This window comes from Variovorax sp. GW460-12-1-14-LB1 (genome assembly GCF_059423605.1).
The window spans coordinates 1-86,522 of sequence record NZ_JBWKYF010000025.1; the positions used below are offsets into that span (position 1 = coordinate 1).

64 protein-coding genes and 1 riboswitch are annotated in these 86,522 nt (G+C 70.7%); of the genes, 22 read left to right on the plus strand and 42 right to left on the minus strand.

Annotated elements, in window-relative coordinates; all coding sequences use genetic code 11:
- From AC07Y4_RS14845 to AC07Y4_RS14855, 3 genes are all read left to right on the plus strand, one after another.
- Positions 1 to 913 (plus strand): ABC transporter substrate-binding protein (locus AC07Y4_RS14845; protein ID WP_495274769.1); only part of this gene is annotated, 913 nt, incomplete at its 5' end.
- 13 nt (positions 914 to 926) lie between these two features.
- Positions 927 to 1,793 (plus strand): GNAT family N-acetyltransferase, encoded by an 867-nt coding sequence (locus AC07Y4_RS14850; RefSeq protein ID WP_495274770.1) that lies wholly within the window; start codon positions 927 to 929, stop codon positions 1,791 to 1,793.
- The gene (locus AC07Y4_RS14855) at positions 1,790 to 2,344 is read left to right on the plus strand and encodes an SET domain-containing protein (protein ID WP_139703075.1); all 555 of its coding nucleotides are present in this window, start codon (positions 1,790 to 1,792) and stop codon (positions 2,342 to 2,344) included. The genes AC07Y4_RS14850 and AC07Y4_RS14855 overlap by 4 nt, the downstream gene beginning before the upstream one ends.
- Positions 2,345 to 2,350: 6 nt before the next feature.
- On the opposite strand, the gene AC07Y4_RS14860 is transcribed toward AC07Y4_RS14855, so the two are convergent.
- From AC07Y4_RS14860 to AC07Y4_RS14905, 10 genes are all read right to left on the minus strand, one after another.
- Positions 2,351 to 2,647 (minus strand): DUF1090 family protein, encoded by a 297-nt coding sequence (locus tag AC07Y4_RS14860; protein ID WP_495274771.1) that lies wholly within the window; start codon positions 2,645 to 2,647, stop codon positions 2,351 to 2,353.
- Positions 2,648 to 2,737: 90 nt separating this feature from the next.
- Complete coding sequence (locus tag AC07Y4_RS14865; RefSeq protein ID WP_495274772.1) at positions 2,738 to 3,145, minus strand: RidA family protein; 408 nt, start codon at positions 3,143 to 3,145, stop codon at positions 2,738 to 2,740.
- A gap of 133 nt (positions 3,146 to 3,278) precedes the next feature.
- Positions 3,279 to 3,833 carry a vWA domain-containing protein gene (locus AC07Y4_RS14870; protein WP_495274773.1) on the minus strand — a complete coding sequence of 185 codons (555 nt, stop codon included), beginning with the start codon at positions 3,831 to 3,833 and terminating at the stop codon, positions 3,279 to 3,281.
- An 83-nt stretch (positions 3,834 to 3,916) separates the two neighbouring features.
- Entirely contained in the window at positions 3,917 to 4,975 is a 1,059-nt protein-coding gene (locus AC07Y4_RS14875; protein ID WP_495274774.1) for a magnesium chelatase ATPase subunit I, read from the minus strand.
- The gene (gene cobN, locus AC07Y4_RS14880) at positions 4,972 to 8,784 is read right to left on the minus strand and encodes a cobaltochelatase subunit CobN (protein WP_495274775.1); all 3,813 of its coding nucleotides are present in this window, start codon (positions 8,782 to 8,784) and stop codon (positions 4,972 to 4,974) included. The genes AC07Y4_RS14875 and cobN overlap by 4 nt, the downstream gene beginning before the upstream one ends.
- A gap of 4 nt (positions 8,785 to 8,788) precedes the next feature.
- On the minus strand, positions 8,789 to 9,853 hold the full coding sequence (cobW, locus tag AC07Y4_RS14885) for a cobalamin biosynthesis protein CobW (RefSeq protein ID WP_495274776.1): 1,065 nt from the start codon (positions 9,851 to 9,853) through the stop codon (positions 8,789 to 8,791).
- A 114-nt stretch (positions 9,854 to 9,967) separates the two neighbouring features.
- Positions 9,968 to 10,645 (minus strand): energy-coupling factor ABC transporter permease, encoded by a 678-nt coding sequence (locus AC07Y4_RS14890; RefSeq protein WP_492684122.1) that lies wholly within the window; start codon positions 10,643 to 10,645, stop codon positions 9,968 to 9,970.
- Between the two features lie 73 nt (positions 10,646 to 10,718).
- A complete protein-coding gene (locus AC07Y4_RS14895; protein WP_495274777.1) occupies positions 10,719 to 12,257 on the minus strand; it encodes a PepSY domain-containing protein in 1,539 nt (512 codons plus the stop codon).
- 10 nt (positions 12,258 to 12,267) lie between these two features.
- Complete coding sequence (locus AC07Y4_RS14900; protein WP_495274778.1) at positions 12,268 to 14,451, minus strand: TonB-dependent receptor; 2,184 nt, start codon at positions 14,449 to 14,451, stop codon at positions 12,268 to 12,270.
- A 131-nt stretch (positions 14,452 to 14,582) separates the two neighbouring features.
- Positions 14,583 to 14,865, minus strand: a riboswitch (cobalamin riboswitch).
- 81 nt (positions 14,866 to 14,946) lie between these two features.
- Positions 14,947 to 15,168, minus strand: coding sequence for a hypothetical protein (locus AC07Y4_RS14905; RefSeq protein WP_062480886.1), 222 nt, complete (start codon positions 15,166 to 15,168; stop codon positions 14,947 to 14,949).
- 151 nt (positions 15,169 to 15,319) lie between these two features.
- On the opposite strand from AC07Y4_RS14905, the gene AC07Y4_RS14910 reads away from it, so the two are divergent.
- Entirely contained in the window at positions 15,320 to 15,727 is a 408-nt protein-coding gene (locus AC07Y4_RS14910; protein WP_062480884.1) for a hypothetical protein, read from the plus strand.
- 4 nt (positions 15,728 to 15,731) lie between these two features.
- Here AC07Y4_RS14910 and AC07Y4_RS14915 read toward each other — a convergent pair whose 3' ends face one another.
- Positions 15,732 to 17,435, minus strand: a complete 1,704-nt coding sequence (locus AC07Y4_RS14915; RefSeq protein WP_095745794.1) for a cation:proton antiporter domain-containing protein — start codon at positions 17,433 to 17,435, stop codon at positions 15,732 to 15,734.
- A gap of 183 nt (positions 17,436 to 17,618) precedes the next feature.
- On the opposite strand from AC07Y4_RS14915, the gene katG reads away from it, so the two are divergent.
- On the plus strand, positions 17,619 to 19,877 hold the full coding sequence (gene katG / locus AC07Y4_RS14920) for a catalase/peroxidase HPI (RefSeq protein WP_495274779.1): 2,259 nt from the start codon (positions 17,619 to 17,621) through the stop codon (positions 19,875 to 19,877).
- A gap of 105 nt (positions 19,878 to 19,982) precedes the next feature.
- On the plus strand, positions 19,983 to 20,582 hold the full coding sequence (locus AC07Y4_RS14925; protein WP_495274780.1) for a tetratricopeptide repeat protein: 600 nt from the start codon (positions 19,983 to 19,985) through the stop codon (positions 20,580 to 20,582).
- A 57-nt stretch (positions 20,583 to 20,639) separates the two neighbouring features.
- On the opposite strand, the gene AC07Y4_RS14930 is transcribed toward AC07Y4_RS14925, so the two are convergent.
- Positions 20,640 to 21,983, minus strand: coding sequence for a dicarboxylate/amino acid:cation symporter (locus tag AC07Y4_RS14930; protein ID WP_062480874.1), 1,344 nt, complete (start codon positions 21,981 to 21,983; stop codon positions 20,640 to 20,642).
- 156 nt (positions 21,984 to 22,139) lie between these two features.
- Positions 22,140 to 22,877, minus strand: a complete 738-nt coding sequence (gene phbB, locus AC07Y4_RS14935; RefSeq protein ID WP_062480872.1) for an acetoacetyl-CoA reductase — start codon at positions 22,875 to 22,877, stop codon at positions 22,140 to 22,142.
- A 204-nt stretch (positions 22,878 to 23,081) separates the two neighbouring features.
- On the opposite strand from phbB, the gene AC07Y4_RS14940 reads away from it, so the two are divergent.
- The 3 genes from AC07Y4_RS14940 (at position 23,082) to AC07Y4_RS14950 (ending at position 24,745) form a co-directional block, all read left to right on the plus strand.
- Positions 23,082 to 23,729 (plus strand): DJ-1/PfpI family protein, encoded by a 648-nt coding sequence (locus AC07Y4_RS14940; RefSeq protein WP_495274782.1) that lies wholly within the window; start codon positions 23,082 to 23,084, stop codon positions 23,727 to 23,729.
- A 72-nt stretch (positions 23,730 to 23,801) separates the two neighbouring features.
- The gene (locus AC07Y4_RS14945) at positions 23,802 to 24,326 is read left to right on the plus strand and encodes a CinA family protein (RefSeq protein WP_159271443.1); all 525 of its coding nucleotides are present in this window, start codon (positions 23,802 to 23,804) and stop codon (positions 24,324 to 24,326) included.
- On the plus strand, positions 24,323 to 24,745 hold the full coding sequence (locus AC07Y4_RS14950) for a GNAT family N-acetyltransferase (protein WP_492696812.1): 423 nt from the start codon (positions 24,323 to 24,325) through the stop codon (positions 24,743 to 24,745). The genes AC07Y4_RS14945 and AC07Y4_RS14950 overlap by 4 nt, the downstream gene beginning before the upstream one ends.
- Positions 24,746 to 24,795: 50 nt before the next feature.
- On the opposite strand, the gene AC07Y4_RS14955 is transcribed toward AC07Y4_RS14950, so the two are convergent.
- The 5 genes from AC07Y4_RS14955 to AC07Y4_RS14975 are packed head-to-tail and all read right to left on the minus strand — an operon-like array spanning position 24,796 to position 29,833.
- Entirely contained in the window at positions 24,796 to 25,800 is a 1,005-nt protein-coding gene (locus tag AC07Y4_RS14955; protein WP_495274783.1) for a tripartite tricarboxylate transporter substrate binding protein BugD, read from the minus strand.
- A 30-nt stretch (positions 25,801 to 25,830) separates the two neighbouring features.
- Positions 25,831 to 26,721, minus strand: coding sequence for an HpcH/HpaI aldolase/citrate lyase family protein (locus AC07Y4_RS14960; RefSeq protein WP_495274784.1), 891 nt, complete (start codon positions 26,719 to 26,721; stop codon positions 25,831 to 25,833).
- Positions 26,718 to 27,899, minus strand: a complete 1,182-nt coding sequence (locus tag AC07Y4_RS14965; RefSeq protein WP_495274785.1) for a CaiB/BaiF CoA transferase family protein — start codon at positions 27,897 to 27,899, stop codon at positions 26,718 to 26,720. The genes AC07Y4_RS14960 and AC07Y4_RS14965 overlap by 4 nt, the downstream gene beginning before the upstream one ends.
- Before the next feature lie 24 nt (positions 27,900 to 27,923).
- Positions 27,924 to 28,814, minus strand: coding sequence for an HTD2 family dehydratase (locus AC07Y4_RS14970; protein WP_495274786.1), 891 nt, complete (start codon positions 28,812 to 28,814; stop codon positions 27,924 to 27,926).
- Between the two features lie 35 nt (positions 28,815 to 28,849).
- Entirely contained in the window at positions 28,850 to 29,833 is a 984-nt protein-coding gene (locus tag AC07Y4_RS14975; protein ID WP_495274787.1) for a tripartite tricarboxylate transporter substrate binding protein, read from the minus strand.
- A gap of 149 nt (positions 29,834 to 29,982) precedes the next feature.
- Here AC07Y4_RS14975 and AC07Y4_RS14980 point away from each other — a divergent pair, with 149 nt between their 5' ends.
- Positions 29,983 to 30,894: a LysR family transcriptional regulator gene (locus AC07Y4_RS14980; protein ID WP_070061126.1), complete on the plus strand. Its 912-nt coding sequence runs from the start codon at positions 29,983 to 29,985 to the stop codon at positions 30,892 to 30,894.
- Positions 30,895 to 31,426: 532 nt separating this feature from the next.
- On the plus strand, positions 31,427 to 31,612 hold the full coding sequence (locus AC07Y4_RS14985; protein WP_307585140.1) for a hypothetical protein: 186 nt from the start codon (positions 31,427 to 31,429) through the stop codon (positions 31,610 to 31,612).
- A 106-nt stretch (positions 31,613 to 31,718) separates the two neighbouring features.
- Here AC07Y4_RS14985 and AC07Y4_RS14990 read toward each other — a convergent pair whose 3' ends face one another.
- Both AC07Y4_RS14990 and phaC read right to left on the minus strand, forming a co-directional pair.
- Entirely contained in the window at positions 31,719 to 32,897 is a 1,179-nt protein-coding gene (locus tag AC07Y4_RS14990) for an acetyl-CoA C-acetyltransferase (protein WP_095745805.1), read from the minus strand.
- A 61-nt stretch (positions 32,898 to 32,958) separates the two neighbouring features.
- Positions 32,959 to 34,731, minus strand: coding sequence for a class I poly(R)-hydroxyalkanoic acid synthase (gene phaC / locus AC07Y4_RS14995; protein ID WP_139703097.1), 1,773 nt, complete (start codon positions 34,729 to 34,731; stop codon positions 32,959 to 32,961).
- A gap of 126 nt (positions 34,732 to 34,857) precedes the next feature.
- Here phaC and AC07Y4_RS15000 point away from each other — a divergent pair, with 126 nt between their 5' ends.
- Entirely contained in the window at positions 34,858 to 35,166 is a 309-nt protein-coding gene (locus AC07Y4_RS15000) for a hypothetical protein (protein WP_095745806.1), read from the plus strand.
- On the opposite strand, the gene pgeF is transcribed toward AC07Y4_RS15000, so the two are convergent.
- Genes pgeF through AC07Y4_RS15015 form a run of 3 tightly spaced genes read right to left on the minus strand, consistent with a single transcriptional unit; the run spans position 35,098 to position 37,449 of the window.
- Positions 35,098 to 35,853, minus strand: coding sequence for a peptidoglycan editing factor PgeF (gene pgeF / locus AC07Y4_RS15005; RefSeq protein WP_495274788.1), 756 nt, complete (start codon positions 35,851 to 35,853; stop codon positions 35,098 to 35,100). The genes AC07Y4_RS15000 and pgeF overlap by 69 nt on opposite strands.
- Positions 35,854 to 35,867: 14 nt before the next feature.
- Positions 35,868 to 36,506: a maleylacetoacetate isomerase gene (gene maiA, locus AC07Y4_RS15010; RefSeq protein WP_495274789.1), complete on the minus strand. Its 639-nt coding sequence runs from the start codon at positions 36,504 to 36,506 to the stop codon at positions 35,868 to 35,870.
- Positions 36,507 to 36,540: 34 nt separating this feature from the next.
- The gene (locus AC07Y4_RS15015; RefSeq protein ID WP_070061131.1) at positions 36,541 to 37,449 is read right to left on the minus strand and encodes a tetratricopeptide repeat protein; all 909 of its coding nucleotides are present in this window, start codon (positions 37,447 to 37,449) and stop codon (positions 36,541 to 36,543) included.
- 166 nt (positions 37,450 to 37,615) lie between these two features.
- Between AC07Y4_RS15015 and AC07Y4_RS15020 the strand changes: the two genes are divergently transcribed.
- The 4 genes from AC07Y4_RS15020 (at position 37,616) to AC07Y4_RS15035 (ending at position 40,009) form a co-directional block, all read left to right on the plus strand.
- The gene (locus AC07Y4_RS15020) at positions 37,616 to 38,317 is read left to right on the plus strand and encodes a fumarylacetoacetate hydrolase family protein (RefSeq protein ID WP_495274790.1); all 702 of its coding nucleotides are present in this window, start codon (positions 37,616 to 37,618) and stop codon (positions 38,315 to 38,317) included.
- A 20-nt stretch (positions 38,318 to 38,337) separates the two neighbouring features.
- The gene (locus AC07Y4_RS15025; RefSeq protein WP_062480276.1) at positions 38,338 to 38,889 is read left to right on the plus strand and encodes an NUDIX hydrolase; all 552 of its coding nucleotides are present in this window, start codon (positions 38,338 to 38,340) and stop codon (positions 38,887 to 38,889) included.
- Between the two features lie 11 nt (positions 38,890 to 38,900).
- Positions 38,901 to 39,389 (plus strand): CreA family protein, encoded by a 489-nt coding sequence (locus AC07Y4_RS15030; protein ID WP_487849370.1) that lies wholly within the window; start codon positions 38,901 to 38,903, stop codon positions 39,387 to 39,389.
- 113 nt (positions 39,390 to 39,502) lie between these two features.
- Positions 39,503 to 40,009 carry a murein hydrolase activator EnvC family protein gene (locus AC07Y4_RS15035; RefSeq protein WP_495274791.1) on the plus strand — a complete coding sequence of 169 codons (507 nt, stop codon included), beginning with the start codon at positions 39,503 to 39,505 and terminating at the stop codon, positions 40,007 to 40,009.
- A gap of 12 nt (positions 40,010 to 40,021) precedes the next feature.
- On the opposite strand, the gene AC07Y4_RS15040 is transcribed toward AC07Y4_RS15035, so the two are convergent.
- The 14 genes from AC07Y4_RS15040 to AC07Y4_RS15105 form a co-directional block, all read right to left on the minus strand.
- Positions 40,022 to 41,647: a phospholipase D family protein gene (locus AC07Y4_RS15040; RefSeq protein ID WP_495274792.1), complete on the minus strand. Its 1,626-nt coding sequence runs from the start codon at positions 41,645 to 41,647 to the stop codon at positions 40,022 to 40,024.
- A gap of 138 nt (positions 41,648 to 41,785) precedes the next feature.
- Positions 41,786 to 42,013 carry a hypothetical protein gene (locus AC07Y4_RS15045; RefSeq protein WP_070061133.1) on the minus strand — a complete coding sequence of 76 codons (228 nt, stop codon included), beginning with the start codon at positions 42,011 to 42,013 and terminating at the stop codon, positions 41,786 to 41,788.
- A 60-nt stretch (positions 42,014 to 42,073) separates the two neighbouring features.
- A complete protein-coding gene (locus AC07Y4_RS15050) occupies positions 42,074 to 42,631 on the minus strand; it encodes an RNA polymerase sigma factor (protein WP_495274793.1) in 558 nt (185 codons plus the stop codon).
- A gap of 13 nt (positions 42,632 to 42,644) precedes the next feature.
- Positions 42,645 to 55,256: a filamentous hemagglutinin family protein gene (locus AC07Y4_RS15055; RefSeq protein WP_495274794.1), complete on the minus strand. Its 12,612-nt coding sequence runs from the start codon at positions 55,254 to 55,256 to the stop codon at positions 42,645 to 42,647.
- A gap of 139 nt (positions 55,257 to 55,395) precedes the next feature.
- Positions 55,396 to 56,361: a FecR family protein gene (locus AC07Y4_RS15060; protein ID WP_495274795.1), complete on the minus strand. Its 966-nt coding sequence runs from the start codon at positions 56,359 to 56,361 to the stop codon at positions 55,396 to 55,398.
- 73 nt (positions 56,362 to 56,434) lie between these two features.
- Entirely contained in the window at positions 56,435 to 56,980 is a 546-nt protein-coding gene (locus AC07Y4_RS15065) for an RNA polymerase sigma factor (RefSeq protein WP_495274796.1), read from the minus strand.
- 10 nt (positions 56,981 to 56,990) lie between these two features.
- On the minus strand, positions 56,991 to 57,635 hold the full coding sequence (locus tag AC07Y4_RS15070; RefSeq protein WP_495274797.1) for a TonB C-terminal domain-containing protein: 645 nt from the start codon (positions 57,633 to 57,635) through the stop codon (positions 56,991 to 56,993).
- Between the two features lie 185 nt (positions 57,636 to 57,820).
- On the minus strand, positions 57,821 to 59,152 hold the full coding sequence (locus tag AC07Y4_RS15075; protein WP_495274798.1) for a trypsin-like peptidase domain-containing protein: 1,332 nt from the start codon (positions 59,150 to 59,152) through the stop codon (positions 57,821 to 57,823).
- Positions 59,153 to 59,171: 19 nt separating this feature from the next.
- Positions 59,172 to 59,636: a YbaB/EbfC family DNA-binding protein gene (locus AC07Y4_RS15080; protein ID WP_495274799.1), complete on the minus strand. Its 465-nt coding sequence runs from the start codon at positions 59,634 to 59,636 to the stop codon at positions 59,172 to 59,174.
- 35 nt (positions 59,637 to 59,671) lie between these two features.
- Positions 59,672 to 60,424, minus strand: a complete 753-nt coding sequence (locus AC07Y4_RS15085) for a S1 family peptidase (protein WP_495274800.1) — start codon at positions 60,422 to 60,424, stop codon at positions 59,672 to 59,674.
- A 90-nt stretch (positions 60,425 to 60,514) separates the two neighbouring features.
- On the minus strand, positions 60,515 to 73,024 hold the full coding sequence (locus tag AC07Y4_RS15090) for a filamentous hemagglutinin family protein (protein ID WP_495274801.1): 12,510 nt from the start codon (positions 73,022 to 73,024) through the stop codon (positions 60,515 to 60,517).
- Positions 73,025 to 73,164: 140 nt separating this feature from the next.
- Positions 73,165 to 74,175 carry a FecR family protein gene (locus AC07Y4_RS15095; RefSeq protein WP_495274802.1) on the minus strand — a complete coding sequence of 337 codons (1,011 nt, stop codon included), beginning with the start codon at positions 74,173 to 74,175 and terminating at the stop codon, positions 73,165 to 73,167.
- A 159-nt stretch (positions 74,176 to 74,334) separates the two neighbouring features.
- Positions 74,335 to 74,889 carry an RNA polymerase sigma factor gene (locus AC07Y4_RS15100; RefSeq protein WP_062482809.1) on the minus strand — a complete coding sequence of 185 codons (555 nt, stop codon included), beginning with the start codon at positions 74,887 to 74,889 and terminating at the stop codon, positions 74,335 to 74,337.
- 7 nt (positions 74,890 to 74,896) lie between these two features.
- On the minus strand, positions 74,897 to 75,565 hold the full coding sequence (locus AC07Y4_RS15105; RefSeq protein ID WP_495274803.1) for an STN domain-containing protein: 669 nt from the start codon (positions 75,563 to 75,565) through the stop codon (positions 74,897 to 74,899).
- Between the two features lie 191 nt (positions 75,566 to 75,756).
- Here AC07Y4_RS15105 and alkB point away from each other — a divergent pair, with 191 nt between their 5' ends.
- From alkB to AC07Y4_RS15135, 6 genes are all read left to right on the plus strand, one after another.
- Entirely contained in the window at positions 75,757 to 76,413 is a 657-nt protein-coding gene (gene alkB / locus AC07Y4_RS15110; RefSeq protein WP_495274804.1) for a DNA oxidative demethylase AlkB, read from the plus strand.
- Between the two features lie 7 nt (positions 76,414 to 76,420).
- The gene (locus AC07Y4_RS15115; RefSeq protein WP_495274805.1) at positions 76,421 to 78,238 is read left to right on the plus strand and encodes an ABC transporter ATP-binding protein; all 1,818 of its coding nucleotides are present in this window, start codon (positions 76,421 to 76,423) and stop codon (positions 78,236 to 78,238) included.
- Positions 78,239 to 78,403: 165 nt separating this feature from the next.
- Positions 78,404 to 80,086, plus strand: coding sequence for an alpha/beta hydrolase (locus AC07Y4_RS15120; protein WP_495274806.1), 1,683 nt, complete (start codon positions 78,404 to 78,406; stop codon positions 80,084 to 80,086).
- Positions 80,087 to 80,116: 30 nt separating this feature from the next.
- Complete coding sequence (locus tag AC07Y4_RS15125; RefSeq protein WP_062474197.1) at positions 80,117 to 80,452, plus strand: YnfA family protein; 336 nt, start codon at positions 80,117 to 80,119, stop codon at positions 80,450 to 80,452.
- A 14-nt stretch (positions 80,453 to 80,466) separates the two neighbouring features.
- Positions 80,467 to 80,844: a YkvA family protein gene (locus AC07Y4_RS15130; RefSeq protein ID WP_070061148.1), complete on the plus strand. Its 378-nt coding sequence runs from the start codon at positions 80,467 to 80,469 to the stop codon at positions 80,842 to 80,844.
- Positions 80,845 to 80,886: 42 nt separating this feature from the next.
- On the plus strand, positions 80,887 to 81,282 hold the full coding sequence (locus tag AC07Y4_RS15135) for a VOC family protein (RefSeq protein ID WP_495263510.1): 396 nt from the start codon (positions 80,887 to 80,889) through the stop codon (positions 81,280 to 81,282).
- A gap of 4 nt (positions 81,283 to 81,286) precedes the next feature.
- Here AC07Y4_RS15135 and AC07Y4_RS15140 read toward each other — a convergent pair whose 3' ends face one another.
- The 5 genes from AC07Y4_RS15140 to AC07Y4_RS15160 all read right to left on the minus strand — a co-directional run bounded on the left by AC07Y4_RS15140 (position 81,287) and on the right by AC07Y4_RS15160 (position 86,429).
- A complete protein-coding gene (locus tag AC07Y4_RS15140; RefSeq protein ID WP_495274807.1) occupies positions 81,287 to 81,943 on the minus strand; it encodes a DUF2894 domain-containing protein in 657 nt (218 codons plus the stop codon).
- On the minus strand, positions 81,936 to 82,598 hold the full coding sequence (locus AC07Y4_RS15145) for an OmpA family protein (protein ID WP_495263508.1): 663 nt from the start codon (positions 82,596 to 82,598) through the stop codon (positions 81,936 to 81,938). The genes AC07Y4_RS15140 and AC07Y4_RS15145 overlap by 8 nt, the downstream gene beginning before the upstream one ends.
- A gap of 1 nt (position 82,599) precedes the next feature.
- Positions 82,600 to 85,200, minus strand: coding sequence for a DUF802 domain-containing protein (locus AC07Y4_RS15150; protein ID WP_495274808.1), 2,601 nt, complete (start codon positions 85,198 to 85,200; stop codon positions 82,600 to 82,602).
- A gap of 24 nt (positions 85,201 to 85,224) precedes the next feature.
- Positions 85,225 to 85,926 (minus strand): DUF3348 domain-containing protein, encoded by a 702-nt coding sequence (locus tag AC07Y4_RS15155; RefSeq protein ID WP_495274810.1) that lies wholly within the window; start codon positions 85,924 to 85,926, stop codon positions 85,225 to 85,227.
- A gap of 164 nt (positions 85,927 to 86,090) precedes the next feature.
- Positions 86,091 to 86,429 (minus strand): hypothetical protein, encoded by a 339-nt coding sequence (locus AC07Y4_RS15160; RefSeq protein ID WP_495274809.1) that lies wholly within the window; start codon positions 86,427 to 86,429, stop codon positions 86,091 to 86,093.
- Between the last annotated feature and the right edge of the window lie 93 nt (positions 86,430 to 86,522).

The following is an 86,522-nucleotide window of genomic DNA, read 5'->3' on the forward strand; positions in this document are numbered from 1 at the left end:
GCCCCAGCGCCCCCCCTTTGCTTCCACCGCCTTCCGCCACATCGCCCGGGCCGCGGCCTTCGTGGCACTGGGCCTCGGCGCGGCCGCGCACGCGGGCGCCATCCGGCTGGAAGACGACCGCGGCCGCGTGCTCGAACTGCAGGCGCCGGCCAAGCGCATCGTGTCGCTGATGCCCTCGCTCACCGAGACGGTCTGCGCGCTCGACGCCTGCGACCGGCTCGTGGGCATCGACCGCCACGCCAACTGGCCGGCGGCGGTGAAGGGCCTGCCGCAGGTGGGCGGCATGGACGACGCGAACATCGAGCGCATCGTCGCGCTCAAGCCCGACCTCGTGCTGCTGCGCCCGCGCAGCCGCGCCGCCGAAGCGCTGGAGCGCCTGGGCATCAAGGTGCTGGCGCTCGACGCCAAGACCCATGCCGACATGCGCCGCGTGATGGAAACCGTGGCCCGCGCCACCGGCAAGCCGGGCGCGGGCGAGGCCTTCTGGCGCAGCCTCGATGCCCGGCTGAACGCAGCGCGCGCCCGCGTGCCGCTGAACTGGCAGGGGCGGCGCGTGTACTTCGAGGTGCACGGCGGCGTGGCGGCGGCGAGCGAAAGCTCCTTCATCGGCGAGACCCTGGCGCGCCTGGGCTTGGCCAACGCGGTGCCGGGCTCGCTCGGCCCCTTCCCCCGAATGAACCCCGAGTTCGTGGTGCGCGCCAACCCCGACGTGCTGATGGTCTCGGCCCTCGGCGAAATCTCGGCCATGGCGGGGCGCCCCGGCTGGTCGGCCATGTCGGCCATCCAGCGCGGGCGCGTCTGCAGCTTTGCCTCGGCGCGCTTCGACCTGATGATGCGGCCCGGCCCCCGGCTCGACGAGGCGGCCGACGCCATCGTGAACTGCCTCGCGTCGCTGGATGCGCCGCGCAACTGATCTTCGGCACGCCATGAACTTCGACATCGTTCCCGCCGCGAACTTCGGCACCGACGAACTCACCGCGCTCTGGAATCGCGCCTACGAAGACTACTTCGTGCCGATCGCGTTCGACCGCGCGATGTTCGAGCGGCACGTGCGGCGCGCCGAGGCCGACCTGGCGCTCTCGCGCGTGATCGTCGTCGACGGCGACGCCTGCGGCCTCTCGCTCGTCGGTCGGCGCGGGCCGCACGCCTACCTCGCGGGCTTCGGCATCGCGAGCGCGCAGCGCCGCCGCGGGCTGGCGAAGCAGCTCATCGACGCGCAGCTGCGCGACCTGTCGGCGGCCGGCATCGCGCAGGTGCAGCTCGAAGTCATCGAACAGAACCCGGCGCGGCAGCTCTACCGGCAGGCGGGCTTCGTCGAAACCCGCGCGCTCGAGGTGCTCGAAGGCAGCTTCGAGCCTCGTGCCGATGCAGCCTTGACGGCGCCCGATGCCGACGCGCTCGCCGCCCTGCACGCGGCCTGCGCGGCCGTCTCGCGCCCCACCTGGCGCCGCGAGTGGCCGACCGTGCAAGGCGCGCTCGCGCACGATGGCGCCGCAGCCCTCGGCACGGCAACGGGCGGCTACGCCATCCTCCTGCCGCCGGCCTTGCCGCTGCACATGCTGCTGGACGCCGCCGCGCCCGACGAAGCCTCGGCCCACGCCTTGCTCGACGCGCTCGCGCAGACACGCCCCGGCGCGCGCTGGCGGCTGGTCGACGAGCCCGAGGGCAGCCCGCTGCACCGCGCCCTGACCGCACGCGGCGCCACCGTTGTCATACGCCAGATCGAGATGACCGCGACACTCCAGCCCCAGCCCACCTTTTCTTCCGATTCCTCGCGCCCCGTCCGTTCATGAAGTCCCCCAAGCGAACCTCGTCCACCCCCTTCATCCGCGTGGGCCCCAGCGGCGTGCATGGCCTGGGCGCCTTCGCCACGCGCGACCTGCCGGCCGAAGCCTTCCTCGGCCTGTACGAAGGCCGCCGCTACACCAAGCAGGAAGTCGCCTCCAAGCTCTGGGACGACCAGCTCACCTACCTGTTCACGCTGACGACCGGCGAGACCATTGACGGTGCCAAGGGCGGCAACGCCACGCGCCACCTGAACCATTCCTGCGAGCCGAACTGCGAGGCGGTCGAGGAGTACGACGAGGCGGGCGAGATGGTGCTTCGCTTCCAGACGATGGAGGCGGTGGAGGCCGGCGACGAGCTCTTCATCGACTATTCGCTGACGGCCGACGACGGCTCGCCGCCATCGAAGTACCCCTGCCATTGCGGCTCGCCGAACTGCCGCGGGACGATGCTGGCGCCGGTCGAGGCTGTGGCGGAGAAAGACGGGCCGGCCACCCCCGCCGATGTGGCGCCGGCTGTTTCAGACCCGCGCAGACCGCTCAGCGAGCTGCCCTGGTGACCTAGCTCAGGGCGACTCGCTCTTCACGCTGCGCAGCTGCGCCTCCGCGCGTTCGAGCTCGGTGCGCAGCGTGCGGATCTCGCGTTCCAGTTTCTCGATGCGCGCTTCGCGGCTCATCGGCGCCAGCGCCTGGCAGCGCAGCTGCAGCGCGCTCAGGGTGTCGGCCAGCTCGCGCCGGCGCAGCATCTGGCCACGGGAACGGGCCAGGGCCATGTCGCGCTCCAGCACGGCTTCTTGCGCCTTGCATTCTTCGGCACTCAACGGCTGCGCGGCCGCCTCGGTTTGGGCAAAGGCGGCAGGCATGACCAGGGTCAACGCAAGGGCCAGGAGACGGGGTTTCGGACGCATGCCGTACGGTACCCGAACTGCCTGGCGGAACAGGCCTTCAGCCCTTCAGGCTGCAGCTGTTCTGGCGATGCACTTGATCTCGATCAGCCAGTCGGGGCTGCCGAGGCGCGCCACCTGCACCAGCGTCTGCGAGACCTGCGGCTCGCCGCCGAACATCTCGGCGCGCAAGGCGAACAGCGCCTCGGCCTGGCCGAGGAAGCCGTCGATGTCGGTGACGAACAGGGTTTCGTCCACCACGTCGGCCATCGAGGCGCCGAAGGATGCGAGCAGGCTGCGTACGTTGGCGTAGGCCTGCCGCACCTGCGCCGCGATGTCGCCGGCGCCCAGGGTGCGGCCCTCGCCGTCCACGCTCACCTGGCCCGAGAGATAGATCGTGTCGCCGACCTGCACACCGTCGGCAATGATGTGCTTGAACGCGCCTTCGCGCACCACGCGGCGGGGAGTGACGGACATGGGGTTTCCTGGGTTTCGTTGGGAGCGACGCAGTATCGAAGGCGCCGCCTGCAGCGGTGCGCCACGCGGCGGATGCCCCTTCTCGTCCCAAGTCGATCCATGAGCGCCGAGGCGCGCCCCACGATCCTGTGATTCAGGCGCTCAGGTAGCGCGCGTCCCACTGCGCCGCCAGCTGCCGGGCCCGGTGCAGCGGTGTGCGGGCGCGCTCGAAGTCCATCACGCAGGCGACGTCCGCCGCGGCGGGGCGCGCAGGGCTTTCGTTGCTGCGGCCGTCCGTCAGCAGCCAGAGCCAGCGCTGGCGGCTCTCGTGCTTCGCCAGCAGCTGCTGCGCGCGCAGCACGCCCAGCGCCAATGGCGTGCCACCACCGGCCGCGATGGGCGCGACCCAGTCGTCGTTCCAGGCGCTGGCGCGGCGCGGCGGCAGGCGCAGCTCGACCACGTCGCCGGCAAAGCACAGCAGCGCCACATGGTCGCGCCGCTGGTAGGCCTCCTGCATCAGCGCGAGCAGCTGGCCCTTGGCGCGCGCGAGCTGGCCGTCGTGGCGCATCGAGGCCGAGCAGTCGAGCAGGAAGCAATGCAACGCACCGCTGCGCGCCTCCTGCGGGCGATGGCGCAGGTGCGCGGCCTGCAGCCGGTCCGCGCCGCGGGCGACGAGCGTGCGTGGCCAGTCGAAGGCCGTGCCGGGCACGGCGGCGCCGTGCCATGCGTCCCGTTGCGTGCCCTGCCTCCGGTCACCCTGGCGTGCGCCAGCGGGTGCGGCGTCCCGGAGGCTCAGGCTTTTTTTGGGGCGGCCTGAGAAGCGGAAATCAGCGGGCGCAGCGGCTTCACACGCTCGATGCCGACGGGCTCGGGCGGCATCGCGCCCCAGTCGCCCTCGCCGGCATCGCGTGCAGGTGCATCACCCGGATTGCGGTGAGGCGCGGGTGATGCCATGGGAGGCGCCACGGCCGCGTCGGCCGCCGGATGGCGCCGATGCAGCAGCACCGCTTCGGCCACGCGCTGCACATGGTCGTCGGTGATCGATGCCGCGCCTTCCCACGCCGCCAGCGCACGCGCCGAGCGCAGCATCACGAGGTCGGCGCGCAGGCCGTCCACGCCGGCCGCGATGCACAGCGCGCCGACGGCGTCGTGCACCGCATCGCCGTACGGCAAGGCCGCCGCGTCCGCCACGAGCGCGCGCGCACGCACCAGCGCCGCCGCGAGCTCGGCCTCCTCCGTCGCATGCGCCGCACGAAAGCCCTGCGGATCGGCATCGAAGGCCAGCCGTGCACGCACGATGGCCTGGCGCTCGGCCGCGTCCTGCAGGTTGCGCAGCCGCACGCACAGGCCGAAGCGGTCGAGCAGCTGCGGGCGCAAGGTGCCCTCCTCCGGGTTCATGGTGCCCACGAGCACGAAGCGCGCGGGATGCCGGTGCGAGATGCCGTCGCGCTCCACCACGTTGACACCGCTGGCCGCCGCGTCGAGCAACGAGTCGATGAGCGCGTCGGGCAGCAGGTTGATCTCGTCGACGTACAGCACGCCGCCGTGCGCGCGCGCCAGCAGGCCCGGCGCAAACTTCAGTTCGTGACCAGCCAGCGCCTGCCCGAGGTCGAGCGTGCCCACGAGGCTTTCGAGGCTCGCGCCCAGCGGCAGCGTGACGAAGGGCGCGCCGGGCAGCAGCTCGGCGAGCGCGCGCGCGGCCGTGGTCTTGGCGGTGCCGCGCGGGCCTTCGATGAGCACGCCGCCCAGCGCGGGATCGACCGCGGCCAGCAAGAGCGCCTGGCGCAGTTGCGGCTGGCCGGCGATCGCGGCAAAGGGGAACGGCACCGGCATCGGGGCGGCTGTGGTCATCGGGGGCTTCCTTCCATCTGCTGCTCGTGGTCGAGCAGCAGGTTTTCCAATTGGTTCTTGTAGTCGCCGGGCGACTGCCAGAGGCCGCGCTGCATGGCTTCGAGCAGGCGGTTGAGCATGTCCTGCAGCGCGCGCGGATTGTGCGCGTTCACGAAGTCGCGCGTGGCCTCGTCGAGCACGTAGGCGTCGGCCACCATCGCGTACTGGTGGTCGCCCACGACGCGCGCGGTGGCATCGAAGCCGAAGAGGTAATCGACCGTGGCGGCCATCTCGAAGGCGCCCTTGTAGCCGTGGCGCTTCACGCCGTCGATCCACTTGGGGTTGACCACGCGCGCGCGGATCACGCGGCTGATTTCTTCCTTCAGCGTGCGCACGCGCGGCGCCTGCGGGTTGCCGTGGTCGCCGTGGTACATCGCCGGCTGCTGCCCGCTCAGGTGGCGCACGGCGGCGGCCATGCCGCCCTGGAACTGGTAGTAGTCGTTGGAGTCGAGCAGGTCGTGCTCGCGGCTGTCCTGGTTCTGCAGCACGACGTTCATGGCGCGCAGCCGGCGCACCAGCGCATCGCCCGCCGGCACGCCGTCGCTGCCCTGGCCGTAGGCATGGGCACTGCCGCCGACGTAGGCCTTCGACAGGTCGTCGTCGCTCTGCCAGTCGCCATGGTCGAACAGCGGCTGCAGGCCCGAGCCGTAGCTGCCGGGCGCGGAACCGAACACGCGCCAGCCGGCCTGCGTGCGTGCCTCATCGGGCGCCACACCCTGCGCTTCGAGCGCCGCGGCCTCGCGCAGGATGCGCGCACGGATCGGATTGCGCTCGGCGTCTTCGTCTTCCTGCGCCGCCACGGCCTGCACGGCGGCGTCGAACATCTGCACGGCATTGGGAAAGGCGTCGCGGAAGAAGCCCGAGATGCGCAGCGTGACATCGATGCGCGGACGCCCGAGGCCCACGGTGGGCAGCACCTCGAAATCGACCACGCGCTGGCTGCCTGGTGCCCACTTGGGCCGCACGCCGATGAGCGCGAAGGCCTGCGCCAGGTCGTCGCCGCCGGTGCGCATGGTGGCCGTGCCCCAGACCGACAGGCCCAACGCCACGGGGTAGTCACCGTGTTCCTGCAGGTGGCGTTCGACCAGCTGCGCAGCCGACTTGAGCCCGAGCATCCAGGCCGTGGGCGTGGGGATGGCGCGCGTATCGACCGCGTAGAAGTTGCGCCCGGTCGGCAGCACGTCGGGCCGGCCGCGCGAGGGCGAACCGCTCGGTCCCGGCGGCACGAAGCGGCCTTGCAGTGCGCGCGACAGCTGACGCAGTTCTTCGGCGCCACACGCATCGAGCGCAGGTGCGAGACGGTGCGCGATGCGCCCCATCACGGCAGCAGTGCGCGGCAGATCGGGCGGACAGCTGTTCGCTTCGAGCAGCTGCTGCGCCAGCAGCTCCAGCCGCTCGCGCGTGTCGCCCTGATGCCGCCAGGCCTCGTCGCTCACGGCCGCCAGCAGCGCGGGCCGCGCCCCCTGCCAGGGCTTCGCCGCGTCGATGTCGAGCGGGTCGAAGGCGTCGCCGGGCAACAGGTCGGCGGCGAGCGCGCCGAGCAGCCCGGCGTTCTCGCCCGCGCCGTCGCCGGCCGGAAAGCGCGCGAGCGCGAGCAGCGTGTCGCGTCGCAACCGCGCGCGCGGCGAATCGCCGAACACATGCAGGCCGTCGCGGATCTGGGTTTCTTTCAGCTCGCACAGGTACGCATCGACGCGCGCCAGCACGGCATCGTCTTCCGCGCCCGGCATCCCCAGTTCTTCGACCAGGTGCTGCGCGCGCACGGTCGCGAGGATCTGCGCGCGCAGCACCTTGGCGCGGCGCGCGTCGACCAGCAGCGCGTCGTAGTACTCGTCGACCTGCCGCTCCAGGTCCTGCAACGGGCCGTGGTTCTCGGCGCGCGTGAGCGGCGGCATCAGGTGGTCGACGATCACGGCCTGCGTGCGGCGCTTGGCCTGCGCGCCCTCGCCGGGGTCGTTGACGATGAAGGGGTACACGTTGGGCAGCGGCCCGAGAATCGCGTCGGGCCAGCAGGTGGCCGAAAGCGCGAGGCTCTTGCCCGGCAGCCATTCGAGGTTGCCGTGCTTGCCGACGTGGACGACCGCGTCGATGGCGAACACATCGCGCAGCCAGAAATAGAACGCGAGGTAGCTGTGCGGCGGCACCAGCTCGGCGTCGTGATAACTCGCATAGTCGGCCAGGCCCAGCGGTCCCAGCGCACGCGCGGGCTGGATGCCCACGAACACGCGGCCCAGCCGCAGCCCGGCGATCATGAAGCGGCCCTGGCGCAGCATCGGGTCGTGCTCGGGCGGGCCCCATTGCGCGTCGATGGCGGCGGCCATGCCCTCGGGCAGCGCCGCGAGGCGAGCGCGGTAGTCGGCGAGCGCGTAGCTCTGCCACGCGGGCCGCTCGGCCCATTGCGCGGGGTCGTTGGCGATGCCCTCCTGCAGCGTGCGCATCAGCGCGTCGCCGTCCGCGGGCAGCGTGTCGAGCGTGTAGCCCTCGGCCTGCATCGTGCGCAGGATGGCCATCACCGAGGCCGGCGTGTCCAGCCCCACGCCGCTGCCGATGCGGCCTTCGCTGCCGGGGTAGTTCGCGAGGATGAGCGCGACGCGCTTCTCGTCGGCGCGCAGTCTGCGCAGGCTGCACCAGCGGCGCGCGAGTTCGGCCACGAAGGCGATGCGGTCGGGCTCGGGCCGGTAGCCGACCACCTCGGTCTGCGTGAGTTCGCAGCGGTGCGACAGGCCCTTGAAGCTCACGGCGCGCGTGACGATGCGCCCGTCCATCTCGGGCAGCGCGATCTGCATCGCGATGTCGCGTGGGCGCAGGCCCTGGCTGTCGGCGAGCCAGTCCTCGCGATTGCCGCCGCTCACGATCACCTGCAGCACGGGAGCATCGCCCGCGAGTGCCAGAGGCTCACCGCTTTCGTCCGAAGCGCCCTGCCCCAGCGCGGCGAAGGCGGTGGTGTTGAGCACCAGCTGCACGTCGTGCTCAGTGCACAGGGCGCGCAGTGCAGACAGGCACAGCGGGTCTTTGAGCGAATCGAGCGCCACGGGCAGCGGGTTCAGTCCTTGCGCATGCAGCGCGGCGGCCAGCGCATCGAAGGCCTCGGTGTTGCCCGACAGCAGGTGCGAGCGGTAGAACACCAGCGCCACCACGGGCGCGTCCGCATGCCAGCCGGCGCGCAGGTCGTCGATGCCCGCGACCGTGTGTGTCGCGTCCATGCCGCCCGGCACATGCAGCGCCACCTGCGGCAGGCTGCGCGGCGGCAACGGGGCCTCGCCATGGCCCAGCCCGTGGAAGGCCACCGCGCGCAGGAACTGCGCCGCGTTGCCCGCGCCGCCCGATCGCAGGTACTGCCACAGCTGCCGGCTCACGCCACGCGCCGCGGTGCCGCGCGCGAGCAGGTCCTCGTCTTCCTGCAGGTCGCCCGAGAACATCGCGAGCTGCTGGCCCTGACGCTTGGCGAGCTTCTCGAGCTGCTGCAGGCCGTAGGCCCAGGCCGACTCGGCTCCCAGGTGGTCGACCACCACCACGCGCGCATGCCGCAGCACCTCGTCGACGTACAGGTCGAGCGACGCAGGCTGGCGCAGGTGCATGAGGTTGGCCAGCCGCAGCGAGGGGTAGCCGGGGTCGGTGGCCGCCAGCGCCGTGCGCGCGGCAGCGAGCAGCGCGAGCGTGGTGTCGGCCGAGCTGAGCACCACGATGTCGCCCGGCGTCTGGTCGAGCCGGGTGACGACGCTCGGGTCGTCCTCGACGAAGCGGCCGGGCTGGGTGCTCAGCAGGTGCATGCGGTCAGGCGGGAACGGCCGCCACGCCTTCCAGTGCCTTGCGCAATGCGCCTTCGTCCAGGTCTTCGCCGATGAACACGAGCCGCGTGCGCTGCGCCTCGCCGTCGCGCCAGCGGCGATCGAAGTGGTGGTCGAAGCGGCGGCCCACGCCCTGCACCAGCAGGCGCATCGGCTTGTGCGGCACGGCGACGAAGCCCTTCACGCGGAAGATGGTGTGCTGTTCGACCAGTGCGGTCAGCACGGCGATGAGACCGTCGCGGTCCACGGGCGGCAGCTCGATCACGAGCGAGTCGAACTCGTCGTGGTCGTGATCTTCCTCGTGGTCGTGGTGGCTCTCGCGCAGGTGGATGGTGCTTTCGGCGGCGCGGCCCTGGCCCAGCAGCAGCGCCAGCGGCAGCTTGCCTTCGGTGGCGCCGACGATCTTCACCTCGGGCGGCAGTTCTTCTCGCACCAGCGCCTCGACCTGCGCGCGCGCGGCGGCGTCCATCAGGTCGGTCTTGTTGAGCACCACGAGGTCGGCGGCCGAGAGCTGGTCTTCGAACAGCTCGTGCAGCGGCGATTCGTGGTCCAGGTTGGGGTCGGCGCGACGCTGCACGTCGACCTGCGCGGGATTCGCGGCGAACTGGCCCGAGGCGGCGGCGGGGCCGTCGACCACGGTGACCACCGAATCGACGGTGAAGATGTTCGCGATGTCGGGCCACTGGAAGGCCTGCACCAGCGGCTTGGGCAGCGCCAGGCCCGAGGTCTCGATGAGCACGGCGTCGATCTGGTCGCGCCGCTCGGCCAGCTGCAGCATCACGGGCAGGAACTCTTCCTGCACGGTGCAGCAGACACAGCCGTTGGCGAGTTCGTACAGCGCACCTTCACGCTCGTTGCCTTCATCGTCGCAGCCGATGCCGCAACCGCGCAGGATGTCGCCGTCGATGCCGAGTTCGCCGAACTCGTTGACCACCACCGCGATGCGGCGGCCCTCGGCGTTGCCGAGGATGTGGCGCAGCAGCGTGGTCTTGCCGCTGCCGAGGAAGCCCGTGACGATGGTGACGGGGATCTTGGCGTTGCTTTGTGTCATGGAGTGAATGCTTTCAGGCGCGCAAGGCGCACGGGGAATCGGGCGCGCGGCGCGTGCGTGGCGCACGCGCCGGCGAACGGCACGCCCTCTTCAACGAGGGGCAGCCGGCGCGAATCAGACGGCGCTGTACAGGCGGCGCTCGACCAGGGCCGTGCCCTGCAGGCGGCGCCAGGCCTTGGCCGCGGCCAGCACGCCCAGGTCGACCAGCGGCTCGACCAGCACGACGGTCATGTAGGCCGCGCCGAAGCTGGCGATCTGGCTGAGGTTCTCGAGGCCCGTGCCGCGGCCGTAGAGCGCCCAGAAGCCGACCCACACCACGATGCCGCCCTGGTAGGCCACCGACAGCTTGAAAGCCTGCTGGTAGCTGATGTCCACGTAGGCCATGTTCGCGGGAATGATGCGGCGGGCCAGCGCGGCGGTCGCGAACAGCGGCACCAGCAAGGTCGTGACGTTCATGCCGTACTGCGGCAGGTCGGGCGGTGCGAAGAACAGGCTCTGGATGAGCAAGCCGCCGGCCAGGCCGATGGCCGCGGGCGCGAGCCCGAAGAGGAGCATCAGCGTGGTGCCCAGGATCAGGTGGACCTCGGACACGCCCACGGGATGGTGCGGGAACACCTCGAAGAAGCAGAACACGAGCATCACAGTGAAGACCGAGCGCAGCAGCAGGCCGATGGGGCCGTCCTTGCGCAAGGTGTCGAAGGCGACCTTGCCTGTGTAAGCCAGTGCAGCCGCCCCCGTGGCATAGCTGAGGAAGATCTTGGATCCGTCGACGAGTCCGGGTTCGATGTGCATCGCGCACCTCCTGAAATGCACCGAAGTGCGAAAGTTGATTGTTGGGGGATGGACTGGCTTGCGCAAGTCCCCGTCATGAAACCCGGGAGCCTTGCAGCCCCCGCTGAACAGGCGAAGGCTGTGGCTTGCGCCGCAGCCGTCGCCAGCCGATCACCACGCCGCTCGCCGAAGCGACGACGCCGATGACCGACAGGAACCACACCACCAGGTCCCAGGCCGGCCGGTACTGGATGAGCCAGGGAAAGTCGAGGCTGTGCGCGGCGTTGAAGAGCCAGCGCCGCAGCCGCGCGTTGCGGTCGTTGCTGCCGGCCACCTGGCCGCTCGTCGGGTCGATGTAGAGCCAGCTGCGCGCGGCGTCGTCGAATTCGAGCCGCCACACGGGCAGCACGCGCGTGCGGTGGTGGCCGTACCAGTGGAAGTCTTCCTGCGTCTGCAAGGTGGCCTGCGTGATCGCGGCACCGGGGCGCAGGCGTACGGCGGCGCGTTCGATGTCGTCGCGAGCGATGACGACCGGCGCGCCGGTCGCTGCATCGACCACCTGCACGCGGGCCTGCGCATCACGCAGTTGCAGCAGCGGCTTCCCGTCGAACCACATCAGCAGCGCCTCACGCGGTGCGGCAGCGCCCTCGCCTGCCGGCACCACGGTCGGTGGCCAGGGGAACGGCGACACGCCGGTGCCCGTGTAGCGCGCCATCGCGGCCGCATCGGCCGGTGCGCGCTGAAACCACCCGTTCGGGTTCATCGAGAGCCAGCCGCTCACGATCCAGGTCAGCACGAAGAAGCCGCCGATGAGCCCGGCGATGTGGTGCCAGGCCATCCAGCCGGTGTACGGCGTGACCGCGCCGCTGCGAAAGCGCCGCCGCAGTCGAAGGCGCAGGATGCCGATGACGATGCCCGTCACGGTCGAGACGATGCACGCGGCCGACAGCCACACGACCACGTCGTGCCACAGCGGCGGGTCGGCGCGTAGCGGCGTGAAGTAGATCCAGTGCGGCACGGCGCCCAGCCAGTTCCAGAAGCGCTCGGCGCGCGTGGTGTCGCGCACCACCTCGCCGGTGCGCGAGGACACGTACAGCTCGGTGCCCGCCACGTCGCCGGTTTCGATACGGTGCAGCGGGCGCAGCGGGTTCAGGCCCTGCGGCACGGTCCACTGGTCGCGCTCCAGCGTCTCGGCCCATCGTGCGCCGGGCTGTGCGGAGAAGTCGCGGGCGATGGCCTCGGCCTGCGCCGCATCGACCGGCCCGAGCACACGGCCATCGCGCGCGGACACGGCATGCCGCCCGCCGCGTGCATCGACGATGCGCCACACGGGCTGCGCGTCGGTGCCGGCCTGCATCTCCAGCGCCATGCGCCGGGGCGGCTGCGTGCGCACCGCTGGCGGCAGCGCCTCGAACGCGGCAGACGGCGTGACCACCGCCTGCGCGAAACGCACCGGGCCGAGCCCCGCGAGCCGCTCTTCGTCCGTGAGGTTCGGGTACCCCACGTACATCATGACCACGCCCGAGACGAACCACATGACGAACAGCAGGCAGCCGCCGATGCCCAGCCATCGGTGCGTCCAGTACAGCGCCCGCCGAAGCGGGGGCCATGCGCGTTGCCATGCGGTGCTCATGCGGCCATGCTCAGAAGGTCACGAACGCCGACAGCTCGAACGAGCGCGGACGGCCCAGCAGCCACTGGTTGCCGCCGTTCGAGAACGAGACCGGGTACCTGCGGTCGGCCAGGTTGAAGGCGCGCAGCGCGAGCTTGAGCGACGGGTTCGCCTGCCAGCTCACGCCCGCGTCGGCCACGGTGTAGGAGCCGATGCGGCGCGTGTTGGCCGCATCGACCTGCCGCGCGCCGACGTGGCGCACGCCGAGCTCGGCCTCCCACTGCGGCAGGAAGCGCCAGTGCAGCCACAGGTTGGCCGCCACCTGGGGCACGCCGGCCGGCGTGTTGCCCGCGCGCGAGACCAGCGACTTGCCGACCGCTTCATTGAAGTCGTCGTAGCGCGCACGCAGCCGCGCGGCGTTGGCCTCGAGGCGCAGCGTGGAGGTCAACGCCAGGTCGAGCGTGGCCTCGATGCCTTCGGACGACTGCTTGCCGATCTGCTGCACGACGGTCGGGTCGTTCGCGTCGCGCGACAGCAGCTTGGTCTTCTCGATGCGGTAGGCCGCCACGCTCCAGGCGCCGCGGCCCTCGGCCAGCTGGCGCTTGTAGCCCACCTCGACCTGCTTGCCCACGCTGAGCTCGAACGGCACCTGCGTGGCGGACGTGCTGATGAGCCCGGTGAGCGGATCGGCCGCGCGCGCCACCTGCGCATAGAACGACTGCGCGGCGTCGGGCGCGTAGACCACGCCGAGGCGACCCGTGGCGTACTCGAAGGTCTTGTCCAGGCGCGGGGCGCGGTTCTGCGGATCGGTGCGCACGATCTTCGCGCGGTCCCAGCGCAGGCTGCCGACCACCGACCAGTGTTCGTTGAAGGCCAGCTTGTCTTCGGCGAAGAAGGCGTAGGTGCTGGTCTTCGTCTTGTAGCGCGGCAGGTAGGGCGTGGGCGAAGCGTAGGTGCCGGGGTTGAAGACGAAGGCGTCGACCACCGAGCGCCCGCCGTAGGGCGTGTCGCTCGAATTCAGGAAGTCGATGCGGTTGGCGTCGAAGCCCACCAGCACCTGGTTCTTCAGGCCGAACAGCGCGTGCTTGAAGGTGGCGTCGGTGCGGTTGCCGATCTGCTCCTGGTCGTGGCCGATCTCCAGGTAGTCGCCGCGCGTCACGCGGTTCGTGATGGCGCTGTAGGTGTAGGTTTCGCTGTCGCGCCAGTGGCGCTTGCTGTCCAGGCGATAGAGCTGGTTGCGCACGGTGACGGCGTCGTTGGGCGTCCACTGCGCATCGAGGCGGGTCCAGCGGTCGCGGTACTTGACCTCGGCGTCGTCGAGGTTGTAGTTCTGTTCGCGGTTCAGGCTGCTCAGGCGGCCGTTGACGAGCGGCACGCCGAAATAGCGCTGCGGCGTCTGGCGGCCCTCGTCGTGCGAGAGCGTGAACTGCAGCCGTGGCGACACATCGAGCCGCACCGCGCCGCCCACCGCCAGGCTCTCGGCCTCGCCGCGCCGCATGAAGCCGTCGGTCTTGCGGTGGCTGATGTCGAAGCGGTACGAGAGCATGTCGTTGATCGCCCCGCCGCTGCCGAAGGCGACCTGGCGCGTGGCGTCGGAGCCCACGGTCACGAGCGCTTCGTTCTGCACCGGGCCGCGCGTGGGCTTCTTGGGCACCACGTTGATCGCGCCGCCGATGGCGCCCTCGCCGAACATCACCGAGGCGGCGCCGCGCAGCACCTCGATGCGGTCGGTCGACCAGGTGTCGAACGGGAAGGTGACGGTGCCCGCGCCCACGTACAGGCGCGTGCCGTCGTACAGCTGCATCACCGAGCCGTGGCCGTTGAAGCCGCGCGCCGACAGCGACGAGCCGCCGTTGCCCGGCGCGGGCGACCCCGTGATGCCGGTGGCGCGGCTCGCGGCCTCGACCACCGACACGTCGCCGCGCGCGCGGATCGCGTCGCCGGTGAGCACCTCGATGCTGGCGGGCGTTTCGAGCGGCGTGAGGCCCAGGCGGCTGCCGGTCTGCGTGGGTTCGTCCAGGGCCAGCGGCGTGTGGCGGCTGGCTTCGACCTGCACGGGCGTGAGGCTGGGGCGACCGGGTGTGTCGCCCGATTGGGCCAGGGCGGGCCCGCAAGCGAGGCCGAGCCCCAGCGAAAGACCTGAAAGACCCGAAAGGCGCGCCCGCTGCAGGGGTGGGCCCGAGCGATCGCGCGGTGGCGATGCAATGCGATTCATCCGACTTCTCCTGTGGCCCGCGTCCCCGCAGGCTCCTGACCGATCGCGGACGCCGAGGGAGAAGAGACGAGGGGCGGTGCCGTTTCGCGCGAGGGAAAAGCGGCAGGCCCGGACACGCACTCCCGCAGCATCCGAAGGCGGTTGCGAAGGCCGGTATCCGGGCTCGCGGAGTGCGTCGGGGTGCAATGCATGCACCTCGGCGCCGAAGCCCTCGCCTTCCCACGCCGAAGCGCAGTGGCTGCCCGGGCGAAGAATCGCCGGGGCCTGAGGGTGTCGATGTCCGCTGACCGTTGCGGGGGCAGCGCAGGAATGGAAGGGTCGTTCGAAAAAACGACGCCTCGCACCTGCTTCCCGTTTAACCCCGCCGCCAATCCTGTGACTGGTCGTGCAGGGCACCTTCGAACCGTGGGGTGTTGGACGACACCGGTGTGAACCAATGTTTCCAACCGCCGGGATTATAGGGAGCGCCCTGCGGCGGCGCCCTTGCGGGCCCCGTCAGACGGGCTTGCCGTCGGGCCCGAACAGCCGCCGCAGCACCGCCACGCCGGCCACCAGTGCATTCGAATACGTGGCGTAGGGCTCGTGGGCGGCTTCGAGCGGCACGTACACATGGGTGGAGTCGCCGGGCGAGCCGTCCACGGCCTCCATCAGCACCCAGTAGAACTCCCCTTCTTCCAGTTCGTGGACGGTGAGTGCGATGTCTCTCGGCGAAGGCATGACGGTCAGAGAAATGAAACAGGGAATGAACCCGCCTTTGAACGGGCAAGGGGCCGGCGCGGTTGTCAGTACTAGGGCTTCTCCTACAGTGCATGGACGCCGCGCGGCCTAATGTTAGGGGTGGGGAGTTGCATCAGAACAAGGAGTCAGCATGAAACATTTCACGCTTGAACCCAACATGCGCGCCGCCTTCGGTGGCGCGTTCTACCCGACCGGTTACTCCCTGGTGATGTTTCCGAGCGTCGAAGACGCCAGCCGCATCGGCCACGGGCTGATCGCGAAAGGCATCGTGAGCGGCGACGAGGTCTACCTGATACCGGCCGAAACCGTCCTGGCGGAAATCGCGCCGACCGTGCACGCCTCGCACAGTCCCCTGCCCTCCGCCGGCACCGACGGCGACACGGTGCGCGCCTTCATCCAGCTGGCCCACGAAGGCCACACGGGCCTGCTGATCCGCACCAAGGACGGCGCCATCACCGAGCGCGTGATGGAACTGGTGCGTACCGTGCCCTACTCGATCGCCGAGCGCTATCGCACGCTGGTGATCGAGGACCTTTGAATCGTCAAGCTGGCACCGCCATCGCGGCGGCGCGCTGCACCACATCGCGGGCCATGGCCTGGGCGAGTTCCTGTTCGCCCAGGAACACCTTCGCGTCGGTTTCGGCGGCCAGCAGGCGGGCTTCCTGCTCGTTGTGGCTGCGCACCACGGTCTGGATGGTGGGGTTCAGCGTGCGCGCGGTTTCGATCATCTGGCGCACGTTCATGGCGTCGGGCGTGGCCACCACGAGCACGCGGGCGCGTGCCACATGCGCCTGGATCAGCACCGCCGGGTCGGCCGCGTCGCCCCACACGGCGGGGATGCCGGCCTCGCGCAGCTTCTCGACCAGCTCGCGGTTCTGCTCGGCCACCACGTAGGGGATGTCGTTCGTCTCGAGCTCGGCGGCGATGCGCCGGCCCACCCGGCCGTAGCCGACCAGCACCACCTGGCGCGACAGGTACTTGGCCTCGGTGGTCATGGGCAGTTCGGCCAGCGGGTCGCTGCGCGCGTCGAGTTCGCGTGCGAACTTCGAATGCGCGTGCAGCCATTTCTGCAGCGGTGCGATGAGGCTGAACCACAGCGGGTTGGTGGCGATGGAGATCAGCGCGCCCGCCAGCACCAGGCTCTGCCCTTCCACCGGCAGCAGGCCGAGCGACACGCCCAGCCCGGCCAGGATGAACGAGAACTCGCCGATCTGCGCCAGGCTCGCGCTCACCGTGAGCGCGGTGGCGAGCGGGTAGCGGAACACCAGCACCAGCGCACAGGCCGCGAGCGACTTGCCCAGCACGATCACCAGCACCACGGCCAGCACCTGCAGCGGGCGCTCCAGCAGCACCGAGGGGTCGAACAGCATGCCGACCGACACGAAGAACAGCACGGCAAACGCATCGCGCAGCGGCAGCGACTCCTGCGCCGCGCGGTGGCTGAACTGCGACTCGCGCATCACCATGCCGGCGAAGAAGGCGCCCAGTGCGAACGACACGCCGAACAGCGCCGCCGAGGCGAAGGCGATGCTCACGGCCGCCGCCACCACGCACAGCGTGAACAGCTCGCGCGAACCGGTGCGCGTGACCTGCCAGAGGATCCACGGGAACACGCGCCGCCCCACCACCAGCATCAGCACGACGAAGCCGCCGACCTGCAGCAGCGTGAGGCCCAGCGTCTGCCAGACGGGGTCGCCGCTGGTGTCGACCTTGGTGCTGCCCAGCGCGCCCGCCAGCGGCGGCAGCAGCACGAGCACCAGCACCATCGCGAGGTCTTCGACCACCAGCCAGCCCACCGCGATGCGGCCGGTGAAGGAATCGAGGATGCCCAGGCTCTCGAGCGCACGCAGCAGCACCACCGTGCTCGCCACCGACAGCGCCAGCCCGAACACCAGCGCCGTGCCCCAGCTCCAGCCCCACCACATGGCGAGGCCGCCGCCGAGCAGCGTGGCGACCGCGATCTGCGCGATGGCGCCGGGCAGCGCGATCTTGCGCACCGCGAGCAGGTCGGCCAGCGAAAAGTGCAGGCCCACGCCGAACATCAGCAGCATCACGCCGATCTCGGCCAGCTGCGCGGCAATGCCCGCGTCGGCCACGAAGCCGGGCGTGAACGGGCCGATGATCACGCCCGCCAGGAGGTACCCCACCAGCGCCGGCAATCGCAGCCGCGCCGCGAGAAAGCCGAACACCAGCGCCAACCCCAGGCCGGCGGCAATCGTATTGATGAGGGAGACGCTGTGGGGCATCGGTCCATTTTGCAGGAACGGCCCCCAACCTTTGAAGCCCGCAGGCTTCTACGGGCCTGCGTCTACACCCCTACGGAAGCGACGCGAACTATCGTAGGCATAAAGCACTTCTATTCGCATCGACACCTTTCTCATCCAGAATTTGAGCGGTCCCCCCGTCCCCCCAACAACAGGAGCCTCCCCATGAGCAACGAGAAAACCGAAGCGAAGTGCCCGTTCAGCCAGGCCACCGGCGCCGGCACCACGAACCGCGACTGGTGGCCCGAGCAGCTGCGCCTGGACCTGCTGCACCAGCACTCCTCCAAATCCGATCCCCTGGGCGCCGGTTTCGACTACGCCAAGGCCTTCCAGAGCCTGGACCTCGCCGCGGTGAAGAAAGACCTCGCCGCGCTGATGACCGACTCGCAAGACTGGTGGCCGGCCGACTTCGGCCACTACGGCCCGCTCTTCATCCGCATGGCCTGGCACAGCGCCGGCACCTACCGCATCGGTGACGGCCGTGGCGGCGCGGGCCGAGGGCAGCAGCGCTTCGCGCCGCTCAACAGCTGGCCCGACAACGTGAGCCTGGACAAGGCGCGCCGCCTGCTGTGGCCGATCAAGCAGAAGTACGGCCAGAAGATTTCCTGGGCCGACCTGCTGATCCTCACCGGCAACGTCGCGCTCGAGACCATGGGCTTCAAGACCTTCGGCTTCGGCGGTGGCCGCCCCGACGTGTGGGAGCCCGACCAGGACGTGTACTGGGGCCGCGAGAAGACCTGGCTGGGCGGCGACGTGCGCTACGCACAGGGCTCGCCCGGCGTCGAGAAAGACCGCGGCGTGCTCGTGAAGGACGACGACAGCAAGGTGCCGCACAGCCGCAACCTCGAGAACCCGCTGGGCGCCGTGCAGATGGGCCTGATCTACGTGAACCCCGAAGGCCCGGACGGCAACCCCGACCCGATCGCCGCGGCCCACGACATCCGCGACACCTTCGCCCGCATGGCCATGAACGACGAGGAAACCGTGGCGCTCATCGCCGGCGGCCACACCTTCGGCAAGACCCACGGCGCGGGGCCGGCCTCGAACGTCGGCAAGGAACCCGAAGCCGCCGGCCTCGAAGACCAGGGCTTCGGCTGGAAGAACAGCTTCGGTACCGGCAAGGGTGGCGACACCATCACCAGCGGCCTCGAAGTGACGTGGACCACCACGCCCACGAAGTGGAGCAACAACTTCTTCGAGAACCTGTTCGGCTACGAATGGGAGCTGACCAAGAGCCCCGCCGGCGCGCACCAGTGGGTGGCCAAGGGCGGCGCCGGTGCCGGCACCATCCCCGACGCGCACGACGCCGCCAAGCGCCACGCGCCGACCATGCTCACCACCGACCTGTCGCTGCGCCTGGACCCGGCCTACGAAAAGATCTCGCGCCGCTTCCTGGCCAACCCCGACCAGCTCGCCGACGCCTTCGCGCGCGCCTGGTTCAAGCTCACGCACCGCGACATGGGCCCGCGCGCCCGCTACCTCGGGCCCGAGGTGCCGGCCGAAGAGCTGATCTGGCAAGACCCGATCCCGGCCGTCGACCACCCGCTGGTCGACGCCAACGACGTCGCGGCGCTGACGAAGAAGGTGCTGGCCTCGGGCCTCACGCCCGCGCAGCTGGTGTCGACGGCGTGGGCCTCGGCCTCCACCTTCCGCGGCTCCGACATGCGCGGCGGTGCCAACGGCGCCCGCGTGCGGCTGGCACCGCAGAAGGACTGGGCCGTCAACCAGCCCGCGCAGCTGGCCCAAGTGCTGAAGGTGCTCGAAGGCATTCAGAGCGAGTTCAACGCGGCGCAGACCGGCGGCAAGAAGATCTCGCTGGCCGACCTGATCGTGCTGGCCGGTGGGGCGGGCGTGGAGCAGGCCGCGCGCAATGGCGGGCGTGAAGTGAAGGTGCCCTTCTCGCCGGGTCGCGCCGACGCCTCGCAAGAGCAGACCGACGTGCCCTCGTTCGAGCCCCTGGAGCCCGCGGCCGACGGCTTCCGCAACTACCTGAAGGGCCGCTACAGCGTGCCCGGCGAAGCACTGCTGATCGACAAGGCGCAGCTGCTCACGCTCACGGCGCCCGAGATGACGGTGCTGGTCGGCGGCCTGCGCGTGCTCGACACCAACGTCGGCCAGACGCGCCACGGCGTCTTCACGAAGACGCCCGGCACGCTGAGCAACGACTACTTCGTCAACCTGCTCGACATGGGCACGGAGTGGAAGGCGGTGTCGGACGCCAAGGAAGAGTACGAAGGCCGCGACCGCAAGACCGGCACGCTCAAGTGGACCGGCACGCGCGTCGACCTGGTGTTCGGCTCCAACGCGCAGCTGCGCGCCATCGCCGAGGTCTATGGCGCTTCCGACAGCCAGCAGAAGTTCATCGACGACTTCGTGGCCGCCTGGACCAAGGTGATGAACCTGGACCGCTTCGATCTCGCCTGAGGCGGGGCGCCAGCGCCGTCCGCGCCCCGGGGCCCCCCCCCCGCGGGCGCGGACTCCCATGAACGAGGTATTCGTTTTTCGGGCCGGGCCACTAGATTCGGCCCCATGAAATTCGCGAAGGCATGGCTTGCCGCCGGCGTCGTCCTGGCGGCCTCGCAGTTCGGCGCGCTGTACGCGCAGGACGGCAACCCCGAATGGCGCGTGCTGCGCCAGGAACTCGTGCAACGCATCAACGCCAACTGCTACGACGTCGGCACGCTCGAGCTGGCGCAGCAGGTGCTACAGACGGCGCAACGCACAGGCGGGCCCGAGTCCGCCGACGCGGCCCTCAGCCTCGTGCTGCTGGCCCATGTCCACCAGCGGCAGGGGCAGCTGACCCGGGCCGCGCAGTCGTACACGGCCGCGCTCGCCATCCAGGAAAAGACCGCCGGGCCGGACAGCCCGCGGGTGGCGTTCACGCTGAGCGCGCTGGCCGGCCTGCACTACCGCCGCGAGGCCTTCGACCAGGCCATTGCGCTGTACGAACGCGCCCTGGCGATCCACGAGAAGCAGCGGCGCCCCGACGCACACGCCGTGCTGTACAGCCGGCAGAACCTGGCCGCGGCCCATCGCGCCCAGGGCGCCTACGCCAAGGCCGCCCCGCTGTACGAACGCGAGCTCGATGCCAGGGCGCAGCCGCTGCTCGCGGTGGCCCTGGTGCACTGACGCGCACCGAAACGCGCCGCACCGCACCCAAACGCGCAGGCCGGCGCCCTGCCCCGGCTACTGCGCCATCTTCGATTCGCGCGCGTTCACCAGCTCCTCGGGCTCCTGCGACTCGACCCAGCTCTCGTTGTTGAGCCCGGCCTGCAGCCGCTCGGTGTCCAGTTCGTTGGTCCACTTGGCGACCACGATGGTGGCCACGCCGTTGCCGATCAGGTTGGTGAGCGCGCGCGCCTCCGACATGAAGCGGTCGATGCCCAGGATGAGCGCCAGCCCCGCCACCGGCACATGCCCCACCGCCGACAGCGTGGCCGCCAGCACGATGAAGCCGCTGCCCGTGACACCGGCCGCCCCCTTCGAGGTGAGCAGCAGCACGGCCAGCAGCGTGATCTCCTGCGTGAGCGTCATCGGCGTGTTGGTGGCCTGCGCGATGAACACCGCCGCCATCGTCAGGTAGATCGAGGTGCCGTCCAGGTTGAACGAGTAACCCGTGGGAATCACCAGCCCCACGCAGGTCTTGTGGGCGCCCAGGTTCTCCATCTTCTCCATCATGCGCGGCAGCACCGATTCGCTGGACGAGGTGCCCAGCACGATCAGCAGCTCTTCCTTGATGTACTTGATGAACTTCCAGATGCTGAAGCCGTGAAAGCGCGCAATGAGCCCCAGCACCACGAAGATGAACAGCAGGCAGGTCAGGTAGAAGGTGCCCATGAGCTTGCCCAGCGACAGCAGGCTGCCCAGCCCGTACTTGCCGATGGTGAAGGCCATCGCGCCGAAGGCGCCGATGGGCGCGAGCTTCATGATGTAGTTGACGATCACGAACAGCACGTGCGAGCCCTTCTCGATCACGTCGAACACCAGCGTGCCGCGCCCGCCGAAGCGGTGCAGCGCAAAGCCGAACAGCACCGCGATGAGCAGCACCTGCAGGATCTCGCCCTTGGCGAAGGCATCGACCACGGTGGAGGGAATCACGTTGAGCAGAAAGTCGACCGTGCCGGTCATCTTGCCGGGGCCGGTGTAGGCCGCGATGGCCTTGGTGTCGAGCGTGGACGCGTCGATGTTCATGCCCGCGCCCGGCTTGAGCAGGTTCACCAGCACGAGGCCGACCACCAGCGCGATGCTGCTCACGATCTCGAAGTACAAAAGCGCCAGCCCGCCGGTCTTGCCGACCTTCTTCATGTCTTCCATGCCGGCGATGCCGACCACCACCGTGCAGAAGATGATCGGCGCGATGATCATCTTGATGAGCTTGATGAAGCCGTCGCCCAAGGGCTTCATCGACTCTCCGAGCGAGGGGTAGAAGTACCCCAGCAGCACGCCGACGATCACCGCGGTGATCACCTGCACGTACAGGGAACGGTAAAGGGGGAGCTTCCTGGGTACTGTGCTTGTTGTATGTGCCATGACTGCCTCCTGAAAAGATGAAGGAAAACGCAGAAGAAAGGGTTCGTGTCGGGTTGCTTTCGATGGTTGAAGTCGTGTGTCCTGTGGGGGTCGTTTCGGCCCAAATGAAAAAACCCGCCGAAGCGGGTTTTTGTTTTCAGGGCGTGGCGCGCATGCTCAGTGCATGTGGAGGCCGCCGTTGACCGAGAAGTCGGCCCCGGTGCTGTAGCCGCCTTCGTCGGTGGCGAGCCACGCGATGATGGAAGCGATTTCGCTCGGCTCGCCCAGGCGCTTGACCGGGATCGTGGCCACGATCTTGTCGAGCACTTCCTGGCGGATGGCCTTGACCATGTCGGTGCCGATGTAGCCCGGGCTCACCGTGTTCACGGTGACGCCCTTGTTGGCCAGCTCCTGCGCCAGCGCCATCGTGAAGCCGTGCATGCCGGCCTTGGCCGCCGAGTAGTTGGTCTGGCCGGCCTGGCCCTTGGCGCCGTTGACCGAGCTGATGTTGATGATGCGGCCCCAGCCCTTTTCGACCATGTCGCCCACCACCTGCTTGGTGACGTTGAACATGCTGTTGAGGTTGGTTTCGATCACCGCGCTCCAGTCCTCGGGCGTCATCTTGAGGAACATGCGGTCCCGCGTGATGCCGGCGTTGTTGACGAGCACGTCAATCGCCCCGTGGGCCGCCTTGGCGGCGGAGAAGGCTTCGACGGTGGATTGCCAGTCGCCGACATTGCCGACCGACGCGTGGAACTCGAAGCCTTCGGCTTTCTGTTCGGCCAGCCACTTGGCGTAGTCCCGCGTGGGGCCGCAACCTGCGACCACGGTGAACCCGTCTTTGTAGAGACGCTGGCAGATGGCTGTTCCGATGCCACCCATGCCTCCGGTGACATATGCAACTTTCTTGCTCATGAGATTTCCTTGATTGAAGCTAGCAAAAAGCCTGAACGGCCGCCTTCACTCTAGCCATTTTCAGGCCACACAACTCTGAGGGAGAACACTGAGCCAAGCTTGCAACCAGCTGTCACGGACATCACCTCGGCGGCACTCTATATGCTTGCGGCTTCGCGCCCGTGACAGGGCCCCTGCCGGCCACCCCACCAGGAGTTCGCACGCATGAATTTCGCAATCGTCGTCTTCCCCGAGGTCGAGGAGCTCGATTTCGTCGGTCCCCGGGAAATGCTCACCATGTGGAGCAAGCTGGCCGGCGGCCCCGCCAACTGCCTCGTGGTAGCGCAAACGCATGGCCCGGTCGTCTGCGCCAAGGGGCTGTCGATCAACCCGCATGTGTCGTTCGCCGACTGCCCGCCGCTCGACTTTCTGCTCGTGCCCGGCGGCATGGGCACGCGGCGCGAGGTCGACAACCCCGCCATGGTGCAGTTCCTGGCCGCGCAGGCGCCCGGCTGCAAGGCGCTGCTGTCGGTGTGCACCGGCGCCTTCGTGCTGCATGCGGCCGGCCTGCTCTCGGGCCGCACCGCGACCACGCACTGGGGATCGCTCGACCGCCTGCGCGCGCTCGGCGACGTGAAGGTGGTGGAGCAACGCTTCGTGCAGGACGGCCACGTCTGGACCTCGGCCGGCGTGTCGGCCGGCACCGACCTGATGCTCGCCTTCATCGCCCATGTGGCGGGCGAGGAAGCCGCGGCCAAGGTGCAGCTGCAGGCCGAGTACTACCCGGCCGACACGGTGTACGGCCACACCTCGAGCCACGAGCGCGCGCCGTCGTATGTGCGACGACCGGGGTCGCGTGCGGGCACAGCCTGATCGTTCTTTCGCTTGTTTGTTTGATCGATCGAACGGTCGGTCATTTCTTCTTTCTTACTTCTTTCGACCTCCATGTCCGCGCCCGACCTCACCGACCTCGAACCGCTTTCCGTGCTCGCCGCCCGCGTGGGGGCGACGCTGCGCGAGCGGCGCCAGACGGTGGCGGTCGCCGAATCGTCGGCCGGCGGCCTGGTCTCGGCCGCCCTGCTCGCGCTGCCGGGCGCCTCGGCCTACTTCCTGGGCGGCGCGGTCATCTATTCGCGCCGCGCCGGCAAGGCCCTGCTCGGCCTCACGCCCGAGGACATGGGCGACATGCGCGGCGAGACCGAGCCCTACGCGCGCTTCATCTCGGGCCGCATCCGCGACGCCCATCGTTCGAAGTGGGGCATCTGCGAGAGCGGCGCGGCGGGACCGTCGGGCAGCCCGTACGGCGATGCGCCCGGGCATGTCTGCATCGCCGTGACCGGCGCGGACGGTCTCGTGGTCAGCCGCACGATCGAGACCGGCGCGACCGACCGGCCATGGAACATGGATGTGTTCGCGCGGCTGTTGCTGAAGTTGTTCGAGGAGACCTTGCTGGCGAACGGCGACGCATGACCGAAACAGTGATTTCGACCGCCTCCGAAGAAGAGGTCCGCTCCGGCGTCCTGGGCCGCCGGTTGCGCGAGTTCAACTACGGCTTCGTCGGCGAGTACCCCGATACGCAACCCGTGTGGCTGAACGCGAAGGATGCGCAGGGCCGCCTGGTGGGCGGGCTGCGCGGCTTCGTGTTCCTCGAATGGCTGCGCATCGACGTGCTGTTCGTCGAGGAGGAAGCCCGGGGCACCGGCCTGGGCCGCCGCCTGCTCGCGGAGGCGGAAGCGCGCGGCAAGGCGCTGGGTGCCGGGAATGCCGCGCTCGAAACCTTCGAGTGGCAGGCGCGAGGCTTCTACCTGAAGCAAGGCTACGAAGAGTTCGCGCGCATCGACAACTACGCGCGCGGCAACTACCTCGCCTACATGAAGAAGAAGCTCTGAGCCCGGGGCATTGCGGCCCCCGACCCGAACCGCCTCTCAAGCTGTCGCGCTCAATCCGCCTGCACCCCCGCAGCCCGGATCACCTTCCCCCACTTCTCGATCTCCGCCGCCAGGTGGCTGCGCAGCGCCTCGGGCGTGACCTTGTCCATCGGCACGGCCTCGGTGCTCAGTTCGGCGAAGCGCTTCTTCACGTTGTCGTCCTGCAGCGCGGCGCGCAGGGCCACGTTGAGCTTCTCGATCACGGCCGGCGGCGTGCCCTTGGGCGCGTACACGCCGTGCCACACCTTCACGTCGAAGCCCTTGAGGCCCTGCTCGTCGAGCGTGGGGATGTCGGGCATGCTCGACAGGCGCTTGGGCGTGGTCACGCCAAACACCTTCACGCGCTGGCCGTCCTTGATGACGGGCGCGGTCTGCGTGGTCTGGTCGCACAGCAGGTCGACCTGGCCGCCCATGAGGTCGTTGAGCGCCGGGCCTGCGCCCTTGTAGGGCACGGTCGTCAGCTGCACGCCGATCTGGTGCGCGAAGAGCATGCCGCACAGCTGCGAGACGGCGCCGATGCCGGCGTTGGCGAGCGAGACCTTCTCCTTGTTGGCCTTCACGTAGGCCAGCAGCTCCTTGAAGTTGTTGGCCGGGAAGTCCTTGCGCGACAGCAGGGTCATCGGCACGTCCATGACCTGGCCGACGTACTCGAAGTCTTTCAGCGGGTCGTAGTTGAGCTTCTTGTACAGCGCGGGTGCGGTGGCCATGCCCATGTGGTGGATGAGGATGGTGTAGCCGTTGGGCGCCGCCTTGGCCACGCGGGTCGGCGCGATGGTGCCGCCCGCGCCCACGGTGTTCTCGACCACCACGGTCTGCCCCAGCGACTTGCCCATGGGCACCGCGAGCATGCGCGCCACCACGTCGGTGGGGCCGCCGGCCGAGTACGGCACGACCATCACGATGGGCTTGTCGGGCCACGCGGCCTGCGCGGCGGCAGGCGATGCGGCGGCGAACAGGCAGGCGCCCGCCGAGGCTGCGATGAGGGCTTTCAGTTTCCAGGTCTTCGTTGCGTTCACTTCTTTGTCTCCTTGTGGTTTGTCTGTGGATCAGTGCGTCAGGGATGAATCGCCCGGGCCGTGAGATGCGGCCAGCGCCAGCCAGCGCTCGGCCAGCCGCACCACGGGCCCGTCGACCATGCGGCCGTCGAGGCTCACGACGCCGCCGCCGGCCGCGCGCACGGCCTCGGTGACGCGGTGCGCCCAGGCCACCTCGTCGGCCGTGGGCCCGAGCGCGGCCTGCACGGGCGCGACCTGCTCGGGGTGGATGCACAGCTTGGCGCCGAAGCCGCCGCGCCGGGCGCGCGCGGTGTCGGCGGCGAGCCGCTGGGCGTCGCGCCAGTCGGGCGACACGCCGTCGATGGGCGTGGCCAGCCCGGCGCGGCGCGAGGCCAGCACAAGCGCGAGGCGCACGGGCACCAGCTCGGCCTCGTCGGCATCGCAGGCCATCCCGAGGTCGGCCTGGAAATCGAGATGGCCGAAGGCCAGCCGCAGCACCTGCGGCGCGCCCGCGATGGCATCGAGCGCCGCGAGCCCCGCGGCCGATTCGATGAGCGGCACCAGCACGGCCTTCGGTCCGGCCGTGGCGGCCAGCCGATGCAGTTCGTCGGCGTGCTCGGCCTTGGGCAGCACGATGCCGGCGATGAGGCCCTCGGCGATCCAGCCGGCCGCGCGCGCGCAGTCGTCCTCATGCCACGGCGTGCCGCTGGCGTTCACGCGCACGAGCAGCCGCCCTCGCCCTTCGGCGGGCAACGCTGCCAACGAGGCACCGAGCGCATCGCGCGACTCGGCCTTGCGCGCGGGCGCCACGGCGTCTTCGAGGTCGATGATCACGCCGCCCGCGCCCGTCGCCAGTGCGCGTGCATGGCGCTCGGGCCGGTCGGCCGGCACGAAGAGAAAGGCGCGCGCCAAAGCGAGCGCTTGATTAGCGGGTCCGCTCATACCGCGCCGGCCGCGCGCAGCGCCGCAATCGCGTCGTCGCCGCGGCCCAGGCTGCGCAGGATGGTATCGGTGTGCTGGCCGACCGCGGGCACCGGGTCCATGCGGTAGTCGAACGCGCTCTGGCGACCGGCGGGCAGCAGCGCAGGAATGTCGCCGGCCGGCGAGCCCACCTGGCGCCAGCGCTCGCGCGCCTGCAGCTGCGGGTGCGCCCACAGCCCGGCCATGTCGTTCATGCGCGCATTCGCGATCTGCGCGGTGTCGAGCCGTTCGAGCACCTGCGCCGCGCTGAGCGCGCCGAAGGTGTCGACGATGAGCGCACGCAGCGCCTCGCGGTGTTCGTTGCGCCGCGCGTTGCTGTCGAAGCGCGGGTCGCTCGCAAGCTCGGGGCGCAGCAGCACCTTGTCGCAGAAGGCGCGCCACTCACGCTCGTTCTGCAAGCCCAGCATCACGGTGCCGCCGTCGCCGGCGGGGAACGGGCCGTAGGGATAGATGGTGGCGTGCGAGGCAGCGCTGCGCGGCGGCGGCGGCGCGCCGTCGTAGGCGTAGTACATCGGGTAGCCCATCCACTCGGCGAGCGATTCGAGCATCGACACGTCGATGTGCGAGCCCTTGCCCGTCTTGCCGCGCTGCATCAGCGCCGCCAGGATGCCGGTGTAGGCGTACATGCCCGCCGCGATGTCGGCGATGGAGTTGCCCGACTTGCACGGGTCGTCGGGCGTGCCCGTCACCGAGAGGAAACCGGCCTCGCTCTGAATGAGCAGGTCGTAGGCCTTCTTGTCGCGGTACGGGCCGTCTTCGCCGTAGCCCGAGATGTCGCAGACGATGAGCGCGGGGTGCTTCTCCTGCAGCACCTGCGCGCCCAGGCCCATGCGCGCGGCGGCGCCGGGCGCGAGGTTCTGCACCAGCACGTCGGCGCCGGCCACCAGCTCCTGCAGCACGGCGAGCGCGGCGGGCTGCTTCAGGTCGAGCGTGAGGCTTTCCTTCGAGCGGTTGACCCACACGAAGTGCGAGGCCTCGCCGTTCACGCGCTCGTCGTAGGCGCGCGCAAAGTCGCCGCCGCCGGGGCGCTCGACCTTGATGACGCGCGCGCCGAGGTCGGCGAGCTGGCGGGTGCAGAACGGCGCCGCGATGGCGTGTTCGAGCGAGATGACGGTGATGCCGTCCAGGGGTCTGGTCATGTGGGTCTTCTTTCTTTCCTTGCGTCAGGCGAGCACGGCCGTGGCCTGCATCGTGAGCCAGCCGTCGGCGTCTTCGCCCCACAGGCTGAAGGTCTTGCCGTCGGTGCTGCCTTCGGCGGGCTTGCCGTGCACGCGGAACGGCGCGATGTCGAAGGTCGGTCGCACGGCGCGGAACTCGAAGCGCGCGAGCTGCGCATCGGCCTGCGCGTTGCGGCGCAGCAGGTCGACCAGCAGCGTCGCGATCAGCGGCCCGTGCACGATGAGGCCCGGGTAGCCCTCGACCTGCGTCACGTAGCGGCGGTCGTAGTGGATGCGGTGGCCGTTGAAGGTCAGCGCCGAGTAGCGGAACAGCAGCACGTCGTCGGGCACGAGGTCGCGGCTGAAGGCGGCATCCTTCGGTGCGGGCGTGGGCGGCGGCGCAGGCTCGCCGGGTGCGGCGGCGGCGCGGTAGACGATGTCGTGCTCTTCGGTGAGCGCGAGGCCGCGCGCGTTGCGCACTTCATGGCGCACCAGCACGAACACCAGCTCGCCCGTGCGGCCGGCCTTGTGCGTGACCGAGGCGATGGTCGAGGTGCGCTCGACCGCATCGCCCACCTGCAGCGGATTGCCCAGTTCCCAGGTCAGCCGGCCGCCGGCCCACATGCGGCGCGGCAGCGGCACGGGCGGCAGGAAGCCGCCGCGTTTGGCATGGCCGTCTTCGCCGATCTCGGATTGGCGGTGGTGCGGCAGGAAGTAGAGCCAGTGCCACAGCGCGGGCAGCCGCGTGCCCACCTCGGGCAGCGGGTCGTCGCGGTCGAGCGTGGCGGACAAGCCGCGCACGGGCGCAGCCGTGAGGTCGTCGCGCAGTGTTTCGCTGCGGCCCTGCCAGGCCTGCAGGTGCGCGAGGGCTTCGGCGTCGATCAAGGGAGAAGTCATGTCGTGAGTGGCGGAAAGAAAGATGAAGGGCGCGGTCAGTCGACCGCGGCGCCCGAGGCCTTGACGATGCGCGCCCACTTGGCGAGGTCGGCATGCAGCAGCGCCGAGAACTGCTCGGGCGAGGTGGGCGCGGCGATCTCGACACCCTGCTGGTCGAGCTTGTCGCGCAGGTCCTTGGCCGCGAGCGCCTTGCGCGTCGCGTCCTGCAGGGTCGCGAGCACGTCGGCCGGCACGCCCGTGGGGGCGAACAGGCCGATCCACAGCGTGCCGTTGTAGCCCGGCACCTGCTCGGCGATGGCGGGCACATCAGGCAGCACGGGCGAGCGCTTCGCACCACTCACGGCCAGCGCGCGCAGCTTGCCGGCCTTGATGTGAGCCAGCGCCGAAGGCAGGCTCGCGAACACGATGGGCAACTGCCCGCCCAGCACGTCGTTGAGCGCGGGCGCCACGCCCTTGTACGGCACGTGCTGCATCGAGATGCCGCCCATGCTGTTGAGCATTTCGCCCAGCAGGTGGTTGAGCGTGCCGTTGCCGGCCGAGGCGTACTGGTAGTTGGCGCCCTTCTCGCGCGCCAGCTTCAGGAATTCGGCGAAGTTCTTCGCGGGGAACGACGGGTTCACCAGCAGCACGTTGGGCACCGCGCCGATCAGGCCGACGGGCTTGAAGTCGTTCTCGGGGTCGAAGCCCGGGTTCTTGTAGAGCGCGGGGTTGATGGCCTGGCTGCTGCTGATCGTCATCAGCAGCGTGTAGCCGTCCTTCGGGCCCTTGGCGACCAGCTGCGTGCCGATGTTGCCGCCCGCGCCGGGGCGGTTGTCGACCACCACGCTGGCGTTGTTCAGCACCTCGCCGAGCTTCTGGCCGACGAGGCGGCCGACGATGTCGTTGGTGCCGCCCGCGGCCTGGGGCACGACGAGCGTGATGGGGCGCGAGGGATAGGTCTGGGCGGTGGCCGGGTTGGCGGCCAGCAAGGCGGTGGCGGCGAGGCCGAAGGCAATCAGCGCGCGGGCGCGGAATCTCATCGGAATAGAACAGCGGACTCTTAATCCGCTGGTTGGTTGCTTGTGTTGTGTCTCCATGGCCGCATGGTCTTCTGCCCGCCCCGTCGGCGCAATCTGCGATTTCGGAACCCAGGCTTCTGAAATTCCGAAGGCTTGACTACCATCGCCCCATGCTCTTCGACCTCACCGACCTGCGCCTGTTCGTGGCCACGGCCGAACTCGGCAACCTCACGCGGGCGGCCGAGCGCCAGCACCTGTCGCTGGCCGCGGCCAGCGCGCGCATCAAGGCGCTCGAGACCCAGGCCGGCCTGCAGCTGCTGCAGCGCGAGGCCCGCGGCGTGCGCCTGCTGCCACCGGGCGAGGCCTTCCTGCACCATGCCCGGCTGGTGCTGCACCAGGCCGACCAGCTGCGCGCCGACCTGCTCGAGTACGGCGGCGGCCTGCGCGGCCACCTGCGCGTGTTCGCCAACACCACGGCGGTGACCGATTTCCTGCCCGAGATCCTGCCCGGCTTCCTGGCCGCCAACCCGCGCATCAACGTCGACCTTCAGGAAAAACCGAATGCTCAGATCCCGCGCGGCGTGCGCGACGGGCGCGCCGACATCGGCATCGTCGCGGGCCAGATGGACACACTGGGCCTGGACACCATCCACTTCAGCACCGACCGGCTGGTGCTCGTCACCTCGCGCCAGCACCGCTTTGCGCGGCGCCGCCGCATCTCCTTCGCCGAGACGCTCGACGAAGACGCCATCGGCATGCAGCAGGGCAGCACGCTGCAGGCCTTCCTGGGGCAGATCACCGACCACCTGGGCAAGCGCCAGAAGCTGCGCATCCAGCTCGGCAGCTTCGACGCCATGTGCCGGATGATCGGCAGCGGCGTGGGCATCGGCGTGGTGCCGGAGTCGGCCGCGCGGCGCAACCAGGAGAGCATGGGGCTCGCGCTGGTCGAGCTCAGCGACCCGTGGTGCGTGCGCGAGCGCTACCTGCTCGTGCGCGACCGCGCCGCCCTGCCCGTGTACGCCCAGGCGCTGGTCGAGACCTTGTGCAAGCACTACGCCGAGGCGCAGGCCGAAACCGGCTGACGGCCCGATTTCCGGCCAAAAACAGGCACTTGCAGGCGGCTTGTGAGAAACCCGATGTCTTCCCCATTTTCTGTGCACAACTTTGGGGGTAAGTCAGGGGCAGCGTTGTAAAGCGATTGCAAGTCGTTGTTTTATAAAGGGAATAGTTAGTCTGCTTAAATTTTTTGCAGTGCACAAGTCTGGCGGCCGATGGGTCCAAAAATGGCTCTAAAACAGGAAAGTCAAGCGAAAAAACAGGGGGTTGCCTGTGCTAGGCCGCCCTTTGAAAGCAACGACTTGCCGCCGGTTGTGAAGAAGTCCGCTTCAATCCCCACTTTCTGTGGGCAACTTTGGGGGTAACTGGGGTGGAGCTTTGTAAAACGAATGTAAGTTGTTGTTTTACAAAGGGATTCCACACATTGCTCAATTTTTGAGCGGTGAACAAGAGCGTCAGCCAGTCGGGTGACCGTCGTCCAAATGAATCCAAAGGTTCTCAGCATGCCGAATCGGGTCGATGCGAGGCGCGAAAGAGGGTCGCTACAGTCGCCCTGACATGCTCGAAGCCCTCAGCTCCCCCTGGTCCTGCCTCGGCGCCGTCGCCGGGCTGCTGATTGCCTTGCTGGTCCACTGGCTGGCCCCGGCCGACATCGACACGGTGCACGCCGGCGCGTGGCTGGTGGGCATCGGCTGGCTCGCGGGCCTGGCTTGGGACCTCGTGGCTTCGGACCGGTCGAAGTAAGCCGCAAGCGAGCGCCCCGGCAGCACGCACAAAAAAGGGAGGGGAGGCATCGGCCCTTGCGAGCCCCTGCCTCCCCTCCCCGTACCGGTTCACCCGGTGATCAGGCTCAGCGCTCGATCGTCAGCGCCACGCCCATGCCGCCGCCGATGCACAGCGAGGCGATGCCCTTCTTGGCGTTCTGGCGCTGCATTTCATGCAGCAGCGTCACCAGGATGCGGCAGCCCGACGCGCCGATGGGGTGGCCGATGGCGATGGCGCCGCCGTTCACGTTCACCTTGTTCACGTCCCAGCCCATTTCACGGTTCACGGCGCAGGCCTGTGCGGCGAAGGCTTCGTTGATCTCGAGCAGGTCGAGGTCGGCGGCCTTCCAGCCGGCGCGCTGCAGCGCCTTCTGCGATGCCGGCACGGGGCCCATGCCCATGATGGTCGGGTCCAGGCCGGCGGTGGCGTAGCTGGCGATGCGGCCCAGCGGCTTCAGGCCCAGGGCGGCGGCCTTCTTGGCCGTCATGACCATCACGGCGGCGGCACCGTCGTTCAGGCCCGAGGCATTGCCCGCGGTCACGCCGCCGGCCTTGTCGAAGGCAGGACGCAGGCCGGCCAGCACCTCGGCGTTGGTCTTGCGGTTGATGAACTCGTCCTGGTTGAAGACGAGCGGGTCGCCCTTCTTCTGCGGAATGCTCACGCCGACGATTTCGTCCTTGAACTTGCCGGCGTCCTGCGCGGCGGCAGCCTTGGTCTGGCTGGCCAGGGCCAGTTCGTCCTGCGAGGCGCGGTCGATGTTGTACTTCTTGGCCACGTTCTCGGCCGTGATGCCCATGTGGTACTGGTTGTACACGTCCCACAGGCCGTCGACGATCATGGTGTCGACCAGCTTCCAGTCGCCCATGCGCTGGCCGTTGCGCGAATTGGGCAGCACGTGCGGCGCCATGCTCATGTTTTCCTGGCCGCCGGCGATCACGATTTCGCTGTCACCCGTGGCCACGGCCTGCGCCGCCAGCATCACGGCCTTCAGGCCCGAGCCGCACACGGCGTTGATGGTGAGCGCCGGCGTTTCCTTGGTGCCGCCGCCCTTGAGCCAGGCCTGGCGCGCGGGGTTCTGGCCGGCACCGGCCGCGAGCACCTGGCCCATGATGGCCTCGCCCACCTGGTCGGCCGTGAGGTTGGCGCGCGCGATCACTTCCTTGATCACGAGGGCGCCCAGCTCGGTGGCGGGAATGCCGGCGAGCGAGCCGCCGAATTTGCCGACCGCCGTACGCGCAGCCGAAACGATGACGATGTCTTCCATGAGGTTCTCTCCGTTGAGGTGATTTGAAATCGGTTGCGATCTTGCGGGAGCTGGCGCCCGTTCAGGCCTTGGCCTTCACGTAGCGTCCCGGCGCCGGTTCGATGGCCTTGTAGGCCTTGCCGTTGCCGTAGCCCTTGGGCGCGGGGATCTGCTTGCCCGCGTGGCCCTTGAGCCATTGTGCCCAGTCGGTCCACCAGCTGCCCGGCTGCTCCTGCGCGCCGGCCAGCCATTCGGGCTGGGTCTTGGGAAACTTGCCGTCCTCGCGCAGCCAGTGGCTGCGCTTGTTCTTGGCGGGCGGATTGATCACGCCGGCGATGTGGCCCGAGGCCCCCATCACGAAGCGCTTCTTGCCCGTGAGCAATTGCGTGGAGGTGTAGGCCCCGCCGATGGGCACGATGTGGTCTTCGCGCGAGCCGTAGATGTAGGCCGGAATGTCGATCTTGCCGAGGTCGACCTTCTCGCCGCAGACGGTGAGCGCATTCGGCTTGGCCAGCTTGTTCTCGTGGTACGTGTTGCGCAGGTACCAGGCGTAGAACGGGCCCGGCAGGTTGGTGGCGTCGCTGTTCCAGTACAGCAGGTCGAAGGCCGGCGGCGTCTCGCCCTTGAGGTAGTTGCCGACCACGTAGTTCCACACCAGGTCGTTCGGGCGCAGGAAGCTGAAGGTCGAGGCCAGGTCGCCGCCGGGCAGCAGGCCGCCCTTGCCCAGTTGCATCTCGCGGTACTGCACCATGGGCTCGTCCACGAAGATGTCCAGGATGCCGGTGTCGCTGAAGTCGAGGAAGGTGGTCAGCAGCGTGACCGACGCGGCCGGCTTTTCGCCGCGCGCCGCGAGCACGGCCAGCGCGGTGCTCAGGATGGTGCCGCCCACGCAGAAGCCCAGCGTGTTGATCTGCTTGCTGCCGCTGATCTCCTGCACCGTGTGGATCGCCTTGATGGCGGCGTTCTCGATGTAGTCGTCCCAGGTGGCCTGGGCCAGCGACTCGTCGGGGTTGCGCCAGCTCACCACGAACACGCGGTGGCCCTGCTCGTTCGCATAGCGGATGAGCGAGTTGTCGGGCTGCAGGTCGAGGATGTAGAACTTGTTGATGCACGGCGGCACCAGCAGGAACGGCCGCTCGTACACCTTGGCGGTGAGCGGCTTGTATTCGAGCAGCTGGAAATAGTCGTTCTCGAACACCACGGCACCTTCGGTGGTGGCCACGTTGCGCCCCACTTCGAAGGCGCTTTCGTCGGTCATGCTGACGTGGCCCTGCTTCATGTCGTGCAGCAGGTTCTGGATGCCCTTGGCGATGCTCTCGCCCTGCGTGTCGATGGCTTTCTTCTGCGCCTCGGCGTTGAAGGCGAGCGAGTTGCTGGGCGAGGCCGCGGCCATCCACTGCTCGACCGCGAAGCGCAGGCGCGCCTTGGTCTTGTCGTCGGCGTCAATGGCCTCGGCCATGCGCATCATGGTGCGGCCGTTGAGCAGGTACACCGCAGCCGAGAAGGCCGCCAGCGGGTTGCTGCCCCAGGCCTCGGCGGCAAAGCGCTTGTCGCCCTCGGGCCGGGCACCGAAGCCGCGGCGCCAGAGGTCGGTGGCGTCGCTCAGGTACTGCTGCTGGATGGACTGGAGCTGCTCGGGATCGATGGAGAACTTCGGCAGCTCGGGCATGGCGGCTGCGCCCGGGAATTGCGCCATTTGTGGCAATTGCCATAGCGGCGTGCCGCCGACGTCGAAAGCGGCGGAACCTCCTGGACCTGCAGCTTTCTGGAAAGCCTCCATGGCCTGGGTCCAGCCCTGCGTGAGGGCTTTTTGAAAGGGCGCGAACGCATCGGCCCCCGTGTCTTGTTGCTTCATCATGTCTCCTGGCCGTGGCCTGGGTCGATACGAACGGATGGCTTGCGTGTTTTGAGTATGCTGCATTCGCAAGGCACTCACAACGCCGCGCTTTCACTAATCCCTTGAAACAAAACGTCTGCGCCTGTGTTCATCCATTTGATCGTGATCGGCTGGCTCTACGTGGCCGTGATGATGGCGGTGGCCGAAGCCACCAACACCACGGGCACGGTGCTGGGCGCCATCTTCACATTTCTTCTTTACGGCCTCGCGCCGGTGGCGCTGGTGATCTACCTGATGGCCACGCCTGCACGCCGACGGGCGATCAAGGAACGCGAGGCGCAGGCCCAGGAGGCCGCCCGTCGCGCCGCCGCGGAAGCCGCGGCCTCAGACCTTCCAGACCAGCGCGGCGAAGCGCCCGCTGACGCCGTCGCGCCGGTGCGAAAAGAACCGTGACGGCTGCGCGACGGTGCACCACGCATCGCCGCTGTCGTTGCCGTGAAGCGACGCGACACCCACCGCACGCAGCCGCTGACGCGCGAGCGCAGGCAGGTCGGCCAGCCACTTGCCTTCGGCCGCCGCGGGCGTGAAGCACGACGCCGCCTCGGGCGACTGCGCCTCGAAGGCGGCCTTGACTTCCGCCCCCACCTCGAAGGCCTTCGGGCCGATGCAAGGGCCGAGCCAGGCCATGAGGCGCGGCGCACCACCGTCGACCTGCGCAAAGGCGCGCACGGTCTGCTCGAGCACGCCGCCGGCCAGCCCGCGCCAGCCCGCATGCGCGGCGGCCACGCGGTGGCCGCGTTCGTCGGTGAAGAGCACGGGCAGGCAGTCGGCCACCATGACCGTGCAGGCGCGTGCGGAGGTCGCGGCCGTGCAGGCATCGGCGACGGTGCCGTCGGGCACGGCATCGTCGAGCGACACGAGCCCCGTGCCATGCACCTGCTGCAGGAACACCGGCCGCGTGCCGATCGCCTGCTGCAGCCGGCGGCGGTTCTCGGCGACGTGCGCGGCGTCGTCGGCCACGTGGTCGCCGAGGTTCAGGCTGTCATAGCGCCCGGTCGACACGCCGCCGTCGCGCGTGGTGCACAGCGCGCGCACGTTCGATGGCGCCGGCCACTCGGGCACCAGCCATTGCGGATTCATCGCGACGTGCCGGCTCAGGGTTCCGCGTCGGGCGACTGCGAGGGCTGCGCGCGCTGGAAGGCGTCGAGCTTCATGCAAGCGTCGAAGGCGGCCATGGTGCGCGGCAGGCCGCTGAAGTCGCAGTCGAAGCGGCGGCCGTTGAAGATCTGCGGCACGAGGCAGCAGTCGGCAATGGTGGGCGTGTCGCCCCAGCAGTAGGTGCCGCCCGGGTGCTGCGCGAGCTGGCGCTCGAACGACAGCAGGCCGTCGCGCACCCAGTCGCGGTACCAGGTGTTCTTGGCTTCGTCGTCGACCTTCAGTTCCTTCACGAGGTACTTGAGCACGCGCAGGTTGTTCAGCGGATGGATCTCGCAGGCGATCGACTGCGCCAGCGCACGCACATGGGCGCGGCCCACGGGATCGGTCGGCAGCAGCGCCGGCTCGGGGTGCGTTTCGTCCAGGTACTCGATGATGGCCATCGACTGCGAGAAGCGCTCGCCCTCGTCCTCGAGCAGCGGCACGAGCATGTCTGCCGAGATCGCCGAGTACGGGCCGGTGCGGTGTTCGCCGCGCGCGATGTGCACGGGCACGTAGTCGTAGTCCAGGCCCTTGAGGTTCAGGGCGATACGGACACGGAACGAGGCGGAGGAGCGGAAATAGTTATGCAGCTTCATGATTTCTCGAGGATAGCGCCCTTGGATTTCACCTTCAGGAGCGTGGTGTGGCCGGGAGCGCGCAGCGAAAGTCGCGCAGCCGGGCTTCGGGGTGTTCTTGCTGCCACGCATCGAGCAGGCCGCGCGCCGCGGCTTCTTCGCGTGCGGCGATGCCCAGGTGCCACGGCCCTTCGGCCGCGGGCGGTTCGCCGGGCGCATGGTTGTGCTGGTCGTCGGGGCGGCCTTCGGAGCAGGCCTTGCACAGCACCTGCATGCTGCTGGTCCAGTTCTCGGCGCTGAGGCCCGCTTCCTCGAAGCGGCGCACCAGCGCATCGATCGCCTCGGCCTGCACCTCTTCGACGAACACTTCGTAGGTCGCATGGTCCGACGGCGCGATCAGCGCGAGCGCGTCGAACACCGGCACCTCGCGCTCGCCGCGGCGGCGGTAGCCGTTGGCGGCGCCATCGTGCAGCACCAGGTCGCCGTAGCGGTGGCCGCTGGCGGGCGTCGGCACGTTGCGCAGGATCGCGCGCGCCGGGTCGATGCGGTCGGCCCAGACCACCTCGCTGGCCTCGTCGCCGTGCACGCGGATCGGCGTGAGGCCGACGAAATAGTCGACCGGCCCTTCACCGTCCGGGATGCCGATGCCGTACTGGCGCCATGCGCGCCGCGCCGTGGGCCAGTCGCCCAGCGCGGTGGCCGCGATGCCCAGGTTCCACAGCGCGCCTTCGTTGCCCGGCTCGCACTGCACGGCGCGGGCATTGGCCTGCAACGACGCGGCCCAGTCGCCGCGGTACTTGTGGATGAGCCCGGCGTTGTACCAGGGCGCCGACCAGTACGGATGGATGGCGCTGGCCTGCGCATAGGCGGCCAGGGCGCCGTCCTGATCGCCGGCCTCGTCGCGTTCGCGGCCGAGTTCGTTGAAGGCGGTGGCCTTGCCGGCTTTGCCGAGTCGGATGGGCATGGTGGAGCGAGGGAGAAAAGAGGTCGGGAAAGGGGTCGGGGAAACGCGCAGAAGCGCCTATTGTGGGCCGCCGCAAAATCCCGAGTCCGGCGTGCCGGCAAGCCCGTGCCGCCTCTGGCACACTGCCGGTCTCCCCTCCCGCTTCGCTGAAAAAGGACACCTTCCCATGGCTTCCGAGTTTGTTTTCGCCCCGCCGGCCACCGTTTCGGTGCCGGTGGCCGGTCAGCCCGCACGCTTCCCGGTGCACCGCATCTACTGCGTGGGCCGCAACTACGAAGATCACGCCAAGGAAATGGGTTTCACCGGCCGCGAGCCGCCCTTCTTCTTCATGAAGCCGGCCGATGCGCTGGTGACGGTCGATGCGGGCCAGACCGGCACCATGGCCTACCCCACGCTCACGAAGAACCTGCACCACGAGATCGAGCTCGTGGTAGCCATCGGCACCGGCGGCAAGAACATCCAGGCGGCCGACGCGCACAAGCACATCTACGGCTACGCCGTGGGCCTGGACATGACGCGCCGCGACCTGCAGAACGACATGAAGAAGCAGGGCCGCCCCTGGGACATCGGCAAGAGCTTCGAGCAGAGCGCGCCCATCGGCCCGATCGTGCCCGTGGCACAGGCCGGCAACGCCGAGCAGGCCGAAATCTCGCTGCAGGTGAACGGCGCCGACCGCCAGCGCAGCACCGTGAGCAAGCTGATCTGGAACGTGGCCGAGACCATCGAGCACCTGTCGGCGGCCTGGGAGCTGCAACCCGGCGACCTGATCTTCACGGGCACGCCCGAAGGCGTCGCGGCCGTGGTGGCCGGCGACACGCTGGTGGGCCAGGTCGCGGGCCTGCCCGCACTGACCGTCAAGATCGTCTGACGCCCGCGCGGTCCCGCTTCATGCTCCTTCGCGTACCCATCAAGCATTGCAAGAACTGCGGCACGGCGGTGGTCTACCGCGTGCCGGACGACGGCGACACCAAGCAGCGCGCGGTGTGCCCGGCCTGCCACACGATCCATTACGAGAACCCGCTGAACGTGGTGGGCACCATCCCCGTGCTGGGCGACAAGGTGCTGCTGTGCAAGCGCAACATCGAGCCGCGCTGGGGCAAGTGGACGCTGCCCGCGGGCTTCATGGAGCTCGAGGAAACCACCGCCGAGGGCGCGGCCCGCGAGACCGACGAGGAGGCCGGCGCGAACTTCGAGATCGAGGGCCTGTTCGCCGTGATCAGCGTGGTGCGCGTGGGCCAGGTCCACATGTTCTACCGCGCCCGCCTGCTCGACGACCGCTTCGACCCGGGCCACGAGACGATCGAGGCGCGCCTGTTCACCGAGGACGAGATTCCCTGGGACGAGATCGCCTTTCGCACCGTGCGCCAGGCGCTCGAACATTACTTCGAAGACCGCAAGCGCGGCAGCTTCGACCGCGTCCACGAACTCAGCATCGTTTGAAAAATCTCCCCATGCTCAAGACCCTGCGCGCCACCCTCCTCTGTGGCGCCAGCCTCGGCTTCGCACTCGCGGCTTCGGCGGCCAAGGCCGACACGGTCGGCGAGGTCGACACCGCCTTCAAGCTCATCGGCCCCGACCACAAGATCGTGGTCGAGGCCTACGACGACCCCAAGGTCAGCGGTGTCACCTGCTATGTCTCGCGCGCGCGGACCGGCGGTATCGCCGGCGCCTTCGGCGTGGCCGAGGACAAGGCCGAGGCCTCCATCGCCTGCCGCCAGGTCGGCCCGGTGAGCATCACGCAGCCGCTGCCCAAGCGCGAAGAGGTCTATACCGAACGCCTGTCGGTGCTCTTCAAGCGCCTGCGCGTGGTGCGCATGGTCGATCCCAAGCGCAACACGCTGGTCTACCTGACCTACTCCGACCTGCTGATCGACGGCTCGCCCAAGAACAGCGTGACGGCCGTGCCGGTCGATCGCGGCACGCCGATCCCGCTCAAGTGAAGGGGCTGCTGAAGGGCTCGGCGATGCGAGTTTGCTAGCATCGTCCGAGCGGCCGACACCGAGATGTCGGCCTTCGACGGAACCCTCCGCAACGAATCCGTTCCAACAGCGTCATGCACCTTCAGACTTTTGTTTTCCGAACCGCCGCCACGCTGCTCGTGGCTGGGGGCATTGCCGCCTGCACCACGCCCGGCCCCACGCCGCCGCAGCAGCCTCTTCCAGGCGCCACGCCGCCGCCACCGCGCCAGGCGCTCTTCATCCGCCCCGCCGCCGGCACCACCGTGGGCCGCTTCGACGGCGTGCGCAACAAGGGCCTGGACATCGCGGGCAACCTGGGCGACCCCATCGTGGCCTCGGCCGACGGCCGCGTGGTGTACGTGGGCGGCGAGTTGCGCTCCTACGGCAACATGGTCATCGTGAAACACAACGAAACCTTCCTCACGGCCTACGCCCACGCGAAGACCATCCTCGTGAAGGAAGGCGCCGTGGTACGCCAGGGCCAGAAGATCGCCGAAATGGGCAACAGCGAATCCGACCGCGTGAAGCTGCATTTCGAGATCCGCAAGAACGGCACCGCCGTCGATCCCGAGCCGTACCTCAACGGCCGTTTGCAGCAGTAAACGTAAAAGCCGTTACAGCAGGCTTTCGGGCACCAGGGGCGCCAGCAGCTCCAGCCGCCAGCGGGCCCAGAAATGGGTCTCGGGTTCGGTGTGCAGGATGGTGTCCGCCCCGTCGCCCGACGCCGGGTTCACCCACTCGATGCCGCCGCGCGGCCCCAGCTGCAGCTGGTAGGCGCCGTCCAGCCGCATGAAACCGATCAGGCTGGTCAGCTGCTGCGCAATCTGCGGGCTGAAGATAAAGAGGCCGATCTCCGTGTTGTGCAGCGCCGAGCGCGGGTCGAAGTTCATCGAGCCGACGAACACCACCTGCCCGTCGATCACGGCCGACTTGCCGTGCAGCCGCCCGCTGGCCGAGCCGTAGATGCCGAAGCGCTTCGTCTGCTCCACGCGCTTGGGGCTCAGCTCGTACAGCTCCACGCCCAGGCGCAGCATCTGCGCGCGGTAGCGCCGGTAGCCGATGTGCACCAGCGACTCGTCGGTGGCCGCCAGCGAATTGGTGACGATGGTGTAGCCCACGCCGTTGCCGCGCACGATCTGCATCGTCTCCATGCCGCCGCGCCCTGGGATCAGGTACGGCGTGGTCAGCAGCACCCCGTGCTGCGCGCCGCGCAGGTAGCGCTGCACGTTGTAGAGCACGCTGTCGGCGGCCTGGTCGGCCGGCAGCCCGCGCCCTTCGTCGGTGGGCGCCAGCGCCTTGGCGGGCGCGTCGGCATACGCCTCGGCGCGCGCCCAGCTCAGCGCGAGCTTGCCGGCGTTGAGGTCCTTGGCCAGCGGGTTGTGGCCCAGCAGGTCGGTCGATTCAGGCTCTTCGGGGTGCAGCGTCTCGGGGCCCGTGGTGAGCCGGTCGAAGCGCTCGCGCAGCGCCTGCGCCGACTCGCCGCCGCGCGGCACCAGCGACTCGATGGGATAGACGTATTGGCTGTTCCAGTACATGTCGAACAGCGAGGACAGCCGGGGCACCACGGCGCCGGCCACCAGCGTGTCGATGTCGATGAAGTTGGAGCCGCCGTCGCGCAAAAAATATTCGTTGGCGATGTTGCGCCCGCCCATGACCGCCATCGTGTTGTCGACCACGAACAGCTTGTTGTGCATGCGCCGGTGCACGCGGTCGAAGTCCAGGATCGACCACGCCCAGCGCGTGCCGAAGCGCGAGCGCCCGGCCGGAAACGGATTGAACAGGCGCACCTCGACGTTCGGGTGCGACGCAAAGCTGGTGAACAGCGGGTCGGCGCCCGCCGTGTACAGGTCGTCCACCAGGAGGCGCACGCGCACGCCGCGATCGGCCGCGTCGCGCAGCGTGCGCAGCAGGTAGCGGCCGGTCTCGTCGTTCTGCACGAGGTAGTACTGCACGTCGATGGAGCGCTGCGCGCGGCGCGCCAGCTCGATGCGGGCATGCAGCGAGAACTGCGGCATCGGCAGCAGGCGGAAGCCGCTGAGCGGCTCGCCCGGCGGCGCGGCGGCCCGCACGAGCCGGCCCAGCGCGGTGTCGGCGCCGTCGGTGATGGCAGTCGAGGGCTTGCGCACCACCTCGGTCGGCAGGCCGGCGCAACCGGCGAGCACGAGCATCGCCAGGCTGCACAGCAGCCAGGCGAACCACCGGGCGCGCGGCACGTCAGCCCGGGGGGACAGGTTGCGCATGAACGACAGAAAAGAGGGAGGGCAAGGGCACGGGAGCGAAGGTGAAAAAACGCCGCTGCCGCGCGGCGCGGTGCACGACCGCGCCCACGGGTGGCGGTTTCTACCACGCGCGGCGCGAGCGCGCAGCCAATGCCTTCGTCAGTGCGCGCGCTCGGACCACTGCCGCACGAAGTGCTCCGCGCGCACGTTCGCGCGCGCCACGGCCGAGTCCCACGACAACTGCTGGGTGATGACCAGCGCGCAGCGCGGAATGCCGTCCAGGCTCAGCGCCGCGATGCCGGCGTAGGTGCCCTTCGGGGTGCGCGTGAGTTCGAACCATCCCGTCCAGCCACCTGGCACGTGAAGGTCGAGTCGGGCGGAGTCCATGATGAATTCATCATAGGCCTTTAGTTTTCATTTGCAAACATTGCATACAAAAGCAACGGCTCAGGCGTGCATGTCCGAGCGGCGACCGGTCGGCAGGCGCTGCAGCGCCTGGCGCAGCGTGGAATCCACCCGCCGCAGCGACAGCCCGTGCCGCACCGCCACCTCGTGCCGCGTCAGCTCGTGCACGCGCAAGGCCACGAAGATGTCTTGATGGCGGTGCGGCAGCCCCTGCATCGCGCGTTCGACCGCCTTCAGGTCGGAGCGCGCCTCGGCGATCAGCTCGGGCCCCGGTGCGTGATCGGCCACCTGGGCCAGCGTGTCGTCCGCCTCGCCGGTGTACTGCCAGGGACGCTCGGCGCGCAGGCGGTCCATGGCGGCATTGCACGCCACGCGGAAGATGTAGGCCACGGGGTTCTGCAAGGTGTCCGTGAAGGCCGCATCGGCCAGGCGCAGCCAGGCATCGTGCAGGCTTTCGGTGGCGGCGTCGGCACACCCCAGGTGCAGCGACAGCCGCCGGTGCAGTTGCGCGTAGTGCGCCACCAGCAGCTGCTGGACATCCGGTGGCGCAGGGGCGGCTCCCGCGGCATCGCCGCGGGGCAGCAGGCAGGCGTGCGACATGGTGCGTCGCCGCCTAGCGGCCGCGCGGCAGGCCGCGCCGTTCGGGCTCGTTCAGGCGCGTCAGTTGCGCGTCGGTGAGCGCACCGTGCCCCACCATCTGGACGAAGCCCGACGGGTCGTAGCTCGCCTGCTCCGCCGGCCTGCGCCGCATCTCGGGGGCCTCGGGCGCGCCGGACGCGGGCTCGTTGCCGAAGCCCAGCACGCGCACCGAGAACACCGACGGCAGGCTCTGGCGCGCCGCCGCGCGTTCGCGCTGCATCACGTCCTGCGCCGCCGCCGTGGCCTGCGACGCCGCTGCACTGGCGTTGGTCAGGGCACCGACATTCACCGACGCCACCACCGGCAGCCCCGTGCTCTTGCCCTGCACCGCCATGTTGTCGGCATTCACGATCTGCAGCGCCGCCAGGTTCACGTTGCCCGACACGCGGATGCCCGCCTCGCCCGCGTCGATGGTGCCCAGCGGCGCGATCAGGTCGATGTCGCCGGCCGGCACCTCGGGAATCGGGTTCAGCGTGGCGATGCCCGCGCCCGTGCTCGGCACGTCCGACGACAGCCCCACGTTGCCCCAGCGGTCGTACACGCGCTTGGGCGGCGTGTAGACCACCGTCGTCTTCGAGCCGCGACCGGCGTTGATGTCGCCCTCGGCCGACCAGCCCAGCACGCTGCCGCCGAAGGTGGTCATGATCCGGCTCTGGCCCAGCAGGATGCTGCCCAGCGCGTACAGAGAAATGTCGCCCGCACCCTGCGTGATGACGCCCGGAATCAGCGTGCCCACGGCCTGGGGCGCCGCGCCCTCGATGCCGAACACCTGGCGTCCGCCCGGCGTGAGCAGCGCGATGTCGCCGCCGAACAGCGTGTTGATGCCGGCCGCGCCGAACATCGTGATGTCGCCCCTGTAGCTCGTTCCCGGGAACAGCGACGCGATGGCGTTGCGCCCGCGCAGGTAGCTGCCGTAGCGCACGCCGGCCTCGTCGTTGTATTCGCGCCCGCCCTCCTTCAGCTCGGCGAAGTACACGCCGCGCAGGTAGCTGCGCTGCTGTTCCGGCGGCAGTGCGTTGAAGAAGGCGAGCGCCTCCTGTGCGCCGCCCTTGCCGCTGTAGCCCTGCGAGGCTTCCAGCCAGTTCACCAGGTACAGCTGGCTCGCCTGCCGGTAGTCGTTGGCGAGCACGCGGCGCGGCGTGCCGGTGTCCGCGTCGAGGCGGGCTTGCTGCTGCGCCATCCAGGCCGCCGCGCCGTTGTCGTCGCCGCTGTAGCCATGCTCGGCGCGCAGCCAGTCGCCCAGCGTGAGCTGGCGGTTGTAGTTCTTCACCACCTTGCCGGCCTGGTCGGCCAGCGGCTGGCCGCTCTGCATGAGGTGGGCCGGATCGAGGTAGCGCTGCGCGAAGCCCGTGTAGTCGGGCCCATGGGCGCCCACGCCGGCCAACATCGCGATGCCCGCACCGGGCCGGCTGTCGCCCGGCACCACCGCGCCGAGGCTGCTGACCGAGGCCCTGTTCTCCATGCGGATGTCGCGCCCGGCCGTGATCTCCAGCGTGCCGGGGCCGGCCACGTTGAAGGTGCTGAACAGGATGTCGCGGCCCGCCGAGACCACCGAGATGTCGCCCGGCTTCTGGTGCGCGAACAGGTTGCCGCTGCTCGCGAAGTAGGCCTGTGCAATGCCGCCCGAATCCTCGGCCTGCCCGATGGGCGTGCCGCTCGCCACGATGTCTCGCCCGGCCATCATCCACACCGGCTGCGCGCCCTCGTACCAGGTCTGGCCGGCACGCGTCGCATCGTCAGGCCCGAAGCGCAGGATGCGCCCGCTGCTCACGCCGACCAGGTCGCCGTGCACGGCGTAGAACCGCGCCGGCTGCGTGCCCACCGCTTCACCCGACACCGTGTTGGGGCCGAAGGCGAACAGCGGACGCACGCCGCCGCCGGCCAGGTTGTTGCCACCCGACAGGTTGCCTAGCAACGTGCCGTCGCTGGCGGTGCCCTGGAACGCCGGACGCCGCGGCGTCGCCAGCGCAGAGGCCGCCGCGCCCGACTGGCTCACGGTGTTGCCTCCCGCATAGATCGAGTCGCTGGCCAGGAACTCCAGCATGCCGTGGGCCGAGGGCGCCAGCACCAGCGGCGTGCCCGAGCCGGTGTTGTCGAAGGTCGCCGCATCGCCATAAAACAGGCTGCCGCTGGCGGCCACCGCACTCAGGATCGAGGGGTACACGAAGGCCGAGTCGGTCACGGGTACGCCCGCGCCACCCGTCACCGGCACCAGGTTGCCGCCTGCGCCGAAGAGGCGGATGGCCGTGTGCGGCGTCCACAGGGTGAACCAGCTCTGGCCCTGTCCTGCCAGGCCGTTGGCGCTGAACGGCGTGGCATTGGGGAGGTCGACGCGCGTCGGATCGATCACCCCCTTGACCACCAGGTCGCCACGCGTGGCGAGCGTGTAGTTCGCATCGCCCGGGGCCAACACGATGCCGCCTTGCGCCATGCCGCGGGTTGCCGTGTAGAGGTCGTAGGCGCGGGTCTCGCGGGGCGACTGCGCCCGCTCGGAGAGCCCATAGACCCGGGGCAGGCTGCCGAGGGTGCCTGCCTGCAGCTGCACGTCGCCCCGAAGGTTGACGATGGCCCCGTTGAGCCCGGCGTCGGAGTCACCACCGGCACCCTCGACGTAGGGCGTGTGGAGCGGATTGAAGGCGCCTCCCACGCGCACGAGCACGTCGCCACCGCCCGTCAGGCTCAGGCTGCCGTCGGCCAGCACACGGCCGGTGCCGCCCACCGCCAGCACCAGGCCCTGGCTGCGCCGGCTGTCGGCGTACGAATCTGTCTTGGCGCCGCGCCGTCCCTGCAGGCCCGCGTTGCCGCCCACGTCCACGCGCAGGTCGCCGCCGCCCAGCGTGCCGAAGCCGGTGAAGCCGAGCAACTTGTCGGCCGCCCCGGTCGTGCCGACATACGAGCCGAAGTTGATCCACCACGCCGTGGGCTGGTCCTGCGCGCCGCCGAAGCTGTCGCCCGTGCCCTGGCGCCACAGCCAATTGCCGATGGCGCCGCTGCTGAAGCCCTTGTCGGCGGGGTTCGGCCGCCCCGCACCGCTGCCCCCGGCGACCAGCATCGTGTCGCCGGTCAGGTCGCCGCCGGCCTTCAGCGTCAGGTTGCCGCCGGAGGCGGGGTACCAGGCGCGTGCCAGGTTCTGCGTGCCGCCATCGACGAACTTCTCGTAGCCACCGCTCGCGTCGTTGAGCACCGTGCCCTTGGCGCCCACCGCGCGCGGCAGGTTGTAGGGGTCGCCGGCCCGCGTGGCCTGCGACGAGGCGCCGGCGGTGTACACGCCGAACAGCGAATCCATGCGCAGGTTGCCGGCGGCCAGCAGGTCGAGATCGGCCGCGCCGGTGCGCACCACGCTGAAGCGCGTGCTGCCCGGCAGGTAGCTGTACTCCGGGGCGGCGATGACGCAATAGCTGGGAAGGTCCACGCAAAGCTCCGGGTACTGGATGTCCGCGAAATCGATGGGCTTGCCAGCCATGCTCTCGTCGCCCACGAAGTTGATGGACCCTTCCACGCTCCACACCTCGCCGCCGGGCTTCAGCTTGCCGAACATGCCGTAGTGGCTGTCCGCCAGCCGCAGGTCGCCCCGGCCCGCCGCCGGATGCACCTGCACGATGCGGTTGTCGGCCGCGTTCAGGTCCGCACCCGCCACCAGCCGCACCGACCACGACTGCGAACCTTCGGGCAGCATCGCCGCCGCGGCCCACAGCCTGCCGGCACCGTCCGGGCGCAGGTTCACCGAGGTCACGCCGGCGGGCAGCTTGATGTTGGTCGCGGCCGGGAGCAGCGCGCCCAGCGGCAGCGTGAGGGCGCCGTTGAGCACGAACTTCTTGCCGTCGCCGGGCAGCGGCACGCCCTTGGGCCACACCACGCCCGACAGCGTGGCCGCCGACGGCAGGCGCATGCCGGCCCCCAGCCGCGTGCCCACCGGCAGCGTCACCTTGGCGCCGCTCACGATGCTGCCCGCCGCGAACAGCAGCGCGCCCGCGGCGTTGCGCACGTCGGCGCTCAGCACCGTGCCCACCTTCAGTTCGAGCGCCTTGGCCAGCACGCTGGCCACCGGCATCACCTGCCCGGCCACGAAGAGCGTCGACTTGATCGGCAGGTCGTAGTTGAGGGTGCCGGCGCCCCCCTCGAAGGTCGTGCCGTCGGCCAGCACCACGCCGCCGCGCGGCAGCACGGTGTCGCCGCGCAGCAGGTTGACGCCCGGCAGCAGCAGCCAGCCGCCGTCGTCCGGCGTGGCGGGCGGTGGCGCAAAGCCGTCGTTGATGCTGCCGAAGATGTCGAGGTTGCCGCCCGCGCGAAGGGCCAACGTGCCCACCTCGCCCGAGCCGTACACGCCGGTCTTTTGCGTGTGCGGATTGGCGCTGGCGTAGCGGTAGCCCGACAGGTCGATGTCGCCCTGCACCACCAGGTCGCCGTCGGGTGTCTTGCTCACGATCTGCACGCCGGGGCGCAGGTGGAAGGCGTCGGCATAGCGCGCGTTGTTCAGGCCCGAGAGCTTGCCGTTCATCAGCGCGCCGTTGGCCAGCGCGTGGTCGATGAAGGCCGTGCTCTGCAGGTGTTTGGCGTCGAGGTACGCCTGGTCGATGACCTGGTAGGGCCGGCCGGTGGCCGCGGCGTCGGTGCCGAAGCGTGCATCGTCGTAGCGCCACATGCCGTTCACGGCGATGGAGCGCGCGCCGTCGATGGCGAGGGTGCCGCTGGCATCGATGCGGATGTCGCCGACGGTCTCGCCGGTGCGGCCCGCGTTGAGTTCCAGCGTGCCGCGCGCCCTGCCGTCGTTCTGACCCGGTTCGCCGCCCACCGTGGCGTCGGTGCCGTGGCGCAGGTCGATGCGCGAACCCGAGGCCAACGTGAGCTGGCCGTCGTTCGACGTGAGTTCGACCATCGCGCGGTTCGGCGAATCGATGATCTGGCCGTGGCTGTCCACGCGCAGCGTGCGGCCGTGCGCATCGAGCACCGCGCTGCCGGCCAGCGTGAGGTTGTGCTTCGCGGCCAGGCTGATGCGGCCCACGCGCTCGCCGCTCGCGTCGATGGTGCCGGTGACGGTGAGGCTGCCGTTGTCGAGCGACACGTTCACCTCGCCGGCCTTCAGGCCGTCGCCGATGACAAGGTCGCCCTGGCGCAGCTGGAAGCTGCGCGCGCCGAACACGCCGCCGTCGTTCAGGCGCTGGTTGAGCGCCGCGAACTCGGCGTCGCCGAGCTGCCGCGCGCGCACGTCCACGCTGCCCGCCGCGAACGGCACCCGCGTGCCGCCCGCGTCGTAGTGGCCGCTGCTCGCGCCGAGGATGCGGCCCTGCAGGTCGACCGTGCCGGCGGTATCGTCGAGCGCCATCGCCTTCAGCGTGCCGGCGCGGTTGTTCTTCGCCGAGATGTCGATCACCGAACCCGCCGCCTGCCGCAGGTTGCCGTGCAGGCTTTCGAGCACCACGTCGCCGCCGGCGCTGTATTTGCTCACGTCGTTGAACACCACCTGGCGGCCCGACAGGTCGAGCACCGCGCGGTCGGTCAGCACGAGGTCGCCTTCGGCACCCAGCGTGAGCTTGCCGCTGGGCAGCGCCACGGCGGTGTCGAGCGTCACGTCGCGCCCGCGCAGGCTCAGCTCGGCGCCCAGCGCGGCATCGCCGGTGGCCGCCGCCGGCGCGCCCGCGGGTGCGGCCACGCGCAGCGTGCCGCCCGCCGTGATGCGGTTCACCGAGCCCGCCTCGCCCGTCAGCAGCGGCGCCACGATGCTCAGGTTGCCGCCGCTGTACGCGTAGCCCTTGCCCGCTTCGTACGCGCCCTGCGACTGGTAGACCGAGAGACTGCCCTTGTGGTTGGCGCTCACGCGCTCGGAGGCCTTGAGGTTCACGTCGGCAAAGCCCAGCACCAGGCGACCCGCGTCTTCCAGGCCGCTCGGCTGGCTGTGGGGGCCGTAGCCGAACTCGATGTGCTCGGCCTCGATGTTCAGCGTGCCGCCGCCGGTGCCCGCGCCACCGAGCACCACGGCCGACGGCGCCGTGGTCGCGCCCTGCCACACCAGGCGGCCGGTGCGGATGGTGGCCACGTCGCCCGCGCCGCCCTGGCCGTAGATGGCGGGCGTGGCCAGCACCAGCTGCGCCATCGTCGCCTTGCCGGTGGCGGGGTCGATGGTGTCCAGCGCCGCGGTGCCGAAGAAGTTGACGCCGCCGCTGGCGCTCAACTCCAGCGTTTCGAGCGCGGGCGCGCCGTACTGCCGGTCGCCGCGCAGCAGGCGGTCGAGCAGGGCCTGGCTCATGGCCAGTCCCGGAGGCAGCGTGTGGTTCTGCGCGGCGGCGGCCAGCGCGGCGCTGTCGCCCACGTTGATGCCGCGCACCGCCAGCGTGAGGTGGCGCGTGCCGTAGCGCACCGCCTCGTTCATCTCGAAGCGGTCGGGTGTCACCATGGCGATGGTGCCTTCGGAATACAGCTCGGTCTGCCCGCTGCACGACGCGCTGGCACACACGCCGATCTGCAGGCTGCGGTTGTCCGACGTGGCCTGGGTCTGCGGCACCGGCAGCGTGCTCACCCGGCCGTTGGAGACCATCAGCATCTGGCCGGTCGCGGCGTAGACGAAGCCGTCGCCGGCATCGTAGGCGGCCTTGCCACGGCCCAGGGTGTGGATGCGCGCGCCCTGCTCAACGACCACGCCGAGCGGCGTGCCCTCGGTCGCGCCCACCGCGGCCAGGAACACCTCGGGTGCGGACAGCACCGCCCCCTGGCGCAGCACCACGCTCTGCCCGCCGTCGCCGGTCTGGATGACGTTGCCGCTCTGCCCATAGTCGGCGCCCTGCAACCCGCCGATGACCAGGCGCGACGCGCCCATGCCACTGAGCGCGCCCGCATCCAGCGTGACGCCCTGGAAGCCCGCCGTCGCCGACGCGCCGGCCGCGACGATCTCGAGACCGAGCTGCTCCTCGCTGCTCGTGGCCACCACGGAACCGCCCCGCCCGCCCTCGCCCACCTGGAAGCGCGCCGTGCCGTCGAAGCGCAAGGCCTCGGCGCCCGCACCGGGCGCGAGCTTCAGGTGCAGGTTGCGCGCGTCCGCCGGCAGCATGGCGCGCGGCACGCCCACGCGCAGCGCGTCGGCGCGCACGAAGTCGCCGTAGCCCATCTCGTTGTATTGCGAGTAGCTGCGCAGCACCTCGCCCGAAGTCACGATCGCCTGACGGAACAGCGTGTCGCCGATGCCGGTGCGGCCCACGCCCAGCTGCGCGGCCGTGAGCCACGAGCCGTTGCGCATCGCCAGCGTGCCGGTGGGCGCGCCCAGGCCGGCCGCGCCGTTCAGCTCCACGCGGAAGGCGCCTTGCTGCAGCGCATAGGTCGAGGGCATCAGCGTGTAGGTGCCCGCGGGCAGACCCGGCACGCCGGCGCCGATGGTGATGTGCTGACCCACGAGCGGATCGACCGCGCCCTTCTCCGCGCCGGTGGGTGCCACTGCCGGCTGCACGCCGGGCACGATGGCATACACGGGGTTGGTCGCGAGCCCCGGCAGCGTGAAGCCGCCGCGGGCGCCGACCTGCATCAGCGGGCTGAAGCGCGCGTCGGTCGAGCCGCCGCGTCCGCTCACGAAGCCCGCGCCCCGGAGGTTGCCGCCGCCCGACAGGTCCAGCGTGGCGCCTTCCTGGCCCTGCACACTGGCCCCCATGAACGTGAGGCCGATCGTCTGGTTGCGCTTGTAGGTGTCGCCCGCGCCCACGCCGGTGAGCTTGACCTGCTTGCCGTCGTACAGGTAGTTGATGCCGTCGACCGTGCCGCCATAGGGCATATCCAGCCCCTCGCCGCTCACCGAGGTGAGGCTGCCTGGCAGCAGCCTGACCTGCGTGGTGAGCGCATCGCCGAGCGTCAGCTGCCCGAGCGGCACCCGCACCACGCCGCCCTGCTCGATGACGCCGGCGCGCAGCGACAGGTCGCCGAAGGCCGAGTACGGCACCTCCGGGCTCGCACCCGTGCCCTCGATGCGCAGCACCGTGTCCGGCCGGTAGGTGCCGTCCGGCGCCAGGCCCGCGGACACCAGCGCCACCACGCCCGTGGCCGGGTAGATCTGCGCGGCGCGCAGGGTCAGGCTGCCGGGCACGACCAGGCTCGTGGAAACGCCGACGTCCTGTCGGCCTTGCAGAAAGCGCATGTCGCCCGTGCTGGCCAGCGTGACATGGCCGAAGGCGGCCAGGTCGACCGTGGGCGACTCGCTCGCGCTGTCGAGCACGGGGACCTTGCCATTGACGCCGAAGCCCATGCCGTCGCGGATGTCGATCAGGTCGCCGGCCACATCGAGGCGGGCGCCGGACGGCACGCGCACCACACCGCCTTCGGCGAGGGGCGCCCTCAGGACTTCACGCGTGAACGACGGCATCGCGCCGGCCAGCCGCACGTGCGCGGCCGACAGCGCCACGTGCGCGTCATCGGGTGCGTTCGTGCCGAGCGCGAGGCCGCCGGCGTAGATCTGCAGGCCCTGCCGCATGCGCAGGTCGACGCCGTCTTCGAAGGCGAGCGTGGAGCCTGCAAACAGCGAGAGGGTATCGAAGCCGCCGCGCCGGACCGTGTCGGTGCCCAGCCGGCCCTGACCGTAGGCGAGGGCCCCGTCGTCGACGCCGGCTTGCAGAGTGTCGGGCGCAAGCGGTGCGCCCTGTTCCACACCCAGCACCAGCACGCGGTGCCGGCGCACGCGGTCTTCCGCCTGCTGCAGCGGGTCCAGGTGCAGGCGCAGGCCCGGCGTGCCGAGCACCACGGCCAGCGTACCGCCGGCCGCGCGCTCGCCGCCCGCGACGGCGCGCAGGGTGCCGTCCAGCTGCAGCCCGTTGTACGACGCGAGCGAGATGCTGCCGCCGTTGCTGGCGACATCGGTGGCGCCCAGGCCGGGCACGTCGAGCACCGCATGCGTGCCCGAGGCATCGAGCAACGCGCCCGGGCGCACGACGACGAAGTTCTGCGACGCGGTGGCCTTGCTTCCCACCGGATCGATCTCGCCGCCGACCACGATGCTGCCGCCGTCGCGCACCAGGCCGTAGCGCTTGCCGGTGGTGTCGGTGGCGGTGGCCGCATGTGCCGACGCATCGAGCACCGCCTGCCCGCCGATCCAGATCGAGCGGGCATGGGCCGTTGCATTGGCAATGTCGGCCTCGAGGTCGGTGATGTCCACCGTCTTCAGCACGATGCGCCCGCCGTTCGCGCGCAGCGTGCCGTCCACCGTGAGCTGGCCGGCGCTGCGCACCTCGATGGCCTGGCCCGGGTCGACATGAATCGCCGCGCCCTTGCCCACCACGGCCTGCACCGTCGGCAGCTCCTTGGCGAGCGTGGTCGTCGTGCCGGCCTGCAGCGACAGGCTCGCGCCCTTGCGCTGCGTGAGCACCGCTTGGGTGGCGTCTTCCTGGTAGAGCGGCGGCGTCCACACCTCGAGCGCGTCGGCCGGACGGCTGCCGGTGGCGATGTCCTGCGCGTGGGCGCCGAAGCGGTACACCGGCATCGTCACGTCGATCCGCGCACCGTCGGCCACGGTGAGGCCGTGGTTGCCGATGAGCGCATAGCGGCTGAAGCCCTTGTCGAAGAAGCCGGCGTCGAGCATCAACGTGTCGGCCTGCGCCGTGCCCGAGGTGTCGCCGATGGCGACGCGCATCGTCTGCACGGTCAGCGTGCCGCCGCCGTCCACGCCGTGGCCGCGCAGCACCGCGCCGTCGAGCGCGACATGGCCGCTGCCCGTGTTGAAGCCGTCCGCCTCGAGCGTGACGCTGCCGCCCTTGCCGCCTTGCTGTTTGGCCTTCGACAACAGCGCCGCGCCGGACGACACGTCGATGACGCTGCCGGTGCCCAGCACCACGTCGCCGGTGCTGCGCACGGACACGCTGCCGCCGTTGCGGTAGGCCACGCCGCCCGCGTCGGCCGGGTTCGTCAGCAGATGGGTCCACAGGCCGCGGGTGTCGAGCGTCGCGCCGCCCGCGAGCACCACCGAGGTCGTGCCGCCGTCGGGCGCGGTGAGCGTGCTCGTGTCCTTCAGGTAGTTGAGGCTGACCTGTTCGAGCACGTTGCCCAGCTGGATGCCGCCGCCGCGCGCGACGAGGTCGGCGTTGACCTTCACGTTCGGGCTGTACAGCACGAGGTGGCCGCCGTCGCCGACCTGCAGCGCCTTGTCGACCGCGATGCTGTCGGTGGCCGCGATGCGCACCGCGCCCAGGCCAAAGCCGCTGAGCTGCGTCGCATCGAGCACCAGCGTGTCGCGGCGCTCCGCGGGCAACACCGTCGAGAGGTCGAGCCCCGCCGCAATGCCTTCGGCCGTGTCGCCGAGCACCACGTTCTTGATGCCCGCTGCATCGAGCCGCCGGTGGATCGCACCGGCCGTCTTGTCGTAGTACGCGTCGTAGCGGCCCACGACGAGCTGCCCGCGCTGCGCCGCCGCGCCGGTCGACTGCTGGTAGCCATCGAGCCCGGCCTGCCGCGCCTGCGTCTGCCGGTCGCCCTGGAAGGTCTCGCCGACGATCGCGCCTTCGAGCACCGCGGCCTGGGTGCCGACGATGAGCAGGCCGGCATCGCGGCCCACGGTGTAGCCGCTTTCCAGCCGCGTCTGCGGGCCGATCAGCGGGTTGTAGAAGAAGCCCGTCGTCTTCTTGCCCCAGCGCGCGTGCTCGTCTTCGAAGCCCTTGTAGACGCCCGTGTAGCGCAGGTCGCCCGGCGCCTTCGACACTTCGTACAGCCGCCCGTCGGCGCCCTTGAGCCAGCTCTGGTTGAGCCTGCCCGTGAGCACGTCGAGCGTGCCGCCCGAGATGTTGATGCTCGCGCCGCGCTGCGTGACCAGCTCGCCGCCGCTGAAGCCCACCACGCCGCCCTGCGCCATCCACTCGCCCACGCCGTGCGCCTGCGTGCCGAGGTAGCCGCCCACCTCGAGCAGGCCACCGCCGGTGTACCAGCGCTCGCCCTGGTAGCCGCCGGTGCCGCCGGGCACGAAGACCAGCGAGCGCCGGTCGATCCACAGGTCGTTGTTGTTGAGGTTCTTGCTGTCGCGGTTGAGCGGCGCATCGCGCTGCTCGTTGCCCTGCACGTTGATCTTGATGTTGTTGGATTCCATCGCGAGCTTCACGCCCACCGCGCCCGACACGTCGATGCGTGCGCCCTCGCGCACGAGGCTGCGCTGCTTCGCGTCGACCACCACCTGGCCACCGGTGGCCAGCGTGAGCGAGCCGGCCTGGAATTCGACCGTGCCGCCGCTGGCGACTTCGACGCGCGACAGGTCGCGGCGGTCGTTGCCCGCCAGCACGATGCTGCCGGTGCCCAGCTGGACCGCCGGCGCCATGAGCCCGGCGCGCTGGCTGTCGAGCGCGGTCGCGCCGCCGGTGTCGAGCACGATGGCGGTGGTGCTGCCTTCGCCGAGCGCGACCTTGCCCGTGGCGCCAATCGCGTTCAGATGCACCGTGCCCCGTGCGTTGACCGAGGTGCTGGAAAGGACGACGCCGCCCTGCACCACTTCGCGCCCGGCCAGCGTGACGTCGCCGGTGGTCGCCTGGATCAGCCCGGTGTTGCGCACCGTGCCCGCCGGGCTGTTCGTGTCCAGCGTCACCGCGACTTCGTTGCCGCGCGTGGTCGAGCCCAGGTTGCCGTCGGTGCCCACGCCCTTGCGGATGGTGAAGTGGTCGCCCGCCGCGAGCATCGTCTGCCCGCCGGGCGTGGCGATCTCGCCGGCGTTGTGCACTTCGCTGCCCAGCAGCAGCACATAGCCGCCGCCCTGCGTGGCCGAGCCCGGCGCGGGCGTGGAAAGGCGTGCGCCGGGCTGCACCTCGACACGGCCTTGCGCGTTTTTGAAGTTGGGCGCGCTGCCGTTGGCGTACACGCCGTGGGCCTGAAACTGCGCGTCGTCGATCTGCGCCGCCGCGGCCACGAGGTTGCGCGTGTCGACCTGGCTGCTGCCGCTGAACACGATGCCGTTGCGGTTGGCGACCATCACCGTGCCGTCGGCCTTGATCTGCCCCTGGATCTGCGAAGGCCGCGCCTGCGGGTCGTTCACCTTGTTGAGCACCGCCCAGTCCTTGCGCTGCGCGAAGGCCACGGTGGTGTTGCGCCCGACGTTGAAAGTCTCCCAGTTCAGGATGGCCTTGTCGGCCGTCTGCTCGACGGTGACGACCGTGCGGCCGTCGACCTGCCGCTGCGAATCGCCGGTCAGCGCGCGCGCATTCGACCAGCCGGCAGTCAGCGAATTCGTGTCGACCTTCAGGCCGCCTTCGGCCAGGCCGTCGGGCACCGAGGGGTCGTTCTGCGCGGCGCGCCGCGCGGCCGCTTGTGCCGCCTGCTGCGCCGCGATGCCGCGCGCTGCGAGGTTCAGGTTGCCGATGGACTGCTGCAGCTGCTCGCTCGCGCGCTGCTGCTGCGCGAGCGGGCTCGTGAGCTGCGCCGCCGGCAGCCCGTTGGGCATCAGGCCGGTGGCCGTGGCCGTGGCCTGCGCCGCGCCCTTGGCGTTGAACCAGCTCGGGCTGAAGGCGCGCTGCGCATGGGCCGGCGCGGCGGCGGCTCCGGCGGCCAGTGCCAGCGCCATGGCCTGTGCCAGCGGCGAAATCCGGAAGCTCCTCGCCTGCACGGCAGCGCCCTGGCGGCGGCTGCGGTGTCCCTCGTGTGTGTTCATCTGACGCCCAGTAAAGAATGAAATGCACCGGCACGGAATCCGTGCCCCTTACTGGACAGACCGACAGACGCAAACAAAACCGCTAACTTTTTGGACCAATCCTGAGTGCACGCGAGGGCCAATCAGGCTGTCACATTCATCAGCTAAGGAGCAGCACGCCGCCCGGCAGTGCACGCACTTCAAGGTCGTACGAGCGCTGGATCTGCACCAGCACCGTGTCGAGCGAAGCGATGGCGAAACGCCCGCTGACTTCGCGCCCGGCCAGGCGCTGCGCCAGCAACACCACGCGGCCCGGCCGATAGCGGTTGATCTCCTCGATCACGTGCGCCAGCGGCGTCTGCCGGAACACCAGCACGCCGCTGCGCCAGGCCGAGGCCTCGCGGGTGGCCACAGCCGCCACCGGCCCGAGCGAACCCGCGTCGTACAGCACCTGCTCGCCGGCCTGCAGTTCGCGCGTGCCCTTCGCGTGCGTGACGCGCACGCGCCCTTCGAGGCAGGTCACGCAGCCCCGGCCCGCGAGGTAGCGCACCTCGAAGCGGCCGGCCTGCGCCTCGCTGCGGGCCGCGCCCGCCACGACGCCGAAGGGCTGCGGCCCGGCCACCAGATCGACCGCCGCCTCGCCCGCGATCAGGTCGATGCCGACGACGCGGCCCTCGACGCTGCGGCGCTGCACGCTGGTCTGCGTGTTGAGCACCAGGTCGACGCCCTCGGCCACCTGCACCGCGCGCTGCTCGCCGGTGGCCGTGCGGTAGTCGGCGTTCCACTCGCCGAGCGACGGCCACAGGCCCAGCGGCGGAGAGACCACCGCCACGCCCGCGGCCCCGGCCGCGCCCACCGCCGCGCCGAGGAACGCGCGGCGCGCAGCCACCGGCCGCGCCGACAGCACGGGAGCTCGCTGGACCTCGGCCGGCATGCCGCCGATGGCCGGGTCGAGCGCCTGCCACAGGCGCCGGGCCTGCGTGAGCGCAGGCTGGTGCAGGGGATTGCCATCGCGCCAGCGGCGAAAGCCCTCGACGTCGTGCTGCGTGGCCGCGCCGGACGACAGCCGGCGCAGCCATGCCTGCGCTTCGCGCAAGGCCTGGGCGTGGGCGTCGGACGGGGTCATCGGGGCGTCAACCCGCGCGCGTTGAAAGATGTCGCATACCCATGAGACGGCTCTCGAGGCGGTGAACCGCACTTTATTTTTCATGCGGCTCCTTCGCGTCGGGTGTGCGGTCCGCCCGGCCCATGCGGGCGGCGATGTGGTCATGCGCTTCCTTGAGCTCCTTCTCCACCGTGCGCAGCGAGATGCCGAGCCGCGCCGCCACCTCGCGCTGCGGCAGGTGCTGCCAGCGCACCATCACCAGCACCTGCCGACGCCGTGGCGGCAGGCGCTCGATGAGCGCGCGCAGCGTGGCCAGCTCCGCGCGGTCCTGCGCGATCTGCGCGGGCCCCGGCGCGGGGTCGGGCGTTTCGTCGAGCAGCGCCTCGATCTCGTCCGACGTGGCCAGGCGCCCCTGCTTCGCGACCTGGTCGTAGGCCAGGTTGACGGCCACGCGCAGCAGGTAGGCGGCGGGGTCGTGCACGCCGTCGATGTCGTCGCGGCTTTCCAGGCGCAGCCAGGTGTCCTGCAGCGCGTCGCCGGCGCGCTCGGCGTTGCCCAGCCGCCGCGCGAGCCGCTGCTTGAGCTCGTCGTAGCGCGCGACCAGGAAGTCGCGCAACGCGGGCAGCGCGTTCTCGGGCATGGCGGTGGCGTCAGTGCCGCACCGGGCACTCGAGCCCGGGCGTCTGCGAGCGCGGCAGGATCAGCATCGTGAGCGGCTGCGCCATGTCCGGCGGCGGCGCGCGGTCGATGCGCAGCTGCCGCAGGGTGTCGAGGATGGCGTCGTCGCGCGCGCGCTCGCCGCTGGTGTGCAGCAGGAAGGCATGGGCGATGCGGCCGGTGCCGTCGATCACGAAACGCATCGCCGCGCGGTAGCCGCCCGGTGCTGCGCGCGGGTGGGCGCACAGGGCTTCCCAGATGCGGGTCTGGACCAGCCCGTCGTAGCCGCGGTGCGTGGTGGCGGGCGCGGCCTGCACCGCATCAGTCGGACGTGCCGGCGCAGGCACAGCCGGAGTGAGCCGGAGCACGAAGGCGGTCGTGGTCCCCACGCCGGCGTCGTCGGCAACCAGGCCCGTGCCCGCGAGCAGCGCATCGAGGGCGGCCTGCGCATCGAACAGGCCGTGCACGGGCGCGGCTTGGCGTCCGGCCACGCGTTCGGCATCGAAGAACACCGGCAGGCCGGTCGCGCGGCCGTACTGCTCCAGCGCCGCGGCCAGCGGTTGGGCCGCGATGTCGAAGGCGATGCGCGCCGCCTGCGGCCGAAGCGGCGCCGCATCGGACTGCGCGCGAGCGCTCATCCACGGCCCGGTCATGCAGGCGACCAGCGCGATGCCGGCCAGGGAGACGAGAGGAAAAGAAGGAGGTGCATGCCGCATGAGTTCGATACGCCCGGCGAAAGCCACGGCCCGGGGGGCATGTCGAAGCGGATGCTAGGTTCGCTGCATGACGTTCGGATGACTTGGCCGGTCAGCGCGAGGCCTTCTCAGCACTTCGGCGATCCGGCCTGCGCGCAGATCGGCACGAAGATCCGCGCCCCCGCGCGCTGCACCAGCAACGCCGCCGTGCCGTCGGCCCCCTCCAGCGCCTGGGCCAGGGCTTCGGCGCTGTCAATCGGCTGGCCGTTGAGCGCCAGGATGACGTCGCCCGGCTGCACGCCCGCGCGCGACGCCGCGACGTTCACGCGCTGCACCAGCAGCCCGCCCTCGACACGCAGGAACTGCCGCTCGGCCGGCGCCAGCGGGCGCACCGCGAAGCCCAGGCGCGAAGGCACCGAGGCCGCTGCCGCCGCCTCGCCCTGCAGGCGCGGCGTGTCGTAGCCCTCCACCTTCACCTCGACCACGTGCTCGGCGCGGTCGCGCCACACCATGAGACGCGCGCGCTGCCCCGGCACCTGCTCGGCGATGAAGCCGAGCGCGTCGGCCGCCTGCACCACCTCGCGGCCTTGCACCGACAGGATCACGTCGCCGGTCTTCAGCCCGCCGCGCGCCGCCGCGCCGCGCGGCTCCACGTCGGTCACCAGCGCGCCGGCCGGGCGCGGCAGGCGGAAGGTGTCGGCCAGCGCCTGCCCCACCTCCTGCACGGACACGCCGATGCGCCCGCGCGTGACGGTGCCGGTGGCCAGCAGCTGGTCCTTGATGCGCATGGCGGCGTCGATGGGAATGGCGAACGACAGCCCCTGGTAGCCGCCGCTGCGGCTGTAGATGCGCGAGTTGATGCCGATCACCTCGCCGCGCAGGTTGAACAGCGGCCCGCCCGAATTGCCGGGGTTGATCGGCACGTCGGTCTGCAAGAACTGCATCGACTCCGCGCCCGGCAGCAGCCGCCCTTTGGCGCTGACGATGCCGGCCGTCACCGAGTTGCCGAAGCCGTAGGGCGAGCCGATGGCCGCCACGCCGTCGCCGGGCTCCACGTCCGCCGGGTCGCCGATGCGCACCGTGGGCAGGCCGGTCGCGTCGATCTTCAGCAAGGCCACGTCGGCCGGTGCGTCCAGACCGATGAGCCGCGCCCGGAACTCGCGCCGGTCGGGCAGCTTCACGCGGATCTGCGTGCCGTGCGCGACGACGTGCGCGTTGGTGAGGATGAGCCCGTCGGCGCTCACGAGGAAGCCGCTGCCCAGGCTGCTTTCGTCGGTCTCGGCCGGCGGCGCGCGCAGCAACCAGCGGTCGCTGAAGCGGCGCGCCGGCACCGACGGCCGCTCCACGCCGATGTGGACCACGGCAGGCCCGAAGGCCTTCACCAGCGCCGCGAGCCCCGGCACGGGCCATGGCATGGCGGCGTGCAGCGGCACTGCAGCCGCAAGGCCCAGCAGCGCCACGCAAAGGCGCCGCGATCGGTCAGGTGCGCGCGACAAAGCTCAGCGTGAGTTGCAGCACCATCGGCTGGCGCATGTCGCGCGGCGGCGGCTCGGCCAGCGGCTGCGCGGTGAGCAGCGCGCGCAGGTCGGTGTCGGCCTGCGCATCGCCCAGCGACTCGAAGGCCACACGCTCGACCTTGCCGCTGGCCGCGACCCACACGCGCACCACCACCGGCGCGGGCGGCACGGGCTGGCCTTCTTTCAGCATGCGGTCCTGCATCCACGTGTGAAGGCGCACCACGGTGTCGCTGGCCGGGTCGCTGAGCGACGACTGCAGCTGGTTGCTCGCGAGGTTGGCGTAGCTGATCCAGTGCTGCGGCACCTGCGGCTGGGCCTGCGCCGATGCGGCCAGGGGCGCGGCAGCGGCGGACAGCCCCAGGCCGAGCCCGCCGAGCGCCAGGCGCAGACGGCGCCAGCCGCGGATCTTGCCGGAAGAAGAGGTCATGGGAGTTCCAATGAAAAAAAGTCGAAGAAGGACGCTCAGCCGCACAGCACGCCGACCGACAGGGTCGAGGCCCGCGCGGCGGGCGACTGCTGCGGGCCGAGCTGCGGTTCGCGGCTTTGCGTGTAGGCGATACCGTGGGCGTCCAGGAAGTCGCGCAGGCGCGCCGCCGGCACCGCGCGCACCCGCGTCACGCCGCCCGCCACGCCCGCGGCCGAGGCCGCGCGGCTGAGCACCATGCCCGAGGCATGCGGCGCGGCGGCGACACGCTCGACCACCACGCCGAGCAGCAGCCCGTCGGCGCCCAGCACCGCGCTGCCGCTGGCGCCGGGTTGCACGCCCGACAGCAGCTGCAACCCTTCCACGCCGGGCACGGTCATGGCGTTGCTGAGCAACGCCGCGCGGTCGGGCATGCGCTGCAGCACCGCGTAGGCCTCGGTGAACACGCCCACGCTGCCCGGGGCCGGCGTGCGCGCGTCCGCCGCGAGCGTGGCGTGCAGGTACGGCGTGAGGGTGGTGCGCAGCACCGCGACGTCGAGTTCGGCGCTCTCTGCGATCACCCGGGCCTGCGCCACCTGCGCGTCCTTGAGGGCGAACAGCGAACGGCAGTCCGCCACCGCATGGCGCGCGGTCAGCACGTCGCCGGCGGCGTTGAGGAACACGCCGCTGGCATTGGCCTCGGGCGGCGTGCCATGGGCCGCGCCGGCCAGGACGGCGAACGCCGTGGCCAGCAAGAACGACGCCCACGGGCGCGGGCGGGGGCCGGCAGAAGACAACAGCAGAGGGGGCATCGGACAGTCACGAAAGCTCTGAGACAAAGACGGAACTGCGCGCCCCGGAATGTCGTTTGTCACAAAAATTTCATCTGCCGCCCTTCCCTCTCACTGCCCCAGCAGACGCCGCTCCTGCGCCGTGAGCTTCGTCTTCTGCGCATCGCCCAGCGGCCCGCGCCCCAGCACCTGCACCGGGCTGTGCGCGTCGTAGCCCACCGGACGCGCCGCGGCGCGGCCCGCATCGGCCGGCGCGGCCGCGCCGTCGGCGGCCTCGTTGCCGAAGCCCAGCACGCGCACCGAGAACACCGACGGCAGCGCCTGGCGCGCCGCCGCGCGTTCGCGCTGCATCGCCTCCTGCGCCGCGCCCACGGCCTGCGAGGCCGCCGCGCTGGCGTTGGTGAGCGCGCCCACGTTCACCGAGGCCACCACCGGCAGGCCGGCCGATTCTCCCTTGACCTGGATGTTGGCCGCGTTCACCACCTGCAGGGCCGCGAGGTTCACGTTGCCCGACACGCGGATGCCCGCCTCGCCCGCATCGATGGTGCCCAGCGGCGCGATCAGGTCCATGTCGCCCGCCGGCACTTCGGCGATGGGCGCCAAGGTGGCCAGGCCGGCGCCCGAGCTGGGCACCTGCGACGACAGCTTCACATTGCCGATGTTGTCGTACACGCGCTTGGGCGGCGTGTAGACCAGCGTGGTCTTGGAGCCCCGGCCCGCGTTGATGTCGCCCTGCTCCGACCAGGCCAGCACGTCGCCGCCGAAGGTGGTCATCACGCGCGACAGGCCCAGCAGCAGGCTGCCTTCGCTGAACAGCTGGATGTGGCCCATGCCCTGCGTGATCACGCCCGCGCTGCCCGGCGGCACCGCGCCCTGCACGCCCACCACGATCTGCCCACCCGGCGCCATCATCTGGATGTCGCCGCCGAAGTCGGTGTGCACGCCCGAGGGGCCGTACAGGATGATGTCGCCGGTGCGCACGATCTCCTGGCCTGCCGCGTCGAGGTCGGGGAACAGCGTGGCGATCATGCCGCGCCCGCGCAGGTAGCTGCCGTAGCGCGGGCCGTCCACGTCGTTGTACTCACGCCCGCCCGCACGCAGCTCGGCGAAGTACACGCCGCGCAGGAACACGCGCTGCTGCTCGGGCGCCAGCGCCTTGAAGTACGCGAGCGCGCTGCCCGGGTCCTTCGCGTCGGCGCTGGTGGCGACGAAGCCGTAGCGTTCCTTGAGCCATGCGCCCAGCTCGGCGTCGTAGGTCTTCACCACGCGGCCCGGCTGGCTCGCCAGCGACTGGCCGGGGCCCGACTCGGCGCGCTTCGCGGGGTCGAGGTAGCGGTCGGCGATGGCCGAGAAGTCCGGCCCGCCCACGCCCATCGGGCCCATGCCGGCCATCATCGCGATGCTTGCGCCGGGGCGCGTGTCGCCCTCGGCCAGCGCACCACGGCTCACCACGCTGGCGCGGTCGTCCTGCGTGATGTGGCGGCCGGCCGACACCTCCAGCGTGCCGGGGCCCGCCACCTGCAGGTTCGCGTACAGGATGTCGCGCCCGGCCTGCACCAGCGACACGTCGCGCGGGTCGTTGTTCACGATCAGCGCCTCGGTGCCGACGATGTCGCGCCCGGCGCGGATGCGTGCCGGCGCGGCCGAGCGGTACCAGATCTCGGGCGCGGGTTCGCCGCTGGCCTGCACCTTGCGCGCCGTGCCACTGGCCAGGCCCAGGATGTCGCCGCGCACGGCGTAGAACAGCGAGGGCGGCGCATCGGCTGCGTGCAGCGCGCGGGCGCCCAGCGTGTCCGGTCCGAAGGCGAACAGAGGGTGGTTGTCGACCACCCCGTAGTTCGGCACGCCGGGCGATCCGACCATCGAGCCCTCCGGGCTGGTGTTGTAGACCACCGGCTGCTGGCGCGAGTTGTAGCCCACGAAGGCGGGCGCCCAGGGCGTGGGCAGCGGCGTGACCGCGCCCGACATCCCCACCGGATAGCCGCCGCCGAACAGCGAGTTGCCCGCCAGGAACTCGAGCGCGCCCGACGGCGACGGCGCCAGCACCAGCGCACGGCCGGGCGCCTGCGTGGCGGGCGTGGCCGAGAAGCCGAAGTACAGGCTGCCCGAGGCCGCCGTCGCGCGCAGGATCGACGGGTAGACCGTGACGTTGTCGCTCATGTTGATGCTGCCCAGGTACCGGCCGGCGGCCTCCCTGTTCGCCAGGTCGGTGCCGGGCGTGAGGTTGCCGCCCGCGCTGAACAGGTTGATCGCGGTGCGATCGGTCCACAGCGTGAACCAGCCCTGGCCGATGCCGTACTCGGTGCCGCCCAGCTTGAATGCCGAGCTGTTCGGCACCCGCGCGCGGCCCGCGTCGGCCACGCTGGTGAGCACCAGGTCGCCCGGCGTGTCCAGGTACATCGCCGAATCGCCCGGCACGAGCACGATGCCGGCATTGCCGACGCCGATGGTCGGGGTGAAGGGGTCGATGGGGCGCGTGTCCTTCACATCGCCCTCCTGGCCCGGCAGCGAGAACGCGTACTTGCGGTAGCGCACCTCGACGCCGCCGATGGCGGAGGCCGACACGGTGGCCGCGCCGCGCAGGTTGACCAGGGCGCCGTTGAGGTCCTGGTACTGCGTATTGGTGCCAGAGCTGCCGTACTGCGCCGCGGCCAGGTTCGGATTGACCACGCCGCCGATGCGCAGCTGCAGGTCGCCGCCGCCGGTGAGCGTCAGTTGCCCGTTGGCGTCGACGCGGCCCGTGCTGCCGACCGCCGCCACGATGGCCTCGCTGCGCTGCCAGACCTGGCCGTTGCCCAGCCGCGTGGTGAGGCCCGCGTCGCCGCCCGCGCGCAGCGTGAGATTGCCGCCGCCCAGCGTGCCCATGCCGGTGAAGCCCACCAGGAAGGGCTCGGGGCTGCTGTCGGTGCTGACCTGCGCACCGGCCGGCAGCGCGTAAGTGCCGAAGTTGATCCACCACGACGTCGCGATGCGGTCGCTGCCGGCCAGGGCCGTGCCCGAGCCCTGGCGCCACAGCCAGCTGCCCACCGCGGCGCTCGGCGCCTGTCCGCGCTCGCCCCCGAAATGGCCCCAGACGTCGCCGACGACGTTGCCGCCCACCGTGATGTCGAGGTTGCCGCCCTGCTCGGGGTACCAGGCCTGGTAGGCCGCGAGCGCGGCGCTGTAGTCCGCCGTCTGCGGGCCGATCACCGAGCCGCCGACGGCCTTGCCGCGTGCGAGGTTGAAGGGGTCGAGGCCGTTGGCGTCGAGCAGCGGCGCCGAGCGCGTGCCGGCCGTGTAGACGCCGAACGGCGACTCCATGACGAAGTTGCCGGCCGCCGCCAGGCCCAGGTCGCCCGTGCCGGTGCGCAGCACGCTGAACATCGGCGACAGCGGCGTGTACTTGGTGACGTCCTTGACGGGGTTGATGACCGTCGTGCAGATGCCCGGCCCCCACTCGCAGATCGTGACGTATTCGGGCAGCACCGGCGTGCCCTCGACGAAGCTCGGGTCCCAGTCGTCGCCGTTGGGGCCCCAGAAGTAGGAAAGGCGCGCCGGGTCGACCACGCAGGTGCCCTCACCGCCCCAGTCGCAGTAGCCCGCCTCGAAATCCAGCGGGTCCATCGGCGTTCCCTCGTCGTGGCCCCACATGGGCCCGTTCGGACCCCACAGGAAGCCGCTGCCGCCCGGCGTGAGCTTGACGTTGTACATCGCGTGGCTGTCGGCCAGGATGAGCGCGCCGTGCTTGGCCGGGTCGACCGCGCGGCGGTCGGCCGAGTCCAGGTCGGCGCCGGCCGTGAGCTGCAGGCTCCAGCTCGTCGCGCCCTGCCCCAGCATCGGCGCCACGGCCCAGTTGCGGCCTTGCACGCCGTCGACTTCGGGCCGCAGGTTGACGGCCGCGTCGTTCGGCAGCTGCACGTCGGTCAGCGACGGAATCACCGCGCCGCGCGCCAGCGCGATGGTGCCGTCGGCCTTCATCGCGACCGGCAGGCGCACGCCCTTGGGCCACACCATCGCCTGCACGCTGGCCTCGGCGCGCAGCGCGGTGCCCGCGCCCAGCTTCATGCCGCTGTCCAGCACCACGGCCTCGCCGAGCACCGTGCCGGCCTTCAGGCGCACGCTGCCGTCGGCGTTGTAGACGTTGGCGCGCAGCACCGTGCCGGCGGGCAGCGTGTAGGCCGCGCCCAGCGTCACGGTCACGGGCAGCACCGTGCCGGCCGGCAGCGCCATGGCTTCGGCGGGCACGTCGTAGTTGAGCAGCGCGTCCTTCGGGAACACGGTGCCCTTGTCGAGCACCACGCCGTCGATCGGCACGACGATGTCGCCGCCGTCGGGCGTGAACGGCGTGCCGAACTTCGTGCGCTGCTCGGTGAGGTACCAGCCCTTGTCGTCGGGCGTGGCCGGCGGCGGTGCGAAGCCGTCGTTGATGCTGCCGTACACGTTGAGGTTGCCGCCCGCGCGGATCACCAGCACGCCAGGCTCGCCGAAGCCGCGCCGCGCCGGGTCGGTGCGGTTCGCGCCGGGGCCGTAGCGGTAGCCCGAGAGGTCGATGTCGCCGACCACGCTCAGGTCGCCCTCGCCGGTGCTGCTGACGATCTCCACGCCGGGGCGCAGGTGGTAGCTGCCCAGGCCCGCCAGGCGCGCCGACAGCGAGGTGTTGGCCAGCGCCTTGTCGATGAAGGCGCTGCTGTGGCCGTCGATCTCGTCGAGGTACTTCTGCGTGATGAGCTGCGGCACATGGCCCGTGACGTCGGGCGCGCTCGCCAGCGGTGCGTCGCTGTAGGTGCGGAAGGCGTTGACCGCGATGCTCTTCGCGCCCTGGATCGCGGGCGTGCCGGCGACGTTCACCGCCACGTCGTTGTCGCCGCGCCGCGGCGCGTTCAGCGCAAGCGTGCCGCGCGATGCGCCGTCGTTGCCCTGCGCCGCGCTCACGGCCGTGCCCGCGCGCAGGTCGATGGCCGCACCGCCGCCCAGCGTCAACGTGCCGTGCGTGCTCGTGAGGTCGACGATGGCGCGGTTCGGGCTGTCGATGATCTTGCCGTAGCTGTCCACGCGCAGGCCGGTGGCGTGCGCGTCGAGCGTGCCGTTCACCGTGAGGTCGCCCTTGGCCGCGAGGCGGATCGCGCCCACCTGGAAGCCGCTGGCGTCGATGCGGCCGTTCACCGTGAGGCTGCCGCCGTCGAGCGTGACCTCGACCACGCGCGCCTTCACTTCGTCGCCGATGGCGAGGTCGCCCTGCTTGATCTGGAAGCGGCGCGCGCCGGTCACGCCGCCTTCGTTGAGGCGCGTATTCAGGCCCGCGAAGTCGGCCACGGTCTGGCCGCGCACGCTGATCTCGGCCGCGTCGTAGGGCACGATGGTGCCGCCCGCGTCGTACGTGCCGCTCGCGGTGCCGAGGATGCGTCCGCCCAGGTCGATGCGCCCCGCGCCGGCGCCCAGCGCCGTCGCCTGCAGCGAGCCGCCGCGGTTGTGCGTGGCCGACAGGTCGATCACCGAACCCGCCGCCTGCGCGATGTTGCCGGCCGTGCTCGTCACCTCCAGGTCGCCGCCGCGGCTGTAGCGCGTCTGCTCGAAGAACTTCACGGCGCGGCCCGCGAGGTCGATGCGCGACGCGGCGCCCAGCGTCACGTCGCCGCTGGCCGTGAGCTGCAGCTTGCCCGAGGGCAGGCCCACCGTGCCGTCGATGGTGATGTTGCGACCGGTGAGCGCCAGCTGCGCGCCCAGCGCCGCATCGCCGGCCGGCTGCGCGCCCGCCGGAGCGCTCACCACGATGTCGCCGCCCGCCGTGATGCGGTTGTTCGAGCCGGCCTCGCCGGTGAGCAGCGGGGTGCGCAGGTTCAGCTGGCCGCCCGTGTGGTCGTAACCCTTGCCCGTCGCGTACGCGCCCTGCTGGTGGTACACGCCCAGCGTGCCCTTGCCGTTGGCGGTGATGCGCTCGCTCGCGTTCAGGTTGACCGTGCCGAAGCCCAGTGCGAGCCGGTCCGCCGAGTAGCCCGCGTCGGGTTGCGTGTTGGGCGCGTGCCCCAGCACGATGCGCGCGGCCGACACGTCGAGCGTGCCGTGGCCCAGCAGGCTGCCGATGGCGCCGCCCGGTGCGTTCCCACCGGGAAAGATCTCGTCGTTGCCGGGCGGGCGCGGCGTGAGGCCGGTCCAGATGAATTCGCCGGTCGTGATCTTCGCGGTGTCGCCCGCGCCGCCGTAGCCGTAGATGGCGGGCGTGCCCAGCACCAGCCGTTCGATCGACGACACGCCGGTGGCGGGGTCGAGCGTGTCCAGCGACACCGCGCCGTAGATGTTCACCGACTCGCGCGCGTTCAGCACCAGCGTCTCGACCGCGGGCACGCCTTCGCCCTTGTTGCCGGCCAGCAGGTTCGCCAGGATGCCCTGGTTCATCGACAGGCCCGACGGCAGCTGGCCGTTGGCGGCCGCCTGCTGCAGCGCCGCGTCGCTGCCCAGGTTGACCGCGGACACCGCCAGCAGCAGGTTCTTTGCGCCGTAGCGCACGTTGTCGGCCATCGTGAACGCGCGGTTGGTGGCCACGGCCAGCGTGCCCTCGCCGTACAGCGTGGTGTGGCCGGTGCAGGCGCCGCTGGGGCACCCGCCGATCTGGACCGTGGCGGGTATCCCCCCGGCGACGGGCGGCAGCAGGTTGATCCAGCCGTTCGACAGGCCCAGCACCCCGCCCAGGCCCGCCGAGAACACCACGCCGTCGGTGGAATCGTAGGCCGGCGCACCGGCGCCCAGCGTGTTCAGCGACGCGCCCTGCTCCACCTGGATGCCGTCGCCGTAGCCGCCGGCCACGAGGAAGATCTCGGCGCCGCGCAAGGTCGCGCCGCTGCGCACGACGACATGGCCAGTGTTCGACTTGAAGGTTGCGTAGTTGTCGGCATACGGCAGGTCGATCTGGCCGCCCAGGATCATCCGTGGCGCGCCGAAGGCATTCAACTGGTCGGCCTGCAGCGACGCGCCCGTGAACCCGGCCGTGCGCTGCGCGCCCGGCGCCGTCACCTCGATGGCGATGCCCTTCGCCGACAGCGTGCCGCCGAAGCCCGTGCTGCCGGCCGCCGGGTTGAACAGCGCCGTGCCGTCGAACTGCAGCATCGACACGCCGTCCTTCGGCTTGGAATAGAAGTAGTCCAGCAGCAGGTTGCGGGCGTCGGCCGCAATCTCGCCGCGCACGCCGCCGCGGCGTGCCGCGTCGGCCACCACGAAGGCGTCGTAGCCCATCTCGTTGTAGCTGGCGTGCTGCTTCACCAGCGCCGCCGGCGTGACGACCAGCTGGCTGGCCAGCGACGACTTCACCGCCGTGTTCGCCACGCCCAGATAGCCGCTCGCCACGTACGAGCCGTAGCCGGCCGGCAGCGGCGTCGCGGGCAGCGCGCTTTGCGCCCCCACTTCCACGCGGAAGGCACCGGGCAGCAGCGCGTAGGTCGAAGGCAGCAGCGTGTAGGTGCCGGCCTTGAGCCCGCCCACGTCGTGATCGAGCGTGACCTGCCGGCCGATGGCCGGCTCGCCCGCGCCCGCGTCCGGCGACACCGGCGCGTAGCCGCCCTGGAAGCCCGGCACGATGGCGTACACGCCGTTGCCCGCCTTGCTGAAGGTGTTGGCCGGGTTGGCATTGGCCAGCGGCGTGCGCAGCACGTCCACCGAACCGCCGCGACCGCTCACGAAGCCCGCGCCCGTGAGCTCGCCGCCGCCCGACAGGTCGAGCAGCGCGCCCTGGTGCCCGACCACGCTGTCGCCCGTGAGCAGGATGCCGCTGCTGCCGATGGCGCGCTTGTCGATGGGCGCGCCGGCCACGCTGTAGCCGATGCCGTCGGTCGTGCCGCCGTAGGGCATGAGCAGGCCGGCGCCGCTGACCGAGGTGATGCTGCCCGGCAGCAGGTCGACCACGGTGGCGCGCGCCTCGAAGGTGCTGCGCCCGTCCTGCCCCACGATCAGGTTGCCCAGCGGCGCGCGCACGATGCCGCCCTGGCGCACCGTGCCGCCGCCGAGCGCGAGCGTGCCGAATGCCGACTGCGGCATGGCCACGTCGCCCTCGACCTGGCGGCGGATGTCCAGCACGCGGCCCTCGTCGTAGCCCGCGCGGATCTGCGCGTTGGCGCCGGTGGCGGGATAGATCTGCGCGGCGGTGAGCGTGAGGTCGCCCAGCGTCGCCAGCTCGGTCGTGGTCGCGCCGAGCAGGCCGAGCGTGGGCGTGCCGCCCAGCAGGCGCAGGTCGCCGCGGCTGGTCATGTGTACGGCGTCGAAGCCGCGGCGGTCCACCACCTGCGCGGGGCCGGTCTTCATGGCGATCTCGCCGTGCGCGCCGAAGCCCACGCGGTCGCGGATGTCGATCAGGTCGGCCTCGGCCGTGAAGGCGGCCTCGCTCGCGCGGGTCGATGCGCCGTGGCGCCAGGTGGTGGTGTAGATCACCTCGTTGTCCTGCTTGGGCGCACCGGTCACGCCGGCCAGCCGCAGGTAGGACGAGGCGAGCCGCACGCTCGAATCGGTGGCCGCGCTGTCGGCCAGCGCGAAGCTGCCGGCGTACAGGCGCAGGCTCTGGGCGGTCGTGAGGTCGACGTGGCCGTCGAAACTCAGCAGGCCGTTGACCAGCAGCGAGAGGTTGCCGAAGCCGCCGTCGCGCACCTGGTCCGCGCTCAGGCGCCCCTTGCCGTAGGCCAGTGCCGCATCGGCATGGCCCGGCTTGAGGGTGGCCGGCAATCCGCTGGGCTGCTGCGCCTGCGAGATCACCAGCTCGCGCGCCTGCCGCACCGCGTCGTCGACGGTGTAGATCTTCGAGAACACCGGCGCTTCGAGCGCCACCGCGAGCGTGCCGCCCGCCGCATTCGCGCCGCCCGCGTGGGCGCGCAGCGTGCCGTCCAGGTACAGGCTGTGCGCCGACTTGAGCACGATGCTGCCACCGTCGCTGGCCACGTCGAGTTCGCGCCACAGGCCGCCCACGGCCGGCACGTCGATGCGCGCATGGCTGCCCGAGGCATCGAGCAGCGCACCGGGGCGGATGACGATCGCCACGTCAGGCGCGTTGGCCGCGCCCTTGGCCTCCCAGTCGAGCGCGCCGCCGATGGAGATGGTGCCGCCGTTGCGCACCGTGCCGTAGCGGCGGCCATCGCCGTCGGTGCCGGTCTGCGCGCGCGCCGCCACGTCGAGCACCGCGCCCTCGCCGATCCACACCGAGCGGCTGTGCGGCTGCAGCGAGGTGCTCAACGGCGAGTTGAACGCCGGCGCCTCGATGCCGATGGCGATGCGCCCGCCCCAGGCGTTGAGCCGGCCGTCCACCACGACGCTGCTCTGGCCACCGCCGAGCAGCTGGATCGAGCGGCCCGGATCGACGGTCACCACCGCGCCCGCGCCGATGGCGAGGTTGCCGCCTTCGGTGATGCGGCGCTGCGAACGCAGCACGAGGTCGGCGCCCTGGCGCTGCACGGCCTGGCGGTTCACCGTGTCCTGCTGCAGCAGCGGCGGCGTCCACAGTGACAGCGCGATGCCGCCTTCATGGTCGGCACCGGCCCCGGGGGCGATGCGGTAGACCGGCATGAGCACATCGAGCTGCGCGCCCGGCGCGACCGTGAGGCCCGCATGGCCGTTGAAGTCGTAGGTGGAAAAGCCCGACTGCAGGCGCGACGCGTCGAGCACGAGCTGCGTCGCGTCCGACAGCGCCGGGTCGGGGCCGATGAGCAGCGCGTGGCCCGTTTCGATCTTCAGCGTGCCGCCGCCGTTCACGCCATGGCCGCGGATCTCGCCGCCGAGCGACAGGCGCCCCTTCGCATCGGTGGGCGACGCGGCCGAGTCGGCCACCAGCGTCACGTTGCCGCCCTTACCGCCCCTTTGCTTGCCCTTGGCCAGCAGCGCCGCGCCCGACGACACGTCGATCAGGCTGCCCTGCCCGATCGTCACGCCGTGCGTCGATTCGATGCGCATCGTGCCGCCGTCGATGGCGGCGAGCGTGGCCGTGTCTTCGGGGGCCGTGCCGACGTCGACGCGGCGTCCGCGCAGGTCGAGCGTGACGCCGTCGCGCACGGTGACCGACGAGGCCGCCTCCTTCACCAGCGCGCGCGGCTGGGCGCCCGCCACCGGCGACATGAAGACATTGCCGGCCTCCAGCGCGCCGCCGCGCACCGTGACGTCGGCGCCGATGTCGATGAACGCGCCGAGCAGGTTCATGCGTCCGCCGTCGGCCAGCGTGAGCGCCTTCTCGACCGTCACGCTGCCGCGCGTGCCGATGTCGAGCACCGACAAGCGCTGCGCATTCAGGTGCACCGCGTCGAGCCACAGCGTGCCGATGCGCTCGTTGGCCAGTGCGTCGGCCGCGGCCATCTGCTGCGTGACCGGTGCCACGTCGCCGAAGCGCACGTCGGTGTCGAACAAGTCGATGCGGCCGAGCGCGCCGTAGCGCCCCACCGCGAGCACGCCGCCGCGCGCCACCGCCGTCTGCGACTGGCGGTAGCCGTCGTCCAGCGCGGCGTCGCGTGCGCGTGTCTGCTGCGCGCCGTTGAACACCTCGGCCACGATGTCGCCTTCGAGCACCGCCGTGGGCGCACTCACCACCAGCCGGCCGGCGTCGCGCCCGACGGTGTAGCCGTTCTCCAGCTTGCGCTGCGGCCCGATCAGCGGGTTGTAGAAATAGTCGGTGTTCGCCTTGCCCCAGCGCACGTGCTCGGCCTCGAAGCCCTTGTAGACGCCGTCGTACAGCAGGTCCGACGGCGCGCTGTTCAGGTTGTACAGCCGACCGTCGCTGCCCTTGAGCCAGGTCTGGTAGATCTTGCCGGTCTGCACGTTGAGCGAACCGCCCGACAGGTTGACCGTCGAGCCCGCCTGCGTGACCACCTCGCTGCCGCCCAGCACCACGGTGCCGCCCTGCGCGGCCCATTCGCCGATGCCGTGGCCCTGGTTGCCCAGGTAGCCGCCGACCTCCAGCAGGCCGCCCGCCGCGTACCAGCGCTCGCCCTCGTAGCCGCCCACGCCGGGCGCCACGCGCACGAGCTTGCGCCGGTCGATCCACACGTCATTGCTGAAGAGCTTGCCGCTCTCGCGGTTGCGCGGGGCGTCGCGCATCTCGTTGCCCTGCACGTTGACCTTGACGTTGTTGGATTCCATCGTCACGTTCACGCCCACCGCGCCCGACACATCGAGGCGCGCCTTGTCGGCCACGAAGCTGCGGCGCGTGGCGCTGGCCGCGATCTGCCCGCCGGTGGCCAGCGTGAGCGACTCGCCCTCGAAGCGGATGTCGCCGCCCGAGACGATCTCGATGCGCGACTGGTCGCGCCGGTCCGACAGCCGCGAGAGGTTGTCGAAGAGCGCGGGCGGCACGAGCGCGCGCGCGGCGTCCTGCGCGGCCGATTCCTTGAGGAGCGCATCGCGCTGGCTGTCGAGTGCGCTGGCCTTGCCGTCGTCCTCGATCAGCACGGCCGTGACCGCGCCCTTGCCGACGGCGACGTTGCCGCGCGTGTCGGCGGCCGAGTTCAGCAAATGCACCGTGCCGCGCGCGGCGACGGTGGAGGTGGCCAGCGCCACGCCGTCCTGGCGCACGTCGCGGCCGGCCAGCGTGATGTCGCCTTCGCGCGCCACGATGAGGCCGGTGTTGCGCACCGCGCCCGCCGTGCTGTCGGCTGCGAACTGCGGCGCGATCTCGTTGCCGCGCGTGGTCGAGAAGGCGTTGGCCTCGGTGCCCATGCCCTTGCGGATCACGAAGCTGTCGCCCGCCGCGAGCTGCGCCTGACCCTTGCGCGCGGCGATCTCGCCGGCGTTGGCCACCTCCTTGCCCAGCAGCAGCACGTAGCCGCCGCCCTGTGTGACAGAGGCGGGCTCCTTGGTGGTCAGTCGTGCGCCGGCCTGCACCTCGACCTTGCCCTGGTCTTCCTTGCGCGTGGTGAAGCTCGGCGTGGTGTCGTTCGAATAGATGCCGCGCGCCTTGAACTGGTCGTCGCCGATGTGCGCGGCCGCCGCCACGAGGTTGCGCGTGTCGGTCTGGCTGGTGCCGCTGAACACGATGCCGTTGCGGTTGGCGATGAGCACCGTGCCGTCGGCCTTGATCTGGCCCTGGATCTGCGAAGGCCGCGCCTTCGGATCGTTCACGCGGTTGAGCACCGCCCAGTCGGCCTGCTGCTTGAAATCGACCGTGGTGTTGCGCCCGACGTTGAAGGTCTCCCAGTTCAGGATGGCCTTGTCTGCCGTCTGCTCCACGGTGACGACGGTGCGGCCGTCGACCTGCTTCTGCGAGTCGCGGTTGAGCGCGCGGGCGTTGAGCCAGCCGGCGCTGAGCGAATTCGTGTCGACCTTCAGACCGCCGTCGGCCAGGCCGTCGGGCACCGAGGGCTCGTTCAGCGCGGCGGCGCGTGCGGCGGCCTGTGCGGCCTGCTGCGCGGCGATCGCCTGCGCCGCGAGGCCCAGGTTGCCCAGCGACTGGCGCAGCTGCTCGTTGGCCTTCTGCTGCTGCGCCAGCGGGTTCGTCAGCATCGAGGCCGGCGTGCCGTTGGGCAGGTAGCCCGTCGCGGCGGCCGTGCCCTGCGTCACGTTCTTCTGCGCCATCCACGCGGCGCTGAAGGCGCGCTGCGCCTGTGCATTGCCCGCCAGGCCCGCCATGGCCAGCGCGAGGGCGGCGGCGTGCGCGACCGGCGCGCGGTGGAATGTCTTGTTGCTCATGTCATACCCCAGAGAAAAACCGTTCTGGAGAAGAGACCGGGCTCACCGGATGCGACCGACACGCGCGCTGCAAAAGTTCGGGAGAATTTGCGAACGCGGACGCGGCACTGTTTTTTTCACAGCCGCGTCACACAGCGCGGCTAGCCCAGCAGCACGATGCCGGCGGGCAGCGACGTGAGCTTCGCGCCGTAGCTCGCGGCGATCAGCGTCTCGACGCGCGAGAGCTCGTCCAGCCGCAGCCGCGCCTGCACCTTGCGGCGGCCGAGTTCGGCGCGCGTGACGATGAGGCGGCCCGGGCGGTAGCGGTTGATCTCGTCGACCACGGCCGCCAGCGGCGTGTCGTCGAACACCAGCACGCGCTCGCGCCAGGCGGCCACCGCCGCGAGGTCGGGCGCGCGCGCCACCTCGGCGTCGCGCCGGCCGCCGTAGCGGATCTGCTGCGCCTCGCCCGCCACCAGCACGCGCTCGCCGTCGCGCAGCTCGACCGAGCCCGCGAAGCAGGTCACGCACACCTCGCCGCCCGTGGCGCGCACGTTGAAGCGGCTGGCCGCCGCAGCCACGAGGCGCGCGCCGCCCACCGTCATGGTGAAGGGCGCGCGGCGCGCCGCGTCGAGCTGCACCTGCGCCTCCCCGCCGAGCATGTCGAGCACGGGCGGCCCGCCCTCGGCGCCGCGCGCGAGGTTGAGGCTGGTCTGCGTGTTCATCTCGACCACGGCCGCCGCATCGGCCAGCACCACGCGGCGCTGCTCGCCGGTGCCGGTGCGGTAGTCGGCCGTCATGTCGGACAGCGCGGGCCACAGGCCGGCCGGCGGGCGCACCACCACGAAGGCGGCGGCACCGGCCGCGAGCGCGGCGCCGAGGAACTGGCGGCGGCCGAACATCGGCGGACGCGACATGGCGATGGCCGCGCGCGGCGGTGTGTCCATCGCAGGCATGCGCCGTGCCACCGCTTCGGCGGCGGGCCGGGTCAGGTCCCACAGCCGCGTCGCCTCGGCCATCGCCTGCGCATGCTGCGGGCTGCGGGCACACCAGCGGCGGAAATCCTGCGCGTCGCCGGTGGTGGCGCGGCCGGAGGTCAGGCGCACGAGCCAGTCGTGCGCCTGCGTTTCCAGCGCGGCGCGTTCGCGGTCGGTCGGGGTGGGGGCGGCCATCATGTCTTTAGAAGGTGTGAATGGATCCGCCGTGGCCGAGCAGCCCGTCCAGGCACGTCCCATCAAGGCGCAAAGCGCAGCCATAGCCAGGGCTATGGCGAGCATTTGCAACGCGGAGGGGGCGTGTCTGGGCGGGATGAGCGGGCATGGCGGGTTCGTTCACACCTTCTCTGACTGTTTTCCGGCCCCGGGACCGAACCGCTGGATCACATCGCGCCCCAAACGACCCGCGCAATGCACCAGCGCGGCCTTCACTTCGCGCTCGACGATGCGCACCGACACGCCGTAGCGCCGCGCCAGGTCGGCATGCGGCGTCTCGTCCACGCGCGAGGCGATGAAGATGTCGCGGCGGCGGCGCGGCAGCTCCTCGAGGGCGCGCTCCAGCGCCTGCACCTCGCTGCGCGCCTCCGAGACGCGGGCCGGGTCGTGGCTGTCGTCCGAAAAGTGCAGCAGCTCCTCGACCTCCACGAAGTCGAGCAGCCGCCCGTGGGAGATGCGCCGGTCTTCCGCCACGTTCGACGCGATGCGCAGCAGGTAGGCCATGGGGCTTTGCACCGGGCCGGGGTCGCTCATGCGCTGCACGCGCAGCCAGGTCTCGTGCAGCACGTCGTCGGCCTGCTCTTCCGAGCCCAGGCGGCGGCGCAGGCGGTTGCGGAAGTCGATGTAGCGGCTGGTCAGCAGGCTGCGCAGGAAGCCGGGGGTGTCCTGTTCCACGGCGTGCTCAGGGAGAAACCGCTGCGTCGCAGACGTCGGGGCGGTCGCCGGTGCGCGGCAGCAGCAGCACCGTGAGCGGCTGGTCGGCCTCGCCTTCGGGCGGGCGCTCGAGCACCAGCGTGTTCATCGCGGCTTCGAGCGCGGCGTCGCGCTGCGCCAGGCCGGTGGAGCTGAGCAGCCGCGTGCGCCGCACATGGCCGCCGGCCCCGACCCACAGCTGCACGAGCGCGCGGTAGGTGCCCGGGCGCGCATGCGGCCAGCGGCACAGCGTGCGCTCCAGCGCCTGCTGCACCACGCGCGCGTCGCGCGGGGACATGGCGGGGACGGCGGGCGCGGCCGGCGTCGTCGCGGCCACGGGCGGCGGTGCCTCGGCCTCGACCAGCGTGAAGGTGCGCGCATCGGTGTGGCGCGCGGCCAGCCGCGTGCCGACGAGCAGGCGCTGCAGCGCCTCGCGCGGGGTGAACAGGCCGTGCAACGCGGCGGATTCGAGGCCGGCGGTGAGCTGCCCGTCGAAGAACACGGACTGCCCCGTCGCCTGCGCGTAGACCTGCACGGCGGTGGCCAACGGCTGGGCCGGCAGGTCGAAGGCGATGCGCCCCGCCGCATCGGGCGAAGGCGCAGGTTCGCCGGCATGCGACACGGCCGCGAGGGACAGAATTCCGAGGATCAGGGTCAAGACACACACCCACCGTGACCGAGCAACGCGAGACATGCCGGGTCCTGTGACGAAGGAGGAATCGCAGGCGCCGGGCCGGTGCCGCGTACTGCTTTGGTGCTCGGAATGCTAGTGACGCTTTGTGACAGCTTGAATGCATCGCAGCCACGGCCACGGTCCGAAGCGCCCCTGTCGCTGGCGACAATGCCCCCATGACGTTCGACCTCTTCGACGCCCCGCCGCGCGCCGCGCGCGAGCCGATCGGCCCGGCCGCCTTCGTGCTGCCGGGCTTTGCGCTGCCGCGCGCCGAGGCGCTGCTCGACGCCACCGACGACGTGGCGGCGCGCGCGCCGTTCCGCCATCTGGTCACGCCGGGCGGCTTCACCATGTCGGTCGCGCTCACCAACTGCGGCGCGCTCGGCTGGACCAGCGACCGGCGCGGCTACCGCTACAGCGCGGTCGACCCCGACAGCGGCGCGCCCTGGCCCGCGATGCCCGAGGCCTTTGCGCAGCTCGCGCGCGACGCGGCGGCGCTGGCCGGTTTCGACGGCTTTGCGCCCGACGCCTGCCTGGTCAACCGCTACCAGCCGGGCAGCCGGCTCTCGCTGCACCAGGACCGCGACGAGCGCGACCACGGCGCGCCGATCGTGTCGGTGTCGCTGGGCATGCCGGCGGTGTTCCAGTTCGGCGGGCTCGCGCGCGCCGACAAGACCGCCCGCATTCCGCTGGTGCACGGCGACGTGGTGGTGTGGGGCGGCGTGGACCGGCTGCGCTTTCATGGCGTGCTGCCGCTCAAGGACGCCCCGCATCCGCTGCAGGCACGGCTCGGCGCGCAGCGCATCAACCTCACCTTCCGCAAGGCGGGGTGAAGCGCGCATGACGGGTTCGACGACCTCCTCCACCGAATCCCCCGGCCGCGCGATCCGCGCGCTCTACGCCGCGCTGTGGCACTTCGCGGCCGGTGCGCGTGCGCAGCTGCTGGCCGCCACCGCGCTGCTCGCGAGCTCGCAGCTGATCCGCCTCACGCTGCCCTACCTCGCCGGCCAGGCCATCAACGCGCTGCAGCGCGGCGACCTGCCCGCGGCGGGCCGCTGGATCGCCACGCTCGCGGGGGTGTACGTCGGCGCGTGGGCGCTGCACGGACCGGGCCGCATCCTCGAGCGCAACGTGGGCCTGAAGGTGCGCGAGACGCTGGCCGACCAGCTCTATGCGCGCATCGCCGCCGCGCCGCTCGCCTGGCACGACAGCCACCACTCGGGCGAGCTGCAGCACCGCGTGCACCAGGCCAGCCGCGCGCTCGCCGACTTCGCGCAGAACCAGTTCATCTGGCTCACCAACGCCGTGAACTTCGTCGGGCCGCTGGTGGCGCTGGCGCTGCTGTCGCGCACCAGCGGCGTGACGGCGCTCGCGGGCTATGTGCTGATCGGCGTGGTGATCGTGCGCATCGACCGCGCGCTCATGAAGCTCGCGCGCGCCGAGAACGACGCCGACCGGCGCTACGTGGCCGCGCTGCTCGACTTCCTGGGCAACGCCTCCACGGTGATCGGCCTGCGGCTGCAGGGCGCGTCGCGCCTGTTGCTGCGCCGTCGCATGGCGGCCGTGTCGCTGCCGCTGAAGCGCACCGTGGTGCTCAACGAGGGCAAGTGGTTCGCGGTCGACCTGATGGGGCTGGCGCTGACCTGGGGCCTGGTCGTCATCTATGTGTGGCAGGCGCGCGCGCCGGGCCAGGCCGTGATGCTGGGCGCGGTGTTCATGATCTACCAGTACGCGCAGCAGGCGGCGGGCGTGGTCACCTCGGTGGCGGCCAACTTCAGTTTCTTTGCGCGCATGCACACCGACTACAGCAGCGCCGAGCCGATCTGGCATGCGCCGACGAGCCCCACGCTCGAGGCCCCGCCCGAGGAGGTACCGGCGCATGAACGCATCGACGCGCAGGCGCCGTGGACGCAGCTGCAGGTCGCGCAGCTGCAATGGCGCTACGCCCCGCGCGGTGCCGTCGCGGACGACCCGGCCGCGCCCACGCGCAGCGGCCTGCACGACGTGGCGCTTACGCTGCGCCGGGGCCAGCGCGTGGCGCTGGTGGGCCCCAGCGGCGGCGGCAAGAGCACGCTGCTGCGCGTGCTGGCCGGCCTGTATGCGCCGCACGGCGGCACGCTCTCGCTCGACGGTGAGCCCACCGACTGGGCCCGGCTGCGCCAGCTCGCCACGCTGATCCCGCAGGAGACCGAGCTGTTCGAGGCCAGCGTGCGCGAGAACCTGGCCTTCGGGCGTCCCTGCGACGACGCGCGCCTGCGCGCCGCGCTGCACACGAGCACCTTCGACGAGGTGCTGCAGGCCACGCACGGCGACCTCGACAGCGCGATCTCGGAACGCGGCTTCAACCTGTCGGGCGGCCAGCGCCAGCGGCTGTGCCTGGCGCGCGGCGTGCTCGCCGCCGAAGGCAGTTCGCTGCTGCTGCTCGACGAGCCGACCAGCGCGCTCGACGCTGCCACCGAGGCGCGCGTGCTCGGGCGCATCGCGGCGGCGTTCCCGCAGGCCTGCGTGATCGCGTCGGTGCACCGGCTGAGCCTGCTCGAGCGCTTCGACACCGTGATCCTCATGGAAGCCGGCCATGTGCGCGACCACGGCCCGCGCGACGAGGTGATGGCGCGCCAGCCCATGCTTCAGGAGGCAGCGTCCGGTCACAAGCAGTAGGAACCCTCCTGCGCCAGAACGCGGCGTTCACACCCGCCGCGCTGGCATGCCTTCTGCAACAGTATCGACATCCATTTGTTCACGCTTGGTCCTGCGCGGTCCCTTTTTGCGCCTCGGCTGCGTTCCAATCACATGGTTCTTCATTCCGCGAGCGTTTCCCGCCCCATGCGTTCCTCCCGCGCCACCCTTCCGCTCGCCCTGCTCGGTGCCCTGCTGGGCCTGTCCGCCTGCACCACCGGCACCACCGCCGAACAGCGCCAGGCCGCCGCCAGCAAGCCGCCGCCCACCGACTGCATGGCCTGGGTCGGCGCCGACCGCAACGCGCGGGTGGGTGGCTACCTGCTGCCGCAGGCCGGCACCGCGGTGAACGCCGGCGGCCCGCGCGTGTGCGTGCCCGTGCTCATGAGCGCCTACCCCGTGCCCACCAACTATGCGGGCGGCGACTACCACGTGGGCGCGTTCACCGACGACCAGCTCAAGGCGCGCTGGCGCACCTGCAAGGCCGAACCGGCCTGCTTCGAGCGCGTGAACGCGCAGATGCAGCGCTGGCTGCCGCCCAACAAGGCGCGCGCCACGCGCGTGACGGGCGCGGTCGATCCGGCCGGGCGCATCGATGCCGACAGCCCGACGGTCGATCTGAAGCAGATCCGCCGCCCCGCCTTCTTCGCGAAGGCGCCCTACCGCGAAGGCATTGCCGAGGCCGACGCGCGCACCCACATCGTCGAGTTCACCGTGCCGCGCGACACCTTCGAGCGGCTCGACCTGAAGCTCGCCGACCCGATCAAGCTGCGCGGCTGGTACCTCGAAGGCGCGGGCGTGGACGACGGGCGCGGCCGCAAGGTGCGTGCCCTCGCGGTCATGGCGGCGGGCGGCGGCGGGCAGCTCACGGCCCTCCAGCACCCGGACGAAGTGGCCTACCGCATCGAGGGCGCCAGCGGCAAGGCCGTGCCGGTGTCCTTCCCCAACGGCACCACCGAGGCCATGGGCCAGCGCTGGTGGCGCGAGAACCTGCACGCGCTGAACCAGGCCGGCTTCGACGTGCTGGCCTACGACCGGCGCGGCGAAGGCCTGTCGGGCGGCGTGAGCGACACCAACACGCTGGAGCAAGGCGAGGACGTGTTCCGCGTGCTCGCCCAGCTCGAGCACGGCCAGGGCCTGCGGCTGCTCACACCTTCGGGCCAGCTGCTCGAAGGCAATGCCGCGCGCGGCCGGCTGCTGGCGGGCCAGAAGGCCAGCGAGATTCCGCTGGTGCTGGGCGGTTACTCGCGCGGCTCGATGTCGACCGCCTGGGCCCTCACGCGCAACTACGTGGCCGCCTGCAGCTTCGACATGCCCGTGCCCAACTGCACGCCGGCGCGCGGCTGGCGCAACATCCGCGGGGCGATCCTGCTGTCGTCGTTCGCCAGCGGCGCGGGCTACCTGCCCGACGCGCCCGACCTGGCCGACCGCAACCTGTTCCTGGGCGGCATGGCGGCGGACCACCACATCCTCTTCTATCCGAACTCCGCCACGCTCGCGGGCATGGACCGCTGGCCCGCGGCCTTCTTCGGCAAGGGCCTGTGGGACCGCGCCGAATCGCTCGAAGGCACCGTGGCCGCCTACAACCGCATCCGCGGCGTGAAGGAGATCGTGCTGTCGCGCGGCCCGCATGCCATCGAGACCTGGCCCGAGTCCGAGCGCCGCTACCTGCGCGAGCGCATGGTGGCCTACGCGAAGGTGGTGATCGTCGGCGGGCGCACGGTGCCGGGCGCGCGGCCGTGGAAAGACTTCAAGTCGCTGGTCGCCACCACGCCCGATGTGTGGGAGCCCTCGTCGCGCCCGGGCACCGGACCCGGACGACAGCCCTGAGATCGACAGGCCATCGCCACAATGGCGGCCATGGACCTGCTCAAGACCCTCGGCCTCTTCATCGCGACCGCGCTCGCGGAAATCGTCGGCTGCTACCTGCCCTACCTGTGGCTCAAGCAAGGCCAGTCGGCCTGGCTGCTGCTGCCTGCCGCGCTGAGCCTGGCGCTCTTCGCGTGGCTGCTCTCGCTGCACCCGACCGCCGCGGGCCGCGTGTATGCGGCCTACGGCGGGGTCTACATCGGCGTCGCCATCCTGTGGCTCTGGGCCGTGGACAAGGTGACGCCCTCGGCCAGCGACTGGGTCGGCGTGGCCGTGTGCTTCGTCGGCATGGGCATCATCATGTTCGGGCCTCGCAGCGCAGCTTGAGGCGCGTGACCACGATGAACCTGCGCGACTGGGCGCGCCGCATCAAGCGCGACGCCGTCACCCTCTGGTTCGCCTGCCGCGACCCGGCTACGCCGTGGCTGCCGAAGGCGCTGTGCTGGTTCACCGTGGCCTACGCGCTCAGCCCCATCGACCTGATTCCCGACTTCATTCCCGTGCTCGGCTACCTCGACGACGTGCTGCTGCTGCCGGCGCTGATCTGGCTCGCGGTGCGCCTGCTGCCGCCCGAGGTCATCGTGCGCAGCCGCGTGCGGGCCGAGGAATGGATGGCGCGCACGGGCAGCAAGCCGACGAGCAAGGCCGGCATGGCGCTGGTCATCGGCATCTGGGTGCTGGTTGCGGCCGGATTGGCCTGGTGGCTCTGGCCACGCTGACGACAATCCGCTGGAAGTTCATCCTCTTCACAAGGAGCCGACGTGTTTTCCCATGTCTTCTTCAGCGTCTCCGATTTCGACCGCGCGCTGGCCTTCTACGACGCGGTGATGGACGGCCTCGGCCTGGAGCGCCGCTTCTGCGAGCCGGAGAAGCCCTGGGCGGGCTGGCACAGCGCGGGGCGCGCGCGGCCCTTCTTCGTGATCTGCCAACCCCACGACGGCCGGCCGCACGACGCGGGCAACGGCCAGATGGCGGCGTTCACTGCCGGCACGCGGGCGATGGTCGACGCGGTGCACCGCATCGCGCTCGCGCACGGCGGCACCTGCGAAGGCCCGCCGGGGCTGCGCACGCACTACCACCCCGACTACTACGGCGCGTACTTCCGCGACCCGGACGGCAACAAGCTGTGCGTCGTGTGCCACGACGCGGCGGGCTGAGCTTCTAGCTCGCGCGACTGCGCGAACTCTTGCGCGGGCTCTCGGTGCGCGCCACGCGCGCGGCCTCGGCGGCGGCGTTCACCTGCTCGATCCACAGCAGCGCATCGACGTGCGCCATGAAGCGCTGCAGGTACTGCGGCGACAGGTCGCGCATCAGCGTGAGCGCGCGCTGCACCAGGTGGTGCGTGTTGAGCGGGCCGGCGTTCTTCGGCACCTTGGCGAGCGACTGCGTCACGCGCTGGTCGGCGGCGAGCCTGGACCAGGTGCCGCGGAAGTAGCTCAGCGTCTTGAGCTCGGGCGCCGTGGACAGGCTGGGCACGGTGTCTCCGTCGGTCGCCTCCGCGTCGGGCGGCGGTGGCAGCGGCGCGAGCTGGGCGATGTGATTCATCAGCTCGGCGAGCGCGGTGTGCAACGGCGCCTCGGCCGGCGCTTCGGCCTCGGGTGCGACCTTCTCCAGATCGGCGCGGTAGGTCGTCATGAGGCTGACCAGCCGCGCATCGAGCAGGCGCCGCGCCTCGCCCTCGTGCGCCGCCGCGCGCTGCGCCATCGCCTCGATGAAGCGGAAGCGCACCGGGTCGAAGCGGTCGTCGCCACGCGCGCGCCAGGCGTCGAGCGCCGCGATCGCGTCGACCTGATCGTCCGGTGCGGCGTCGTTACTCACGGGGCTTCGCAGCGTCGGGGGCGTTCTTGGGCCGGGGCGTCGGCGCCATCTCCACGCGCCGGTTCTTCGCGCGGCCTTCGGCATCGCCGTTCGAGGCCACGGCCTGCTCCGCACCGAACGCGGCGGCGAACACCGACGACGAGGGCACGCCCTCTTCGATCAGCGCGCGCGTCACGGTGAGCGCGCGCTGGGCCGACAGCTCCCAGTTGTCGGCGAACAGGCGTGCGCCCTCGCGCATCTGCCGGTCGTCGGTGAAGCCGCTCACCATCAGGATCTCGTCGCGCGCCTTCAGGTAGGCGCCCAGCGGGCCGGCCAGGCTTTTCAGTAGTTGCCGGCCGCCGGGTTGCAGGTCGGCGGAGTTGAAGGCGAACAGCACGCTGCCGCTGATGCCGATGCGGCCGTTGTTGAGCGTCACGCGGCCCGCGGCGAGCGGCCCGGCCAGCGCCTGCTCGAGCGCCTCGCGGCGCTGCGATTCGGCGCGGCGTTGCTGCACCTCGGTTTCAAGGCGGCTCGCCAGGTCCAGCTGCATGCCGAGCACGCACACCAGGATCAGCACGAACGCGCCCAACATGCCCGCCATCAGGTCGCCGAACACCGCCCACACGGGGACGGTCGGCTCCAGGCCGGCGTCGAGGTCGATCTCGTCGCGCACCATTTCAGGCCTCGCTGCCTGCGGTCTGGCGGCTGGCGAACTGCTGCAGGTCTTCGACGATCTGCTTTTGCGACATGATGCTCAGGTCGATCACCTCGCGCGCCTGCGCCACGTAGTAGGCCAGCTGCTCGTCGCTGCGCGCCAGCGACTTGCCCAGCGCGCCTTCGATGCGCTGCAGGTGCGCCACCAGCTTGTCGTTCGATTCGCCGAAGCGCTGCACGGCGAAGCCGAAGGCCTCGCCCAGGCTCGCCACCTCGACCGCGCCACCGGTGATCTGCGCGGCGATGCCGGCCATCTTCTCGGTCTCGCTCTCGACCTTCTCGGTGAAGCGGCTGCCCACGCGCTCCATCATGTCGGCCGAGGCCGTGACGAGCGCGTCGATGGCGCTGCGCTGCTCGGTCGAGGCATGGTTCACCGCACCGAGCAAAGTTTCGAGCGTGCCGAGGATGCGGCTGCGCTCTTCGAGCATGTCGTTGTCGCGCGCCATGCCGTCGGACAGCTTCTGGCGCAGCTCGGCGATCACGTCGGCCGCGGCCTTCGGTGCCTCGGCGGCCACCTGCAGCAGCTGCGCGACTTCGGCCACGGTCTGCTTGGCATTGGCCTCGGCCTGCGCCGACATGTCGCGCACGGTCTGCGCCAGCGTCTCGCTCATCTGCTGCTGCTGGTTCAGGCTGTGCGCGCCGGCCTGCTGCCATTCCTTCTGCAGCGAGGCGGCCATGGTCTCGAGCGAGCCGCTCCAGGCCGCGAGGCGCTGCGCGTCGCGCGTGGCGAGCTCGGTCTGCAGGTTGGCGTGCGCCTCGCGCACGGTGTCGAGCAGCGAGGCGGCGGCGCGGGGTGCGTCCGACGCGGCCTGCAGCAGCTGCGCGACTTCGGCGACGGTCTGCTTGGCATGTGCCTCGGCCTGCGCCGACACGTCGCGCGCGGCCTGCGCCAGCGTGTCGCTCAGCTGCTGTTGCTGGCTCAGCGTGTGCGCGCCGGCCTGCTGCCATTCCTTCTGCAGCGAGGCGGCCATGGTTTCGAGCGACTGGCTCCAGGCCGACAGGCGCTGCGCATCGCGCGCCGCCAGTTCGGTCTGCAGGCTGGTGTGGGCCTCGCCCACGGTGCGCAGCAGCGCCACCGAATGCTGTTCGAAGGTGGCGGCAGCGGCGGCGAGCGCCTGGTGCGAATCGCCCGACAGTTTTTCGCTGACGCGCTGGTGCTGCGCGAGCGCGCTGCCCCAGGTGTCGGACACGCTGCCCACGGTGCTTTCGAGGCGGGCCGACACGCCGTCGACCAGTGCGGCCGAGCGCTGCTCGAAGGTTTCGGCAAAGCGTTCGAGCGTGCCGCGCAGGTCGCTCGACAGCGCCCTGCTCGCGCGCTCGTGCTCGGCCAGCGCGGCCTTCCAGGTGTCGGCCACGCCGGCGGTCGAGGCCTCGAAGCGGCCCGTGAGGCCTTCGAGCTGCCGTTCGACGGCCTGCGCCATGCCGCCCTGCAGCGAGGCCGCTTCGCGCGCGATGCCGAGCATGGCCGCCTCGACCACGGGCTGGATCGTTGCGCCGGCGATGCGGGCGGTGTCGGTGAGGCTGTCCTTGAGCGAGCGATCGACCGAGGCGGCCAGGCCGCTGTAGGCGGTTTCGGCCTTCTGGTGGAAGCTGTCCTGGCTGGCGACGAGGCGCTCGTTCTGTGCCTGGCCCTGGCGCTCCAGCGCGGCCATCATCGTCTGCAACTGGCCGACCAGTTCGGGCATCACCTTCGCCACGGGCTGGATGGTTTCACCGGCGATGCGGGCGCTGTCGGCCAGGCTGTCTTTCAGCGAGCGGTCGACCGAGGCGGCGAGCCCCGTGTAGGCGGCTTCGGTCTTCTGGTGGAAGGTGTCCTGGCTGGCCACGAGGCGTTCGTTGATCGACTGGCTCTGGCGGTCCATCGCGGCCACCATGGCCTGCAGCTGGTCGACCAGCGCGGGCATCGCATGCGCCTGCTGTTGCATCAGCTTGAACGACTCTTCGCGGCGGTGCGCCAGCGAATGGCCGCGCAGCGACGTGGCGATGAGCGTGTCGAGCGACTGCCCGGCCAGCAGGCGTTCGCGCCGGCACAGCGCCGAGGCCAGGCCCAGCATGGCCGATGCGGCCACGCCCGCCACCGAGGTGCCGAAGGCCAGGCCCAGGCCGCGCACGGGCGCCGACAGCGAGTTGCGGATGGCCTGCACGTCGGTCGCGCTTTCGAGCGCCAGCCCGGTGCCGTTGAGCGTGACCACCATGCCCAGGAACGTGCCCAGCATGCCCAGCAGCACCAGCAGGCCCGCCAGGTACGGCGTGAGCGCCGGACCCGGCAGGCCGACGCGCTCGCCTTCGATGCGCAGGCGCACCGCGTTGCGCAGCGAGGGATGCAGGCCGGCGAGCCAGTCGCCGAGGCTTGTCGGCGGCACCGACAAGTCGTTCACCGCGCCCGACAGCGTGCCGGTGGCCTGGTGGAAGCGGTGCAGCTCCAGCGCGCCCATCAGGTAGAACGCGCCGATCAGCGCCGTGATCACCAGGGCCAGCGGGTTGTGGCCGACATAGCTGGCACCGACCCAGCACACGACGGCCAGGCCCACGAGGAAGACGGGGTAATGGAAAAATCTGTTCATGGAAGCTTGTTGTCTCTTATGGGGCTAGCGATCGCGAAGGGCTTCTAGCAGGCCTTCGACCGGTTGCATGCGAATGTCCAGCTCGGCCCGCAGCACGCTTTGCATGTCGCGGCCGAACACGTCCAGCCAGCCGGCGGCGGTCGCTGGCGGCTGGGGGTTGTCGGGATTGGCGTCCTGCGCGGCCTGATGGGCCTCACGCAAACGCTTGAAATGTTTCTCCAGCAGCGTGGGCACGCTCGCCAGCAGGCTGCGTTCTCGCGCGCCCACCACCTGTTCCAGGATGGCGTCCACCGCGGCCAGCCGGGCCAGCTCGGGCGAGCGGGTGGCGAGCCGGGCCCGCAGGCGCGCGCGCAGCGGTTCGATGGCTGTTTCCATGGCCTGCTGCCGCGCGAAGTAGCGGCGGCGGTACGGCGGAAAGTCGTCGTTCGCGCCGGGCAGCACCGAGGCCACGCCGCCGTCTGCATTGCCCTTGGCCAGCGCGGCCTTCAGGCGCGCGCACTCCTGCGCCTCCTCGGCGCCCTCGGACGCCCGGACGCCGGACACGGCGACGCCCAGATCGGAATCCAAAGCTGCAGACAAGGAGATGGCGTCGGTCCAACTGAACCACTGACTCAAACGATCCGCGAGGGCTTGCCTGGATTCGGGAACGTCGATGTCGCTCAATTGAGCGAGCAAGCGAGTGAGCGCCGAGCCGGTGAAGCCTGTGCGCCGTGACACTTGCACCATACCGCGAGAGAGGGAGAAAACCGGGCAGTTTACACCGGTCAACTGGCGGCTTTCCCTCTGTGAACTGGTGCACACGAAGCGCGGGAGAAGTGAAACGGGGTGTGACAGGAGCCGAAGAAATCCGGGCCTTCCCGCCACGTTCCTTCTGCCTTTTTTTGGGCGGTCTATGAGCGATTTGAGCTGGCCGCGGTCGGGCTCGACGGGGGCCTTGCGATCGAGGGTGATGTCGATCCATCCGCCGGATGACGCGAGGCATACCCCGTCATCTGCTCGAGTTGCTTTTGTCGTTCGGCAATCGCCAGCTCCCGCGCCCGGGGTCCGTATCGGCCAACCGAAAAAGCCTTGCTGACCGATTTCTCCGGGCTGACTCTGGTCATCGCGATCCACATCGGATTCTTCCCGCCCGGCTCCTCCCGAAAATACACCCCCGCCACACCACTCTTGTTGTCGCGCCGCACGCGCTGGGCGATCTCGCGCTTCAGCACCGGCAAGTGTTCGCGCACGAATTGATCTCGATGCTGTTGATTTCCATCTAGAAGTGACCCAGTTGGCGGTGTGATTTCCATCTAAATCTGACCCACGTGATAACCCTAACC

Excerpts from the sequence above, each read along its gene's own strand:
- AC07Y4_RS14960 (WP_495274784.1), bottom strand. The coding sequence starts at position 26,721 with ATGAGCGGACCCGCTAATCAAGCGCTCGCTTTGGCGCGCGCCTTTCTC.
- AC07Y4_RS14895 (WP_495274777.1), bottom strand. The coding sequence starts at position 12,257 with ATGAGCACCGCATGGCAACGCGCATGGCCCCCGCTTCGGCGGGCGCTG.
- AC07Y4_RS14910 (WP_062480884.1), top strand. The coding sequence starts at position 15,320 with ATGAAACATTTCACGCTTGAACCCAACATGCGCGCCGCCTTCGGTGGC.
- AC07Y4_RS15015 (WP_070061131.1), bottom strand. The coding sequence starts at position 37,449 with ATGCCCATCCGACTCGGCAAAGCCGGCAAGGCCACCGCCTTCAACGAA.
- AC07Y4_RS15035 (WP_495274791.1), top strand. The coding sequence starts at position 39,503 with ATGCACCTTCAGACTTTTGTTTTCCGAACCGCCGCCACGCTGCTCGTG.
- AC07Y4_RS15020 (WP_495274790.1), top strand. The coding sequence starts at position 37,616 with ATGGCTTCCGAGTTTGTTTTCGCCCCGCCGGCCACCGTTTCGGTGCCG.
- AC07Y4_RS14905 (WP_062480886.1), bottom strand. The coding sequence starts at position 15,168 with ATGCCTTCGCCGAGAGACATCGCACTCACCGTCCACGAACTGGAAGAA.
- AC07Y4_RS15060 (WP_495274795.1), bottom strand. The coding sequence starts at position 56,361 with ATGACCCCGTCCGACGCCCACGCCCAGGCCTTGCGCGAAGCGCAGGCA.
- AC07Y4_RS15065 (WP_495274796.1), bottom strand. The coding sequence starts at position 56,980 with ATGCCCGAGAACGCGCTGCCCGCGTTGCGCGACTTCCTGGTCGCGCGC.
- AC07Y4_RS14950 (WP_492696812.1), top strand. The coding sequence starts at position 24,323 with ATGACCGAAACAGTGATTTCGACCGCCTCCGAAGAAGAGGTCCGCTCC.
- AC07Y4_RS15130 (WP_070061148.1), top strand. The coding sequence starts at position 80,467 with ATGAACCTGCGCGACTGGGCGCGCCGCATCAAGCGCGACGCCGTCACC.
- AC07Y4_RS15115 (WP_495274805.1), top strand. The coding sequence starts at position 76,421 with ATGACGGGTTCGACGACCTCCTCCACCGAATCCCCCGGCCGCGCGATC.
- AC07Y4_RS15085 (WP_495274800.1), bottom strand. The coding sequence starts at position 60,424 with ATGCCCCCTCTGCTGTTGTCTTCTGCCGGCCCCCGCCCGCGCCCGTGG.
- phbB (WP_062480872.1), bottom strand. The coding sequence starts at position 22,877 with ATGAGCAAGAAAGTTGCATATGTCACCGGAGGCATGGGTGGCATCGGA.
- AC07Y4_RS15040 (WP_495274792.1), bottom strand. The coding sequence starts at position 41,647 with ATGCGCAACCTGTCCCCCCGGGCTGACGTGCCGCGCGCCCGGTGGTTC.
- AC07Y4_RS14900 (WP_495274778.1), bottom strand. The coding sequence starts at position 14,451 with ATGAATCGCATTGCATCGCCACCGCGCGATCGCTCGGGCCCACCCCTG.
- maiA (WP_495274789.1), bottom strand. The coding sequence starts at position 36,506 with ATGAAGCTGCATAACTATTTCCGCTCCTCCGCCTCGTTCCGTGTCCGT.
- AC07Y4_RS15150 (WP_495274808.1), bottom strand. The coding sequence starts at position 85,200 with ATGAACAGATTTTTCCATTACCCCGTCTTCCTCGTGGGCCTGGCCGTC.
- AC07Y4_RS15030 (WP_487849370.1), top strand. The coding sequence starts at position 38,901 with ATGCTCAAGACCCTGCGCGCCACCCTCCTCTGTGGCGCCAGCCTCGGC.
- AC07Y4_RS14850 (WP_495274770.1), top strand. The coding sequence starts at position 927 with ATGAACTTCGACATCGTTCCCGCCGCGAACTTCGGCACCGACGAACTC.
- phaC (WP_139703097.1), bottom strand. The coding sequence starts at position 34,731 with ATGAAGCAACAAGACACGGGGGCCGATGCGTTCGCGCCCTTTCAAAAA.
- AC07Y4_RS14990 (WP_095745805.1), bottom strand. The coding sequence starts at position 32,897 with ATGGAAGACATCGTCATCGTTTCGGCTGCGCGTACGGCGGTCGGCAAA.
- katG (WP_495274779.1), top strand. The coding sequence starts at position 17,619 with ATGAGCAACGAGAAAACCGAAGCGAAGTGCCCGTTCAGCCAGGCCACC.
- AC07Y4_RS15090 (WP_495274801.1), bottom strand. The coding sequence starts at position 73,024 with ATGAGCAACAAGACATTCCACCGCGCGCCGGTCGCGCACGCCGCCGCC.
- AC07Y4_RS14985 (WP_307585140.1), top strand. The coding sequence starts at position 31,427 with ATGCTCGAAGCCCTCAGCTCCCCCTGGTCCTGCCTCGGCGCCGTCGCC.
- AC07Y4_RS15095 (WP_495274802.1), bottom strand. The coding sequence starts at position 74,175 with ATGGCCGCCCCCACCCCGACCGACCGCGAACGCGCCGCGCTGGAAACG.
- cobW (WP_495274776.1), bottom strand. The coding sequence starts at position 9,853 with ATGACACAAAGCAACGCCAAGATCCCCGTCACCATCGTCACGGGCTTC.
- pgeF (WP_495274788.1), bottom strand. The coding sequence starts at position 35,853 with ATGAATCCGCAATGGCTGGTGCCCGAGTGGCCGGCGCCATCGAACGTG.
- AC07Y4_RS14925 (WP_495274780.1), top strand. The coding sequence starts at position 19,983 with ATGAAATTCGCGAAGGCATGGCTTGCCGCCGGCGTCGTCCTGGCGGCC.
- alkB (WP_495274804.1), top strand. The coding sequence starts at position 75,757 with ATGACGTTCGACCTCTTCGACGCCCCGCCGCGCGCCGCGCGCGAGCCG.
- AC07Y4_RS14980 (WP_070061126.1), top strand. The coding sequence starts at position 29,983 with ATGCTCTTCGACCTCACCGACCTGCGCCTGTTCGTGGCCACGGCCGAA.
- AC07Y4_RS15155 (WP_495274810.1), bottom strand. The coding sequence starts at position 85,926 with ATGGTGCAAGTGTCACGGCGCACAGGCTTCACCGGCTCGGCGCTCACT.
- AC07Y4_RS14965 (WP_495274785.1), bottom strand. The coding sequence starts at position 27,899 with ATGACCAGACCCCTGGACGGCATCACCGTCATCTCGCTCGAACACGCC.
- AC07Y4_RS15125 (WP_062474197.1), top strand. The coding sequence starts at position 80,117 with ATGGACCTGCTCAAGACCCTCGGCCTCTTCATCGCGACCGCGCTCGCG.
- AC07Y4_RS14860 (WP_495274771.1), bottom strand. The coding sequence starts at position 2,647 with ATGCCTGCCGCCTTTGCCCAAACCGAGGCGGCCGCGCAGCCGTTGAGT.
- AC07Y4_RS14940 (WP_495274782.1), top strand. The coding sequence starts at position 23,082 with ATGAATTTCGCAATCGTCGTCTTCCCCGAGGTCGAGGAGCTCGATTTC.
- AC07Y4_RS15080 (WP_495274799.1), bottom strand. The coding sequence starts at position 59,636 with ATGACCTCTTCTTCCGGCAAGATCCGCGGCTGGCGCCGTCTGCGCCTG.
- AC07Y4_RS14865 (WP_495274772.1), bottom strand. The coding sequence starts at position 3,145 with ATGTCCGTCACTCCCCGCCGCGTGGTGCGCGAAGGCGCGTTCAAGCAC.
- AC07Y4_RS15145 (WP_495263508.1), bottom strand. The coding sequence starts at position 82,598 with ATGGTGCGCGACGAGATCGACCTCGACGCCGGCCTGGAGCCGACCGTC.
- AC07Y4_RS14890 (WP_492684122.1), bottom strand. The coding sequence starts at position 10,645 with ATGCACATCGAACCCGGACTCGTCGACGGATCCAAGATCTTCCTCAGC.
- AC07Y4_RS14915 (WP_095745794.1), bottom strand. The coding sequence starts at position 17,435 with ATGCCCCACAGCGTCTCCCTCATCAATACGATTGCCGCCGGCCTGGGG.
- AC07Y4_RS15050 (WP_495274793.1), bottom strand. The coding sequence starts at position 42,631 with ATGTCGCACGCCTGCCTGCTGCCCCGCGGCGATGCCGCGGGAGCCGCC.
- AC07Y4_RS15055 (WP_495274794.1), bottom strand. The coding sequence starts at position 55,256 with ATGAACACACACGAGGGACACCGCAGCCGCCGCCAGGGCGCTGCCGTG.
- AC07Y4_RS15070 (WP_495274797.1), bottom strand. The coding sequence starts at position 57,635 with ATGAGCGCTCGCGCGCAGTCCGATGCGGCGCCGCTTCGGCCGCAGGCG.
- AC07Y4_RS15120 (WP_495274806.1), top strand. The coding sequence starts at position 78,404 with ATGCGTTCCTCCCGCGCCACCCTTCCGCTCGCCCTGCTCGGTGCCCTG.
- AC07Y4_RS14875 (WP_495274774.1), bottom strand. The coding sequence starts at position 4,975 with ATGACCACAGCCGCCCCGATGCCGGTGCCGTTCCCCTTTGCCGCGATC.
- AC07Y4_RS15045 (WP_070061133.1), bottom strand. The coding sequence starts at position 42,013 with ATGGACTCCGCCCGACTCGACCTTCACGTGCCAGGTGGCTGGACGGGA.
- AC07Y4_RS14970 (WP_495274786.1), bottom strand. The coding sequence starts at position 28,814 with ATGACTTCTCCCTTGATCGACGCCGAAGCCCTCGCGCACCTGCAGGCC.
- cobN (WP_495274775.1), bottom strand. The coding sequence starts at position 8,784 with ATGCACCTGCTGAGCACCCAGCCCGGCCGCTTCGTCGAGGACGACCCG.
- AC07Y4_RS14975 (WP_495274787.1), bottom strand. The coding sequence starts at position 29,833 with ATGAGATTCCGCGCCCGCGCGCTGATTGCCTTCGGCCTCGCCGCCACC.
- AC07Y4_RS14930 (WP_062480874.1), bottom strand. The coding sequence starts at position 21,983 with ATGGCACATACAACAAGCACAGTACCCAGGAAGCTCCCCCTTTACCGT.
- AC07Y4_RS14855 (WP_139703075.1), top strand. The coding sequence starts at position 1,790 with ATGAAGTCCCCCAAGCGAACCTCGTCCACCCCCTTCATCCGCGTGGGC.
- AC07Y4_RS15025 (WP_062480276.1), top strand. The coding sequence starts at position 38,338 with ATGCTCCTTCGCGTACCCATCAAGCATTGCAAGAACTGCGGCACGGCG.
- AC07Y4_RS14945 (WP_159271443.1), top strand. The coding sequence starts at position 23,802 with ATGTCCGCGCCCGACCTCACCGACCTCGAACCGCTTTCCGTGCTCGCC.